The sequence below is a fragment of the Vibrio sp. 2-1-2a genome (assembly GCF_032648565.1).
Taxonomy (GTDB): Bacteria; Pseudomonadota; Gammaproteobacteria; order Enterobacterales; family Vibrionaceae; genus Vibrio; species Vibrio diabolicus.
In genome coordinates this window covers 634,387-749,729 of sequence record NZ_WBOH01000003.1, presented here as the reverse complement: position 1 = coordinate 749,729, position 115,343 = coordinate 634,387, and the positions used below count along the sequence as shown (strand labels likewise).

The window sequence follows — 115,343 nt, the reverse complement described above, 5'->3', positions numbered from 1 at the left end:
GGCTCGGTCTAAGTTTACGCTGGCAATAGCATCATCAGAAGTCGCTTGTTTTACGCGCTTTAACTCGGCTTTCGCGAGTTTGTGTGCTGATTGTGCTTCTAACATGCGCGCTTGTAATTCTTCTAATGAGACTTGGTAATCGTGCTTATCCAGCGTGGCAATGACTTGGCCTTTTTCTACCAAGCTGCCTTTATTTACGAACACGCTTTCCACGGTGCCAGGTACACGAAAAGAGAGTGAGGCGGTTTCTTTTGCTTTTACGATCCCGCTGAATGATTTGTTGAGTTCTTCATTCCTTTCGTTGACTTCAATTACTTGAACGGGTCTGGATGCGCTTGGCTCCTCAACCTGAGGTTGAGCTTGATTACAGCCGAGTAGAGAGAGCGCGATAGTGCTCAGCGCGGCGGTTTTAATTTGATGATTCATAAGATGGCTCCATAATTTCGGCGCCATCTTATAATTCACAGATGTTCAGATAATCATGCGTACGCATGATTCAATGTCACAAAATTTATGACAATAAATGTAAATTACAAAAGTTTTGGAATTTTATTGCACAAATGTTCAATAAGTAACCGGCTAGCTTGGTTCAGCGTTTTCGGCTTAGGGTAGAGTAACCACCCCGTTTCTTCTGTGACGGCATATTGAGACAATACTTGCACCAATGCACCGGATTCGAGCTCATTTTTTACCAACAGTTTTGGGATATAACTAATGCCGCGGTCAAGCACTGTGGAGCTTTTGATAAAGCCGATGTTGTTGGAAATGAGTTTCGGTTTGAGCGCTACGTTTTGTTCCTGAAAGTGCCAAAGGTTGTCGACATTGCCATTTGGCCAACGAAAACAAATGCACTGATGATCGCTCAACTCTTCTAATGTGGCGGGTGTGCCGTGAGTTTGAAGATAGTTCGGTGAGGCAACGACACATCGGTCTAGCGTTAAGATCTTTCTCGCGACAATGTCTGAATCAAACAGCATGCCGCCGTGCAGCGCGATGTCCAACCCCTGCTGAAACATATCAATAAAGCCATTGTTGATATTGCGAATGTCGAGCTCAACCTGCGGGTATTGATCCTGAAATTCAAACAAAATGGGTTGAAGAGGTTCATAGGTTTCTGGCAGAAGGCCAAGTTTGATTTTGCCTCTGACCTCAATGCTTTCGTTACTGGCTTGCTGGTTTGCCGAATCAAGCAAGGTGAGCACTTTTTGCAGATCTTGGTAGTAGGCATCGCCTTTGTTTGTCAGCGAAAGACTGCGAGTGGTGCGGTGAAAAAGTTGCGTTCCGAGGTAACGTTCCAGTTCTCCAATGCGTCGGCTAACATTTGCTCGTGGCAAGTCCAAAGCATTGGCTGCCGCTGTAAAGCTGCCAAGTTGGACGACTTTGGTGAACAGTTTTAGATCGTCAATTTTCACTCTTGAACTCCATACTCTTTGAGCGCCGTGCTAAACCATGACACTCTAGAGTATTGATGTGTGGTATACAAAATTTATTATTAATTATCGAAATATAAATAAGGGCTTCAACATGTTGAGATTTATACAACGTCGCCGCATTAAGAAAGTGATTAAGCTAATGAGTACAAGATTGGTGGTGGGATACGGCAGTCGTGAGTACTTTTCCGTCGGTCAGGTAAAGACGAGCACCAGTGAGTTAAGCACATGCCAACAAAAAATTGCGTTGGCGTTGTACGCGAATCCGCAAGATCTTGATTTGGAAAATCAAACAGAGTTGCAAGCCATCCGCTCTGATGTGGCGAATGACTTCTTTGCTGGTGCCGATTATACCGCTCAAGATGTGCTTAATTTATTCGGTGCTGGTGGCTGGAAAGGCGGCCGAATGGAAGATGGAATGTCTCATCATTTTGGTATGCACAGCCGATACTAGAGCGAGCTAACCTTATAAAGTCTTGTCAGTTAACTCGCTATATCACTTTGCCTTGTGAGGTGTCACTCCGATGCTTTGTTAAGCGGCACGCTTTACGAGGCAGAAGTGCTTTTTACCGCGTTGCAGTAACCAGTATTGGTCAAACAGTGGGAAGCTTAAACTCGGGTTATCAGCCGACACTTTTTCACCGTTTACACTGATGGCGTTGTTGCTGATGTGTTCGCGTGCAACACGTTTCGAGCTTGCTAAGCCCGACTCAATCAATAGCTCAACCAAATCTTGTTGTGTGCTCTCAATGCTTGGTAAACCATCTAACTCCAACTGTTTTAATTCACCCAAACTCAGTTGTTGCACATTACCGCTGAACAGTGCTTGAGTGATGCGCTCGGCACTAGATAGGCCGTCTTTGCCATGAACAAATCGCGTCATTTCTTCAGCGAGAATACGTTGTGCTTGTGGCTTGCCTTGGCTTGCTTGGTCTTGCGCTTCAATGCTGGCAATTTCTTCGCAGCTCAAGAACGTGTAGTAACGCAAGAAGTGGTAAACGTCGGCGTCTTCTGCGCCAAGCCAGAACTGGTAGAAGGCGTAAGGTGAGGTTTTGCTAGGATCTAGCCACACTGCGCCGCCTTCGGTTTTGCCAAATTTGGTGCCATCGGATTTGGTGATCAGCGGCAGAGTTAAGCCAAATACTTGCTCACCATTTTGGCGACGAGTTAAATCGATCCCACTGACGATGTTTCCCCATTGGTCATTGCCACCGATTTGCAAACGACAATCGTATTGACGGTTTAGCTCGGCAAAATCGTACGATTGCAGCAGAGCGTAGCTAAATTCGGTAAAAGATATGCCTTGATCAGGGCGTTGCAAGCGTTGCTTTACCGACTCCCGGTTGATCATGGTATTGATCGAAAAGTGCTTACCTACATCACGGAAGAAGTCGATGACGTTGATCGCTTTCATCCAGTCAGCATTGTTCACCATGATCATTGGCTTGGTCAGTTGGTGATTCATCAACTGCTGAATTTGATTAGAAAGATCGTTAACCCAACCTGAGACGATTTCTGAAGAATTCAGGCTGCGCTCGGTCGCTTTAAAGCTCGGGTCGCCAATCATGCCCGTTGCACCGCCAATCAAGGCAACAGCTTGGTGTCCGGCATCTTGAAAGCGCTTAAGCATGATCAAAGGCACAAGGTGGCCGATGTGCAAGCTGCCTGCTGTAGGATCGAAGCCGCAGTAAACGGTTTGTGGCTGTGAGAGAAGTGTCTGAATTTCTTCCAAATCGCTGGCCTGTGCAATCAAGCCACGATCTTGTAAATCTTGCAGTAATGGTGTCGTCATTCTTTTTGTCTGTCTTGGTGGTTGTTGTATTCAGACTAAAACGCGACACCTTTTGTCGATATATCCCTTAAGGGACAGTTTTTTATCTTGAATGGAGAATAAGGTGATTGAGGAAAAGCTGGAATAACTCACTCAATGAAGACACATTTAACTGCGAGTAAATGCGTTTTCGATGATTTTTGACCGTGCCTTGAACTAAGTGTAACCGCGCGGCAATTTCTTTGGTGTCAAACCCTTGAGCGAGAAGTGAAGCCACCTCTTGCTCGCGACGAGTGAGTGATTCTACGCCAAATGTTGCTAAAGCTTGCTCAATGGCTAATCGCATACTGCCAGAATAAGCACTCTGGGCAAAAACAGGCTCAGAAAAGGTAAACTCCGTTTGTTTCCAGTGCTGCTGACAAAGCGATTGAATTATCGGGAAGTAGGGCTTTAATTTATTGATTTGCTGTTGAGAAAAGTATTTTCCATCATTCATATACCCGAAGTACAGCATGACCCAACGGCCAGGTTCGACTTCGACTAGCATGCTCAGTTCGTCTTTCCACCCTGTCTGATGGTAGAACTGCTCGCAGTATGAGGTGAAGTCAACGCCTTTACGCGCCACGTCTTTGAGCGTAAATACGCCTTGTTGCTTTGTCTCGTTTAGTTTGAGAAAAAAAGGGTCATTTTGAAATGAGTCAGTAAGGTAGCGTTGAAAAAGTAACTCTCGCTCGTTCTCAATCGAGTCGTAGAGATAAATAGGATGTTTACCTTCTCGATAACCTAAAATAACCGCGCAATCAAAATGAAAAAGAGTGCGAATGACACGCATAAGCATAGGAGTAAAGTTAGGCGTATTAAGAGCAGAAATTGCTTCTGCCAGCAGATTATTAAAGTTATTGTCAGGCATGGGATACCGAATCGCAGATGGTTTTGGGCAAGCATAACGAAAAGCCATCCAACGAGAAAGGGAAGTCACCATCTTCTGGTGACTTCCCATGAGAAAGTTGCACAAGTACTCAGTTTTGAGGAGTCATAGCTGCGTTAACTTATTGATAAGGGTGCATAACAACCGTTCTGTTTAAGCAATTAGTTGCTATGCGTTACTGCGAGTTGGTGAGCTCTTCGTTAACCCAATATTTAGAACCAGACACGTTGGCATCGATGAGCAAGCCTTTTGCATTCAACTGATAAACGGCGACGCCACTGTTAAATTGCTTTGAAAGTTGCTCAGAATCTTCGCCAGCTACAGCAGAGGCTTCACTGGTCGCTTCCCATCCTTCGTTGACGAACGTATCAAAGTCTTCTTTGCTTTCAAACAGAATCACTTGTTGGTAAAACTTGCCGCCAGCCCCAAGTGCGACGCCCAAACCAAACATATTCATATAAGTGCGTTTTTCTGTTTCCTTATTGACTGCGACACCTGACCCTGAGTTGGTGTGAAACAATAAAGACAATTTACGAGAATCAAAGACCGCGTAGCCGTAAGCGTTGTCGTAAATGGCTTTGGCCTCCGGCTTTTCATTAAACAACTTGAGCAAAGCACTATCCGCCATTAAGTCTACGGCTTGGCGAGCTTCTTCTGGCGTGTCGCCTTCCATCAGTTCATCAATTTTCTTGTCGGCTGCATCTATCCATTCTTTGCTTTTCTCGATACTAGCTTCTGTCCACTCGCCCGCGGTATTGATTGCTTCCTCGGACCAGTTCGTGAAATCTTGCCACGCTTGTTTTGAAAAGGCTTTGGTATCGTCCCAAGCATCTTGCGCAGTATCAGAAACCGCTTCGCCTAGCTCAGACATTTTGTTGGAAATATCATCCCAATCTGCGTAAGCGGGAGATGCTAGGAGCATCAATGTGGTAATGAGTGCGATAGACTTTTTCATCAAATTCTCTCTGGAGTTGTCGATACATCATTCATTCTAGGTCATCAGACTTTGATAATGAAATTGACTAAATGGCGATCTTGAGAGAGGAATCACGAACTGATTGCGAAATGACGTATGAATAACAAAGCCCTCACAAGGGGAGTGTGAGGGCTTGAGTTTTTAGCGCGTTACTTGCTGCTAACTTTACCGAGCTGTAACCAAGTATCGATAACGGTGTCTGGGTTTAGTGAAACAGAGCTGATGCCTTGCTCCATCAACCATTCCGCCAAATCTTCATGATCTGATGGGCCCTGACCACAAATACCCACGTACTTACCAGCTTTGGTTGCTGCGTCTATTGCCATTTTCAGCATGATTTTCACTGCTGCGTTACGCTCATCAAACAGATGTGCCACGTCGCCAGAATCACGGTCCAGACCAAGCGTTAGCTGAGTCATGTCGTTTGAACCGATAGAGAAACCATCGAAGTACTTCAAGAACTCGTCAGCAAGCACGGCGTTGGATGGCAGCTCACACATCATGATGACTTTCAGACCTTGGTCGCCACGGCGCAGATCAAACTTCGCTAGCAAATCTATCACTGATGCAGCTTCGCTTGGTGTACGCACGAATGGGATCATGATTTCAACGTTCTTCAGACCCATTTCGTTACGAACGCGCTTGATAGCTTGAGTTTCTAACTCGAAGCAATCTTCAAACACTGGAGAAATGTAACGAGACGCACCACGGAAGCCGAGCATTGGGTTTTCTTCATGCGGTTCGTAGGCTTTACCACCAACCAAGTTGCTGTATTCGTTAGACTTAAAGTCAGACATACGAACGATGACGCGTTTTGGCCAGAAAGCAGAAGCGATAGTCGCGATGCCTTCAGTCAGCTTGCTCACGTAGAAATCGATAGGATCTTTGTAACCACGAATGCGCTGTTTAATTTCTGCTTTTAGCTCATCGCTTTGCGCATCAAAGTTAAGTAATGCTTTCGGGTGAATACCGATCATCTTGTTGATGATGAACTCTAGACGAGCAAGGCCAACACCTTCGTTTGGAATCTGAGCAAAGTCGAATGCGCGATCTGGGTTGCCCACATTCATCATCACTTTGGTCGGCAGCAGTGGCAGTTCATCAACAGAAGAGCGTTTTACATCAAACTCAAGTTCACCTTGGTAAACGTAACCCGTTTCGCCTTCTGCACAAGATACTGTTACTGTTGCGCCATCAGTCAGTTTGCTTGTCGCATCGCCACAGCCAACGATTGCAGGAATACCAAGTTCACGAGCAATGATTGCTGCGTGACAAGTACGTCCGCCACGGTTGGTAACAATAGCAGAAGCTTTCTTCATCACTGGTTCCCAGTCTGGATCAGTCATGTCTGTAACCAACACATCACCTTCCTGAACCAATGACATTTGGTCCAGAGAGTCAACCAAACGTACTGCACCTTTACCGATACGTTGACCGATGGCACGACCTTCAATCAAAACATCTGCTTTGTTCTGTAGCTCGTAGCGCTCAATCACGTTTTGTTCCGTTTGTGAACATACGGTTTCAGGACGCGCTTGAACAATGTACAGCTTGCCGTCGATGCCATCTTTTGCCCACTCAATGTCCATTGGACGCTGGTAGTGCTTCTCGATGATCATCGCTTGTTTGGCGAGCTCTTTGATCTCTTCGTCGTTCAGTGAGAACGTGTTGCGCTCTTCATCAGAAGTATCAACGATATCAACTTGTTTGCCGATCTCTTGGTTGTCAGAGTAGATCATTTTGATCAACTTAGAACCAAATGTTTTCTTAACGATCGGGTGCTCACCTGCTTCAAGCATTGGCTTATGAACGTAGAATTCATCAGGGTTTACTGCGCCTTGAACGACCATTTCACCTAGGCCCCATGAAGAGGTGATGAAGACAACTTGGTCGAAACCAGACTCAGTATCAAGCGTAAACATTACACCCGAAGAAGCTTTGTCTGAACGCACCATACGTTGGATACCCGCCGATAGCGAGATACCACGGTGGTCGAAACCTTGGTGTACACGGTAAGAGATCGCACGGTCGTTAAATAGAGAAGCGTAAACGTGCTTAGTTGCTTCTAGTACTGCGTCGATGCCTTTCACGTTCAAAAACGTTTCTTGCTGACCAGCAAAAGAAGCATCAGGCAGGTCTTCTGCCGTAGCAGATGAACGAACTGCGACTGAAAGCTCAGGGTTGCCTTCAATCAGTTCTTGGTAGTTTTCACGGATTTCTTGTTCAAGGTCCGCAGGGAAAGGGGCCTCTAATACCCATTGACGGATGGTTGCACCTGTCTTACGCAGAGCTTCCACATCCTCAACGTCTAGTTCATCAAGTAATTGGTGAATACGCTCATCCAAACCTTCGTGGTCAAGGAATTGGTTAAACGCGTATGAGGTTGTCGCAAAACCATTTGGTACAGAAACGCCTGCGTTCGCTAGGTTAGAAACCATTTCGCCAAGTGAAGCATTCTTACCGCCGACTTTGTCGACATCATCCATGGATAGGCCATTGAACCAGAGGGTGTTCTTTTGCATGTCTTTCTCCAGAAACATTGCAGCTTAGTAGGGGGACTTAAATCGCTCTAAACAATCGCATGTTGGCTGTTATTACACGTTGACCATACATTGCTTCATTTAGATTGATATCAAAGGCAAACGATTACGTTCTGGCTGAAAAAAATTCAAAAGAATTTTTAAAGCTGTGGTGAACCTAACTGAAAGCCAAACTGATTTATTAATATTATGTTTACCATCCTACTCAAAAGATTTTGAAAAATTAAACAGAAATGCAAATAAATAACCAAAGTCGTGATGTGTTCTATGTTTCTGACGGTACGGCGATAACATGTGAGACATTAGGACATGTTGTTCTCGGTCAATTTCCGTTCATTCCTAACGAAAAAACCTTTCCGTTCGTAGAAAGCCAGGACAAAGTTGCTGACGTTGTAAAAGAAATTGAAACTTCCTACCAACGCAATGGCGTCAAACCTCTGGTGTTTTTCTCTATCGTGGTGCCAGACGTACGTGAAATGCTGCTGGAAGCGCCTGCATACAGCTACGATGTGTTGGAAAGCATTGTACAGAAAGTGCAAGACGACATTCAGATGGCGCCAAAACCCAAGTTGCAACGTTCTCGTAGTGTGGGGAAAGATTCCGATACCTACTTCGACCGTATCGCGGCCATTGAATATACATTGGCGCATGATGATGGAATTACGCTAAAAGGGTTGGAGCAAGCTGATATCATCTTACTTGGCGTATCGCGCAGCGGGAAAACCCCCACCAGCCTATATATGGCGATGCAGTTTGGTTTGCGTGTCGTGAACTACCCATTTATCGCGGAAGACGTGAAGATGATGCGTTTGTTACCTGAGTTTGAGATCCATCGTCATAAGTTGTTTGGGCTGACTATCGACCCTGAACGTTTGACTGAAATCCGTGAGAATCGTTTGTCTGGAAGTGATTACGCCAGTACTGAGCAGTGTAAGTTGGAGCTAGACACCGTAGAGGCGTTGTTTAGAAGAGAGGCGATCCCATACATCAATACGTCCTCTCTCTCTGTGGAAGAGATCACCACGCGTATTCTTGAAAAAGCAGGGATGAAGCGCCGTTTGTTTGGCTAACAAGACAAGCTCATGTCGCTATGTGGAAGAGGAGGTAAGGTGTGTACCTCCTCTATCGAAGGAACCTTAGACAGAATTAATAGTATTGGAACATCTTTTGGATGTCTTGATAGTTTTTGGTCTGAGTCAGTGACAGCATCAGTAAGATACGTGCTTTTTGTGGGTTTAGTGTGCCTGAGGCAACAAAGCCATATTTGTCGTCATCAATTTCAGCATCCAAAGTGGTTGAGCCGGTTGGTGTGCGAGAGCTCCTTACAACAACAACGCCATCTTTGCTCGCTTTTTCTAACTCATCAAAGACCGTGTGGTATAAGTTACCATTACCGACACCAGCACTTACGATGCCGTCAAACTTCGCATCCACAAAGGCTTTGACTGGTAAGCTCGACGCATTTGCATAGTTATAAACAATGCCTACTTTAGGTAGTGTGTTGAGTTTTGATACATCGAATGGGGTTTCTGTCGTATGTTTACGCTCTGGGCTTCGTTGATATTTGGCATCGCTATTATGAATGTAACCGATAGGACCAAAGTTAGGTGACTGGAAAGTACTGACGGAAGTGGTGTTTGTTTTAGTTACGTCTCGCGCATCGAAAATAGTTTCATTCATCGCGACTAACACGCCGCGCCCTTCAGAATCTTCATCGGTGGCTGTCACGACGGCGTTGTATAAATTAACTGGGCCATCAGCACTCATTGCGGTGGAAGGACGCATTGCACCGACGATCACAACTGGCTTTTTGCTCTTGACGGTCAGATCAAGGAAGTAAGCGGTTTCTTCTAATGTATCGGTACCATGAGTAATGACGATACCGTCAACATCATCTTGAGCGAGCAGTTCGTTGACGCGTTTGGCTAATTTAAGCCATACCTCATCATTCATATCTTGTGAACCAATACTGACCACTTGCTCTCCGGAAATATCTGCAATGTTGGTCATGCTAGGTACCGCAGAAATCAATGATTCGACACCGACTTTACCTGCGGTGTAGTTTGACTCTGTCGCAGATTGACCTGCGCCTGCTATGGTGCCGCCAGTGGCAAGAATTTTAATGTTCGGAAGTTCGGATTGCGCAAAAGAGAACGAACTGATGCATAAACCGAGAGTTATCGTACTGAGGCGGAAAAGATTTTTCGTCATGGGAATCACCTGCTGTTAGGTTGGATGTTGGGGAACTCATCTATCCTAAAAACAGCGGGTTAGATTTTTTGAGTACTAGTTCAACAAATTGCAGATGAAGATCGTGATCAAGCAATCAGTTAAAGAACATTAATTCAAACAATTAACTTAAATAACGTGCTTCTTTAACAAGTGAGATGTACTAATAACGTGCACAATGCGTTATATGCTCTAATCTATTGATTGATAAATAAAGAGGGAAGGGAGGCGCGATTAGGTTACTAAACACGAATGGAGAAGTGCAACTTCTTCAAAGTTTACAGTGTAAAAAAAAGCGGCTTTACCCCGGAACAGATAAAAGCCGCTTGCCAATGATGTGTTAATTCACATCTTATCGCATAATCATTTGTTCACGACCAGGACCCACAGACACCATTTTTACTGGTACGCCCATCAGTTCCTCAATGCGTAGAACGTATTTCTGTGCTGCTACTGGAAGCTCTTCAAACTTACGACAACCTGTGATGTCCTCGCTCCAGCTTTCCATCTTCTCGTAGATTGGCGCAAGAGATGCAGTTTGAGGCCAGATTGGGTTTTCGCTGTGGTCGCCTTCGTAGCCAACACAGATTTTCAGATCGTTAAGACCAGTCAAACAGTCTACTTTAGTTAGCGCAATTTCAGTTGCTGCTTGCAGTTCAACACCGTTCTTCGTAGCGACTGCGTCGAAGTAGCCCATATCGCGTGGGCGACCTGTAGTTGCACCAAACTCGCCTGCAAGTTCGCGGAAAGCGTCTTGCTCTTCCATTGCCGTGATCAACGTACCGGTACCTACTGATGAGCTGAATGCTTTTGCAACCGCAATAACGCGCTCAGGACGAAGTGCTGGAAGACCACTGCCGATACCCGCATACATTGATACAACGTTAGAAGATGTTGTCCAAGGGTACTCACCGTAAACAAGGTCACGACCCGCACCAAGCTGCGCTTCGAACAACAGTGTTTTGTCTTTTGTTTGTAGCTCTTTTAGAGGCAGCGTTACGTTGCAAATTGAATCGCGCCAAGGTGCAGATACTTCTAGCAGCCAGTTCGCCAGTTCTTCAGCGGTTTGTTCAAAATCGAACGTCGGGTAAAGCGCACGCAGTTGTGGCAGTTTCCAATCCATCATGAATTGAAGGCGTTCAACCAATACTTCTGGTTGCTTCAACCAACCAACTAGGATGCCTTTCTTCATTACGCGGTCACCGTACGCAGGTGCAATACCTTGACGAGTTGAGCCGTATGCTTTGTCGCCTAAACGCTGTTCTTCTAGCGTATCTTCTAGTGCGTGTAGAGGTAGACACAGTGTTGCGCGATCAGAGATGCACATATTCACTTTTACGCCCGCTTCTTCAACTTCCGCAATCTCCTGAGACAGCAACGCAGGGCTGATAACCATACCCGGACCTAACACTGCCAAACAGTCTGGGTTGAATACGCCACTTGGTAGCTGGTGCAGCTTAAACGTACCTAGATCGTTAACCACGGTGTGACCCGCGTTGTTACCACCTTGGAAACGAATGCTCGCAGAAGCTTGCTCTGCCAAAAAGTCAACGATGCGGCCTTTGCCTTCATCACCCCAGTTTGCACCCACAACAACGATAGACGACATAATTTAATCTCCAAAAACAGATGCAAAAATCTTAAGGCGTTCGCCATAATAAGAGAAATTAATTATACTCATTAACTTGATAAGAATTTCATATCGGAATTGGCAATGTTAGATTTGAACTGGCTGCGAACCTTCGTAACTCTTGCAGAGGTAAAGCATTTCGGCAAAACAGCGACGGAACTGCACATGACGCAACCAAACGTCAGCTTGCATATCAAGCAGTTGGAGCAGGCCACGCGCACGAAATTGATTGAGCGAAATCCTGTACAGCTGACGCAGGCGGGGAAGCGTTTGTTAGATACGGCGCAGCGGATGCTTAATGAGCTGCAAATTTGCCAGTCGGATCTCAATGCCATCAATGATCTCACGCAAGGGACGCTCTCTATCGCGGCAAGTGATATCGTTTCGCGTTTACTTCTTATCAAACCATTTCAGCAATTCAAAAGTGAATACCCGGGTATCGACTTGGCATTGTTCAATACCACGTCTTCTCAAGCGGTGGATTTGGTGAAAAGTGCGCGTGCCGATATCGGCTTTGTTATCGCACAAAAAGAGAGTCAACCGCTGCATTTTACTCCTCTCACGCAGATTCATTGGTGTGCGTTCGGCGATAACATTTTTGAGTGGCAGGACAATCGAAAAGAGAGCCAGACGTTGATTTTGCTAGGGCACGACACGCGAACCCGTGAGCTGATAGATGCGTCTTTACCTGAGTTAAATCTGCCGAAGCATCGCGTGATGGAAGTGGGCAGTGTGGAAGCACAAATCGACTGGGCAGAAGCGGGGTTTGGGACCGCCATTGTGCCGGATTTCTCTCTTGATCCGAGGTTAACGCTTTCCCGAGAGAGCACGCCTTTGCCTAGTTTTCCAAACACCGATTTCGGCTACATTGTGCGCCAAAATCAGGTACTCTCCAAAGCCGCCAAACAGCTACTCACTTGGGTTGGAGAGAATGTGTCAGTAGTGGGAGAGTAACGGATGAAAGATGACGACATTATTGTTTCGCTGCCCTCTCTGATTCATCGCATTGGCGGTGAGAATGCTAAACGCATTAAAGTCATTGCGGCGGATTGCGGGTGTGACGTTAAGCGAGTTAGGCGCTCACGTCATTGGCAAGTTTCTGGAGAAGCTTTGAACTTAAAAGCGTTACTTGATCAGCTAAAAGCAGGGCAGTGTGAAGAGCTAAGGTTTGTGATGAATAAGTTGGAGAAAGGGTTATCCGTTCATCAGGACAAACTGGAACCGTTGGAAGAAAAACTGATTCGGTTGGTGGTGCAAAACCCAAATATCACCTTGGCGGAGTTGATGACAGAAACGCACTGTACGATTGCGCAAGCCAGAGCAGCTCGGTTTGAAGCGGAAATGCTCTAGCGTAGAATTTTTATTTACTCATTCTAGCAGCCAATGTTACGGTGCGGGCTATTACTAAAAATTAAGGCCATTTTTTATCATGGATATTTGGAAGCTCCTCCTTTTTATTCCCGCTTGCTTTGCTCTGAATATGACTCCAGGCCCAAACAACTTATTGGCAATGAATAATGCGCGTTGTTACGGTTTTCGTGCCGCGTTTGTCGCTAGTTTAGGGCGTATTACGGCATTTTCTGGCATGATCGCGCTGTCTGCCTCTGGGCTCGCCGTGATTTTGTACACATCAGAAATGCTGTTTTTAGCGTTAAAGCTGGTGGGTGCGTTGTATCTATTGTGGATTGCATTCAACCTTTGGCGTTCGGAATCGAGCCCGATCTCTGAGTTAACTAACTCACGCAACTATGCAGGGCTTGCGAAACAAGAGTTTACGCTTGCCGCCGGTAACCCGAAGGCGATTCTTATTTTTACTGCGTTTTTGCCGCAGTTTGTAGACGTGAACGCCAACGTTCAAGAGCAGTTTTTTGCCCTTGGCTCCACGTTTTTGATATTAGAAATGGTCGCCATTTCAATCTATGCCATCTTTGGTTTGTACTTGAGACACTGGTTTTCAAATCCAAAAATGGCGAAACGTTTTAATCGCGGATGTTCGCTGTTTTTAGCAGCATCTGGTGTGAATTTGCTACTAAGTAAGCAATAACGCATATCATTTCTGTAGCGTATTTTTCTATTAAAAAAGAGCCGCTGATGTTATATCAGCGGCTCTTTTCGTTGATGCATCTATTGTTTGTTGTTACCACATCAAGTCATCTGGCACGACGAAATCTGCGTATGGGTCGTCTTCTGCTGGAATGTCCGATTCTGGTTCTTTCTGTTCGATGATGACGGATTCATCACGTTGAGCAATTTTATTCGCTACTCCGCGTGGAATGACAACGTAGCTTTCACCGACAATCGCAATGGCTAGAATGCCTTTAATCAACTGTTCACGGATGAGAGCATCAACATACAGTGACTTAACCAAGGTGCCATCGGTGAAGTTGTACTTAATATCGCCATCTTTTAAGTCGATCTTGTTCATCTCAATCAATTGATTGATTTGCGCTTTGATCTCTTTATTCAAACGCTCGGCATTTTGCTGTTCGCTCAATTGTTTATCACGCTCTAACTGTTGGCGTTTATTCTCTTCAACCGCCGCTTTTACTTCGCGTGCTTGAACGCGTGATTTTTTAGAGCCTTTCTTCGCTTTCTTTAGTTTCTTTTCATTAACTAAGCCAGCTTTCAGCATTTGTTCTTGAAGGGTAAGTTTTGCCATGTTTCATCCAGTTAGTGCGCAATTTTGTGCATTTTAGCGAGTCCTTATCAGCAAGGAAAGGGCGATGATGACACGTCGGAGAAATTATCGGACTCAAGCAAACGCAATGCGTCCCAAAGCATCACTTGGTTGGAGCTTAGTACAGGAATACCAAAGCGGCTTGAGAAATAAGGCAGTAGATGCATGACTCGCATGTTCGTGCATGAAATAAATACCGCGTCCACAGTGCAATCAATCGACTCAAGCAGCTGCGCTAAGGCATTTTCTACGTCTTGTCCTCCGATGGTTGGGATATGGGGATCGTAGTCGAGATTGAAATACCCAAAGGCCAGAACGTCAATGCCATGTTCGGTCATGGACTCATAAAGTGGGTGATTGACGTCATTGGTATACGGCGTCAGCATAACGATTCTTTGAGCTTGATGGTGTTCAAGCGCTCTCAGTGCGGCTTGCCAAGGGTTAGTTGTTATGGCTTCGGGTCTCTCTTGACGAATTAAATCAGTGATTTGATCGGAGCCAATGAGCACACTAGCTGACGTACAGCCAAACGCCATGACGTTGATTGGCCACATTGGCACGATGGTGCGTACACACTCGCGGATACTGTTTTGCATGTCTGTTAAGTGCAGAGGATCGACAGTACCTGTAGTGAGAAAGCGTGAAGTGTATAAGCGAACATCTGCGGGTAAATGCTCGCGCCATTCGTTTTCTAGCACATAGTCGGTCGCGAGTTGAATGAGTCCGATTGAACGTTGATAAGCGGATACATCCGCCGAAAACTCAAACTGAGTGGTTAAAGATTGAAACGTACAGAGCTCTGGCATGTTACGGCCCTCAAAAAGTGCGGTGGTTGCCCACCGCCAAAGTCACAGGGAATAAGTTACATCGTGGATTGAATGCTGGTGAGTTGTTGAGCGGTATAGTCAGCGATTGCGGTGTCTTGAACGCCAGTTCCCGTTAAATCACATACCGAAACATCGTCAACACGCCTTGAGTAGGGGGGCTTGCCGCAAATGATGTCGCCAAGTTCGACTAGGCTACGGGTGAGCGGTTTGTCTACACCACGTAATTCGCCAAGTGATTCTGACTGACTGATTCGATCAACCACCAGATGCTCAGCGTTTAGGATGACTGAGGTGGCAAGCTCACGTTTATGAGGGCTGTCTGAACCCATAGCGATCACGTGTGCTCCGGATGGGATATCTTCCCAATTCAGCAAAGGTTCTTTTGATGGTGTTGTCGTGACAATAATGTCGGCTTCTTGGCATGCTTGCTGGATAGAGGAGTGTACGGATACGGATAGATCGTATCGTTGCTCCATACGTTGTTTGTAAGCCTGCGATTTTGTGTTGTCTCTTGCCCAGATGTTCACTTGGGAGATTGGCCTAACTAATTTTATTGCAGCGACTTGTAGTTCTGCTTGAAGCCCACTGCCAATAACCGTAATTTTGGATGCTTCTGAGTTCGACAGGTATTTCGCGGAGATAGCGCCGGCGAGAGCAGTACGAATGTCGGTTAGATACCCTTCGTCAAACAATACGCTATCAACCAGCCCTGTTTTCGCGCTAAAGAGCACCATCAAACCATTTAGGCTGGGTAGTCCCAGTTTTGGGTTATCAAAAAAAACTGGGCTGATTTTTATCGCGAAGCGCTCATTGCCTTTGATATGCGCCGTTTTTACATCCACTTCGCCGTTATGTTCTTCGATTGCCATACTAAGAATCGGAGGCATGGTGACGTTGCCTTGCCCAAGTGCTTTGAAGCCATTTTCCACGGCCGCTAACGCATTAAGATCTAACTGAGTCACTTGCTCTATCTGAGATTTATTATAGATTTTCATTCGCACGACCTCGGTTATTCTTTGACTTGGCGGCCAATTTTTAATGCCGTCTCAAAAGTGTCTGAAGAGACGTTTTTTCCACTGAGCACCAAAACGACTTTCTTACCGCATAAGTCCAGTTGATGCTGGTGAATGGCGGCAAGCCCCACTGCGGCCGCGCCTTCTACGGCAAATTTTTCTGCATCGAAAATATCTGCCATGCCTTTGGCGATGTTGTGTTCACTGACTAAAAACGCTTTATCCATGACTTCTTGCACGAGTTTGAAGGTATAGCGATTGTCTAAACCTATGCCGCCACCTAAGCTGTCAGCAAACGATTCGTGCTCTTCAACTTGTACTGGTTTTCCTGCTTTAATGCTTTCTACCATCGCTGCGCCTTTGTCCATGGAAACGCCATACACGTTCACTTTGCTGCTGTTTGATTTTGCGGCTAAGCCAATACCACCAATCAATCCGCCGCCAGATAGCCCGGCGAAAATGACGTCGACATCAGGAAGATCTTCAATGATTTCTAGCCCAATGGTCCCTTGTCCGGCGATGATGTCTGGGTGTTCGAATGGTGAGAGATAGGTCATCGACTCTTCTTCTGTTAGCCTCAATGCTTCTCGCTCCGCGTCGTCTTGAGCTTGACCAACTATTCGAACTTCTGCGCCTAATGCTTTAATTGCGTCGACTTTGTTTTGTGGCACTAAATTGGACATACAAATCACGGTGCGGACTCCTAGTCGTTGCCCAGCATAAGCCACGGCACGGCCGTGATTACCAGTAGAGCAAGTGACGACGCCATGTTGTTTTTGTTCCTCACTCAGTTTGTTCATGGCATGAGTCGCTCCACGCAATTTAAAAGCACCAATAGGTTGTAGTGTTTCCAGTTTTAACCAAATTTCACATTGATATTGTTGCGATAACAGTGGTGAGTGAAGTAATGGTGTGCGACTGACTAATCCGTTAATCGCTTTCTTTGCGGCAAAGATTGCTTGTGTTTCCATGTAGTACGTCTCTTAGGACCGCCCCCTCTAATTTGGTCAGAGGGGGCGGTAATCATTGGTAGGTTTGTGAGTTGGTTAATTCGCGGCTATTTTGGCTGCCACTGTTTAGACGTGACGAGGTTATCCATCACTTTATTGACCGCTTGGTGCGCTTTGTCGACAATAGTGTCGATGTCATTACGGTTCGCGATAAGCGGTGGAGCAAAGCCGAGGATGTCACCATGTGGCATGGCACGAGCGATTAAGCCTTGCTCTAAACAGGCTGCCGCGATTTGCGGACCTACTTTCAAGTTTGGATCAAAGTGTGCTCGGCGGAGTTTGTCTGAAGAAAACTCCAACGCATGCAACAAGCCAACGCCACGAGTATCACCGACCAATGGATGATCGTTAAACGTCTCCGCCATACGTTGCTGCAAGTAAGCGCCGACTTCGGCTGCGTTTTGCACCAAGCCTTCACGTTCAATGATATCGAGGTTGCAGTTCGCGGCTGCCGCTCCCATTGGGTGACCGGAGTAGGTATAACCGTGTCCGATAGCGCCCCATTGGTCGGTGCCGTTTTCTAGCACACTCCAAACTCGTTCACCGACGATCACGCCAGACAGCGGTTGATACGCTGAGGTTAACCCTTTCGCTACCGTGATGAGATCCGGTTTCATGTCGTAGTGCAGTGAGCCAAAATCGGAGCCGAGGCGGCCAAAGCCACAGACCACTTCATCCGCAATCAAGAGTACATCGTATTTGTCGAGTACTTTACGAATCGCCTGCCAGTACCCTTCTGGTGGTGGCACAATACCACCAGTACCGAGCACTGGCTCCGCAATCATCGCTGCTACCGTTTCTGGGCCTTCTTCCAAGATCATCGCTTCGAGTTGATCCGCACAATATTGAGAGAATTCAAGCTCAGACATGCTCTCGTCTTCACGGCGATAGTAATACGGCGCCATGGTGTGCTTGATGCGCTCAAGTGGTAAATCAAAATGTGCGTGGAAAAGAGGCAGCCCTGTCATTGAACCCGAAGCGATACTTGAGCCATGGTAGCCGCGATCACGGGAGATAATTTTTTTCTTCTCTGGTAGACCACGAGCATTGTTGTAATACCACACCAACTTAAGTTGAGTTTCGTTCGCATCACTGCCTGACATGCCGTAGTAGACTTTACTCATGCCTTCAGGCGCCATTTTGATGATGCGATCTGACAGTGTCACTAGTGCTTCGTTCGTATGACCGACGTAAGTGTGGTAGTACGCCAGCTCTTTGGCTTGTTCATAAATAGCATCGGCCATTTCAGTCCTGCCATAGCCAATGTTCACACAATACAACCCGGCAAAGCCGTCTATCAGCTCGATGCCTTCTGAATCGGTGATGCGTATTCCGCTTCCGCTCGAGATAATTCTTCCCGAAAGCTCCCCAGCCGCATACTGCTTCAGGTGGGTTGAGGCATGAAATACTCTCTGACGGTCGATCTCTAAAAGTTGTTGGGTTTTGTTGCTCATGATCCTTCTCCTCGAATAATTGGATATCCATATTTCGTGCCTTAACTGCCACTGACGGTTGGTAAAGCGCCTAAACAGCAGTATTTGATTTCACTGTATTCTTCAAAGCCGTGGCGACTGCCTTCTCGTCCAAGCCCTGACTGTTTCACACCGCCAAATGGGATAGGGTGGCCAGTCATCTTGACGGAGTTCACGCTCACCATGCCAAATTCCAAACCACGCATGCAGCGCCAAATTTGGTGAATATCGTGGCCATAAACATAGGCAGCTAAGCCGTACTCAGTGTCGTTGCTCATTTCAATCACGGTATCTAAGTCTTGGTAAGGCAACACGCCTGCCACAGGACAAAAATTCTCTTCGCGATACACCGCCATATCAGGGGTGACATCGGCTAGCAATGTCGGCGCGAAGAAGTTTTCGCCTGGTACGGGCTGGTGGTATCCCGCTACCAATCGCGCGCCTTTGTCGAGTGCGTCACGCACCAAATCATGCGCTTTATCCACCGCAGTGCGATTGATCAGCGGCCCCATGGTGGTTTTTTCATCTAAACCATTGCCTAAAACGATGTGGCTCATTTCTTTGGCAAACGCTTCCAAAAACGCTTCGTACTTATCTTCGGGGACGAAAATACGGTTTGCGGCCAAGCAGTCTTGTCCTGCAGTTTGAAACTTGGCATCCACGGCGGCTTTGGCTGCTTGCTCGACATCCATATCTGGCAGCACGATGAAAGGGGCATTACCGCCGAGCTCCATACTGCACTTCTTCACGGTTTGTGCCGCGTCGCGCAGCAGCAACTTACCCACTCGAGTTGAACCTGTGAACGAGAGTGCTTTGACTTTATCGGAGTGACACAAGGTTTGTGACACCATCACCGCATCGCCAGTAATCACGTTAAATACACCAGGTGGAAAGCCGGCTCGGTCTGCTAATTCTGCCAAGGCCAATGCGGAGAAAGGCGTTTCGCTGGCAGGTTTGATGAGCACCGGACAGCCTATCGCTAATGCTGCGGCGGCTTTACGGGTGACCATTGCATTAGGAAAATTCCATGGTGTAATCAGTGCTGCGACACCAATCGGCTCGCGTACCGTCGATAGCTGCGCATTCGGAATATGACTTGGGATGGTTTCGCCATAACTGCGGCGTGCTTCCTCTGCAAACCAACGAACAAAGGATGCGCCGTAGTCGATTTCACCCAAAGCATCACCTAATGTTTTGCCTTGTTCCATAACCATCAAACGAGCAAGATCTTGTTTTGATTCTAAAATCAGATCGTGCCAACGCATGAGAATTTCAGCGCGCTCTTCTGCTTGCATTTTTCGCCATTGACGAAAGGCTTGGTCGGCTTCATCAATCGCTTGATAGAGTTGTTGCTGAGATAGCTTGGTGATGTAGCCGATGACCGTCCCATCCGCTGGATTATCCACCGGATGAAATTGGTCACCACTTACCCATTTGCCATTTACGTACGCTAAACCTCTCACCAAACGTACGTCTTTCATTATCGCCATCATGTCGTGCGAGGCTTTTAATTCCTCAGCATGTAAGCTGTGCAGTGCTGTCATGAGTCCTTCTCCCAGCGTCGTTGTCCATAGTTAAACTGTAATGGAGAAGTGACCGAAATAATTTCTGATACCGAGGTTTAAACCATCAAAACTTTCTTTTCCACACCGTTAGATATGGTGATTTTTCTGGTCGTCTTTTAAGCGTGTTTTCCCTTTTAGAACAAGGCGTTTTGGTTCACTTCTAATGTGCCTGCATCACGTTTGATTGTTTTCGTCACGATGTAAGTAAAGTAGCGCTCAATGCCCACTTCTGACTCTAACCAGTTGTCGATAAGCCGCTGATATTGGTCAATATCTTCCGACTGAATTTTGAGGATGTAATCGACACCGCCGCCTGTGGCATAACAATCAGTGACTTCTGGTGAGTGTTGAACCAGTTGCTCGAAACGTTTGAACGCTTGGGCGCTGTGCTCTTTGAGCGTAACTTCAACCATGACCGACGTTCGTTTGAACAAAACATCGGTATTTACTTTTGCCCCATAGCCTTCAATGATGCCTGCTTCTTCCAGTTTTTTGACACGCTCCCAGCAAGGGCTCACAGATAGGTTAATGGCCTCGGCAAGGTGAGATTTGGTAATACGGCCATTGTCATGAAGTATTTGTAGAATTTTTACGTCGTAGCGATCGAGGCGCATAATTGGTCTCCCTGTAAAATACCAATCAGTTCAGAATAGTTGATGACTGGTCAACCGCTATAAGGTGGCCCGAAGGCCACTCCTTTTTCTGTTATTGATTCTGTTATTGATTGAACTCTTGCTCCAGTGAGCTCAGCACCGCTTTACCGCTGTCGCCTGTAAGCTCGATGTATTTGTCCCGCATTGGCATAGAGGCTTGTTTAAATGCTGCACGTTCGTCACTGTCGAGTTTGATCATCTGCATATCTGGTTTTGCTTGCTTAATTTGATCAAGACGTTTTTGGTTAAACTCATCCTGTTTTTCAAATATAAAGTCAGTCATACCAGCGATGACTTTATTGACCTGATCTTGGCGGGCTTGTGGGAGGGTTTCGAACCAACTGTTGTTGGTAATGACAGTCGTAGTAAATTGTTGTTGTCCTGCCCAGATCATGTAGTCGTTCACTTCGTAGAACTTCATTTCTTCGATAGCAAAAACGGGGTTTACTTGACCATCGATCATTTTAAGTTGCAGAGCACCATAGACTTCTGAGTAGGGTAAAGGCGTAGGGTCGGCTCCAAACGATTTATAAGCCTCAACCAGCATTGGCGATGCCATCACGCGCATTTTGAAGTTATCAAAATCTTTTGGAGAACGAATCTCACGGTTGGTCGTCCACACCATTTCACCTTCTGGATACATAGTGAGAAGTTTGAGGTTTTTCTGTTCTAGCTTTCCGCCGAGTGTGTCATAGATAGTAGGGCTTGAACTCAGCACTTTTTTATTCACATCATTGTCTTGCGACAAAAGGTAAGGGATGGAGAAAACCTGCATTTCGGGCACGAATGAACCAAAAATACCTGGCGATGCGTTGGTAAATTGGATAATACCGTTCGCAGTAAGCTCGGTAAGATCTTCTGACTGACCTAATGTGCCGTATGGATAGACTTCCACTGTGACGTCGCCATCGGTTGCATTTTCGATGCGCTTTTTAAACTCTTGCGCATAAGCATCTTGCACCGAGCCTTTGACTTCTTCTAGAGCGAATTTCCACGTTTCTGCATAAACATTGCTGGTGGCAAAGCTGGCTGCGATCAGTACGGCACTCGTTAGGTAGCTGTGTTTCATCGGATTCATCCATTTCTTCCTTAATCAGTTTGTGAGTCAATTCACCAACGGCAGGTGATACACCAGACCCGATGTTGTGTCGTGTTTAGGGCGTGTTGACCTTTCGAGCTGATTTTTGCAGCGCTTTGTGGGTGGCCTACATAAAAAGCCGATAACGCAGTAGAAATGAACCACAAAGGCTGCCCGAAGGGTTCGAGCTAGGCGCCCCCGCAAAAATCGTTTTATGCTTTGTTGAAGACCATTTGCTTAGAATGACTAGGCTGCATAGTCTTCGCCGCGCCTAAAACGAATTTACCTCGAACAAAATTTAACCGCGAAAGGTCAATACGCCCTAGTAAGAGTTAGTTTAATTCGCCACAGTCTTCGGCAATTACGGCTACCGTGTCACCAATGTTGACCATGGCAGGGAAACGACGTGCAGCAAAAATCCCACTGCGCTGCGCTTTGTATTCGATTGGGTCGCTCCCTGTACGCTCGGTTGAATAGATTCTTGCCAGTACATCGTCTTGTTTGATGGTATCGCCAAGCTCAAATAAGTATTCGGTGATACCGTTGTGCTGGCTTTGCACGTAGCAACTTGCATCGGGCATATCAAGCAACCTAGTTGGCAGGGTTGGTTTTTCGTAATCACCTGATAAGTTGCCCGAAAAACGCAAGAAGTTACGAATACCACGGTCGGCATAAGCGATGGTTTCTGGAGTGCTGGTTCCGCCACCTCTGAGCTCTGTGGTGACGAAAATTTTGCCTTGAGATTCCACTGCGGTGTCGTACAGGCTAGTGGCGTCCATTTCGAGCAAGATCATGGTGTAAGGTGCGCCAAACAGTTTCGCACCTAAGATGCATGCTTCTTCTTGATCGAGGTTGTCGAGACGATGGGCTGCGGCGAAAGGCACGATGTCTAACGTTTTTCCACCTGAATGAATGTCTAACGCAAAATCGCACATGGGTACTAAGTAACGAGTAAAGTAATCCGCGATTTTTTCGGTCACTGAGCCTACAGGGTTTCCGGGAAAGCTGCGATTTAAATTCCCTTTATCGATAGACGATGTGCGCGAGGCATTTTGTACCGCAGGTAAGTTCATCATTGGCACAATAATGACGCGACCTTGGATTTGCTCTGCTTGCAGCGAGTTTGCCAATTTAAGCAGGCTGGTAATACCTTCGTATTCATCACCGTGATTACCGCCAGTAAGCAGCGCCGTTGGCCCGTGACCATTTTTGATCACGGTGATAGGTATCATGATGCTTCCCCAAGCGGAGTCATCATGGGAATAGGGCAGCGCTAAAAAGCCGTGCTGCACGCCTTCTCGGTCAAAGTCTACGGTGGCTGTGATCGAGCTCTTTTGCATATCGAGTCCTTTTTGTTCTTAAGCCTAGTTCAACAGAACTTACGGTTTGAAAAGTTAGTGTTTAACAAATAAGTGGCGTGGGAAATCACACAGTGTTTTTGCACCATCACGGGTGATCACAATGCTTTCGGTGGTTTCTAACCCCCAATCTTCAAACCATAGCCCCGGCATAAAGTGGAATGTCATGCCTTCTTTTAATACGGTTTTATCGGTGTCTCGCAAGCTCATGGTTCGTTCGCCCCAGTCAGGAGGGTAGCTCAGACCAATTGGGTAACCACATCGGGCGCCTTCACGTGAGAATCCTGCTTTATCGAGGACTTGGTTCAATGCGTTGGCGATGTCGGCGCAAGTATTGCCTGGTCTTGCGACTTCTAAGCCTGCTTCGAGACCTAAAGTTAATGCTTCATCTGCACGTTTGAATTTGTCGTCCGGTTCTCCAAGAAAAATAGTGCGAGAGAGTGGGCAATGGTAACGGCGATGTGCCCCAGCGATTTCGAAAAAAGTACCTTCGCCTTTTTTGAAAGGTCTGTCGTCCCACGTTAGGTGAGGTGCAGAAGCATCAGAACCAGATGGCAAAAGCGGCACGATCGCGGTGTAATCGCCAAAGTGATCTTCATGCCCAAGTACTGCCTGGCGGTTAATCTCGGCGACAAGGTGATGTTTAGGCAATCCTGGCTCGATCATATCGAACGCGACGCGATGCATATTTTCAACAATGCGAGCTGCGCGGTACATATAAGCCAGTTCTTGATCAGATTTAACGGCGCGACACCAATTGACTAGCCCGGTTGCATCGAGAAGTTGAGCATTCGGCAAGTGCGTGGTGAGTGACTCGTAAGCGGTGGCACTAAAGTAATAGTTATCTTTTTCCACACCGATACGGCCGCGATCCCAAAGACGCGGGGCGAGTACCGCTTCTACCAGAAAATCCATTGGGTGTAATGGTGGGTTCATTACATAATGGTCTGGGTAGTAGGTGATATTTTCTGCCGACATATACGCAGTTCTGTATGCCCCATTGGCATCTTGGCAGCGCCCAAACCAAACAGGCTCGCCAGATGATCCTACAACGACACATTGTGGGACATAAAAAGACCAACCGTCATAACCTGTCAGCCATGCCATGTTAGAAGGATCGTGAATGATAAGGACATCCAACTCTCGTTCTTCCATCGACTGCCGAACTTTTGTTAATCGGTCCTGGAATTCATCCAGTGTAAAATGCAAAGCAACGCCTCTCATATTTTCTCCTTGTTAAAAATCCGACGCCTTATGGGCCTTCGGAGACGTTGAGGTATTTCTACCTTCCACCAGGTCAGCCAGACCTGCGTTTAAAAACTATTGCAACTCACCACTGCGGCTGGGTTTGGATTAAACGATGCCATTTAACATGTTTGTTGAATCTATATATCTCATGTCAATCATTACAATTGTGGCTCATTTTTGTGCATTACACCGCATTTGATGGCTAAAAGCTCGCCATTTGTTAAATTGAAGTTACAATTGGCGTTAAAAATGAATCAATTAAAATATTGTGTCATGACAATTTCTTTGAACCCGATCATTCGCCCAGGCACCGCTAAGTACATCTCCATTGGTAATTATCTTGTCGAATGTGTCCGCAGTGGTTACCTAAAACCCGGTACTCGACTACCCACACATCGTGAGTTTGCGGAGCAAATTGGCGTGAGCGTACAAACCGTCAGTCATGCATATGGTTATGCAGAGAAAAAAGGTGCGCTCGAGTCTTGGGTGGGAAACGGTACGTTTGTAAAATCAGGATTTGTGGATGAAAGCACGGACACGGAGTTCATGCTGACGCAAGAGATGAAAGAAACGCCGGATGAAATTGATATGTCGATCGCTCATCCGGTAGTAACCGATCGCCACATTACGCTTTTTAATCAGGCGTTAATGGAAATTGCTGGGCAAACAAACAATCGCAGTTTGATCAGTAAAGCAAAGCCAGTAACAGGTCAGCCTCATCATATTGAGTCCGGAGCGCGATTTCTCAGTAGCCAAGGGTTAGACGTTGGTACCGATCAAATATTACTCACAAACGGTGCATGCCATGGCTTGACCTTGGCTTTAAGCACCGTTGTTGAACACGGTGATTTAGTCGCTTGTGGCCACTTAGTCGATCATGGCTTGATCTCTCGCTCGAGAATGCTTGGATTTAAGTTACAGCCGCTTGAGATGGATGAGTTTGGTATCACGCCGGATGCATTTGAATGGGCATGTAAACACAAACCAATCAAGGCGCTGTGTTGCACACCGAGCATGGCCAATCCGAATAGTGCGCATATGGATATTGTGCGCCGAGAGGCAATAGCAAATATTGCGAAGCAGTATGAGATCTACGTGATTGAAGATGACGTGTATGGGGCACTAGAGCCCAATCGTGTCCCACCTCTCGCCGCACTGTTACCCGAGCAGGCTTTTTATGTAACCAGTTTAACCAAAGTCGTAGCGCCAGGTATGCGTACGGGCTATTTAACGGTCCCACGTCATTTTTTGCAGCATGCGATTGGCCGTTTAGCTGCGACGAGTTGGTCTGCGACCCCGTTACCGTTTGAAGTCGCTCATTTGTGGATCGAAAACGGTACATTAAATCGACTTATTCGATTTCAAGTCAATGAATTTGCCAAGCGCCAGCGAATAGCAAAAGCCACCTTAGAAGGGCATGTTTATAGCTCACACCCGAATGGTCAGCACATTTGGTTGAGGTTACCCGAGCAGTGGAGCAGTGATGATCTGGTCGCTTCGGCTAAGCGTTCTGGGGTGCAGATCACGGGGTATAAACCTTTTGTTCTCGATACTAATCAGCCAATGCCTTACGTGCGAATCAGTTTGGGAGCAGAGACTAATCGAGGCTACATCAAGCATGGGTTATCTGTGATTGCAGAAATTCTCGATACAAACCCTCCAACCTCTCACTTTTTGGTCTGAGCAGTATGCTCTGACCAATTTTTTCTGCGAAAGCGCCAAGTTCAGAAAATCTTTCTTATTCACCTGATTGAGTTGATTGTCATGAAAAAGATAACGTTTCATTAACATTTTTGTTGATCAGGAGCAGCGCGGATGAAAGGGATTTTTCAGTGGCTAGATAAATATATACAGAAAGCGGAGGCGGCACTGCTCATTGGCTCGGTGCTTCTTATTGCGTTGAACTCAATTGCTAACGTGTTAGGGCGCTACCTCTTTAGCCAAAGCATCTACTTTTCGGAAGAACTCAATTATTTCCTCATTATCGCCGTCACGTTTATTGGTTGCAGTTATGCTGCCCGCCAATCTCGCCATATCCGTATGACGGCATTTACCGATATGCTTCCAAAGCGTATACAAACTTTAGCCAACGGCATTATTTATTTACTCACCGCCGCATTGGTGGCGGTGCTAACTTGGTATTCGTGGCAATACATTGGCAAGGTGAGCCAAATGGGGCGTCTTTCTCCTGCAATGCAAGTACCTTTGAGTTGGGTGTACTTAATCGCACCGATTGGCCTTTTCTTTAGCACGGTTCAGTTCGCGCGTGTGGGTGGTCGCCATATCAAACGTTTCATAACGCTGACAAAGCTTTCACGCTCATCTCGACCAGATGGCATCGGCTCTGCCACTAAGCAGGAGAAAGCGCTATGACGACCGCTCTTGTTGCAACGATGATCACGTTGTTGGCTTTTGGCTTTCCGATGTTGGTACCGCTATTAGCGGCGACTATGTTGGGATTTATTGTTTTTCTTGGCTTGGGACCAGATTTTATGATCCAGCAAATGCTTGCTGGCATCAAACCCGCTGCGTTGATCGCTGTGCCTATGTTTATTCTCGCAGCAGAAATTATTACCCGAGGCGTGGCAGCAACGCGCTTGCTAGATGTCGCAATGGCGTTTGTTGGGCACGTTCGTGGCGGTCTGGCGATCACCTCATCGCTTAGCTGTGCGATGTTTGGTGCGGTATCGGGGTCTACACAAGCCACCGTTGTTTCTGTTGGCTCTATTATGCGACCGAAAATGTTGGAGTATGGTTACAAAGACAGTTTTGCTCTGGCTTTGATTATTAACGCCTCTGACTTAGCGCTCCTTATTCCACCGAGTATCGGTATGATCATCTATGGTGTGGTGTCTGGAACATCGGTTGCTGAGCTGTTTATTGCTGGTATTGGACCGGCGATCGTGATTTTATTGATGTTTTCTGCCTACTGTTATTTTTATGCAGGTAAAAGCTCTGTAGAAAATGCCCCGCGAGCCAGTTGGAAAGAACGTTGGACCACAATACGTAAAGCGGTTTTACCATTTGGTTTTCCGATCATTACTGTTGGCGGTATTTATGCTGGAGTATTTAGCCCTACCGAAGCGGCGTCGGTTTCGGTGTTGTACGCTGTGTTATTAGAAATGGTTATCTTCCGTAAAGTGAAATGGAAGGAGCTTGGCGAAATCGCGCTTTCTACGGGCATGGTTACCGCGGTGGTATTTATCTTAGTCGCAGCAGGGGCTGCTTTTTCTTGGGTAATTTCATTTGCCCAGATCCCGCAAGAATTGTTGGGTATGATCGGGATTAATGATCTTTCGCAGACCGAGTTACTGGTCGTTATTTCAATTGCGTTCTTTATTGGTTGTATGTTCGTTGATCCAATCGTAGTGATGCTGATTTTGATCCCTATCTTTGCACCTGTGATTAAGTCCTCTGGCATTGACCCAGTACTGGTCGGCACCATCGTGACATTGCAAGCTGCGATAGGTTCTGCAACACCGCCATTCGGTTGTGATATTTTTACCGCGATTGCCGTGTTTAAACGTCCTTATGTGGAAGTGATTCGCGGCACACCACCGTTTGTGTTCATCTTGCTTTTGGTCTCTGTGATGCTGATTTTCTTCCCTTCGATTTCACTTTTCTTACGTGATTTAGCGTTTCGATAGTATCGACTAAACGCTCAAAGCCGCTGAATATCGGCGGCTTTTTAATCTATGCTCTCAAACTGGTTCAACTTATTCTGTTCTCCAGTCTCCATTGGCTGGGCGACTTTCCTGTCCAACTGCGAAAGTGGCGGCTGAATACCGCAGTTTCTGCATAACCCAGTTGCAACGCGATATCGGTAATACTCTGAATATTCTCACTTAAACGCTGCTCGGCGAAATCCTGACGCACTTGCTGCAACAGCTGTCGATAACTCGTGCTCTGCTGCTTTAGCTTGCTTTGCAGCATTCTCGGATGCAGGTCTAATGCTCTTGCAACGCGCTCCACGCTGCATTCTCCCGTCGACAACAAACGACCAATCATATTCGCTGCTTGATCACTCAGATTGTTAGGATAGCGGGTTTGTAAATACTTGAGGTGCTGTTGAAAGTGGCGATCCAGTGCGTCTTCGTCTTGGTGGTTCTTAGCGTTAAGCAGACTCGCTTTAAGTAGGATACCGTCAAACTTATCACCGAAACGCAGTTTGTTCTGTTGGGCAAACTTGCTTTGCTCTACTTCCAAGGTTGCGTGTTGAGTCAAATGTAGCGCGAAGTGGCTTGCTTCAATATCGAGCAAACTGGCGATAAACATGGCTAAGTGTGACACACTTAGCTGCATCAACTGCGCAATACCGCGGTCACTATTCACATCAATATTGAGCGACAATCGTACCCAATCATCTTGTGGCGTCATGTTGAGAGTAACGCCTGACGAATGCAAATAGAGATAATCATTCACCCGCGCCAATGCATCACCGACCGTTTCAGCACGAGAAACCAGCATCGGCAAATCGCCTAAACTTTGCAGGTTTTGGCGCTCGGCGAGTAACGCACCAAACAACGGTTGCTTACAACGAGCAGCCGCTTCCTCCAGCAATTCAGCCAATCTTGGATAAGCGAGATACGTATCGGGATCGCGAAACTGCGCGGCAGACAGGCCAGCAGCGGCCATTATCTCTTGCGGGTTCTGACCTAATTCTGAAACCAAGCTATCAAATTTATCGGCAGCGCCACTTCGTACGATATACATGTCTCGATTTTTAAATGTTAACAGGTTGTAAATCGCAATATATCAAATTTACTTCGTAAAAGGTCAAGTGAGTGCCAGTGAGTTGATCTAAGTTACATTTCGATAACAACAACGCATGGATGAGAAGCTGTATGGAACTTATCAATAAAACTGCCATAGTGACTGGCGCTGCGGGTGGAATTGGGCAAGCTATTATTGCAAAGCTAAGAGAGCAAGGAGCCAAAGTGCTTGCTGTCGATATTTCAGAGCAATCACTGCAAATGTACGCAAGTTTTGGCTCTAAGCAGTTGGAAACCTTTGTTGCGGACGTCACCGATTACCAACAAGTCGAAGCCATGGTGAGGTACGCGGTCGAACAATTTGGCTCACTTGACATCATGGTCAACAATGCAGGTATCGGCGCACCGAAACCTCTGCTTGAACATGATCCTATCGCCGACTTTGAGCCTATCTCTAAAGTCAACCAAAACGGCGTTTACTATGGCATTCTCGCCGCTGGACGACAATTCCAAGCGCAAGGGACACCGGGCGTGATCCTTAATACCTCTTCCGTTTACGCCCAAATGGCCTCCGAGATGACGTTTACCTACAACGTCAGCAAAGCCGCAGTCGATATGATGACCAAATGCGCCGCTTTAGAGTTAGCGCCTCTGGATATTCGTGTGTGTGCCGTCGCTCCGGGACGCGTTGATACTCCGATGTTAAGGCAATACGAAGAGATCGGCTTGTGGAACCACATCCGCAAAGAACAGATGCGCCAAAACTTCACGCAACCAGAAGAGATTGCCAACGTGGTAGCGTTTCTTGTCAGCGAGAAAGCCAACTGTATCAACGGCTGCACCATCAGCGCATCTGACGGTTTCGAGAATTTTAAGTACCCGCTCATGGGATAGATGGAATAGGCGAGCACGCCAAATTACAGCAATAGTGAGGATGTAAGTTATGTCATTACCAGAAGTTATTCAGCATCAAGATTTCCTATTAACTCTTAATACTACTGAAGAGTCGATCATTAAAGACGCGCTACCGGGTGTTGATGTTTACCCGCTGTTTCTTGACCCAGAAAATGGTACGTGGGTGATTCGCGCCAAGTTCAAACCGGGTATCACTCTGCCTAAGCACTTCCATACTGGTGTGGTGCATTTCTATACACTGAGTGGCGCGTGGCACTACATCGAGTATCCAGACCAAGTCCAAACCGCTGGTAGCTACTTATATGAGCCGGGCGGTTCGATTCATACCTTTCACTGTCCAGAAGAGTCGGGTGGCGCAGATGGCTTTATGGTGATCCAAGGTGCGAACATTAACTTTGACGAAGAGGGTAACTTTATCAACATCATGGATGCAGGTTGGATTGAGCAAGTGGTGGTTGCCGCTGCCAAAGCGCAAGGCTTCACTGCGCGCTATATCAAACCGGGTGCGATTGCTGCCCTGAGTGATGAGCTAGCGGAGTAACCCCATGCAACAGATGAACAGTATCGTAATGCAGGATGGTAGTGTCCGCCTGAAGCAAGTCGAAATCCCCAAACCCGCAGCGGGACAAGTCTTGGTTCGTAGTCTCGCCTGTGGGATTTGTGGCTCCGACCTACACATTACTCGACACGCGGATGAGGTGTTTGATGTATTCCACCAGCTCGGGTTGATGCCTGATGAAGTAGGTGAGCACGCTCAAGTGATGTTGGGACATGAATTCTGTGCGGAAATTGTCGAATACGGTGCCGGTACGCAGCAAACGTTGCCTGTCGGTAGCCGAGTCACCTCTGTGCCGATGTTGCTCAGCCAAAATGGCGCAGGCGTTGGTGTTACTCCGGGTACTTACGGCGCTTACTCTGAGTATTTCCTACTTGATGAAGCGCTCCTACTGCCAGTGCCCGACGAAATACCGTCTGAAGCGGCAGCGTTAACCGAGCCGCTGGCGGTCGGTTTGCATGCGGTCAATCGCAGTGAAATCGAAACGGAAGATACAGCGCTGGTTGTCGGTTGCGGCCCTATAGGGCTGGCGGTGATTGCAGCGCTCAAACAACGCGGTGTGAGCAACATTCTTGCGGTCGATCTTCAGGAAGAGAAGCTGCAACTTGCCAGCGAGTTTGGCGCAAATCGATTGATCAACCCGACCAAGGAGGACGAGATCGCCGTCGGGGCACAGTATGGAATGAATTCACGTTTGGTCATCTATGAGTGTGTTGGCAAACATACTTTGATTGATGATTTCATGCGCCGTGCTCCTGCCCGATCTCGAATCGTTGTATCAGGCATTCATACGGCTCCAGCAACCATTAACTACGCGTACGCGACGGTAAAAGAGCTCGATTTGAGATTCTCTTACTACTACCAACCGCAAGAGTTTGAGCAATGCCTTCAAGCGATTGCCGAACACAAGTTGCCTTGGCAGAAAATGCTTACCGCCAAAGTGGGAATCGATGGTGTGGAAGATGCGTTTAGACAGTTAATGACGCCAAATGATCACATCAAAGTCGTTATCGAACCTTGGCGCAGCGGCGCGTTAGAAGTGATTTAACTCTTAGCCAGATTAAGCTAGCTAAAACCAATTCTAGTTTGGTGACAGCCCCAACCGTAGCAGCTAGGTTGGGGCTTTTTTTGTTAGGCCTGTTCTGCGTATTCCTGTTGCAGAGCAGGGTAATCGGTGTAGCCTCGTTCGTTTCCGCCAAACAACGTTGAGCCATCGAGTTCTGCCAACGGATGGTGATGTTGCAAGCGAGAGACTAAGTCTGGGTTTGCTACGAATGGTCGTCCGAATGCGACAAGATCCGCGTAGCCTTTCTCTAATACTTCGTTTGCTCGTTGAGGATCGTAGCGACCTGCAACAATAATAGCGTTGCGAAAGCGCTTTCTAAGTTCGACTCGAAACGCCTCAGGAATCGTTGGAGCATCGGCCCAATCGGCCTCGGACAAGTGTAAGTAGGCAATGTCGCGCTCCTGTAGTTGCTTTGATGCTTCTAAGATTGTTGGCACGATATCTGGGCAGTCCATATCTTTAAACGTAATGAATGGTGCCAATCTCACTCCAACTCGATGCGCACCAACAGCGGCGATAACTGCATCCACTACTTCGATAAGAAAACGGATACGATTTTCTCGTGGACCGCCGTAGTTGTCTGTTCGATGGTTTGAGTTGGTTCTTAAGAACTGATCGATCAGATACCCATTCCCGCCGTGGATTTCTACCCCATCAAAACCCGATTCAATGGCGCGTTTGGCTGCGTTCGCGAAATCACCGACAACTCGGTTGATGTCCGCTTGTGTCATGGCGCGTGGCTCAACACAATCGACCATATTGCCGTTGCCTTGTTCATCCGCAATCCAAACTTGCGTCTCTACCGGAGCGAGCGCAGATGGTGCGATAGGCTGTTCACCATTTTGGAATGTTGGGTGAGACACTCTGCCCACATGCCATAGCTGACAAAACATCGCTGCACCTTGTGATTTGACCGCTTGGGTCACTCCTTGCCAGCCCGCCACTTGCGCATCGGTGTAAACGCCAGGGGTGAACGAATAGCCTTGAGAATCGTCCGAAATTTGTGTGGCTTCGGAAATGATCAGCCCGGCAGAAGCGCGCTGTTGATAATACGTTGCCATCATCTCATTCGGGATGTTGCCCGGCTGAGTGGTGCGTGCGCGAGTCATTGGTGCCATGACAATACGGTTTTGTAGTGACAACGCTTTTAGTTGAGCTGGTTCAAACAGCTTATTTGTTCTTTGTTTCATGTTGCGCTCCTCAGATAAGTACTGGCACGTTGGTCGCTTTACGAGCGGTTGCCATCCAGTGAAGTACGGCTGGATCCCATTGCACTTCGGGCGCACTGAAAAAGCCGCGTAGAATGGAGAAAATAATGGCCTGATCAACCAGTGACGTTTGCTTTTCTGAACTTAGGTTGAGCAAGGATTTGGTTTGTTCTATCAAAGCGGCGACTTCTTTCGCAATCGCAGGTGTATCGTTAATCAAGGCTTCAAAATTTAATGCTTCGGTTTCTTTTTTTGCACGCCATGCTTGTTTAGCGGTTTCTGTTGCAAATTCCGGTAACGTCATGTTTGACCAACGCGGATACCCGACTTTTTGTAGCGGTAAAAACGCCTGTTTTTGCCAGTCTAAAACCGGTGCTGAGGGTTGGCTGCTTTCATTGGAAGATGCCAATTCAAGGAAGTAGTTGATGATGTCTAAGCTTTCCGCCATCGCTTCGCCATCGTCTTTGATCAAAAGAGGAACTTGTTTTGCGCCGATGAGGTTTGTGGTGGTGCTCTCGTCGTCATAAGCAATGTTGATGACGTCGAGCTGAATATTCAGCATGCCTGCAACAAAACGGACGCGGGCGCTAAAGGGGCAATGTTCATAAATGTACAGTTTCATTTTTTGTTTCCTATCTCTGGCTGGGCAGGGCGTGTTGTTGTGCGTTGAACAGTATTACGGCGTTTAACTTTGCCCTGTCACATAACGTTCTGGGTCTAAACAATGTCGATAGGGTCAGTATATGGATTCGACTTAATTTGATAATTGGGTAATATCTGAATTGATTATTCAGTTTTTCCAAATAATAAGGGCGCGAAGATGGATAAGTTTTCGGATATGACGTTGTTTGTCAGCATCGTTAAACATCAAGGTCTGGCGGCGGCGGGAAGGGAGTTAGGTTTGTCTCCGGCGACGGTAACGGCAAGGCTGCAAGCGATAGAAGAACGCTATGGCGTAAAGCTGCTCAACCGAAGCACACGCCATGTATCACTCACGGACGCAGGGGCAATGTACCATCAAGCTTGTCTGAACATCATTGATAGCGTGAAAGAGACGGAAAACTTACTTCAAACGGGTATTTCGGAAGTGCGCGGAACGTTGAAAATTTCAGCTCCACGAGATATTGGCAAACAAATTATTTCGCCGATGGTGTCGGCTTTTTCTGAGCAATATCCGGATGTGACGCCTTATCTTTATCTTAATGACAATTTGTCGAACTTGGCTGAATCGGGGCTCGATTTGGTGATTCGTTACGGCGAGTTAGCGGACAGCAATCTCATTTCGCGCAAGCTGGCGTCGAGTCAACGTGTGCTGTGCGCGTCACCTGATTATTTGTCGAAGCAAGGTGTCCCAAACTGTCCACAAGATCTCGCGGACCATCGCTGCTTAGCCATGGTCCGCAGCAATGAAGAATTAAAAACGTGGCACTTTAAAGATGAAGAATCTCACCAATCGATCACGGTCACGCCGAAGCGATTTTCTGATGATGGTGAAGTGATCCGACAATGGGCGTTGGACGGTGCGGGGATTGCGCTGAAATCGATTTTAGATATTCAGCAAGACCTCAAACAACAACGTTTAGTAACGGTTTTGGATGGGTATATGAAAAACTTCAGCGCCTTTTCGCAAGGCGCTGAAGCGGATCTGCATGTCATTTATCAGAGCCGCCAATATCAACCGAAAAGAGTTCGCCTGTTTTTGGACTTTCTAGTTGAGCAATTTAGCGCGCTGAGTGATACCAGCAATCAGATCTAGATGCGATTCCGAGGTTTCTCGGCGGTGGCGATAAATCCCGACGGTGCCAGGGTTTGGTTCGCTTTTCATGGTTAAGCATCGTAAGCCGAAGGATTCCAAATACGATTGCAGATGGCGGGTATAAGACATCACCGCGACGCTTTCTTTCAGTACATCAATACTGGCGAGCAGAGAATCCACTTCGTAAGTCGGTCTGTCATCCAGTTGCTGCCTTTCGCGTTCATTTTGCTTCGGGATTGGGTTATCGATGACGTGAGCGAATTTCTTAGCGTCATAAGTGACCGAAAGAGCGGGGTATTCGTGCAGCATCTCTTCGGTGACGGTTTTCCCTAGCAGTGGGTGGTTTGGGGAAACAAAATAGGCATCAACCGTTTGAAATAGCGGAATAAACGTAACATCGCATTTAGACGACAATCCGACAATCTCGTGGCCGATGAAGAATTCAATCTGTTCGTTGATTAATGAATCCATCAAGCCTAAGTGGTTGCCAAATTCGACGTGCGTAGATGCCGAAGGCTGCTTGGTCAGATGGTCATTGAGTGCTTGTTTGACGAACAGCGGCCACCACGCATCGCCAGTACCCATTTTAATTTTTCCGACTTGATACTGTTTCCGTTCATCAATGCTTTGCATCATTTGGTTGTATTCATGCTGCATCGCGTTGCTATGGCGATAGAGGATGCGTCCGTATTCGGTCAACACCATGCCATTAGGATGACGTTCAAACAGCGTTACGCCGAGATTCTCTTCCAGCTTCTTTAAATTGCTTGTTACCGTTGGCTGGCTTAACCCTGCCATTCTTGCCGCAGCACTGATGCTTTGGCAGCGTGCAACCAGTAAAAATTGCTGCAGAGATTTGTCCATTTTCTTTCCCCTCTAAGAACGAGGGGTATTTTGCACAATTTCATTTATAAATCACAAATCTGTAATCTCATTTGATTGAAATTATGCGCATTTCATAGATCTACATCACTGTTGGGGTTTGACGTATAGATGTTATCTATAGCTCGCTCCTGACTTCCTATTTTCCCCTCAAAAAGGTGTTCTTTAGACTGTCGCCAAAACAACAATCTAAGGGATGAACATGAAACCGAGTTTTATTGCGCTTGCTGTCGCGTCTTGTATTGGTCTTGCTGGATGTGGGTCAGATTCTTCTGATGCGCCTGTGCCGGTCGACAAACCAATTATTTCAGCCGACTTATATTTACGTGGTTTAAATGGGGATTGGGGCACGGCAGAGCATGCCAAGCTAAACTATTTGGGTAATAACGAGTACGAAACCGTACTGCGCGTCGCTCGAGGTAGCAATCAGTTCAAGATTGCTGATCCGGGTTGGCAGATCCAATACACCTATTTTGAGGAGCCCGCGGCGTTCGATAAAGCTCAAGAGTACCTGCCAAAACCAGACACGAATGAAGCGTGTATGAACGATGATTGCAACTCTGAGATCACGTTTGAAGACAAAGGGTATTACAAGTTTTCTGTGAGCTTTGCCGATGAAAGCCGCGCGACAATGACTGTGACGAAAGCAACGCAAGAAGAAGCGGAAAAATACTACTCTGATGCGATTCTCGACCCTGCAATGGTGCATGAAGGGCATCAGAATAAAGAAGTGAAACTGTTCGCCAATTACGATGACTCGAGTGATACCGTGATTTTTTCGGTGAAAGATCCTAAAGCTGAACTGCGTGAATTTGGTATTTCAACGACGACAGAATTGCGTGATGCGCTCGACCAAGGCTTAGTGATTAATGAACAAACAGGGCCGCGAGTGGTGTCGGGCGATGTCGCGTTTGATGCGTTGTTTGCGTTGACGATGAAAGAGCTAGACCAGCTTGCCGTTTCTGAAATCAAAGACGGCAATTACAACTACAACAACCCAATCAAAGCGGAAGTTTTTGAGACGGGCGCGAAGTGGCATTACGTATGGACGCGTGATTTGGCGTACGCAGCAGACCTTTCGCTTGCATTGATGAATCCAACTCGCGTGCAAAATGGTTTGAATTTCAAATTGTCCGCTTTCCGCGATACGACCGATCAGCAATACGATGGCGAGCAGATTGTGCAAGATACGGGCACTGGCGGCAGCTGGCCAATTAGTACCGACCGCACGACTTGGGCGCTTGGTGCAGAACGCTTACTTTCGGCATTGGATGGGGAAGAGTACAACCAGTTTGCTGAGCGCGCATATAAAGCTATCAGTAATACACTTGAAGCCGATCGCCTGGCGGCTTTTGATGCGAAATCTGGTTTATACACTGGTGAGCAATCATTCCTTGATTGGCGTGAGCAAACGTATTCAACGTGGACGCCAAACGATGTCAATGCGATTGGTAGCAGCAAAGCGTTATCGACAAACGTGGTTCACTACCGCGCGATTCAGCTCGCGGCTAAGTTGGCAGAGAAGTACGATTCAACCAACGCGGTCAAATACACCGAGTGGGCTGAGAAGTTAAAAACCGCTATCAACGAGCAGTTTTGGAATGCCGAACGCGGTATGTACGTAAGTTATTTGTTTGATAATGGCAAAGACATCGCGGTCGACAAATACGATATGTTGGGCGAATCACTTGCGATCATCAGTGGTGTGGCAAGCGATGCACAGGCGAAACAAATCATGGCCAATTACCCACACAGTGAGTTTGGCGTGCCGGTTTACTTCCCTCAACAACCGGACGTGCCTGTGTACCATAACCGCGCAATTTGGCCATTTGTTACCGCGTACAGCTTGCGCGCCGCGCATCAAACACAAAACGTGGCAGCAGCGAACAATGCCATTCAATCGTTGGTTCGTGGTACAGCAACCAATTTATCCAACATGGAAAACTTAGAGTGGCTTTCTGGTAAGTCATTCATCATCCATAGTGATCATGGCGAAGATCCGAGCTTGGATGGCCCAGTGATTAACTCTCAGCGTCAGCTTTGGTCTGTGGGTGGCTACTTGAACATGGTGGTAGAGACCCTATTCGGCATCCATACCGAAACAGGTAAGTTGGAAGTGAAGCCATTTATCACAAGTTGGGTGCGCAATAAGTTGTTGGCTCAGTCTGAACAAATCACGTTGGAAAACTTTGCCTTTAAAGGAAATAACTATTCGGTAACCATTGATTTGCCTGAAGTAAGCAAAGATGAAACAGGTTACTACCCAGTTGAAAATGTCACGATGGACGAAGAGGGGCATTTCCACGTGACACTGGGCGCGCTTGTGAATGTAGATAGCAGCATTACTTTAGTTTCTGGGGTGAAACCGTATGTGAGTGAAGACAGTCGCGTTTATTCTCCGCAAGAGCCAACATTGGTGGTAAAAAGCGTTGATAATTCGGTTTCGATTGACGTGACGAGCAAGTACAACGTGAACTTGTATCGCAATGGCGAGCTGATTCAAAAGAACGTGATTGCTCAATCTTATTCCGATACGCCAACAGGTTTTGCTTGTTATTTGGCTGAAAGCATTAACGATAAAGGCTTCCGTTCTAACCCAAGCCAACCGGTTTGTGTCGGTGAAGAGATCCGCATCAAACTTGATGGCGAATATCAGCCACTCAAAGACAATGTCTCAGTGGTTACGGTGAGCAAAGACAGTGGCCTCGTAAAAGGTGCAGAGTCGTTTACAGCTCCTGTAACGGGCACTTACCAGTTCGATGCTTGGTACAACAATAACCTAGGACAACTTAATACCGGCATCACGAACACCGTGAAATTGTTAGAGGTATTGGATGATGCAGGCAAAGTGGTTGGTCAAGGTTATTTGCAGATGGGCCATATTGGTGAAAACCAAGGTATGCGTTACTCAACGCCAATTGAAGTGGCGTTGGAGCAGGGGAAAACCTATCAGATCGCGCTGAAGGATCACTTCAATATGAGTTACCTCACATCGAATGAAACCTACATCTACGCTGGTGGTATTGAGGGTGAAAAGAACGAAGCGCAAATCGCAGATATTCGAATCACACCTATAATGTAGGCTGTTTTAATAAAGCTGTGTTCTAAAAAACTGTGTTCTAAGAAAAACAAAGCCGCTGAGATTATCAGCGGCTTTGTTGTATTTGCTATCGGGGCCGTTTACAGATTAGTTTGCCGCCTGCGGACGAGGTTTACGGCGCTGACCTGATGGTTTGTTTCCTGCAGGCTTAGTATTGTTTGGCTTGCGGTTACCAGACGGTTTACCAGCGTTGCCACTCATATTACCGTTTGGTTTATTTCCACTCGGTTTATTGCCATTTGGCTTGCTGTTTGCGCGACCTTGGCCTTCACGGTTGCCTTTAGGCTTACCCGCACCGCCTTGGTTGGTGCTGTTTTTGTTGCCGTTGTTACCACCCTTGAAGCGACGTTTAGGTTTGTTTGCACCATTGCCTGCTTTCTTTTCGGTTACTGGGGCGTTTTCACTTGCAGCATTTGGTGCTTTTGGTTTTTTCGGCTTCTTAGGTTTTTTCGGTTTGATTGGGCGAGTATCCAGTTTAGATTCTGGCACCACATTGGTTGGCGCAAAACCTTCCAACTCTTTACGTGGTAGTACTTCTTGAATCAAACGTTCAATCGCAAACAGCTCAGATGCTTCTAGCGCACACACGAGTGAAATCGCTTTACCTACTTCGCCCGCGCGGCCAGTACGACCAATACGGTGAACGTAGTCTTCTGCCACTTTAGGTAGCTCAAAGTTCACCACTTGCGGTAATTGAGGAATATCGATACCGCGCGCAGCAATGTCCGTCGCGACCAACACACGAATTTCACCCGATTTAAAATCCGCCAGTGCTTTGGTACGCGCGCCTTGGCTCTTGTTGCCGTGGATGGCAGCAGCCGGTAGGTTTTGTTCGATCAGGAACTTCGCCAGACGGTTTGCGCCGTGTTTCGTTTTCGTAAACACCAGCACTTGCTTCCAATCGCCGTCTTTGATCAGTTTAACCAACATCGGTGCTTTCTTCTTCACGTCTGCTGGGTAGATGCTTTGCTCAACCGTTCTCGCCGTCGAATTTGCCGGGTTAACGGAAATCTCAACCGGGTTGTTCACCAAGCCTTTCGCAAGGTCGCGGATTTCATCCGAGAAAGTCGCCGAGAAAAGTAGGTTCTGACGCTGTTTTGGTAGCAGGGCTAGGATTTTGCGAATATCGCGGATAAAGCCCATATCCAGCATGCGGTCTGCTTCGTCCAGTACTAGCACTTCCAGTTGGTCGAATTTGACCGCATTTTGGTTGTACAAATCCATCAGGCGGCCTGGTGTCGCGACCAACACATCCGCACCTTTGCGAAGACGCTGCATTTGCGGGTTGATCTTCACACCACCAAAAACAACTGCACTGCTTAGTGGAAGGTGACGGCTGTACATAAACACGTTTTCTTGCACCTGAGCCGCAAGCTCACGTGTTGGCGTTAGGATAAGTGCACGAACTTGGTTAGCACGAACGCGAGGGCCGTTCGATAAACGCTCAAGAATCGGTAGCGTAAAGCCTGCAGTTTTACCTGTACCAGTCTGCGCTGCTGCCATTACGTCTTTCCCTTCCAAAATAGCAGGAATTGCTCTTGCCTGAATTGGCGAAGGGGTGTCGTAGCCTTTTTCTTGAATAGCTTTAAGGATTGGAGCAGATAGACCTAACGAGGTAAAACCCATATGTATGATTCTCAATTGTAGAGTTAGATAACAACGCGCCGAAAACAAATCGGTACGAAAAGTGCGACATTCTGAGGCTTTTACGCGCAGGCTTCAACTAATTCCGTCATAGATAAATATTTGAACTGGATCTCATTTCTTTTTGGCAGGCAAAACTGATAACTGGTTTGATCGATGGAATGGTTTTACGTTGGCGATGCCCATTCTTACATCGCTATCACGGCATGCAGTTTGAGTTTATCGAATGCTTTTCGGAGCAAGGGGGAGGCTTGATCCTTTCATTACTCCGCTTTTGCATGCGTTAAAAACGCACTCGTCAATTGCTGAAAGAGCGAATCTACCGATGGGCGGTCGGATATATGATTGAAGAGCGGTGTGTGGACATCACCACGAATATCATCGTTGTAACCGCAAAGTTGATTACACAATTTTACCGGTGCGACAATCTTTTCAACGTCGGCATCAATCAGAATGCATGCTTGTGATAACACCACTTGTCCACCGCCTTTTTTCAGTAAAACGCGCTGCGCGGTTCCCACGACTTTTTGACCACCAATATTGAGGTTGTACTCGCCATCACAGTAGGAATAAGGCGTAGCATGGACATCTACTTTCACGCCCTGCTGCTCAAAGAAAACTGTCAAAATTGCACACAAATCGAGATACGCTTTCTTGATGTCGTAAGGCTCACCGTCTGGCCAGTGATAGATGTGGGATAGATTAATAATACCCGGTACTTGAGGGACGGGGGCACCGCCAGTTTTACGAGAAAAGAGTTTCCAGCCAGACGCATTTAACGCATGTTCTAACTCGTTAGAAATAGGCCACTTTTTACCTGCGGGAAGCACGAGCGTCGGGCTTTTTACTTGCCAAAGTAATAGCACTTGCGAGAGTTGGTTGGACTGAACTTGTTTAATGAGCTCATCTTCTTTTTCAAATGCATCAGCGACTTCCGTAGCCGTATAGCGAATTAGCTTATTTTTAGAAACCAAACTCTATCCCTCATCCGTATATTATCGCTACTGTTTTATCTTAGATGCCATGTGATTACTAGCGGTATACGCTGCCTTTAGAGTTTTCTTCGCTTCCATTATTTCTATTTAAAGGGGCGATAGAAATATTTTGTTGGTCATCACATAAGCAATTCATAAAATCCGCCATCTAAATAATTTTTAGGCGATATGACTATGAAAAAGCGAGTGATGTGTCTTGCGTTAGCGGCATCATTGACGGGATGTGTGACGTTCCCGACCCAAGAATCTGAGCAAGTCCAAGTGCTTTGGGACAACGTGAATGCGATTGAAAACTGCGAGCTAATGGGAACGGTAATTGGCTCGGAAGGGCACTTTTATGATTATTGGCTGCACGCAGATAAAGACATGGTCTGGGGTACGTTAAACCAAATGCGCATCAAAGCGGCAGATTTAGGCGCAGATACATTGTATTTATATGAGCCGTTGGACTTCTCCACATCGGTTACCATGTTTGCCAATGCTTATAAGTGCAAACAGCCATAATTTTACTTTTCCGAAAGCAAAGACAGGCGAAATGTGCCTGTCTTTGAGCTTGCTGCCAAACAACAAGTTTACGTCTGTGCGCGTTATGATGAGCGCTTTTCAGTTAATTTACGTTCGCTGTAGCCACTGCCGTCGTGTCAGAAAACGACAGAGTGAAGTCCTGTTCGGTATTTAATACTTTTGCCGGGAACTCCAAGCTTAACCGTGTGTGTGGTGCGACTTCTGAAGCGATACTGGTGACGAATTTTCGGGTTTCACCCGGAGAGATTGACAAGTTGTTTCCCCCTCGTGATGAGAGCTCTGCGATTCCCATGGTTTCAAGCGTATTACCCGCAGTATCTGCTAAGTTCAACAAAGACTCCGATTTATACACTAGCTCTCCGCTTTCGGTGCGATAGGCATTAAACGTGTTGAAGTTTGGCTGTAATGAACCTTGTGAACCGACGTTAGTGACGGAAAACGTCACATTAGAGCCATCAAAATTCTCGACTTTCACCAACACGTTACCGTCTTGGTAACGTGCTGCTGCGGCAGCACTGGCTTGCTGTTTCTGTCTCTGTTGTTCTTTCTCGATGTTGCTTAACTGTTCTTGCTCGCTAGCAATTCTATTTTCTGCCATGGCGTAAGATTGATCCACCATTGCTAACAAAGCGGGGATTGAATACAACGTGAGACCTTCCAAATGGTCAAAGTCGATTTTGGCATGCTGAGTAAGTTCGTGGTTCGAGAACTGGCAGTAACCATCAATCAAGCTAACAAATGCGACTTCAAAAGTACCTTGTAATCGGCTCACTTCCTGTGCGGCTTTTTCTAAATCTGAGCGTACTTTTCTGATCTCTTCCAATGTCTTTTGTGGCAAACGTCCATTGGGTGACACGTCGTTGGAAACCGAGACCAGTGCTTCGGTCACAAATGGATTGTTTTCGGCTGGAATCACCGTGGTGATGCGGTTGGATTTAGTGATGTCTTCGCCCAGTAAAACCATCATTTTTTGCGATACGGCAGTTGTGTTGCCCGCTAAAACATCACTACAGTTTGGAGACGTACTCGCATACGCGGCGAATGCGGTAAAAAGTGAAAAGATAACGGACCAGCCAGTGGCGACGAGTCCTGTCGTGGTTCGAGTGTTCATCCTGATAACCCCTCTGTCATTTGGTGCGATTCACTGACGTAATTGCCAATCAAAAGACTGGCTCGCGACATTCAGAATGGTTCTGGTCAATCCTTCGTAGTGGGTATGCCCGCAGATGCTTTCTAGTCGTTTACTCAATCGCTAAGCCACGACTGAGTAAAGTGTCTGAAATTGAGAACATTAATGCTGCGAAGTTGATGTCTTTTGTTTGAAAGATAGACGTAACTTTTCTAACCATCAAATACGTGATTAGGTTCTCATTTTTATATGAGTGAGAGGATCAAGAGAAAACAGGCACTTACTGTAGAGAGTTGATTTGAGAGAAAAATATAAAATTTTTTGGGGAACTTTTTTGATGCTGCCTTTGAGACTTTTTCGAATCTCAAAGGCAGATTATAACGTATGCGCTCAATTACAAAGCGTTGAGTACATCCGCAAGTCGAGTGACAGCAGTCGTCAGCTCTTCTGGTGTGGCATTGGTAAAGTTAAGACGCAGAGCGGCTTTTACCTTTGAACCTTCCGGATAAAATACCGGGCTTGGCACCACAGCAACCCAGTTTGCAAGAAGGGTCTTCGCAAGTTCGAAGGTGTCGCATTCTGGAATTTCTACCCAGACAAACATGCCACCATCGACAGGTTTGAGTACGCAACTTTCTGGCAGCTGTTTTTGCAACTCAGTAAACATGACATCGTAACGCGATTTGTAAAGCGCACAGATGGTTGAAATGTGCGTTTCGAAGTTGTCATGTTGCAGTAGACCATGCAGCAAAGCTTGCATAGGAATACTAGAGTGCAGATCGGCACCTTGTTTGATTTTGATGAGTGGCTCAAGGTAACTACGTTTTCCGGTTACCACACCAATACGCAAGCCTGGTGAGGCGATTTTGGAGAATGAACGCAATACGATGGAGTGCTGCGGGCAGAAATCCGAAACCAGCGGCAGTGCTTCACCAGAAAAACGCAGCTCGCGGTATGGTGCGTCTTCAATGAATGCAACGTCGTATTGGATACAAAGCTCGGCAACTTTTTGGCGAGTCTCTAGCGCCCAGCATACGCCCGTTGGGTTATGGAAATCTGGTACTGCATAGAACATTTTTGGTTGCTGCGTGGCAAAGCATTGCTCGAGTTCTTCAAGGTTTGGACCACACTCGGTTTGCGAAACGGTCACGATATTGGCTTGCACTAAACCAAATACCTGCATGGCTCCAAGGTAGCTTGGCGCTTCCATCACCACTTTATCGCCCGGATTCACGTACGCACGCGCAATCAAATCTAGCCCTTGCTGAGAACCCGTTGTGATCATCGCCAAATGAGATTCTGGTAGCTGATAATAATCGGTCAAAAAGTTAAGTAGCGGTGCGTAGCCTGCTGTTGCGCAGTATTGAAACACCTCTGGCATGTTCGCGAGGTTTTCGAGCGTCGGTTTCATCAAGTCGATCGGGAAGGTTTTTTCATCCGGTAAGCCACCCGCAAGAGAAATGACGTTCTTATCGCTCGCTGCTGCGAGGATCTCTCGAATGTAGGATGACTTAGTTTGTTGTAATGACTGTGCTATTTCCATGTGCTGTGCTTCTCGTAATTGTCTTTTTTTATGTCAGAAATAGTATAGGTAAATTGCCAAGCTTGGTGTGTCCATTTATGCTGTTAAATATGTCCATTTATGCTATTTGAGCGAAAGTTTACTCCGTGAGCCATCAACAAGTTTCCAGAATCAATGACGTGCTGTTTTACATTCACCAGGACATTAGCAGAGATTTATCGGCTAAAGAGCTAGCGGACGTAGCAGCCTATTCTGAACAACACTTCCATCGTATTTTTAAAGATGTCGTAGGGGAGTCCATCCATCAATATATCCGCCGCACAAGAATGGAATACGCCGCCAATCAACTGATGTTTGATACCAGCTCATCGGTATTAGACATTGCTAACAAGTGCGGCTTTAGCTCGGTATCTTCTTTTAGCCGAGCGTTTAAAGCGACGTTCGCTATGTCTCCTGGTGCGTGGCGAAAGCATGATTTACAAGTCGCAGAAAAACCGTATTTGAAGGATCCGGAAGTGGCTGCGGGTTATCATCGGGTTGCGAAACGCGAGTTGCCAGAACCTAAAATTATGGAGGTCCCACAACGCTTTGCGGCGTATGTTCGACATGAGGGCTATAACCGTTCCATTCGCAATGCGTGGCTGATTTTGAAAGCGTGGGCAAGTTCTGAGAATCGGGACTTTTCGGTTCAATACGGCTTGCATCACTCCAATCCTGCTTGGGTCGAACTCGACAAGTGTCGTTATGTGGCTTGTATGGCAATTGATACGCCGCTCAAAGTGCGCGGCGTCGTGAATCAAATGACCATCCCAGGCGGTTTACATGCCGTCTTTCGCTTAACGGGCGTATATGGTGAGCTTCTTCCTCAACTGAGTATGGTACTAGAGAAGTGGTTGCCTAACTCTGGCTTTAAACAGCGTTCTACACCCGCTTACGTCCATTATCATAAAAATCATTTTCTCAGCCATGATGAGGCGTTTGAGCTGGATTTCTATCTGCCCATTAGCTTCTTCTAAGGATGAAAACGAACGTATTATTTTGTGAATCGATTTGTGGTGAGCAAAGAGCTGACCAAGAACGCCATGAAGAAAAGGCAGAGCTTGTGCTGACTCTGCCATTTCTAGGGGATCTTAAAAGTTTGCGTCTGTATCAGTACCAACGGATACGTTAAGTCCGCTAGTTGATTGATAAATGCTGAAATTTTCGCCAGCGACAATACCTTCTTCAGAATCGTCATTTGCCGTACAGGTATAACCGACCGAGTAAGTACCAGGTTCTACAAAACCGAATTCGTACTCGTAATTTGCATCATCAACATCTTGAACTACGTTCGCTGCTGCGATTGGCATTGCTTGGCCTTCTGCGCCGGCAAATGGCCCCATGTTTTCTTCAGCGATATTTCCTTGATATAAGTAGACCGCGTGCGCATATCCGTTTGCACTTGGGGTATCCGTTTCGCAGCTTTGATAGGTCAATGTTGCGACATCACCCTGAATCTCCCCCGTTGTAACCGTGTTAATTAAAGTGACGGAGGTGCGTTGAATGCTGTAGCCTTCGTTTTGGCCTGTTCCGTCTTTTAAGCCACGGCGCAGATCAAATTCAACTACGAACTCATTATTGTCAGGGTTGACTGCAAAGGTGTTGTTAAAGAACAGTACTCCAGAATCAGGATCCTTTCCGACACCTTGTGGGCAAGCCCCATCACCTTTGACGGTCAGTGGGATTTGATTTCCTGTCGCTTCGTCAATCACATACGATGGGTAGTTTGGATGATCGCCATCATTAGCAAACACGCAGAGTTTATAATTACCAGTTGGTATCAGTTCATCATCCACCAATTCTTGTGCGTCACTGCCTTGGAAGTTGAGTAAGTTAACACTTAGGGGGAGTGGATCTTCACCATCGGGAAGGGGGTTACCATCTTCGTCGACCAAATTGCCTTCTTCGTTTGTTTTATACACATCGAATACTTGTGGTGTGCCACCATCCAGAGGAAGAAATGCAACTTTGTTATATGTGATCACCACTTCTGATACGTCATCAATAGGGGCATCTGATACGGACAAAGTAACAGGAGTCATTGTACTGACAGAGTCACTGTCTGAATTACAGCCAATAAGTGCAACGGCTATTGATGCACTGATTAGGCCAATTTTCATGCTGTTCATTAGATGTACCTTTTTATGAGAAGTGTATTAAATGTAGCCGATTATTGGCAAAGTACAGAATAACAACGAGCGGAGTTACCGGGTCGAAAACAGTGACGAACCATCATTAAGACGTTCAGTAAAAGTGTGCTCAAATCGACGATATTGTGCTCAATGAAGTGCTATGGTTAAGAATGTGTCGCTCAAAAAATGAGCGGAGATATACATCAATAACTCTAGCCAAGAGGTCTCTATGTTAGGTGAAAATCACTCATTAACTCATGAATTCCCAGAACATTTGGATACCATTACTCAGCTTGCCGAAAACGATGCATCATTTGCTGAAACCGTTAAAAACTACAATGCTTTAGATAAGGAAATCCGCGTACTAGAACTGCAAGGAAGCCCGATTGATGATCACGAAATGAACGTGTTAAAACATAATCGAGCTGAGCTCAAAGATTGGCTCCACTTGAGAATTATGGGCTCTTAGCGACGCAATGATCATCGGCTCGTAATCTACGAGCCGATTTTAGTTTCAAGGGACGATGCCAAGTATTCCAACATTAGGATTGCTGAGCAGGAGCTTGGAGTGGCAGGTGGCCTGTTTTTACCCAAATGACCGTTTCTTGCTCTACAAAAGGAAAGTGCTCACTCATATGTGGACTGCGTATCCAAGAGTAGGGAGGATAGGTTCCTAGCTCGTCTTTAAATTCCCCCGATAACACAAAAATTTCTTCACCACCAAAGTGACGGTGTGCTTGAAACTTCTCGCCTTTCGGCCATTTAACCAATGCGACATGTTCATGCTGAAAATCATGCAATGGCATGACTTTCAGCCCACCGATGCCAGGTAACCAATTCGCTTCGTTCGTGTTGATGCGAACTGTTTCAAGATCATCAGAATTGAATTGATTTAGTTTAACTAAAATCACACAGCCTTCTTTGCTATAGGGCGCATGTTGACTTCCAGGAGGGTTACGCAAGTAGGTTCCAGCAGGGTAGTCACCATCTTCGTCAGAGAACACTCCTTCGAGCACTAATATTTCTTCTCCGTGAGGATGAGGATGAGTCGAAAAGTGCGAGTTTGGCTCATACTTCACTACGCTGGTGGTGTGCCCTGATTCTTTGGCTTCTCTTTCCAAAGGTTTACGCCACACGCCTTTGGAAGGGCTGGCGATCCACTCCTGTTCACCTGTTTCTATCACGATTCTTTTCGAGAAATCCATATTCAACATACTGAAATTCCTTTACTTATCTAATGATTGACTCTCAATAGTATACGTATAAAAAACATCAATTGATTCACTTGTTGATAGTCAAAATCAGGGATTGAATACGAGCTAGCAGTCGGAACCGAGTTAAATTTCTGCTTGTGTAATGATAATTGTTATATTATAACACCACCAAATTGAATGTTATAACATAACAAAAGGAAAAAGTAGTGAATAAGAAATTGGTTTCTCTCGCGATCGGTAGCATTTTTGCGTCCCCTGTTTTTGCCGATACATTATCGAACCCACAGATTGGTGTTGTTGTTGATGGCTACTACCAAGATGGTCAACGTCATAATTCCGATCGCGAAGAAGGTTTTGGTCTAGGCCATACGGAATTGAACTTATCATCAAATATTGACGACAAGTTTCACGGTGCGTTGACCGCTGTTCTTGAAAGTCATGGCGATGAGACAGAATTAGAGCTTGAAGAAGCATTCATCGAAACTTTGGCATTGCCATACGGTGTAAACGTGCGCGCGGGCCGATTCCTATCTGACTTCGGTTACCTCAACAATCAACACATGCACACTGACAGTTTCGTTGAACGCCCAATTGCTTACCGTACTTTCCTTGGTTCGCATTACTATGATGACGGTGTACGCGCAAACATCGTTCTGCCAACCGATCTTTACGTGAAGTTTGGTGTAGAAGCATTAAGCGGCAACAAGATGTCTTCTGTTGAAGATGGCTCTAAAGTTGGTGTTTACACGACAACGATGAAGCTTGGTAATGATTTCTCTGAATCTTCAAGTTGGCAGTTTGGTTTAAGTTACCTGCGTAACGAAAATGGCAAAGTTAAAGAATTCGAAGATCACGACCATGGTCACGAAGAAGAACATGACCACAGCCACGCTGCGGCTGTAACGGGTGCGAACCTATACGGCGCAGATTTTGTGTGGAAGTGGGCACCAGATGGTAACTACAAGTACAGCAACTTCACGCTATCTGCGGAATACATGTTGTTAGACGGTGTAGTAGACAGCAAATACAAGAACGATGCAGAGTCACCAGACAACTTAAGCGCATACTATGTTTCGGGCGTTTACCGCTTCAACCCAAGTTGGTCTGCGGGCCTACGTTACGGCGAAGCAGAAAGTTATGATGGCCACGCACACGGCGATCACATGCATTTCACAGCACTGAATGATAAAGAGATGGATGCGATGATCGCATGGGATTCTTCTCATTTCGGTACGATCCGTGCGCAATTCACTCGCATTGATAACCAAGACAGTGAAACAGACAACGTGTTTACTCTGCAATACGTAATGACATTTGGAGCGCACGGTGCACATGCGTTCTAAACTTGCGATAAGTAAATGCAGTTTAGTGATGATGGCGGCGGGATCTGCCATCATCTCTTCGCCTGCTTTAGCTCTCAACATTTTCGTTTGTGAGCCTGAATGGAAAGCTTTTCTTGAAAGTCATGCCCCAAACGCCACCATTTACTCAGCAACCACGGCTAAGCAAGATCCGCATTATGTTCAAGCTCGTCCGTCTTTAATTGCCAAGATGCGCCAAGCTGACATGGCGATGTGCTCTGGCGCTGAGTTGGAGGTAGGTTGGTTGCCGATGCTTCAAAATCGAAGTGGCAATAGTGCCGTTCAAAATGGTGCTCAAAGCATGATTTATGCGACCGATTTCGTGCGTATGTTGGACTCTCATGATCATGTTGACCGCAGCATGGGGGACATTCATGCGCACGGAAACCCACATGTTCAATTTGCGGCAAATGACATGATTCCGTTGTCTCGCAAAGTAACGGAGCGCTTAAAAGCGATTGATCCCGACAACGCACAAAGTTACCAAGTGAATGGTATGAAGTTTCGCGCGAAGTGGCAAAACAAGCTCAATGAATGGGAACAAAAAGCTCAACCATTACAGGGGAAACGGGTCGTTGGATATCACTCCACTTACCGATACCTATTTGATTGGCTAGGTATGGTTCAAGTCGCGGATCTTGAACCGAAACCGGGGATATCGCCAACGACCTCACATCTGCAATCTTTAACTCAATTGGATGCCAAACAGTTTGACGCTATTGTGTTTTCATCTCATCAAGATCAACGTCCGGCGATGTGGTTACAGCAACAAACGGATAAGCCTGTAGCGCAGTTACCTTTGACGGTCTCAAAACAGCAAAGTTTAGATGATCTCTATGATGAGGTGATCACTGATCTGCTCGCCACGTTGGTATCACCCAGTTCAGTGAAATTTTAATTATGGGTGAATACCTTTGGTTAGCGCCAGCGGTTTTGTGTGGCTTAATTGCGTTAGTTGGCAACATCGTTCTGGGGCAACAAGTCTTACAGCGGCAGATCATTTTTATCGATCTGGCGGTTGCTCAGGTCGCAGCATTGGGAGCAGCGCTAAGTCACTATTGGCTGAACTCTTCTTCTTGGTATGCTGGTTCTCCTTGGCTATCCGAATCATGGCTTGGCAGCATGCTTGGTCCTTGGATGATGTCTTTGGTGCTTTGTGGTGTTATTGCTGCGCTTGAAAAGCGTAACCATCCTCACCTAGAACCGATGATCGGCAGCTTGTTTGTTGTGTCTGCTTCATTGGCAGTATTACTGGTTAGCAAAGACCCACACGGTGCAGATTTTATTCAAGGGATCTTGAATGGTCAGCTACTGTGGTCAACATGGCAGGATGTTTGGCCTTTGGCTGCAATTACGGGGGCAATGTTGTTGCTGCTAACGCTGAAACCGGAGTTTATGCATGGTAGCGGTTTTTACCTCATCTTCGCTATTTTGATGCCTATCACCGTCAAACTGACAGGAATTTACTTGGAGTTTGCCTTGCTTGTGATTCCAGCTTTGTGCGCCGCAAGTCTTAAAGGTAGACGTTTTTTAATCGCCAGTTTAGGTATCGGAACAATTGGTATTCTGCTGGGGATAGCAGCTTCTGCAAAGTATGATTTACCGAGCGGTGCGACGATTGTTATTACGTTGTTTATCACCGGAGTGATATTTAACCTGCTCCCACCGTTCAAAAGGCTCGTCTTGTTAGAGGCAAAGCATTAACACGGCATTTACTCAAAAGCACCACTGGCATTGTTGGTGCTTTTTTCTTCAAAGGCTTAGGGCTCTCCGTCGTATTTCTATCTTGATTCTAGGAATAATACGGGCTGAAACATCATCAAGTTGTCTTGATTCATTCACACCCTACTTCCAGAATATTCCTATAGTTTCATTATCTAAATAAACCCCTTTGCGTATGAGAAGCACAAAGCCACATAACGATAAGCGCTTAGGAGCAAGCAAGATTTGTACTCTCAACATTTAAGGAAGACCAAGATGAAAGACGAAAAAGTCGCCGTCGTTACAGGGGCTGCTCGCGGTATAGGGCAGGCCATTTGCGAACAATTACTCGAAGATGGATTCCACGTCGTGGGGCTAGATATCTCGCCTGTGGAGTGGAGTCAGTCGCCAAACCTTTCAAGTTATCAAGTGAATCTCTGTGAGGCCGCAGCGGTAAGTGAAGTGGTCGACAGCATCGTCGCGAAACATCAACGCATTGATGTTCTGGTCAACAACGCCGGGATAACGAGAGATGCACTGCTGCCAGACATGTTAGAGCAAGACTGGGACAGCGTTATCGACGTGAACCTAAAGGCGGTGTTTTTACTCACCCAGCGCGTTGCACCTGTCATGCTAGAGCAAGGCGCAGGCAGTATTGTCAGTATTTCGTCTATCGTGGGAACGGATGGCAATATTGGTCAAAGTAATTATGGCGCGAGTAAAGGTGGCGTGATAGCGATGAGCAAAGGCTGGGCGAAAGAGTTCGCAAGAAAAGGCGCTCAAATCCGAGTCAACTGTGTTGCTCCAGGTTTTATCGCTACCGACATGACAAAGAGCTTGCCTGAAAAAGTCATTCAAATGATGGAAAGTAAAACGCCTCTGGGACGCATGGGCTCGGCGCAAGACATTGCCAATGGCGTTGCGTTTCTAGCGTCTGATAAAAGTGCGTTTATAACCGGACAAGTGCTCAAGATTGATGGTGGGTTGGTGTTATAGCTCGCTAATCAAAATCTCAAATAACAAACGCCCTTTACTTATGTGAAGGGCGTTTTTGTTTGGGGAACGTTAATTGAGCTGCTGGTATTTTTTGCTCCTAAATGATTCAGTGGAACCAGTCAATAGTACGTAATGAAAGGTATAATTGCTTACTTTTATTAGCGAAGAAACTGATTGTATTGAGTGTTTTGTAGCCACTTGTTTTCTGGTAGCTTACAGCTCTTATTAAAGCTGTTGTGTCAGTCACACCTAATTAACCAAACATACAAGGAAGGAATTGTGAAGTATACGCCAAAGCCAAGGCCTATTCGACCTAGCAACCCATCTGCATTAGAGTTGGCTATTTATCGCTACGAATGTCAGGCCGCTGAATATCACGACAAAAAGAATAGTGTTGCGCCTAACAATGAATCTAAAGAAGCTTGCAAGCAGCGTATTGATGCTTTGGAAAAGGATTGGGCACACCTTCAGCATGAGCGAAAAAAGATCACTGCTCAGGTGATGCTACAGCAGGATCTTGAAACATACCGTGCTGAAAACAAGTTGAAAGATGAAGATGAGTTGTTCGAGGAGGCTCATCATCCGACTCGTGTGCTGGCTCGTAATCTCACTGCAGTTGGTGAACCTAAGCCGAGTAGCATCCATGACCCACATCATATCATTCCGGGTAAAGGGCGGTTTCAGCAGGTTAGACTTGTTGTGACACGATTAGCTCTTCATGCTCACGGTATTGGAATCAATGACCCGTTGAATGGCGCTTGGCTACCTCGCTATAAAAAGCACAAAGGGCACTGGGCAGGCAGTGAAGCACCTGCTCATCGAGAGATACATCGGTATAACTATGAATCATGGATTGTGAATACGTTTAGTTCTCCAATGCTGCCTGAGCAGGCAATGATTAGTCGCTTACAAAGAGTAAAGCACAAACTTCTGCATGGTGGATATCCGCAGAAAATTATTGAAAAGAAAGACACTAGCTGGAGCGGTCAATCATGAAAATCTACCAGTTAAAGCAACGCCCTGAGGAGTTTAAAACTCTAACTCTGGATATTATGAATCTTGCTAATCAGCTTGGTAATAAAAAGCTAGTAAGGCAACTCCGGCTACAGCCCTCTACTAATGAGCCTTTACTACCAATTTGGAAAGATGGTGTGGTTGGCGATTTTGAGGATGTTTTAGGAAAAAACTCTACGATGCCGGACATATCAACATGGTATAGCACATATCTAGCGCTAACTGCGGGTGCATGCGATAAGCTAGGATCGGTACTAGCGTCTGAGGGAGAGTTCTTGCCCATAAACGTTGGTGACGAAACCATATATGCTTTTAATTGCCTTAGTTTTGGCGCTGAAGATGAGTCTATGTGCCTTAAGAAGTATACCGATGGTTTTGAAGATGGTCTGGAAACCATTGAGTTTGATGAAGAGGATATCGAACCACGCTATGTATTCAAATCTCGCTTACAAGGCTGTACAGTGCTCTATGCTACAGAATCTTTCAAGCTTTTGTGCGAAGAGCATGGACTAGAAGGACTTAAGTTTGATGAAGATTTGCTGGATCCGTTTTAGTAGTTGACCAATGGGGTGAATGAATTCAGCCACTACTATTAGAGATTTGCAATACTTAAGCTAATGTTAGTGAGTTAATCGGCTCGTGGTTTTTCACAGTAGAGCCACATTAGAAGTTGCATTCCTTGCTAGTTCTATCTTTTCTTTAGTAACAGTAGAATATGAAATCATGCAATCGAGGCGTCAGGATTGCAAAGCAGTCTTTATCTCTAGTATCAAAGAGGACGGGGCTCCGCTTTTCACAGGCGACTATATCGAATACACTAATTAGCGCGGTTTTAATAAGCGTAATGAAAATGAGAAGCTGAGAAAGCCCGAGAGGAACTGTTAAGTCGAGATTCATTTCTAAGATGTAGTGGGTGGGTTGATTTGGCCAACCAACAAAAGAATTTATAACATCTATGATTATCCATTAAATGCTAATTTAGCAAAATATGCAACTCAATTGTTCCCAAAAAGTGTTTCGTTTGTTTGAATTAGAATAACAAAGCGCTCTTCACAGAAAGTGAAGGGCGTTTATCTCGTCTTAACTGCCTTTTATGTTGTTTGAACCAAGGTATCGAGATCCGCTTCGCTCTTAGTCACTTTCAAGCTTAGCCGCTGATCTTCTAGAGGTGCGTCGTCACCAAGTAGATTGGGGAAGTGAGTGATTATCATTCCCTCAAGCGAACATCAAATTCCCATTCACAACCTGATATCTTCAAACTAATTCCGCTAGAACGAATAATTTAACTGTGCGCTGGTTAATGATTTTTATGTAAGTAACACAATTGAACGTGATAGAAGTAACAAATTCGCTTCCTTGCGGTAACGTTCCCGAAAATTTTATATATTATCGCCCCATTGACAAAAGTGGTAGAGACGCTCTGTATCTGAGCGCTCTGAAATTCAGGCTTTAGATGGGTATTTAAAGTCACCATAAGTTTGCAATTTTACTTGGGAACGTTTGCAAGTAACCTAAGTATAAATTTACGTGAGACTATGGAAATGAAACTACACACTTTGACGATGGCAGTAGCGCTTGGGCTGGTTACTGCACCTGCATTCGCAACAACAGATGTTGACGCTCTTGAAAAGCGAATTAATGAATTAGAACAGAGACTTGAACAGACAGAAAAAGTATCCACAGAAGCAAATGAAAAAGCCTCAAGCTTTGAGTTTCATGGCTACGCTCGTTCCGGGCTGCTCATTAATGATGATCTGAATGGTGCAGTGGGTACTGGTCCTTACATGACGGCAGCTGGTGCTATTGGAGCGCCAATTGGACGACTAGGGGTTGAGGATGATCATTATGTGGAAGCAAACCTTATTCACAAACGCTTTGCAGATGATGGTTCCAGCGCTTTGTTCCGAATCATGCTGGCAGATAGTACGGAAACCAATAACGAATGGACAGCGAGTGAGAGTCAATTAAACGTTCGTCAGGTATATGCTGAGCTAAACAAGTTGAGCATGTTCTCTGAATCAAGTGCGTTTGCTGACGCAACGTTTTGGGCAGGTAAACGATTTGACCGTGATAACTTTGACATTCACTTCTTTGACTCGGATATCGTTTTCCTATCTGGTACTGGTGCAGGTGTGTATGACATCCAAATGAACGATTCATGGAAAGCAAACTTCTCGATCTATGGTCGTGATTTTGGTGAGATTGATAGCTCGTCAACGGATGTTGAAAACTATATCGCGACAATGAACAACCGCTTTGGTAATTGGCAATTGATGCTGAGCGGCATGACGTCTGCTGATAACAATGATCGCGTAGAAGGCTCAGCGGACAAAGGTTTACATGCGATGTTTGCCTACCATGGCGATACCTTCTTTGGCATGAGTGAAGGCTTCTCTAAAACTGGTATTTTGATGGGTGATGGACTGGGTGCGGAACTTAAAGGCATTGGTTCAAACGGTGATTTGCTAGAAGACGCAAAAGCCGTACGTTTGTTCAGTTATGGTGTAACACGCATCGGCGACAACTGGCGTGTAGCACCTGCGTTGCTAGCAGAACACAGCCAAGATCGCTTTGCTAAAAATGATGAATTCACGTGGGCATCGTTCAACATCCGCTTAGCGCAAGAGTTTACGCAAAACTTTGAGATGGTTTATGAAGGCTCATACCAATACATGGACCTAGACAATGCGATTGATAAAGCAAGTGGCAGTTTTTACAAAGCGACAATTGCACCAACGCTTAAGATGTCTACCGCAGCAGGTTTCTTTGACCGTCCGGAGCTACGTTTTGCAGTTAGCTACGTTGATTGGAGCGAAGACTTGAATGGCTACTCGATTAGCCAGGATGCGGGCGCTGCAACGATGGGTGATGGTGGTGAAGTTCTGTTTGCACTGCAAATGGAAACTTGGTTCTAAAGGGATCTAACCGACAAAGAGTAATAAGAAAAGCGCTAACTGATTTCAGTTGGCGCTTTTTCATTAACAGGACTGACGCTCAATTGTTTTGAAGGTTAGCACCATCTTACTCATTTCAAAACTTCTGTTGGCAATTCTATCTAGCAACAGTTTCGCACCATTTTCACCTGCTTTATCAAATGCATAGTTAAATGTTGATAAGGTTGGGGTGCACACTGATGCGAGCTCATCATCACCAACTCCTAGCACTAAAACGTCTTTACCCGGTGTTAATCCGAGCTCTTGAATCGCTCTCATCGCACCGATAGCAATACGGTCTGTCGCACAGAACAAGCCATCTAGCTTAGGGTTCTTTGTTAAGTGTTGTTTTGCCAATGAATAGCCAGAGTCGATGGTAAAGTCACCACGAGCATGAAAGGCGAGCTCAAAACCATGGTGTTGCAGGGCTTGAACAAATCCTTCAGAGCGTTGTTTATCTACCGCGATATCGTCACCTTGCACGCCAATAAACCCCATAGTTTGGCAACCTTTTGCAATTAGTCTATTTCCCGCTTCAAACCCCACTCGTGCGTCATCATGAATGATGCTTGGAATATTAAACATGGAACCATCTTGACCGACGAGCACAACTGGGACCGCTGAGTTTTGAATTGCTTTTACCAGCTTGGAATCGAGGTGGGTGGCGTAAAGAATGATCCCTTCAACCCGTTTTTGGTTAAAGATCTGAATGTATTCCAGTTCTTTTTCGTGGGCTTGGTGAGTGCTAGCAAGTAAGACATGTTTCCCGGCTTTTTCAAGGACATCGGTTAATCCATCGACACCTTGGGATGTGGCATGAGAGGAAACCCGAGGAACAATGACACCAACCAGATTGGTCTTTTGAGATTTTAGATCTTTAGCGACTTGGTTCGGCACATAGCCACACTCCGCTACTGCTTGGCGGACCTTCTGTTTTGTCGCTTCTTTTACGCCATACTCATTGTTTATAACCCGTGACACTGTTGATTTTGATACGCCAGCCAGACGGGCGACATCATGCAGACTCGCCATTGTTCCTATCCATTCTGTTTTTCGTTTTTGGGATTGTTTGCAAAGAGAAGATGAAAAGCTCTTTGATAAGTAGCGATTCTAACCTCCTATACTGCTCTTAGGGAGAGAATTTGACGATCATTCTCACATTCTCTCTGCTTTATCTTTGATCATTTGGTTTTATTGAGCAAAAATCCGTTTTGCAAACGTTCCCGAAAATTTCGCAAGCTCAGATAATAATCCAATGGGGTATGAAATGAATTATCCGGCAGTAGCAAAAGAGTTGTTAACTCTATTAGGTGGTAAAAGCAACATCACCGCACTTGCACATTGTGCGACACGCTTACGCCTTGCCGTTGCAGATGAGCAAAAAATAGATGAACAAGCGATTGATAACCTTGAAGGGGTAAAAGGGCAGTTCAAAGTTGCGGGTCAGTACCAAATCATTTTTGGATCAGGCATCGTAAACCAAGTTTATGCAGAAATGGCGAAGTTGACGGGTATGAGTGAAATGTCCACCAACGACGTTGCGTCTGCTGGTGTAGAGAAACAAAACATCGTTCAGCGCGCAGTGAAGGGGCTGTCTGATATTTTCGTCCCAATCATTCCAGCAATCGTCGCTGGCGGTTTGTTGATGGGTATTTACAACCTACTGACTGCCCAAGGCTTGTTTATTGATGGTAAATCCTTGATTGAGGCCAACCCAGGACTGACAGACTTGGCGAACATGGTCAACACGTTTGCGAACGCTCCGTTTGTTTACCTGCCTATTCTGCTGGCATTTTCAGCCAGTAAGAAGTTTGGCGGTAACCCATATTTAGGGGCAGCGCTAGGTATGTTGATGGTTCACCCTGACTTGCTGAATGGTTGGGGATTCGGCGGCGCATCTGTGTCTGGCAACATTCCGGTTTGGAATATTCTTGGTTTTGAAATCCAAAAAGTGGGTTACCAAGGTTCAGTGTTACCGGTTTTGGTATCGGCATTCATTCTTGCGAAGGTTGAGCTAGGCTTACGTAAAGTCATACCTTCTGTTTTAGACAACCTTTTAACGCCATTACTGGCGATTTTCATAGCGGGTTTGCTGACGTTTACTGTCGTCGGTCCGTTCACGCGTGATATCGGTTTCCTATTGGGTGATGGTCTGAACTGGCTATACAACACAGCTGGCTTTGTTGGTGGTGCGGTATTTGGTCTTATTTATGCTCCGTTTGTTATTACTGGTATGCATCACAGCTTCATTGCGATTGAAACGCAACTTCTTGCGGATATTGCAACGACGGGCGGCACCTTTATCTTTCCTATTGCGGCGATGTCTAACGTTTCTCAAGGAGCGGCAGCGTTGGCGGTGGGCATAATGAGTAAAGATAAGAAGATGAAAGGTATTGCGATTCCATCTGGTGTTACGGGTTTGCTGGGTATTACAGAACCAGCCATGTTTGGTGTTAACTTAAAACTACGTTACCCATTTATTGCGGCAGTTTGCGCTGCGGCGTTATCAAGTGCGTTCATCACAATGTTTAATGTGAAAGCTCAGGCATTGGGTGCAGCTGGTCTTCCAGGCATCATTTCCATCACGCCAGATAAGATTGGGTACTACATCGCGGGTATGGTGATCGCGTTCTTGACCGCATTTGTTCTCACCATTGTTCTAGGTATGCGTGACCGCGCTAAAGTCGGTAAAAAAGCAGCGGCTTAATCTGAACTCCTTAAGGGTGGAGTCCCCCAAAGTCCACTTCTTTTCCTAAATGTTTGGGGTGCTAGCCAAGCACTCATGGTTTGGCTAGCCTTTTTCAATTTTTACTTGGTAGTGAATGTGTTCAACACGTTGGACTATCAGGGCTTTAATTTTAAGGTAAGCAAGATGAATCAAGTGTGGGTAACTGGTGATGCTGTTGTCGATCTAATACCGGAATCTGAGACTTCTTTACTCAAATGTCCCGGAGGTGCACCAGCGAATGTCGCCGTAGCAATTGCTCGTCTATCTGGTAAGAGTGCGTTTTTTGGACGTGTGGGTGATGACCCATTTGGTCGCTTCATGCAATCAATACTCGATCAAGAGGGCGTGTGCACGGAGTTTCTCGTTAAAGATCCTGAGCAAAGAACATCAACAGTGGTGGTGGATTTAGACGATCAAGGTGAGCGCAGCTTTACGTTTATGGTAAAACCGAGCGCTGATCAGTTTATGTCTGTTGAAGATATCCCAAACTTTAAGCAAGGTGACTGGCTGCATGTTTGCTCTATTTCACTGGCAAATGAGCCAAGTAGAAGCAGCACATTTGAGGCGATCAAAAGAGCAAAAGCCGCTGGTGGTTTCATTAGCTTTGACCCTAACTTGCGTGATGAAGTGTGGCAAGATCAATCAGAAATCCAAGCTGTCGTAATGAAAGCTGTAGCGATGGCTGATGTGGTTAAGTTCTCTGAAGAGGAGCTTTTGTTCTTAACTGACTCAACATCGATGGCACAGGGTTTACAACAAATAGCCGCTTTGAATATTGCGTTGGTCTTGGTGACACAAGGTGCGAAAGGCGTTTGGCGCGTCTTTGAAAGTCAGAGTGAGCTGATCACTGGTCAAGTCGTTAGTCCGATTGATACCACAGGTGCGGGTGATGCTTTTGTCGGAGGGCTACTGGCATGTCTGTCTCAGCATGACGATTGGAAAAATCATCCTGTTGTTAGCTCTGCGATTCAATGGGCAAATGGCTGTGGTGCATTAGCGACGACGCAAAAAGGCGCAATGACTGCGCTTCCGACCCAGACAGAATTGCTGCAATTTATTGGGCAATGATCTCCAGATCCAATTTCAGTTGAGAAAAATTATGAGCTTAAACAACCGTTGGACTGTAGAGCAAAGATATCGCCGACTTGAGCAAATCCCTCAGTGTGATATCGAAGAAATGACACTTTTACGTCAGCAAGATAAAGGCTTTCCTAGTTTTCACATCGCCCCTAGATTTGGGCTGTTAAATGACCCAAATGGGTTGTGCTATTTCAATGGTGAGCACCACATCTTTTACCAGTGGACGCCTGTGGGACCAGTCCATGGAATGAAGTATTGGTATCACCTTTCTACTAAAGACTTCATCTATTTTACTGATCATGGCGTGGGTCTTCATCCTGACCAAGACTACGATTCACATGGTGTCTATTCGGGCGGCGCTTTGGTGGAAAACAACAAGGCTTTGCTGTTTTTTACTGGCAACAAGCGTGACCAAAATTGGAATCGAATCCCAACACAGTGTTTTGCCACCATGGATTCAGACGGCAACATTGAAAAGCACGGTGTGGTCATTGAGAACGAACATTACACGGAGCACTTTCGTGATCCAAAAGTTTGGAAGAAAGGCGACGACTATTTGATGGTGGTGGGTGCTCAAACCAAAACTGAGCATGGCTCAATGGCGCTTTATCAAAGCAAAGATTTGAAAACGTGGCAGCATAAAGGTCCTATCAAGACCAAGTTTTCTGACCTTGGGTACATGTGGGAGTGTCCTGATTTCTTTGAGATTAATGGTCAATCGGTGATGCTGTTTTCTCCACAGGGTGTGAGCAGTAGTAATCCTTATGATTTCAAAAACATCTATTCTGTCGCGTATATCGTGGGTGATCAGTTGAACCTAGAGTCGATGACTTTAGAAAACCACCAAGATATTTTACAGCCAGATTATGGGTTTGATTTCTACGCCCCCCAAACCTATTTAGATGAGAGTGGGCGTCGCATTCTTATTGCATGGATAGGGTTGCCAGAAATCGACACACCATCGGTCACACACCAGTGGGCAGGAATGTTGTCTCTTCCTAGAGAACTAACGTTGAAAGATGGTTTTCTTGTTCAAACTCCACTCCCTGAACTGAAGAGTTTAAGAAAAGAAGAGGTGGTCTTTGCACAATCCCATACACTGGAAAGCACCAGTTGTTTGATCCAGTTAGACCTTGTGGGCGATGGCTTTGAACTTGAGCTGAGTAACCTCAAAGGTGACAACATCGTCTTTAGTGCGACAGAGCACGAGTTTATGCTGGACCGTCGTTACATGTCTCATTTGTACGCAGAAGAATTTGGTGGCATTCGAAAAGCACCAAGATTGGACGCTAAGCAGACGATTGATATATATATCGACAACTCTGTCATCGAGATTTTTATTAATGGTGGCAAACACACGATGACCAGTCGTTTCTTTATTGATGACCTCAATAAGGTAACGTTGAAAGGGTTGGAGCAAGCAAGGCTTTTCCCTTTGAAAGGCATCACTGGTTTGTTTGAATCAGCTAAGTAACGGTTTCGATTACAAAGATATTAAAACGCCCTTCATTGACTCAGTGAAGGGCGTTTTTCTTTTTAACTATCTAACCTAACTACCTTTCACGTACGTAAGTCTTCTGAACCAAAGTATCTAACACTACTTCGCTCTTAGTGACTGTAAAGTTAAGCGGTTGTTCTAAATCACCAAACAGAGATGCGCCGCCGAGTTGGGCTTACTCATTATTGTTAGCATCTCGAATCTAATTCACATTAACACAACGTTTTTCCTTATAGCGTGAAAGAAAATCCCATAACCAAAGGTTCTAATTAAGTGAAAGGTCAGGACTTTTATTTGAAGATTCCGGCCTAATATCTTGGGTATGCCCATTTATCGAATGCGGTGGGTTACTTCATCATGCTTGCTGGCGCACTGAGTTTGCCAGTTTGATAATGCATTCAAACACAATAAGGGATAACAATGGCTAACGAATACATTCCACCAAAAGTTTGGACAAACGATAACGAAAACGGTGGCCAGTGGGCGAGCATTAACCGCCCGGACTCAGGCGCTCGTCATGAGCAAGAATTGCCTGTTGGGGAACACCCATTCCAACTTTATTCCATGGGGACTCCAAACGGCCAGAAAGTAACGATCATGTTTGAAGAGCTTCTGGCGACAGGCGTAAAAGAAGCAGAATATGATGCATACCTAATCAAGATTGGTGACGGCGAACAGTTTGGTTCTGGTTTTGTTGCTGTGAACCCGAACTCGAAAATTCCGGCACTGGTTGACCGTTCGGGCTCTGAGCCAGTGAACGTGTTTGAATCAGGTAACATCCTGTTCTACCTAGCAGAGAAGTTTGGTCACTTTCTACCAAAAGAAGGCGCTAAGCGTGCTGAGGTAATGAACTGGTTATTCTGGCTGCAAGGTTCTGCGCCATACCTAGGCGGTGGTTTTGGTCACTTCTACGCGTACGCACCAGAGAAGTTCGAGTACCCAATCAACCGTTTTACAATGGAAGCAAAACGTCAGTTAGATGTATTAGACAAGCGCCTCGCAAACAATGAATTCCTAGGTGGCGATGAGTACAGTATCGCTGATATCGCAACATGGCCATGGTACGGCAATCTTGTACTGGGTCGCGCGTATGATGCTGCGGAGTTCTTAGATGCGGAGAGTTACAAGAACGTTGTGCGTTGGGCGAAAGCGATTGATGAGCGAGAAGCTGTCCAGCGTGGTCGTATTGTGAATCGCTCATGGGGAGAAGAGTGGGAGCAGTTACCTGAACGTCACAGCGCAGAAGATATTGATAAGGTATTGAAGCTTAAACCATAAGCAACCTTGGCTCAGTCACTTCAAGTAAGTTTGTTTTCATCCGAACTCATACTCCAAAACTGATCAAATCCATAGCGCATCTTACTAGATGCGCTACTTTTATTTGAATTGTAACCCCGTTGAAGATTATTCAATCTATAGATAGTTCTTTGCTTCTATTTGTCGTTTTCATATTCAACAAGCCCTCTGCATTTCTATTAACTATTAGCTGATGACATTCTAAAAATTTATACTTTAGATAACCTTAAATTTATAACTTAATTTTATATCTAATATAAATAAACTTAATGATAATTAATCTTTGACATAACCTTTTATTTTGTGTGGAATATGCAGGTTAATCTATTTAAATTAAAATTTAGAGATAAAATTTAAATAATTTACTGAATTCTACATCTAGCTTTGAGTAATGTTTAATTACAACTGCTTATACCATGAAAGAGGATATGTATAATGTCGTCGTTTGAGTCGTACTGGGTTGGGGTACGTGAAAGAATTGCTATACAAACTGAAGGTAACCGAAATTTAAAGTCTTTAGTGATAAAAAAGCAGAGAGTGAACTTAAATAACAGTGGCTTATCTTTTCGCGCTAAAGCCGGATGTCTTATCCCTCATTGTTACACTCAGTTTACTGATGACGATACAAACTCAAAGGCATCGAAAAAAGCCTCCCTTAGTTTTAAGAAAGGGAAATTATACTTTTCTCCTGTCTAGTAATAGATAATATTTAGGTTATATATAAATTAAATTTTTATTTTTATCTGAAATTCTGACAATAAATTATTATGTTGTTATGACCGAGATGAAGCATTGGTTAGTAAATTATTAGTTCGGATTATTAATTGAATTGTAGATTTTCTTAGTTGCCCCTAGTTAGATAGTGATAAAATTTTTAGCTATCTTTTCCCGTACAAGCTTAGTTTTAGATCTGGCTTGTACGGTTTTTTCTCTGAACACTAATTACATAGCATAACGGCATGATTTCTCGCCTCTTGTCTCATCTTTCTAGACGAAAGCTCTACCTACCTCTCATTATTCTCGACAAACATTGAGTAAAAGTAACTAATCGTAACAAGGTGGCTGTAACTGAGCGCCGTTTCAATATACTCGCTCTTTACCTAGGTAACCCTGCGCTTTGAATTCATTCGGGTACCGTTTGTAAGCCTTAAATGCTACTAAGATAAGATGTCATGATGAGAAAAAGTACTATATTAAACACAGTGTTAATTACAGGGTTCGCTGCTGTATCTTCGTTGGCTTATGCAGCACCAACGGTTGTGCCAAATGCACCGGAACTCAGTTCTCGTGGCTATGTTTTGATGGACTTTCACACTGGGAAAGTGCTGGTTGAACGTGATGCACATAAACGGCTAAATCCTGCGAGCTTAACGAAGTTAATGACGGCTTATGTGGCTGGTCAAGAAATTAACGCAGGTAATATTACTTTGGATGATGAGGTCGTCATTAGCCGAAATGCTTGGGCAAAAAACTTCCCAGATTCCTCAAAGATGTTTATTGAAGTCAATACTTCCGTTTCTTTATCTGACTTATACCGTGGCCTGGTTGTTCAATCAGGTAATGATGCTAGTGTGGCCATTGCTGAACATGTCGCAGGTAGTGAGTCAGGGTTTGTAAGCTTGATGAATAGTTGGGCTGCTAAGCTTGAATTAAATAACACGGCTTTCACCAACCCTCATGGTCTAGACAGTGACGGTTTATATTCAACACCTTATGACATTGCCAAGTTGGGTCAAGCTATTATTCGTGACTTACCTGATATCTACCCACTGTATAGCGAAACCTCGTTTACCTACAACGGCATTACGCAATATAACCGCAATGGCTTGCTTCGTGATCGCAGTATGAATGTCGATGGTATGAAAACTGGTTATACAAGCGGTGCTGGTTACAGTCTAGCGACTTCAGCGACTCAAGGTGACATGCGTTTAATTGCTGTTGTGATGGGAGCAAAAAGTGAGAATATCCGTGAATCCGAAAGCAAACAACTGCTAAGTTATGGCTTCCGCTTTTACGATACGGTAATGCCAACCGAGGCAGGAACGGAAGTTGCGAACGCTCGAGTTTGGATGGGCGAACAAGATGAGCTTAAAGTAGGCGTGGCCAATGACGTTTATCTCACTTTACCAAAAGGGGATGTGAAAAAGCTACAAGCTGAAGTTGAATATAATGGCGATTTGGTAGCGCCAATTTCTCAACAACAAGTGGTTGGTAAAGTGCTTTACAAAGTCGAAGGTAAAGTTGTGAATGAAGCCGAACTTGTTGCGTTGGAATCGGTGGAAGAAGGCAGCTTATTCAAGCGAATTTTAGACTGGTTTAAGCAATTGGTCGCGAGTTGGCTCTAAAAAACAGCTAACTTCTGCCATTATCACTCTATCTTGTTATTGTTCTATTAAATCAATTTACTAAGGCGGCCAACGTGGTCGCCTTACTTTTTTGGAATACTCGTTGCGCTAAAACATCGAACCTTCTCGTATGGGTCTATTTTCGCCTAATTAGAAGCGTTTTTGTGTTTTTGAGTGCGAGAGAAAAGAAACTAGAACAAAAATGGAGTGACACGTGCACAAGATTTTATCTTTGACATTGATTTTATCGCTCATGGGCTGCGCTATGCCTTACCAGCAGCAGGTCGATAGTGGCCAATGTGTTGGAGTAATGACCTCTCAGGATGCGTATGGTTATTTAAACCCAAACCATTACACGATGCAGGTACTCGCGCTAAAGCAAGAAAAAGATGTGAAAGATTACATTCGTTATATCGATCCTAAGCATCCGGTTTGGGTTAACTGGAAAAACAGCCGAGGCACGCGTTGGTATACGGTAACTGTTGGTGATTTTAAAACGAAACAGGATGCCTACAATGCGCTTTCTTCACTGCCGAGCCGCGTAAAGCAGTCATCCCCATTTGTGCTGACTTTTGCGGAAATGCAGCGTAAGCAACAAACGAGTGTTGTGAGAATGCGTTAGCCAACAAAAAACGGAAGCGATGGCTTCCGTTTTTTGTATCTAAGGGTAAGCTTAAAGCGCCGCTAAAATCGTTTCTGCTTTGCTTGCTTCAAACTCTTTTGGTTCTTCAACGTTAAGTTTGGTCACAATGCCGTTTTCAATGATCATGGCGTAGCGTTGTGAGCGAATACCACCAAAGCCGCCGGTATCCATTTCAAGACCTAATGCTTTAGTAAAGCTTGCGTCGCCATCACCCAACATCAGGATTTCTGAAGCGTTTTGAGCTTCGCCCCAAGCTTGCATCACAAATGCATCGTTTACAGAAACACACGCAATTAAATCAACACCTTTTGCCTTCAACTCGTCGGCTAATACCACATAGCCTGGTAGGTGAGCTTCCGAGCACGTTGGGGTGAATGCGCCAGGTACAGCGAAGAGTACGACTTTCTTGTTTGCAAACAGCTCAGTAACGTCGTGGTTAACCATACCATCGGCAGTCAATTCGCTTAGAGTCGCAACTGGTAGAGCTTGGCCTTGTTGAATCATGATTTTATTCCTTTTTGTGTGCTAGTTTAGCTTTCTCAGTCTAGCGCTTATAAATGCGGTTAACCACAGAGCTTTTGTAAGGTTTTAGCACCTAAGTGTTTGACCCAAGATGTAGCACTGATGGATTTATTACAACGCTTCATGCTGACTTACGTATTGACTAACGAGATGGCGATACTTCGCTTTCAACTCATTATCGATGAAGCTAGCATCAATCGCATTCATTGTGAATTGAGCTAGTTCATTCTTACTCATTGGGTGTGCGTTGTTGACGGCTAAAAAGTTATCTGTCATGTAACCACCAAAGTATACCGGATCGTCCGAATTAATCGTCACAGCGACACCTTTGCGCAGTAGCTCGACAATATTGTGATCTTTCATATCGTCAAATACACACAATTTAAGGTTCGATAATGGACATACCGTCAGTGGCATTTTGCTTTCAATTAACGACTCGACTAATGCTTCATCGTCAACACAGCGAACACCATGATCCACGCGGCTGACGTGAAGCATTTCAATTGCATCGGTAATGTTTTGTGCGGGGCCTTCTTCACCTGCGTGAGCAACAGTCAGTAAGCCTGCTTCTACCGCTTGTTTAAATACTCGTTTGAACTTAGCTGGTGGATGGCCTTGTTCTGAAGAATCTAGACCGACACCGATGATCTTATCACGGTGTTTCAGAACGGCTTGCAGAGTCTCCATAGCGCTTTCTTCTGAAAGGTGACGGAGGAAACACGCAATGATTTGTGAAGTAATGCCGAGCTTCTCGTGCCCATCTTGTAGTGCGCGGGCGATCCCGTGGATAACGGTGTCAAAGTCAATACCGCGCTCTGTATGCGTTTGTGGGTCAAAAAAGATTTCGGTATGAATAACGTTATCCGCTTTACAGTGCAGTAAGTATTCCCAAGTGAGATCGTAAAAGTCTTGCTCTGTACGCAAAACATCCGCCCCTTGGTAATAAAGGTCAAGGAATGACTGTAAGTCTTCGAACTGATACGCGCTGCGTAGTTCACTCGGAGAAGAGTAAGGAATGTCGATGCCGTTTCGTTGTGCTAACTTGAAGAGAAGTTCTGGCTCAAGTGAACCTTCGATATGTAAGTGCAGCTCTACTTTTGGAAGACCTTGAATAAATGCGTTCATATTCCACCTTATGTGTATTGTGGATGCAGTTACTCTAAGAATAGGTATAGATAGGAATAAATCGAACGCTATCACAAAGAGTAAGACCCACGATGATCTCAACTCTTCGTAATCAGCACTTTGCGGGAACTGGTAGAGACCCCCAAACCATATCATTGGGGTTATACGAAGCAAACGAGGCGATTATACGCAAAATTCTCAATTTGGCTATACGCAAATAACCTAGTTGTCAGTAGTCGAAGGATTTTTCTAAGAAAAGTAACTGGCAACCGTATAAGTCACTTGGGTATAGAGGAGCAAATTGGTTTTTGAGCGTGAACGAGGCTTATCGTGTTGTTATAAGCGAGGAAAAGAGTGAGGCTTCGTTTGAGCAAAGGTAGGTGGCGGTACCTTGCACAACGATGGAGCAGAGAGAGAATTGAAAGAGTCAAGGATAGCTTATAGATCAAATAACTTGTCAAATTCTCTTTGTTCCATAATGTCTTCTATACGGCGTCGCGTTTTTTGTTTTACCGCCGCCGCGTTTTGCTCAGACTCTTTTTTGTCTTTTTCTGCTTGCTTCTTACTTTTTCTAGTCATTGGATACCTTCCAAATTAGTTGCATCATTCATTAATGCATGAAAACTGAATTAGTTAACAGTAAAACTTCCTAACTTTGAACCTGAATCACAGAGAATAGTTCCAGATTGCGTTTTCTCACAATATTCAAAATCGATCATGTAGCTATGAGAATGAAGCTTAGGTAATACGTGTCTTCGTAAAATATCACCATTTAATTGATGTATTTTAGCGTTCCAAGAGGTGTGAGGTTGTTCTAGATTAAATTCAATTTCTAACATTTATTCTCCTGTTTCTTAGTGATTTTGTCTTTGTTAAGTAATTGATACCAATGCCTTTGACGGCCTGTTCTTTTTGAGGACATGATTTTTCCTATAAATAATAAATTAAGCAGTACTATCCTATTTATTTTAGGTAGCACAAAGCAATGCCTGATATTAGGCTGAGTGATTAAAGTGAGAATATTTTTGAAGGAGAGAGATTTGGTGCAGCATGGGCATGCTACACCAAGAAAAGCAGTCTTATAGAGGAGTTACTTCAGTCGCTTGAGGACCTTTTTTACCTTGCTCTACGTTGAAGCTTACTTTCTGACCTTCAGTCAGTGTTTTGAAACCGTCAGAAACGATAGCGTTGAAGTGTACGAATACATCTTGACCACCGTTGTCTTGAGATAGGAAGCCAAAGCCTTTAGTTTCGTTAAACCATTTTACTGAGCCGTTTACTTTAGACATAAAAATACCTTTGAATTAAACATTAAAATTTGAATTTGTTTTGTGGATCTTTTCTAAGCTATTGAATGTTCAATCAAGAGGAAGTTGTACGCAGGTGTCTGAATTGGGGGATTCAAGATTTTACTGAGAGGAAACTTAAACTAAATGTTGCATTAACAGCTCTCTTCTAAGAGCCAAGGCCTACTATACACCTTGTTTAGGAAATAGCTACACTTATTTTTAAATATATTTCGACAGCTTGGATTAGTGGGCTGTTCGAAAAATTTGAATAAGTAGCTCAAATAGCAAGGCTCATGATTATTTTTCTTCAATCTAAAATAGAACCATATCGATAGCCATGGCTGAACATGCGGTTTGCAAGCGGCCACAAAGGTAAACGAGGAGAAATAGTATGAGCACATTCAGAGAAATTCGTCAGCTTATTCAATCACAACCCACTGCTGATGGTGACGGAGTGAAAATTCGTCGAGTAGCAGAGTTTAATAATGCGAGCTTTTCTCCATTTTTGATGATGGATGAACTTAAGTCTGACGACCGTGCTGATTATGTGGGTGGCTTTCCTCCTCATCCGCATCGCGGCATCGAGACGCTTACTTATATGTTGAAAGGTCATTTTCAGCATCGTGACCACATGGATAATGTTGGTGAGCTTCGTTCTGGTGGCGCTCAATGGATGGCGGCAGGAAGAGGCGTCATTCATAGTGAGATGCCTATTATGCAGGAAGGTGAATTGCATGGTTTCCAAATTTGGATAAACCAGCCTGCGAAAAATAAGATGGCACCGGCTCAATATCATGACTTTCAACCTGAAACGATAACGGAATTCGAAACTCAAAGCTCGGGTGTTGTTCGCTTGATTGCTGGTCATCTGACGATAAACAACGAACGTATTCAGGGGCCTTTGACAGAAACAGGTGTTGCTGCCACGGTGGCCGATTGGAGAGCGATGGTTGGACAAGCTTTGAATTTGACCACGGAGCAAGACCACAACATGATGATTTACGTTTATAAAGGTCGTGTTCAGTTAAAAGATCGTGAGATCAATCAAGGCAAAATGGCGATTCTATCGAAAGGTGAATGGGTTGAATTACAAGCCGAAAAGGAGAGTGGTGCTCTGATTTTTATTGGCGAACCAATCAATGAACCAGTGGTTCACTATGGCCCTTTTGTAATGAATAGCATGGAAGAAATAGAACAAGCAATCCAAGACTACAATTCAGGATTGTTTGAAACCTACTAGCGTCAACATCCTAACTCCCTTTTCTGTGAGTAGCGCAGTTATCAACAGTTTTGAGCCTGACTATTGGGCTCGACCAGAAGCAAATACGATAATCCACTGCCATCGAATTTGCGTTAGCCACGTCTAATCCACGTGGCTTTTTTCTACTTCTGATTCCATCGCATGATGGCTTCTTTTCCTGCTTCAATACCTAACTCATAAGCTTGACGCAATGGTGCTGGCGAGCGACTCAATCGTTTTAATTTAAATGATTCAGGAGGACAAACTTGGATGATTTCGACTCCCGATGGTGGATTGTCGATCAGTGCTAAAGTTTGATTGTAGCGAACTTCACGCGTCAACATCGGCTCAATTAATCCTGGCGTTTCTTTCAACATCCGTTTGGTTAGTGCGCTGAACTTTCCTTTCGGCTTTTGATAGCTAGAGGGTTGACTGCGTAAAACCATAATCTTTTTGGCTCCTCGCTTTATTGCTTCTGCGACAGGAAGTGCATCAGAAACCCCACCATCAACGTATCGGGTGCCGTTCAGTAAGACACCATTTCGGTAAAGCACGGGAAGCGCGCTGCTGGCTTTCATTGTTTCTGCGAGCTCGTCGACATTAGGAGTATGGTACTCGGCTTGGCCATTGTCTTGACGTGTTACGCCTAAAAAGAAAGGTCTCGAATCCGCTTTTAGTGCGGACTTGTCGATACCAAGCTCTTCGAGAGTGACGTTCCACATCCAATCTAAGTTCATCATATCGCCGCCACGTAGAATCTGAGATGGTGAGATGAATTCTTTCCTTAAACTGTAATCGAGATAGATTTTTAAGTTGCGCCCGGGCATTTTAGCTAAATACGCCGCCAAGTTACTTGCGCCCGCCGATACGCCCCAAAAGCTATCAAATGGAGAGAAATCGTTAGCGAGAAAATGATCGAGTATGCCGCAAGAAAATACACCTCGCATCGCCCCACCTTCGACAATCAATGCACGCTCTCCTACTTGTTCCATCACTGTGTTCCATTCTTTACCTATTGGATGAATAGAATGCAGCTTAACGCATAACGGTTTTATACCCAAGTGGCCCTAAGTGCTAGGGCATCTCCTTAAGTAAAAGAAAAGGGCATCGATGGATGCCCTTTTCATATTAAGCCTAGGGAGTTACAGGTTATTGAGCAGCTCATTTAGTGAAAGCGCACTGAATAAATATGTCACTCCCACACAGAAAGCGGCGCCTGTAATTCCGATACTGATCGTTGTTGTAATTAAAAGAAGTGTCATCTTAGACATACAAGATCAAACTCCTTTTTTATATTTAAGTGGGGCGTTGTGCGTCTGGTTATCGTTTTGAATCATGATGCAAGCGCCCTAAGTTTATTGTTCTAATAAAAGTGATGATCACTTGTCAAAAAAGCAGATAAATAGCACCCAAACTGTCGTTAATGCGAGCAGCGGAGTGAATACTTTCTGTATAGAGGCGCCATCGGTTAGGTTGTAGATTTTGATGGATTCGTTATAGAACGCCCGCTTGAACGCCTTAAAAGAAATATCATTTTTCACATGAGATTGTTCATAGTGTAGGTGTGCTGCGTCTGATAGTTGGTATTCTAAGTCTTGGAGTTCGTACTCTTTGTTAAGAAATGCCTCCCAAGCCGAAAGACGGGCTATCGTTTTTGGAGATTGATTACCCTTTAACTTCTCTAGGCGTTTGGCATAAGCAGCTTGATATTTATCCACGGTGTATTCCTGTCTGAATAGACGTTGAGTTAGAACATTTGTAAAAAGAAAAACGAGCAAAAAAGGGGCTTTACGTTCTATGTCTGTGATAAATGCTAAGGAGCTCAATGGTCTATTTCTCTGATGTCGCGAATAATATTGATTGAACTTAAATGCGACAAACAAAATAATTTACTCAAGATAACAACGAATATTTGTTGCCTTTTAAAGAAAAGCGATAGTGATGCGAAGTGGTGGCTTTGATCGGGAAGAAACCCGCTTTCGTAACGGCTTACGTTTATTGAGAAAAAGTAAACGCTGGAACTATCGCTGGATTGGTGTGAGTTATTTATCGTCAAAAATCATTAATATCAACTATGCTTATAGCTCGACTTTTCGTAAATGAACTCAATTTAGAGGAGCGGAAATAATACTGATTTTTGAGCGTGGGTGAGCTTGGAGGGTTAAGCTAATCCATTGATTAATAAAAAAGTAAAGTAGTACAGAGCTAGGGTGAACTTCAACTTAAAGGTGACGGTATGGATATACAATCAACCATTATTGAATATACGATAGCGATAATAGGCTTACTTTTGACGGGAGTTGCCCTCTGAGCAATACTGCCCAGAGGATAGAAAGTATATTGGCTGTTTGTTAGCGGTTGATATTGTACCGAGCCATTGCAGCTTCTTCTGACGACACAACCGTTTTACCAATTGGTGCGAGTGAAATAACCGCAAGCTTCAGGTGTTGGAGTGCAAACGGAATACCAATGATGGTTACAAAACACGCTGCGGCGGAAAGTACGTGACCGATTGCTAACCAAAGGCCTGCAAAGACAAACCAAAGGACGTTACCGATAACGCCTAGAGGGCTCGTACCAATGTCCATTTCATTGGTCAATTCATCGCGTGAAATGGCTTCTTTTCCGAATGGGAAAAAGGAAAAATTACCCATAACGATACACGCACGCCCCCAAGGTATTCCGATGATGCTAATAAAGGCTAAGATACCGAAAAACCACCATAGCAACCCCATAAATACGCCACCAAATACAAACCAAATGATGTTACCGAGTGTTCTCATTCTATTTCCTTTACTCTTGAATATGACGATGCAGGTTCCTGAGGGTATAGTAATGTAAAACTAGAACCACTCCGTTAATAAACGTGATCCGTTCCCTCATTCACTTGCTTGATAGAATAGCCGCATAAGTATTAACAGAGAATGAATGACTCTCTGAAGCTACGTTTGTTTTAGTATAGAGCGTAATACTCAATTAAGCACATAGCCAAGAATTAAGCTACCTAGAGGTAACTTTCTCGATATATTGACAAATTTGCTCTGCTAACTGATGGCTAGCAATGTTGCGTTTCACTACTTCACTAGCGATTTTTCCAGATTCAACGACGCTAAACCAGTCGAGCAACATCGCATGAAAACCTTTGCTCGTCAGCATTGGCGTCCAATCTTTCAAATTGATTTTTTGCTCTTGGTTCGCTTGCCATCGTTTCCCTTCAACGAAAGAGTCGAATTCCACTGCTTTGTTAGCATAACAAGCTTGAACGCGCTCCACAGTCACACCGAAGTGACGATTCATCGAAGCGTGGAGTAAAGTATCTCCGTGTTGCCACTGAATATCTAAACGCGCCAATTGGTCACCCTCAAGCTGATGCGTTATGTAAGCCTCTTTTAAATCGGTTTTGGCTGTCACGTTAATACTGTCTAATGGGTGAATAAAATCATCAAATATAAAGGTACGAATATCGCCTGGTAGTTGGTGACGGTTCTTTTCCCAGCGTAGCGATTTTAGGTCAGAAATGTTGCCTTGCTGTACCTCTGGCATGTGTTGGTTGTAAAGCGGAATATGACGTCGGTTGAAGCCCACATAAAGTGGTTGTTTTTCTTTTTCGGCAATATCGTACAGTTTTTCCACGTCATCAGCATTGTCCGCTAATGGTTTGTCGACAAAGGTTGGGATTCCATGTTGCAAAAAGAATGCTGCGATTTGAGGATGTACGCTTGTTGCCGCATGAATCATGACAGCATCTACGCCAAAGTGCAGAAGCTGCTGGTAGTCTTGACAGGTCTCTGAGATTCGATATTGCTTAGCCAGACTCTCAAGCACATTTGCGTTGCGGGTACAAAATACAAGTTCGATATTTGGAAGCTGAGTGATAACGGGAAGGTATGCTTTCTGAGCAATATCTCCTAAACCAATAATACCAATTTTCATCCTAGTCCTTATTTCGATGTATGGATGGCAGGTTGTAGTATAACGCTTGGCAAGCTGATGAGTTTAAATGCCTTGTTAGAAAAGAGCCTGACTCACATTTTGAGTCAGGCTTTGTTGGTCCACTTAGGAAGTCGTGCGGCAGTCTTTGAATATATCTAACTTGCCGTCGTAGGCTTGGGTTTGTACATCCATAATGCCTAATAAAGAGTGGAACACGTTATCATGTGAGTACTGGCCTGCCTTTTGCGCTTCATTCGACAAACAGTCGGTGTTGATTTGTTTCACTTGCTTAAAGCCGGAAGATAGCCACATGAGCAAAGGAACACGTTTTTGGAAGTCTGGTGCAAGGCCGTAAGGCATGCCATGTAAGAACAATCCGTTTTCGCCTAATGATTCACCATGATCCGATACGTAGATGAGAGCGGTATTATATTGAGACTCTAATGCTTTGAGTTTGTTGATAGTTTCTGCCAACACAAGATCTGTGTAGCGTATCGTATTGTCGTACGTATTCACGATTTGTTCGACTCTACAGTTTTCTATATCTGCACGTGGGCAGTCTGGTTTGAAAAACGCTTTGTCTCTAGGATAACGCTGGAAGTAGGTAGGACCATGGCTTCCTATAAGATGCATGGCGACAACGCGATTGCCGTGCATATCCGCAACTTCTTGATCAAAGTGATCTAACAGCGCCATATCGTAACAGGTTTGACCGTTACACAGAGGACTTGCTTGCTTTCGGTTCACTTCAATTTTCTTGATCTTGTGGGCGACTTCTTTGTCTCCGCCATCATTTTCTTTCCAGATGAGGTCCACTCCAGCGCGCTGCATGATGTCGAGAGCATTGTCTTGGTTATCTGCCTTGGTCCGTTCAAACTCGCTTCGCGTGAGCTGAGAAAACATGCAAGGCACAGATACTGCAGTTGCAGTGCCACAAGATGCAACCTCTTGAAATGAAATCACATCCAGCTTACTGGTGTAAGGGTTTGTCTCTCGCTTATAGCCATTGAGTTGGTAGTTCTGTGTTCGAGCGGTTTCTCCGACAACAAACACCAGTAGTGTCGGCTTGTTCTGTGCTTGCTTTACTGCGCTATCTGACTGCTTTGCATCGATTCCAATCTCGCGATACGGCTCTGGCGTGGTGAAGTATTTCCCCTTTACATACCCAGTCGCGCTGTAAACGAATTGAGTGGGAATAATGATTTTTTTCAGATAGCTGTTATTGCGACCGACAGATGCATAGTCTTGGTAGTAAACACTGGCAATAACAGCAATTACTGCAAGAGATGACAACATCGACACCAACTTCGTGAGAGAAAAATACAGCAATTGGTGGCGCTGAGATTGCAACTTGACCTTATAGACAATCATCGCAGGGACGCCCCCCATAAGTAGCGTCCAGATTACAGAATAAGTACTCAGGTAAGAGCTTGCCTCGCTCGAATCAGTTTCAGCAATATTAGCAATCATTCCAGAATCGAAAAGTGTGCCATAGTTGTAACTTGCGTAGCTCACCATACTCGAAATTATGAGCAAAATAACAAAGAATGGCTTTCCAACCCAAGGCCAACTAAATAAGTTAAAAAGGAAATTGAGCGCGGCAAGAAAGAAAATGGGTATCGTAATAATAAAACCAATTTTGACATTATCTAGGCTTGAAAAAATACCATTCAGCTCTTTGTAAATAGGAATGTTTACAACCAGCGCGAAATAGAATGCCAACAAGAAAGTAAAGGTAACGTACGAGATACCTTTCTGTTGCAAATTATGTGTCTTCATAAGTAAATGTCTTGAATCAAAATTAGAGCAAGAACGAAGCCCAAACAAAAAGGGCAAGAGTGAGCGCAACAAATACTGCAGCCGAGCCGATATCTTTGGCTCTACCACTGAGCTCGTGCCAGTCATCGCTAACACGGTCGACAACCGCTTCTACGGCGGAATTAATAAGTTCGATGATCAGGACCAATAACAGGCTACTGATCATCAGTACTCTTTCAAATGTGGTGACTGGAAGGAAAAAAGCACAGACGGAAAGCACTAAGGCTAGAATCAATTCTTGTCTGAAGGCGGCTTCGTATTTCCATGCGGCTTTCAATCCCTGAAATGAATAGCCGGTCGCATCCATGACACGGCGTAGACCTGTTTTTCCTGGCTTCAAAATATGACCTTACTACAGCTTAATAATTTAGATTGTGCATCTATCCAAACGATGAAAAGAGACTAATCGTTCTTGCGTGAAACATTTGTGAATGGCATTCATCACACAACGATATAGGGTTTGAATAAGAAAAAAGAGTTGAATTAATCAAGGTCGTAGACGGTATAGCCTTTATTCTGAAGGCATTTTCGCAGTACGAGAGATTGTGTCTTGGTGGAGTCATTGCTTCCACTCAACGCTCCGGCCCCTGCTCCTACAGCACCGCCTGCAGCGGCACCAACAGCAGCTCCACCTATCCCGTTTTCCAGCGCACCAGCTGCTGCCCCAATTAGTGCACCTGTAACTGCGCCATTAGCGGCTTCAGATTTTGCAGCTTACGTTTTGTCTACGTTGTCCGCATACCCTTGGCAATAAAGAAAATCTTGTTCATATTTAGCAGGATCAACATTAGTCATGTCGACAACAGGCTTTTGATTATAAGTACAAGCGCTAAGAGTAGAGGCAAGCGTCATAACCAGAATAAAAGGTTTGTACATGAGTATTATCCATTTGTTCTGTGAATTTATGGATTAAATGTACACTGTTTTATTGTTGAGCTCTGTCGCTGGAGTGTATTGAAGTGTCGTCTTCTGTAAAGGAGGAAAGACGTTAACTTAACTGTCTGATTTTGGAAGACGAAGTGTGAAGCAAGCACCACCAAGTGGGCTATGAGAAATCGAAACCTCACCATGTTGAAGTTCCATTATCTGCCTGACGATCGCCAAACCGAGCCCAAACCCACTCGTGTTTTTGTTTCGGGACTCATCCGCGCTATAAAATGCTTCAAAAAGGTGAGGCCAATGCTGCTCTTCTATACCTATACCATCATCATGTACATGGATTAAACAGCTTTGCTGATCACTTTTTATCTCAACCATAATTTGAGTATTTGCGTATCGCATTGCATTGCGTAGCAGATTATCCAAGGCACGCTTTAGCAGTTTTGGATCGGCGAATGCGCGCGCGTTTTCAGAGTTTGTTTCATTGACTGAGATAGATAATTTGGTCTCTTTTTGCCATCTCTGTTTTAACTCATTAACTAACTTGGCGAGTGCTACGTTTTCTGTTTGCAACGCCGTATCTGGGCGTTCCATTTTGGCGTAATAAAGCAGCTCTTCAACCATGTCTTCCATCTCGTCAATGTCTTCGACGATACTACGTACATGCTTTTTCTGTTGTTCGGTTAATGTAGAGTCCGATAACAAGTCAGCTTGCCACTGCAAACGAAAAATAGGAGTGCGTAATTCATGCGCAACTGCATTGGTCAGCATTTTATTGCTAGTGATCAGGCGAGAAACTTTGTCAGCCATCGTATTAAAGCTTTTGTTCAGCGTTCCAACCGACTTGGCGCTTGAGGTGCTTGCTCGTGCTTTGAAGTTGCCTGAAGCAAACTCGACCGTGACTCTTTCTAACTCACGAATTCGACGGCTCAAAAACCAGATCAGCAGTATGCAATACAGAGCAAATCCGGCTAAAAAGAATAACCATACAATGTTGTCATCAAAGTTAATCGCCTGAATAACTGAGCTATCCGGATCATCGATCATTTTGAAAATAGGGGTGTCCGCATCTAGGCGGAACCATATATCCCTTTCTTCGTCGTAAGCAACGTTAACAGAGGTGTCACTTTCAAATGCTTTTCTGATGTCTTCTGGAAGTTCTTCGAGCGCGTGAGGAATCAACAAGCGATGGCTGGACGTGGCAAATTGTTCAAGCTGTTGCTGAGTGTATTCTAGTCCGTGCTCTTCGTAGATAGGATAGATAAGATCGTGGAAAGCTTGACCTTCTTGCTCTTGTAGCAGGTAATCGTAATCTGTGTTGATCTCATAGACTAAGAATTCGTAACCCCACAAACTCACCATAAATAGAATGATAAGACCGACAAAGCTTTCCAGATAAATCCGTCTCATTATTCATTCCATGCATCAGGCATAAATAGGTAGCCTTTGCCGCGAACCGTGATGATTTTTTGTGGAGAGCAAGAGGCATCGCCTAATTTTTTTCTCAATGTCACAATACGGTTGTCAATGGTGCGATCTGTACCGTCGTACTCAATACCACGTAGTGTTTTCGTTAACCACTCACGTGAGAGTGTTTTTTCTGCGTGTGTTGCGAGAACCCATAATAAATCGAACTCACCGTCAGTCAGCGCAATTTCTTCCTGGTTCATGACGCATGATTTACGTAATCGGTTTAAACACAGCACTCCAATTTGTAGACCGTTTTCGGACTCGGTAGAGGCTGCCTCTTTTCTTCTCAATAGCATGCGAATGCGCGCCAGCAGCACGCGAGGTTTGATTGGCTTGGTAACAAAGTCATCGGCGCCAATTTCTAATGCGGCGACGTGATCAAAGTCGTCATCACTCGCTGTCAGCATCAACACTTTGCCTTTGTAGCATTCACGGATTTGACGACATACGCTCAGGCCGTCTTGTCCAGGTAGCATCAAATCTAACAAAACCACGTCTGGCTGTGTGTCAATAATCGCTTCCGGTGCGTCTGTCCCGTTGTCGATACATTTGACCTGGAAACCTTGTTCAACAAAATACTCTCCCAGCATAGCTTGTAATTTGGGATCGTCTTCCACGATGATTAAAGATGGTTTGATTTGTTGTGCGTTCATTTGAGTGATGTATACAATATTTAATATCACTGGAACTTAAACAAATTTACGAATTATTTCAAATAAAGCTTTCTCAGAATAAGGTTATCGGATGAGTTGATTCGATAAATACCCCAAGTAATGATTCAAACTTAATCATTAATCACATTATGAAGTGTCTAAAAAAGGCGCAACTGTTGCGCCTTAATATGGAATATTAGGGTGAACTTACGTTTTATTCGGTGGTGCACACGACGCTGTTGTCGCTGCCAAAAGCATTGGGAACATAAGCGTCGGCTTGAGGATCGTTTTCCCACTTTGCATCATTGAGCAAGTAGCGGAACTGAACATTCTGCTCTTTAGGTAAGCGCGTTTTAAATTTAAATTGACGGCTTTTCTTCACTAATTTCATCGGTTCTGGCTGCCAGTTGTTAAAATCCCCAGCAATATGGATGGAGTCCCACTGGTCTTTATCTAGCTCGAACGTGACTTCAACTTCATCTTTTGTCTTAAAGAATCTCTTTTTAAGCATTGATCTTTCCTTGTTCGTACAAAAACTGTTCTAACTATTACTCGTGTTTCATAACGATTTCAAGTTTTATCGAATTGTCACTGGTATCAGGTGAAGAACTATCTAAATGATGAATAGCTTAATCGCTATGAGTTCTTGTGAGAGGGGAGCGGTATTGAGAAGCCTCAAGGATATGGAACCGTTAACGTACCAAGTTTTTAGGCGAGGCGGAACTCAGAGTCCGTATCTTGAAGTCAAACCGTTATCATGTATTATCTTAAATCACCATTTTTGTTGATGTAGCTATGTTGAAGTTTAACCGTACATTGTTGACCGCGATAGTTTGTTTAGCCGCTATGCTTTTGAGCAGTGTCGCTCCTATGGCGAAGGCTTCAGCCCCGGTGAAAACAATTGAAGTACGCGATATTATTGTTCAACAGGCTGCTCTGCACAAACAACTTGGCGTCAATGACGACTGCGTTGAATCACATCACGATGAGTCAACTATCAATAAGGTGCAACAGTCTCACACGAGTTGTAGCTCTTCCTGTATGGTCAAAATTCCCGCCAACTTATCTCAAAACGACTTACTGCTTCTTCCTTACAGCCTTGCATTGATTGATAGGCCTTTAGTCGAAAAAGTAGTGACAGTGATCACCAAGCTTTATCGTCCTCCGATTGTTTAATTCCTCATCTCAAATTACTTGGGGTTTCCCCCCTTTTTACCAAATGAAATGATTTGGCATTTGAATGCCACAAGGAAATAAACAATGAAAAAACTACTTGCCTTATGTAGCGCACTTTTACTGACTTTTACCGCTCATGCAGCGCAATTTGAAGAAGGGAAGCACTACAAAGTTCTGGATGTTAAGAAAGCATCGAAACCTGTTGTGACGGAATTCTTTTCTTTTTATTGCCCACATTGCTATAAGTTCGAGTCGCTTATTGAGCGTTTAAAACCTGCTCTGCCAAAAGAGGCAAAGTTTGAAAAGGTACATGTGGGGTTCATGGGCGGAGATATGGCGATTCCGATGGCCAAGTCCTACGCGACGATGGTGTCGCTCGGGGTTGAAGATACAATGATTCCTGCCATGTTTGCCCAAATTCATCAAAAGCGACAAGCGCCAAAAGATGAAGCTGAGCTGAAACAGCTCTTCGTTGATAATGGCGTAGAAGGTAAGAAGTTTGATGCCGCTTACAATAGCTTTGCCGTAAACTCAATGCAGAAAGGCTTTGACAAACAATTTGCAGCCAGCACGTTAAGAGGGGTTCCAGGTGTGGTTGTGAACAATAAATACATTGTTTTGGCCAACGAAATTCGTACTTACGACGAGTACAATCAATTAGTTAATTACTTATTGACGCTGTAACTATAAATAGCATTGATGCTTAAAAATGGCGACGGTAGAGTCGCCATTTTTTATGCTTATCACTTTCGTATTATCTAAGAACGCTTGTACATGCTTGAGTCGGAACACTAGTCATAAATATGGCATGCGGATAAAACAAGCTAGCAGCAGTGATTGCAACATTACATGGCTGAGCAATCGTAGTTTTAATCACATTGGTAAGCACGGCACCTGTATTGTTTACTGTTTGAGCGGCGGCTTGTTGTGCCTGGTAAGACACGCAACCTGTCGTTGCATTGATCATCGCAGTGCTAAACAAAAGTTTGCGAAAAAACATATTCATATCCTTTGTGAATGCTTTGAATTACTTATATGTGGATTGATTCATAAATGAAACAAAACAGTGTTCAAAATATGTGTGCATTCACGAAATGAACATTGTTTTATAAAAAGACGTTTTTTTGTGATCTTAGTACTGGACAGACCAGGTTATGAAACTAAAGCCAATCCGTGCATTACGATTACGCCGAAGGTCAGTTTGCTCCTCATTCCTTGATATCCCTTGGGCTCGGCGTCTTGTTCGACTTTCCTCACGAGTTTTTCTGCATACCAAACAGCAAGATACCCAATTGCTAAGAGTAGGGTAGCGACCGAGTAATGTTTGTGACCCTGCAGTAATGCGCCCCAAGCAAGTAAGACAAAAAGGTTGCTGAGAATTAATATATTTCTGCTAAGGCGGTGGTAGTAATGCTCAATGCCGTTACCCCAAAGGATGCCGGATAAAAAACTTAATATAACGGCGCTGTATGCGATGAAAAATTGCTGGCCACTTAAATTGAACAGTGAGATGTCAGTGAAAATCAGCCCTAAACTAAACACAAATGGAACCAGGCCTAAGTAACCGAGTTGTAGCATGGTTGAGCGTGTTGTCATGGTCGTCACCTTACAATTGTTGCTCTATCATATTGGTAAGCGTAGTACTTGTCGGTGATGTGGAGCTTGGAAAAGTGGCAATAACTTTGCCTTCAGAGCTAATTAGAAACTTATAGAAGTTCCATTTTGGTTTGATGCCAGCTTGGTTAGTAATCTCGCTGAATACGGGGTTTGCATCTACGCCTAATACTGAGGAGCGAGCCATCATTGGAAAGGTGACCCCGTAATCGAGATAACAGACTTTCGCTGTGTTTGTTTCGCTTCCTCTGTCCTGTCGGAAGTCATTACTCGGGAAACCAATGACGGTGAAGTTTTGCTCTTTGTAAGTTTGGTAGAGGGTTTCTAACTGCTCGAACTGAGGAGTGAAGCCGCACTGGCTTGCTGTATTGACGACCAGAAGCGTCTTTCCCTTAAAGCTTTCGCATAGGTCGACTTCTTCTGTTGAATTTAACAACCTTTGCTTACCTTGAAGAATATCAGGGCACTCAGATGCGAGAGCAAGCGAACTCATGGAGATAAAGCCAACGAGAGCGACGAGTTTCAGTAATCCTTTCATGGTGTTGTTCCCTTTGTTTTCAATAAGTATAACTACTCAAGCGCAAAGAGGATCGATCAAAAAAGCCGCACAAATGCGCGGCTTCTGTCACGAGCTGAGATCTGATTATGCCAGTTTCAACTCGAACTGGTTGCGGTACATCACCATGTCTTCAATCGTCAGCACTGGCATGTTGTGCAGGCGACCAAACGCAACGATCTCTGGTGCTTTTGCCATCGTGCCATCTGGGTTGGTCACTTCACATAGTACGCCAGCGGGTTGAAGCCCTGCCATTTGCATCAGGTCAATCGTACCTTCTGTGTGACCACGGCGAGTCATTACACCACCTGGACGTGCGCGCAGAGGGAATACGTGACCCGGACGAGCAAGATCTTCAGGTTTCGCATGCGGGTTTGCCGCCGTTTTAATGGTCGTCACGCGGTCTGCTGCTGAAACACCCGTTGTTACACCAACCTTCGCTTCAATAGAAACCGTAAATGCGGTTTGGTTTGCGCTGTTGTTGTTTACTACCATTGGAGGCAGTTCCAGTTTGTCCGCTTGAGCATCTGTTAAGCACAAACAAACGATGCCGCTACATTCGCGGATCATCAACGCCATTTGCTCGTTGGTGAGGTGCTCGACTGAATAAATGATATCGCCTTCGTTTTCGCGATCTTCATCATCAAGAAGTAGTACGCCACGACCTTCTTTTAAAGCGATAAGTGCGTTTTCAACGCGAGTAATTGGGTCGCCGAATTCGGCAAGTAGTGATGACTGATTCATGGTTAACTCCTAAATTTCACCAGAATCAGGGCGGTATGAGAGATCGTCGTAAAATACGATCAAAAAGAAGTGCACCAGCACTCTTAGCAATCTGACTCGCTATGCTGGTGTATTCTTATTCTCTTTCATCCGGACTATAACCGTCGGCTCTGGCATCTCACCAGATCTGCTGACCTCGACGAATCGAGCGCTCGCGGGCTCACTTGAAAAAGTATACCGCCGGTGGGGAATTTCGCCCCGCCCTGAGAACAATTAAAAATGTGCCACTTCATCCAAGTTGTGAGGAAGTGGAGCTAGGATAGTACTGCGAACTGAATAGCTTGGAAAGTCGATTCCATCTGTATGATGGAAAAGTGTGCTATCGACGGAAATAATCTGTGCGAATAAAGTGATCAATCTGCTGTGGCACGAAGGTGTTGTAAATCAGGCTCGTATGCGTTTGCTTCACTTCGATATGATCTTGCATACCGTCCAGTCTTGTCTCTTCTACGGTAACCGTACCGTCCGACATGGTGTTGTCATTACGGATCAACAATGGGCGAGCGCCAATCGGCATCGTTCCTGCGATACTGCCGAGCTTTTGAGGGAAATCCCAAGCGTCATCATGTTTGTTTAATCCGTGGTGTGGCGAATTGCCTAAAATTGCACCCAATCCGAGATCTTGAATTCGACCTACAATGGACGCGCCTTTAAGAGGCGAACCGATAGCGACAACATGAGAGATTAAGTTAGTGCTCGGTTTTCTGTTGGCGAGATAGCGCTTAATCATCAAGCCTCCCAAGCTGTGTCCCACGAGCACGTTTGTGGTCAGTGGATTAAGCGAATGATCAATAGAATCAAACAGTGAAGACTCATCGATAGCAACAGTGTTATAGCTGAGTACTTGCGTTTCGTATCCGAGTTTTCTCAGCTTTTGGCTAAGAGGCTGCATGACCAGCCCATGCATATAAAGACCATGTAAGATGATGATTTTCATAATACCTCCTATATTTATGACGTCGTAGATATCCTACTCTAATTAACAAAGAACTACTTGTGCTTTGTGGTGCATATTTACGTTTTGCTGCAAAGTTTGACTGCTGTAGCAAGCGACTCAGCCCAGTAAATCCTGTACTTGTTGTTGCAATTGATTACGATTTAAAGACGCAGGACTTAACACTTCACCGATAACAACATCCACTTTTGACCAAAAACGAGTCGGTCGTTTTGTGAGAGCATGTCCGCCTTTGTGGCTGAAAAAAGAACCCCAAAGCCCTTTTAACGCCATAGGGATGACAGGAACAGGGTTACGTTCAAGGATTTTCTCTACACCAGGGCGAAACTCACCCAATTGACCGTTAGACGTTAAACGACCCTCAGGGAAGATACAGACAACCTCACCGTCGTTAAGTGCTTGTTCAATCTGTTCAAATGCTCGTCGGTAAGTGTCGGCACACTTACGTGGAGAACAGATCGGGATAACACCGGCATGACGGAATACATATTTAAGAACAGGTAGCTCGCTGATGGACTTGTCCATCACAAAACGAACCGGGCGAGTAGAGGTTCCCATCAAAATCAATGCATCGACATAGCTAACATGGTTAGCCACGATTAACGCAGCACCTTGTTCAGGAATATGTTGGCGCCCCTTTACGGACACACGATACATACAATGGCTGAGTAAATAACTGATAAAGCGTTGTGTAAATTCCGGTACTTGGCGATAGACATAGATCGCCACGAAAAAGTTACCTATTGCCATCATGGCAAACAGTTCCACAATAGAAAGCTCTAGTACGCTGAGTACAACGATCGAAACCAAAGCAGACACCACCATAAACAACGCATTCATGATGTTGTTAGCAGCAATGGCACGTGCACACTCCCCTTTGTTTGAACGCGATTGGATGAACGCATAAAGAGGAACAATAAAGACACCGCCGCTTACACCAACAAGGAACAGGTCAATCATGACGCGCAGATGTTTTGATTCAGCAACGAAGCTTTGCACATCATAAAAGTGCACCGGAAGTGATGGATAACTTGGGACTGCCCATAGCAAGTCGACGCCAAAGACTGTCAGACCAAGGATACCGAATGGCAAAATACCAAGCTCAACGTGGTTGAAGGAAAGTTTTTCACACAACCAAGAGCCTGTCGCGATACCAATGGAAAACAATGCCAACAGTAAAGAAACGACAGTGCTGTCTGCAAACAAATGTTCACGCGCAAAGTTAGGGAATTGAGTCAGGTAAGTCGCACCCATGAACCAAAACCAACTGATGGCTAGAATAGACATCCAAATGCCTCTCTGTTTTTTTGCCACTTTTAACGTGTTCTTTAAACCAGAAATCGGTTCAAATTTCGCTTTGTCAGTCGATTGGCTAGGCATCGTTGGAATATTCACACTGCTCATAAACCCAAGCAAAGACAAGGCAATCACGACACAAGAAGCAATCAAGGTACCATTAGGAATGGCTAGCAGTAGGCCTGCGCTTAGCGTACCTATAAGAATCGAAAGGAACGTGCCCATTTCAACCCAAGCATTTCCTTTAACAAGCTCATTTGGTTTGAGCGCTTGTGGTAGCAAGGCGTATTTCACAGGACCAAAATAAGCCGATTGAGTGCCTGTCATAAATAAAAGAGCAAGCATCAGCATGGCACTTTGGGTGGCAATAGCGGTTGCAGCGCAAGACATGATAGCCAGCTCGATGAGCTTTAGACGTCGGATTAATTTGGCTTTGTCCATGCTGTCAGCGACGGCACCAGCATGCGCAGAGAATAGAAAGAAAGGTAGGATGAATAAGCCTGCCGCCAAATTAACGAATAGATTGACGGATATTGGTAGGTTATCAATTTGGCTGTATGTCACCATCAATAACAGAACGTTTTTGTAGATGTTGTCATTGAGTGCGCCAAGACACTGCGTCACAAAGTAAGGAAAAAAGCGTTTTGAGAAAAACATGCTGGCTCCGATTAAACAAAGTCGAATGAGATGGGAGCACTTTATGCTCAATGAACGATTAAACCAGCTTTCTCTGTCAAGTGACGTTGCATGCCACCAAAAGTAACGAAATTCGTTACTTTTATCTCCATTTGTTTATTGAGTTACTAATTTCGAGACTTCTGAGTAGGTTTTCTTTCCCATGGTTCAAACAGAGGGAACGTCCAGCGACGCATCGCAATAATCAGAGAGGTGCCGTGCTTTTCGTCCATATCGAGAGAGCTATCACTTTGGCAAGCCTGATAAAACTCATCGATGACCTTTTGCAGTTTCTGTTGCAGCTTCTTGTTGGTTGGTACACTCATCAGCCCTGTTGCCATGGAGAACTTTTCATCTTCACCAGAAAAGTAGCTTTGGAAAAAGGCGTCTTGAACTTGCTGTTGGAAGAACCGTTGAATAGGGCCGCCCATCTGCCACTTAAATGTCGGAGATATACGCAAACGAATTTTGTTATTTGGCTGCAAGTCGATGATGTTCAGACGATCCAAATGAGCAAGCTTTTGCACCAGTTCCAACTCATTGAAGGTGTATTGCTGAACTATTTGTTCAAACTGATAGCCATTTACAACACAGATTGCCACGAGTAGCAGGGCTTTATCGTCAACCAACTGCTTTTCTTGCTCTAACGTTAGCGACTCTAGACCTTTATTGTGCGCAGCCGCGAGCTTAAACAGTTCCGCCATTTCTAAACCAATCAATTGGCAAATGCGTTCTAAGCGTTCAAGGCTAATGTGTTGACCTTCAGCGAGTAAACGTTTGACGCTTCCTTCACTTAAATCAAGGTGTTGTGCAACATCGACATAATGCAGCCCAGCTAACTTTAGTTGGCGTTTAAGCTCTTTAATTAACGTATAGCTTTCTGACATTTATGCTGTCACCTCGTCGTGTAATTGCTCTATATACGCTTGCATAAAGGCTTTGCGTTTTTGCGCTTCGCGTCTCGCTGACTCCGTGTTCATAGTTTCAGCGATTTTGAATAACTTGGTCTGGAAGTGATCCAGAGTGAATTGTTTATCGTCGAGTTCTCGCTGTTGAGCAAAGATGTCTTTGTTATCGTAAAGTTGCGCATCAAACTCAGTGCTCACTTGTATACAGCGAGTAATGCCAATTGCGCCTAAAGCGTCCAGACGGTCGGCATCTTGAACGACTTTTGCCTCCAATGTGTTGGGTCTGATATTCGCGCTAAAGCTGTGTGCTTCTATCGCGTGGGCAATGGCATCATGGTATTGCCGCGGATAATCGATACTTTCTAAAAACGCGACCGCTTTTTTGGCTGCAATGATTGAGCTCTGCTTGCGGTTTGGATGATCTTTCGGATAGGTAAAACAATCATGTAAATAGGCGGCGGGAAGCACAATAGATAAGTCGGCGCCTTCTTCCATAGCCAGTTTTTTTGCGGTGTTTACGACCCGTTGAACATGGCTTATGTCATGCGCCGCATCGACTTGCATCTCTTGCTGCATAAATTCCAAAAATTGCGATTCTATCTGGCTTAATAAGGTCATGAGTTATATCTACAACTAAAGTGAAGGCAGAAGTATGCCGAACGCAGAGAGGAATTTCCAAGTTCAATAGTGTAATTGAGATTTAGCCATCAGAACCTTATGCAACTTAGTAAGTATCGGGTCATCTTAAATAGCATTTTTGTGCGTTCAGTTGGCTACTAAGGTCGTAAGACACAGAGCAGCAGTGACGTTTGCCAATAGTAAAAGGGCCTGATGATTTCGTCAGACCCTTTTTCGTTTTAGTCGGTATTTTTACTAACCTTAGCGTTTGAACGTCACTTGCTCTGCTTGTTCAAGATGAATATGAGTCGTCGCTGGCTGTGTTTCTGCAATCACTTTACCGTGACGAACAGAGTAGCGAACCGGCACTTGGCGACGTACGGCGTCAAAACCATTTTCTGCAGGAAGAATCAGTAGGCTACCTGGTTTGCCTTCTTCAATTCCATACTTGTCTTGAATGTTCAGTGTACGTGCTGAATTGGTGCTGATCAGATCCAGTGAGTTGTTGATTTGGTCGTAACCCATCACCTGACACACGTGCAGACCCATATGCAGCACTTGCAGCATGTTTGCAGTGCCTAGTGGGTACCAAGGGTCAAATACATCATCGTGTCCAAAGCAGACGTTGATGTTGGCATTCAGCATCTCTTTCACTCGTGTTACGCCGCGACGTTTTGGGTAATCATCAAAACGGCCTTGTAAGTGAATGTTCACCAATGGATTTGCCACGAAGTTGATACCGGACATGCGTAATAAACGGAACAGGCGAGATGCATATGCGCCGTTATAGGAACCCATCGCTGTTGTGTGACTGGCCGTGACTTTATTTCCCATATCGAACTTGTGCGCTAATGCTGCCAGCGTTTCAACGAAGCGAGATTGCTCGTCATCGATTTCATCACAATGCACGTCGATCAGACGGTCGTATTTTTGTGCTAACTCGAATACGTAGTGCAGTGATTCAATGCCATATTCGCGTGTGAATTCAAAGTGTGGAATCGCGCCAATCACGTCCGCACCTAATTTGACGGCTTCTTCTAGTAGCTCTTTGCCATTTGGGTAAGAGAGAATACCTTCCTGCGGGAAGGCGACGATTTGGATATCTACCCACTCTTTCATCTCTTCACGCACTTCTACCATCGCTTTTAGGGCAATTAGGGTAGGGTCTGAAACGTCTACGTGAGTTCGAACGTGTTGTACGCCGTTTGCGATCTGCCATTTTAAGGTTTGTTTTGCGCGCGTTTTCACGTCTTCAATCGACAGCATTTCTTTGCGCTCAGCCCAACGTTCAATACCCTCAAACAATGTGCCAGAGATGTTCCAGCTTGGCTCGCCAGCGGTTTGCGTTGTATCTAGGTGAATGTGTGGCTCGCAGAAAGGTGCAACCGCCATGCCGCCTTCAGCATCGATGGTGTCACCGTTGTGATTAAGCTCCACATCGTTGCTTTCAATGCACTTGAATTGACCACCTTCAATCAAAATTTGTTGCAGACCTTCTCGCCCTTTTAGCGTTACGTTTTTGATCAGTAGTGTTGTCATGATGGTTCCTTACGCTGGCTGTGTAGCCAGTGCTTTTTTGTTGAGAATAGGATTAAGAATTAGGAAGCTAATTGCGCCGCCAAGTACAGCGTTAATCGGTACTACGCCAGGAAGGAAGTGTCCCGCACCAACGCCAATCGCTACAGCGATAATGCCAGCCAGCCAACAAAGTTATTGTAGAGCCAGAGAGCGCAAAGTGTGCCAACAAGACCGTTCGCCATCGAGATGTATTTACTTGGTAAGCCTGTGATGTTGGAAAATCCAAGACCTGATGCGTAGAGCGCGTTGTCGTTGGTCGTCCAAATGTTTAACCCAAGTACGATGATGGCAGGAATCAATAAACCTTGCGCAATCATCACTTCAGAGATGTCTGATTGACCAGTCACCGACGCACCTGCCGCGCCAAAGATAAACATTAATGAGTTTCCGATGAAAAATGCCACCATGGTGATCATCACGGCGCTGCGCGGCTTTTTACCAAAGCGTACGAAATCTGCCGTTAATGTGCCTGCACTGACAAAAGAGCCTACAACCATCGCGAGAGCCATTGAAAAATCGAGTGGCTCGGTTGGTTGAACTTGTTGTAGTTCGCTAATACCGCCAACGCTATTTACTGCTTCTACGACAGAGTAACCGCCAAGTAGCGCAATGGCAGGAACGGCGATTGCTGACAGCACCATCAGTGCTGAGATTCCAAAGTAAACGGTCGCGGTCATGAGCAAACCGGAGACAAGGATCAACGTGTTGGTATCGATGCCCGTTGCTTTATGCACCGGAATCGCAAACATCGCGACACCAACTCCAAACCACCCAACTTGAGTACCGCCAAGAAGAGCAGAAGGAAGCCAAGAGCCTTTAGAACCAAAAGAGAAACGAGCAAGAAGGTGGGTAGAGAGACCAGTAGAAGCGCCGATGTAACCGAGGAAAGAAGTGTAAATACCGAGGATTAGGTTACCGATGAGAACAGCGAGGAAAAAATCATTAAAGGAGAGCCCAGTACCGAGAGAACCACCTGTCCACATACTTGCGGAGAAAAAAGTGAGTCCTAACATCACCATGGTTAGTGACGCCACGCCTTTTCTGGCCGTGTTGGGAACTGGTCCAAGACTGTAGTTATTGTCTCCAGCCATTATTACCTCCGCACATTGAAATGTTAAATTATAGCACCTGGTTTTCAGGCAAACGGCGCGTATTATCGTGATGTAAATTTAATAGTCAATGATAAAATTGCAATTTAAACGTTTGCTTGGTTTTTTATGTCTATTTTTTCTTTTAATAACAATGGCTTGATTTTTTACTTATAAAGGTAAAAAGTTTGTTTTTACGTGTTTTATATGATTTATAGACAGGTTTTCTATGTGAAATGAATGTTTTGAATTGCTATTTATGTTTATGGATTAAATTTATCTATAACTCTGGATTGTTCAGTCGATTTCTATGAAAAGAAAACGATTTCATGATGAGCGTTTTGGTTTGGACGTTATTTTTTCTTTTTTGGGTATGTTTTCTTGGTTTTATTTTATGTAGGTAATTTGTTTTTGTTGAAGCTGGTATTTCTAATGGTTTAGTGGGCGAATATTTGAATTTTATAAACAGTAAACAATCTGTTGTGGGCAGGAAAAGTACAACCGAGCTCGGTCAGAGGATAAGAGAGCAATAGCCACATAAAAAAATAGCCAACCGCAAAGAGTGCGATTGGCTTATATACATGTGAACAAAATCAAGTTCACTAACAACGTCAGTTGGCTAGGTGACCCTCGGCTTAAGAAGGGTCGATTTATATAATGCAGTTACTGTGCCAACTTTAATATGCCCTAAAATACGTAGTTTCTGTGACATGCGTTGCTTAAAGTTTGAGTTTGTTTGCAATTTGCAACTGCGTTATGCAATTTGACTCTATTATGCTAATGATTGATTAATAAACAGTGGACTTTTTAGAGCATGACTAAACTCGCCGTTCCCAAAAAGGCGAAGAAACCAACCACATCTGTCACCGTCGTTAGAATAACCGAACCTGCTAAGGCTGGATCCAATTTAAACTTATCCAAAATAATGGGTATCAACACGCCAAATAAAGCAGCGGTAATAATGTTGACGATAATGGCCAGCGCGATGGTTCCACCTAAAACTGGCGATTGGAACCACAATCCGGCTAACCCGCCGATGATTAGCGCCCAAGCAATGCCGTTCAGTGAGCCAATACCCAGCTCATTTTTTAAGAATTTGAATCGGTTACCTGGGGTAATCTGATTAAGCGCCATCGCACGAACCATTAGAGTCAGCGTTTGGCTGCCTGCAATGCCACCCATCGATGCAACAATTGGCATTAGTACGGCCAAAGCCACCACTTGAGCAATCACGTCTTCAAATAGCCCGATAGTGACAGACGCTAAAATTGCAGTCAGCAAATTGATGCCCAGCCACACGCCGCGTTTTTGTGAGCTTTTTAATACTGGCGCAAACAAGTCATCGCCTTCATCCATACCAGTACCGGCCATTAAGCGCGCTTCGTAGATTTCACGTTGCGTACTTAATGCAAATTGCCAATCGACTTCACCAATCAGAGTTTGGTCTGCATCAGTCACAGGCAGAGCGGGTAGTGTGCTGTGCTCTAATGCTTCTACCGCTTCGGGAAGCATCATCTTACTGTCTAGCACCGTCACCGCTTCAATAACGAGTGTTTTCAAGCGAGTATCAGGATCACTACGTAAAATTTCGTAGTAATTGACTGTACCTCGATACTGTTTATTACGGTTGATCAGGTAGACCTGTTGAGGCGTGTCGTAGCTATAGCGCTCCATTAACTGCTTAGCCGTTCCAATCGTAATATTAAAGGGCAGGGTGATGATTTTACGCTCAGCCCAGTGGCCGAGTTCTTCATCTTCATATTCGTTTGCCTGATCGTAAAGCTCTAACTCATCTTTTTCGATTAACGCGAGCGCTTCGTTGATGATCGACTCAGGCAACGAATCCGCCCATTCGATCAGCGATAAGTTATCAAGTTTAGCGAGGGTGAGTTTTAGCTCGACTTCAGATAATGCATTGATGATAGAAAAACGTACGTCGGCACGCATTTCCGTTAACACGTCGATATGCAGTTCTAGTGGCAAAGCTCGCCATAAGCGAACACGATCATCGATTGGAAAGGCTTCCAGAATTAGGGCGACTGCGCCAGGTTCGAGACCCGCTTCAATAGATTCATTGAGCGTTGCGACTTGATCCGCTTCTTCGGCTTGGCCAATTTGCTGGATTAGAGTGGAGAGATCTTGAAACTTGCTCACCGAGTACCCCGATAGTTAATTCGTTTTATGGAAGTATGGCATGTTATTGAGATGCACAACTATGCATCTTAACCTTGCTCAAGGTACTTGAAAGTAACAGAAAAACAATAGGCTATTCGCTGTTGATAGTGAGATATGGCTGTACCAATTGGCGAATGTTCACTTTTGCGCCAATTCTCGCTGCGAGCAAATACATGCCACCAATTTTACGATGTAAAAATAGGGCATCGGCAGGTGGGGTATGCCAGTACTCTTGTTCCATGCTCAAAATAGTGCCGGCTTCGCGAAGTTTTTGCGCTAAGCCACTGGCTTTAAAATCATATGGCTCATCGACTAACATGGGTTCACATGCCATTTTTACTAAATCGAGAATCGCTTGGCGCTGATCAGGTAAGATGGTTTGGCTGAAGAAGCCAATTTGCTCAAGCGCGTCATTCAAGCCTTGTTCGTCATTATTCATGACGGACGCAAAGGCTTGGCGATAGCCGGCACTGAATCGTTCGCTGTATTCGCGAGTTGCACCGAAATCTAACAAGCCGATTTGGCGAGTACTTTCAATGTACAAGTAATTGGCGAAGTTAGGATCGGTTTGCACCATCTTGAATTCGAACAGCTCTCTGAACAGCAATTCGAGCAAACTGTGCATGACAAAATCTCGCGTACTTTGATCATAATGTTCGATGTGTTCAATGGGTACGCCGTCAATAAATTCCATGGCGAGAACGGAGTCTGAGCAACTTTCAGTATGAATCTTTGGTACGACAAAATGAGGATGCTCCTTCAAAGCATCATGGTAACGAATCGCAAATTGCGCTTCTCGGGTGTAATCGGCTTCATCATGCAGTTGCTTTTTGGCTTCTTCTAGTAGCCCTTTGTAGTCGACGGATTCTGGAATCAACCCAACCACTTTAAGCAGCGTACCTACGTTGTCTACGTCGCTATCGATACTTTTTCGTATGCCCGGATATTGCACTTTGACGGCTAGGTTATCGCCCGCATCGCTGTAGGCTTGGTGCACCTGTCCTATTGATGCACTGGCGATTGGTTTGAAGTTAAATGATAGAAACTCAGCTTTCCAACTCGTTCCTAGCGAACTTTCCATGACTCCGTTCAGTTGCTTTGCAGGCATTGGGTCTGCGTTGGAGCGAAGACGGGAGAGAATATCGGCGAGTTCAGGTTCTAAAACATCACCAGCATCCATTGAGAGCATTTGACCAAGCTTCATTGCAGCGCTACGTAGGTGAGCAAGTTGGTCTGTCAACCGTGCGATGTTTTGTGGCGTCAGCAAGAGGTCTTTCGCTTTTGGTTTATTGCCTTTGGCGATTTGTTTCGTGCCTTCTGCAATCACATTGCCGGCGACACGGGTAGCAAGTGAAGCGAACTTGCTGAACCTTGAGATACGATGGGTAGGTAGGCTTCTTTCCTTTGCCGACATGAATCTTCTCCGCTGTTTACTAACTAATTGTTATACGGGAAAAGGGTGTGTTTGGATACAAATGAAAAAAACGCCAGCGAAACTGGCGGTTTGTGAGTTTAGATGGAGTAGAAGAAGTACAGCTGAGACTTCATTCGAATGATGATCCCGCGAATCACATCCAAGAAGGCCATGAAGCCTATCGGTTTTTCACCGCTGACCCATGCGAGGCCAACAGAGCCAACAGGAATGTCGTAGCCTTCTGGCTCATCAATCTTAAGACGAACAAAGTGGTGTTTGTTCTGTAAGTTCTTGCCGGTTGTAACGCGAACAGAATCATCGAAACCCAGCAGATTACCTTGTGACTCACCTGTTGCTTCAACAATGCCTTCGACGGTCGCTGAGAAGATCTTGCCTGGGTAAACGGACGAAGAGAATTCCGCAGGTTGACCCGGTTTAATGTTACGAATCGCCTGGTGGTTGACTCGCATCAGCACATACTTCTCGTTAGTGTACATATTAATACGTGGCATCATCGATACACGCTGACCTTCACGCAGGATAAAGTTGGTCACAAAGCCATCTGTTGGGGCATGAATTTTGGTGCTGTTCAAATCCCATTGCGCTTTTGCAATTTGCTCTTCAGCTTGGCGCAGTTCGGCTTGTTTGGTTTCAACTGCGAGCTCTGCTTTATGAATCGCCAGTTTTGCACGTGAAATATCGACTTGTTTCTTCTTAATTTGAGACTCAAGGGTTAACACGTTGTGACGTGCCATATCAACCGCACTCGATTGTTTGTCGATGTCGCTTTCCGTGATGGTGTTTTGCACCACTCGGTTTTGCTCAACATAACGATCTAGCATCTTTTTCTGCAATTTGTAGTCAACTTTCGCCGCTTCCAATTGGCTCTTTGATGTTTCTAGATCTTGCACCAATGCTTGATGATTCGCGTCTTCAATCTCGATGTCGCCTTTTGCCGTAGCTAATGCGACTCGTGCAGAATCGGCGGATACGTTCGCCTGATTTAATGCGATTTCGTATTGAGTTGGGTCAAGTTCATAAATAAGCTGACCTTCTTTAACTTGTTGATTTGGCTTAATGTAAATGTGGTCAACTTTACCCTTCACATTGGTTGAATCTGGACGCAACTGGATGTGTGGTGACTGCACCACTGAGCCGCCGGATAGATCCATCGGCGTGAAGTTGATGAGGCCTACCCAGACGAACATTAACCAACCCAAGCCGCCTAGGTAAGCGAACGATTTGGTTGCTTTGTTCCAAGGCATGCCGACTAAACGGAGCAGATAGATGAAGAGAGCCCATACCGCTAAACCTTCTAACATTACGCTTCCTCTTTTGGCTGTGTTTCTGTTTGCGGTTTACTTCTCCATGTATCACGCAGATTGATGATGGCTTTTTCCATATCAACGAATGCAAAGATCACAGCTAGCACCCAAACCCAGTGCCAGACAAACCCAATCCAGGTGAGCGCAGTGATGAGCCCTATCTGATGATGGTCTTTGCTGTGCGCCTTATTAATTGGCAACTCATGGATTTTCCAAAAGCCGTAACACGCGCCCGCGACACTCGCGATTAAAACGACAGCAGCGACAACATGTAACGCCGTATCTGCGCCTGTACCGACAAATGGGACACTCAGTAAACTCATTAAACACTCCTCTATCAAACGGTTGGCGTATTGTGATCTGGATTTGATTTAGGTCTTTCTTTGTGACAGATTCAATCAATAGAGGATTAAATTTGATGTGATTGGTAATGAAGACGGTTCGATTTATTCGCGCGATGGGCATTCTAAACATGCATAACCTCGCGTTATCTAAATATAATTTGGGCTCGGATGAACTGGGGATTCCGTCGTCGGTATTTCACAACCCAATGACACTGATCCCGCTAAAAGCCGTCGCAGAATGGTATCGTTGTGTTGAACAAGCCAGCAGTGATCCAGATGTGGTTTTGAGTCTCAGCCGAGGTATTGAACTGCAAAAGCTTGGACCTGTGGGACGCTGGCTATTTTCTGGGAATGATTTAGCCAGCGCGATTCGACGCGTTAATTATGGTGCGAGTAACTTACAATCTGGGGCGTTTTTTGCTGGCGAACAGTCGGGCAAAATCATCAAATGGACTTACCACAATCCGTTTATAGAAACGTCAGTAAAGGTGCACGATAGTATCCGCGGTGCGGTATTTATGATTAAAGTGCTACGCGAATTTCTTGGTAAAGACTATCAGCCTTTGCGCGTCAAGATTTCAGGGTCGAGGAAAAATACTGAGCGATACCGGGAATATTTCGGCTGCGAGGTGGAATGGAGTCAGCCAAAAACAGAAATATGGATCCCGGGAGATGACCGATTAGCTTCCCGCCAAGTGAGCCATCGCGAGGACAGCCGTCTAGCGATGAGTTTTTCCGATTTGGATGATTTGCTTAATATGCCCGACCCAGAAGATGAGTTGAAAGTGATTTATGAAGTGGTGAACTACAGCAGTCATTATGGATTGCCAACGTTAGAGCGCGTTTCTTCTCTGCTTGATTTATCTGAACAGCAGTTTCAACGTCGTTTGCACAAATTAGGCCTCAACTTCTCGATGGTATCCGGCTATGTATTGAGTAATGTTGCGGCTGGGTTATTGAGTAAGCGCGTGAGCATTGATGATATTGCCATGCGCCTTGGTTACACCAATGTGGCGAGCTTCAATCGTATGTTTAAGAAGCATCGTGGATTAACGCCCAAGCAGTATGCGGGAAGATTAGAAAAGTAATGCTTCACTTGTCTTTATGAAAACAAGCAGTAAAAGCCCTCAAGGTAGAGGGCTTTATTATTTTTTGTGTGGTGTTGTTTAATGTAATAGCTATTTCTTAGGGCGCCAGCTTAGTGCACTTGCAACAGCGCCGATGGCAATCACATCCTTTTTTTGTTCACTAAGTTCTGGGAGCATTTGTACCGCAATGGTACCGTTCGTCTGCACAGCGGCAATTTCTTGTGTGCCTTCCTTAAAGCTATAACCCAATGGAATGTCTACCGCCATCATGGCGTCAGGACTAGTATGTACAGTTTCTACATTAAAGTGGGTGCTGCCGATACGCACTACGCCTGTCTCTTTTTTCTCAAAACTGATGTCGATGAGAGCGGATTTTGGCTCCATCGCAAACTCACCGACTTTTTTACCATCTTGAGTAATGTCACAGGTGTAAGGATCATTCCCACCAAAATCGACGCCCATGTAGTTAACCGACATACCGCCCCCAGTGCAGTTCAAAAGCCAAGTTTCCCCGTTGTCGATACGAGTAACTTCTGCGCCCATCGTACCTTCTTTGAAAGAGATATGGTTAAACCAACTTGAGTTAGAAGCACTGCGTGAATAGTTGCCTTTGTACTTACCAGCAAAATCAAAATGACCATCTGCACCGAATCCCCAAAAATCTCCGTCGGTTTTGATCAGCATTTCTGGTTGTGCTTTTACGGCGTCAGTACGATCCATGACGGCTAGGCCACCACAACCTACAAGGAGTAGGGGAGCGAATAGAGTAAGTTTCTTCATGTTTTTCATCGTTTATAGCTCGGTTACATCTAAGATTTGGTCGGTGAATTGGATCTTTTGAATGTCGTACAACTCATCCGAGCCTGTACTCGGACACTTAACAGAAACGCTCTTTGCTTTGATAACAGTACATTCTGCCAGTTTGTGTGGCACGATATAGGTGTTGATACCACCTTCACCATAAATGCTGTTGTCTTTGCTGTTGCCTTCAAAGGTATTGTCTTGGTCATTACCGATGACATTCATTGCGTCGTCGCCAATGATCTTCACTCTTGTCAGCCACTGAGATTTGTAGGTGTATGCTTCTATCAAGCCGTCTTTGTTGGGAGCCATACGGAAGGTAGGCACTGTGCCTGGATTTGTCTTTTCTGTGTAAAGTTTGACGCCCGCAGAGTCGATGTTCGCGGTGTATTGCAAGTATCCGTGGAATAAGCCGCTGATCCAATCAACGGCTTGTGGATCTTGAGTTTGCATTTCTTCACGTGTTAACGCTTGGTAGCCATCTAAACCTTGTCCGTTTGCTTTTGCTACACCCATGTAAGCTTCAAAAGCGGCAGCAAAGTATTCGTGAGAATATGAAGGGCCCGTTTGTTTAACACTTTCAGGATCGAAGTCGTCCGATTTCCAATCGTCCCAGTCATACTGAGTTGGGCGCCACACCGTCGGTTTGCCCGCTTGAATATCGTTATAGATTTTTAACGCATGAGCTTGAATGTCATTTTGCAGTGCCGCAGTCCCCGTGTTAGGTGCAATACCTTGCGCTTGGACCAAGTGTAAAATTTCTTCAAAAGCGGCGTCTCGTTCGGCTTTTTTACCAAGATTGGCACAGTAATCGGCAAAATTATTCATGTAATGGCAATCGCCTTCAACTGTCAGTTCTCGATACATCAAAGATTGGCTGTTCCTTAGCCAGTTTGGTGTTTCTTTACTATTTACTAATGTTGCCACGATAGATGTGACAAGTGTATCCATATCATCTTCGTTAAGTACCATCATGCTTACAAAAAGCTTTTCTAGAGAACTCGTATCAAAAGAGTGTGCTAAGCCCGAGTTTGTCACTGCATCGTTCAGTTTGTCTTGGCGAATCAGTTCGTTGATAAAGATTTTGGTTAACATCTCATCATTCTGTTCGTCGTTTTCGGTCAGCATTAGTGTGGCATCACGCTCGGCTAATGTCTTAGCGATACGAGACTTGTCAGCGCCGGACTTAGAGTCTGGTTGGTTTGTGAGAAGGTGTTGGATGATTTTGGCTGCACGAAAGATTTTTTCATTATTCGCACCGTCATCAACAGCCACAATGTGAAATGCATCATTGTTATTTGCTTCAGAAAGGGAGATTTTCACATAGTGGGTGAAGCCCGCATCAGCAGCCACTTTTAACTTGGCTGGAAGCTCTGTAGAAACGACAGTTGGGATTGTGACAGTGCTCAATGTTGGCGCTGGTGGTGTTGGAGGTGTCGTTGTCGATGGTTTCGAATTAGATTCACTGCCGCCGCAAGCAGTTAGACTTATCGCGCAAAATATGGCTAAAGGTGTTAATTGGGAATATCTCATTTCATGTTACTCGTAGACTTTATTAGAGCAAGAAACTTAGAAGCAACATAAAGTCCTGTCTATATAAGCAAACCAAGTCATATATATCGATATTGTTTTTTTGGTAAGGACTATCATTCGATATATTTAAAAATATAGTAGATTTTTATTCCGAACTTTATTTTTTATGTGAAGCTATATTCTGCTAATGAATAAAACATCAGGTTATTGCATGGTTTTAGGGGCGTAGAATGATTAGGATTATCGTATATGTATAGTTTGTAAGCGTATGTAAGCCTGCTTTTTATTAAAATTATCATTTAAGTTGGTTGCGCAGTATAGGACGAGCGATATACTCCCTCCATCATATTGGTGGAGTAAATGATTCATGGTGGGCAATACAATCTTACTGGTAGAAGACGACTCTGAGATTGCTCGATTAACCAAAATGTACCTCGAAGCCGAAGGCTATACAGTAACTGTTATCGACAACGGTCAAAATGCATTAGAAACGATTAAGGAACTCAAGCCGGACCTAGTGCTGTTAGATTTGATGTTACCAGGAAAAAATGGCGCAGAAATATGCCAAGAGGCACGTAAATTTTATCATGGGATTATCATTGTTTTGACTGCAACCGATGATGAAATGAGCGAGGTGAGCTTATTTAAGTTCGGTGCTGATGATTACCTTACCAAACCGATAAAAGGCAACATCCTTCTCGCCCGTATTGAAGCGGCGTTGCGTCGCTATCGTCGTCAAGTTGATACCGTTGAAGAAGAAAAGCTGAGCCGATATGGCATTAGCCTTTGTCTTCGTCGTTCCCAAGCATTTTATTTGCAAAAAGATATTGGTTTGACGAGTTCTGAGTTTGAAATTTTAGAGCTCCTGATGCTGAATGTCGATAAGCCAGTATCTCGTGAATCATGTTGCCGTCTTGCCAGAGGCATTGAATACTGCATTACTGATCGTTCGATCGATATGCGAATATCCTCACTAAGGAAGAAATTCTCTAAGGCTCATATCCATACTGCTACCATTAAGACCATACGTCACCACGGCTATATGCTGACAGGTAAATGACGCATGTTTTCCCTGTTTACTCGTCTATATGTGGGGTTAGTTACTGGCCTTGCGCTGACTGTTGCTTTGTTTCTCTTTATGGGGGAAGAGTACATGCGCAAAACAGAAGTCGGTGTTTTTTTGAGTGATGGTGCTTATTTTGTCGATCAATACATTGAGCAACGAGGCACTCCGGATTCTCTCTATAAGAAGTTAACCGAAAACGGCAAGCAAGATTTCTTTATCTTTGATTTAACATTGGTTGAAAACTGGGACGGATCACCGCCTTGTCGAGATTGTAAGCTGCTGTACCGAATACAAGGGATACCTGTTTATCTTATTGATGGCAGTACCTATGCCGCGGTATTCCCTTTACCTAACACCTCGAAGAGTTTAGTTTTCAAAGAAAAAACGGATTTCTTTAGCCCAGATGTTGATTGGAATGAAGATTCTGAGATTGTATTTATACTGACTCTACTTTTGGTTGTTGTGTGCAGTTTAGGCATTATGGTTTACATACCTGTACGACGTCTTGACCGCCAAATTCGACAACTAACGGCTGCACAACAACAATTTGGTTATGGTGAGTTGAATACGCGAGTCGATCTAAAGCAATTTTCGCAACCCGTGAAAGAGCTCGCCCAAGGCTTCAACAACATGTCTGAAGAGATTGAGAGACGAGTACGTCAAACACACATCTTTACTCAAGCTATTCCTCATGAAGTGCGCACTCCGCTGAGTCGTATTCAGCTAGCGACGGATTTAGCTAGGCGCACGAGTGGTGAAATGCAGGCAGAGTTACATGACGATATTGAACGATACGTTGATGTAGTGACGGATTTAACGTCCGACATTGTCATGCTGTCTCGCTTGAGTGTGAAAAACCATTCTTTGAGCGATTCTGTTGAAACCATGGAACTGCCTCTTTGGTGTAAAAGCCGCATGAATTACCTAGGCTTAGAGTCCACCATGTTGAGAGCAGAAAATGAACTCGCGAACCAATTGATTCACTTTCAGCCTACTTTGGGTAACCTCGTCCTCGATAATTTACTGCAAAACGCCAAGCGTTACGGTGAATCCTGCGTTGAGGTGACGATTCGAATGGTAGCGGATTGCTGGAGCATCGATATTGAGGACGATGGTCCGGGCATCCCTGAAGCGATGCGAGAAGAAGTATTTATGCCATTTTCGCGTTTAGACAAAAGCCGCAACGCCGACATGAAAGGCTTTGGTTTAGGGCTTGCCATCGCTACCAGTGCAGCGAGGCAACTGGGTTGGGAGCTTTCCGTCGGCGAGAGTCACTTAGGCGGTGCACGTTTTACGGTGCTTATTCCTGCCAACGATTAGAGTAGGCACTGCGGTAGTCTGGTTCAGCGATACCTTCATACAAATCTTCACAAGCTTGCAGCGGACCTACGACGGTTCGGTAGGGTAGGACACCTGCCCAAACAGGAATATCCATGTCTTCCGCATCGTCGTTGACGCCAAAATTGCTGATTTTCACAGATGCCTCTGTGAGTGGGATACGCAGCAGCATGGTGGCTTTGAGCTCTTTTTCATTACTCAAACGGACTTGTTTTGTTCTCCCTGGAGCGATCTGTTCGATAAAGTGATTCAGCAACCTGTCTTTTTCTTGGTTATTCTCCACCATCTCAAACTGGCCAAAGACCACGGCGCTACGATAATGCGCACTGTGGTGAAATGCACTTCGAGCCAATACCCAACCATCAAGCAAAGTAAAGGTTAAGCACGTTTGCACTCCTTGTTTGAGTGAGCGTAACAGTCGACTGTTGTTGGCACCATGGATATACACGTAATCATCGACACGCCATGCCAGCATAGGGATGACCACAGGGCCTGACTCGTTGGTTATCGCAATATGAGCGATTAGGCTTTCATCTATGATGGCGTGCAGTTTGCTAACATCAGAGACGGCTTTATGTGCACCTTTCTTAATTTCCGTTCTATTGGTGTTGGATAGCATTTTCTCTCCTTGTTTGCTCACGATTACGAGCGATTGATCCTCATTCTTTGATTGCAATGTAGCGTTTAACTGGTAGCTTAAAGAGAGCCACTTTTAACTAATGGATGGATCCAGTTTGTCTTTGATTGATATCGGTGACCTGCATTTAAAAGACAGTGATGGAACGCGTCAGCAAGCGTTGTTTTTTGCTATTCGCAAGAAAATTGTTCAAGGATTGTGGGTGAAGAATGGGAAGTTGCCTTCTACGCGGAAGCTTTCACAAGCGCTTAATCTAAGTAGGAATACCGTGATTTCTGCTTACGAGCAGTTAGTGGCGGAAGGTTACTTGAACAGCCAAAAAGGTTCGGGTTTTTATGTTGCCGTAGAACTGCCGGAGCAGTACTTGCCTGAACCTAATTCAGTTCAGAGAGACTCATCACCGAAAACCAACTTTGACATCAGCCGCGCATTTGCACCGGGTGTGCCGGATTTGGACGCATTTCCGATGGCGCAATGGCAAAAGTTACTTGCTCGCCACATGTCCCGCCCCTGCTTGTTGGGGAATCAAGATATTCAGGGTAGTTGGGCATTGCGCAGTGCTTTAGCTGACTACCTCGCATCAAGTCGCTCAGTGAATTGTTCTCCAGAGCGCATTATTATTACCTCTGGGGCACAGCAAGCGTTGTCAATCGCGACGATGGTAGCTCTAAAACAAGGTGATAAGGTTCTGATGGAGCAACCGGGTTACGCGCAAATGCGGAAGTTGATTCAGTTCCAAAACTATCAATTTGAGCCTTTGTTCGTAAGAGAGAAATTAGGCTTTGATGTGGAAGCTGTGACCTCAAGCGATGCCGATGCGCTGTATATCACACCAAGTAATCAATATCCGATGGGGACCACACTCAATACCGAGCAAAGAGGAAAGATCATCAACTGGGCGGTCGAGCAATCAAGTTGGATCATCGAGGACGATTATGACAGCGAATTTCAGTTTGCTCATCGTCCCTACACCAGCTTACAGGGGCTAGCCGCTCAAATGGGTCGAGATGAGCATGTGTTGTATGTGGGTTCCTTCAGTAAAGTGATGTTTAACGGATTGCGGCTTGGCTACCTGGTGGTTCCTGAACGTTTAGTAGAGCAATGCTTAGTGGTTAAAGATGCGTTAAGTGGTGATTCACCGACGCACACTCAAGAAGCGTTGGCAGATTTTATTACCGAGGGTGGGTTGTTGCGCCATATCCGAAAAATGCGCCGACTATATAAAACCAAGCATGAACAGATGCATTTATCCATTCAACAGCATTTTGGCGACAGTGTTTGCGTCGTTAGCCAAGCGGCTGGGCTTCATATTACGTTGAAATGGCAAAACGGTATAGATGAGCTGCGTTTTACAAAACTGGCAGAGCATGAAGGGATCATATTGCGACCTTTGAGCTATTATGAACATCCAGGTTTCCAAGCACGTCACTGGCATGGTGCCGTGCTTGGTTATGGTAATATCGCGTTAGAGAACATAGACGCTGGTATCCAACGTTTAGCCCAAATTTTTCGACATGGGAAGCGGTGACTATTCAACTGCGCGTGTTTGTCGTTTATGTCGCCACTGTTTCCAAGGCAGTAAAAGTAGAGTGAAAATGCCAAGTGCATATAACATTGACCAGCCTAAACATATAAAAACACCGGTACAAAGCAGTAGAGAAAGTCCCGCAAGCGCTTTACCAAACCCACGAAGCAATTTATAAGCGGCTAACATCGCCAACATGTAAACCAAAACGAATACACTATTTGCTAGTTTTAGGAAAAACTCCAGATCGAGCTGCGATAGCGTTCCTATCACGCAAGATATTAGCAGTACGCCGCCAACTAATAAGGTGGCTGAGAAAGGGACACCACGACGCGAAATCTTGGCTAGTGGGCTGTAAGGACGATGTTCCCGAGCTTGAGCCCAGACCATTCGCGCTAGGCTCTGTGTGTATAAGTTAACGCTCGCGAAACAAGCGGAGAATCCGATCAAACTGATTATCCATTTGGCCCCATCGCCAAGTAGTTGAGCACTCAACCATGGAATCGATGCATTATCGAATTGAGCATTACCATATGCACCAAACTTTAAAATAACAACAGAGCAAGCCCAGTACGTAGCTCCCGCTACAAAACAACCGACAATAATGGCAATAGGGAAATCTCTTTGAGGGTTTTTGAATTCTTCCCCCATATGAGCAAAAGCCTCTATGCCAACAAAACACCAGAACATCACGCCAAGCGCTGCGGTAATAGGCCAAATTGACTCTTGTGTGATAGCTGGCATCACGAGATCGGCGCTGTTAACGTCACCTTTCCATAAAAATGTGCCAACGAGCGCAAAGACACTCAAAGCAATAAGAGTTTGTAAATGACCTGATGACTTAGTGCCCATCAAGTTGACGAACACAAGAAGTAATACCGTTAGAATTTGTGCAAACAGATTATTGCTAATAGGCTCTGGTAATATTTGCTGTAGAAAGCCTGCGGCGAGTGCAATCGCGGCCGGAACCCCTACCGGAATGACACTAACAAATAGCCAAGCTACACTACTTTCCAGCTTGGCGTTAAATGCTTTACGCACAAAAAATGCGGTTCCGCCCGCGTTGGGATATCGCTTGCCTAGCTGGGCAAAAGTCAGCGCAATAGGACAAATGGCGATGAATAATAAAATCCAGGCCCATAGTGAAAAATGACCCGCTATGCCTGCTGCAATAGCTGGTATCATAAAAAGCCCCGTTCCCATTAATGTTGTGGATAGTTGGGCGATACCGGATGTGAGTGAAATGTCTTTTTTGAGCTGTTCCATGCTAATTGATTCATCCAATGTTGTAGGACTTATGACGAAAACGCTTGTGGCTTCTAATTATCTCATTTATTGGAGTTTAATGAGCCCGCTAGTGCGCTGAGTGCATAAGAAGCGTATTTGATTTCAATGCGTTATCGCTCTTTTATTTGAATGGATAACGGTGCTCATCTCATGCTTACCAAATAGCATATCCAAAATCTTAATAACAAAATGATTTACTGAACCGTCAATATGACGGTTGTTTTAAATATTTCCAACAAAATGTTGGTTTCTTATGCAGTTAGAATCGGTATAGAATGAGAAAAATAAGGAAAGCTTGGTAAGTATATGGACAAGTTTGATCACAAGATTGTGGATCTTCTCCGACACAACGCTCGGCTGTCGGTGACTGAAATTGCGGATAAAGTGAACCTTTCTCGTTCTGCGGTGACTGCTCGTATTCGTAAGCTAGAACATGACAAAGTGATTCTCGGGTATCACGCTGAAATTGCCTCTTCAGGCGGGGACTCGATTTGTGCTTATTTTGCTCTAAAGTTCGATAAATCTACATCCACGTATTATTGCGAATCATATGCCGACGAACTATACAAAATCGATGGCGTAAAATGGTGCCATGCAATCAGTGGTGAAACGGATATGATGGTTTTTGTCGAAGTACCTACGATGACTCGTTTGAACGAAATCAGAGATCAAATTCAACGTTACCCAGAGCTAAGGCACCTCATGACTCATACCGTTTTAGCTGAGTTCTTTAATACGACTGGCAACCAGTTTGTGAAATAAGCATCATGGGTGCCATTATTTATTAAACCTTCTTGAGCCGGTATGTTAAACAACATCAATTTGAATCTACTTAGGTCCTTGCATGTACTTTTAGAAGAGTGTCATGTCAGCCGAACTGCAGAACGTTTGCACATTACTCAGTCTGCGGTTAGCCGACAGCTTGCACAATTGCGCGATCTGTGTGGTGACCCACTGCTTATTCGTCAAGGTAATCAGCTGATACCAACCCCGCGAGCAATAGCATTAAAATCAAAGCTTGATGCGTTACTGGCTGAGTTTGACCATTTACTCGATGACAAACCTTTTGAGCCGCAACTGTGGCAAGGCGAGCTGGTTATTGCCTCAAGTGATTACGTGGCACAATACGTTTTGCCCGATATTGCATCTCACTTAGGTGAACAAGCACCACAATTGGATTTGGCGTATCGACTGTGGCAACTAGATTTTATCGATAAGCTTCACGAGTTAGGAATCCATCTTGCTTCTTCTATGTATCCCACTCAGCCTGAAGGTGTATCTAGCATCAATATTGGTTCTGATAAGTCAGTTTGTTTGATGAAGGCGTCTCACCCTTTAGCTGGTAAGGCTTCGATTTCTATAGAGGACCTCATCAGTCATTCGCATATTCAAGTGACGGGTGGGGGAGACAAAGACTCAAGTACTGATATGGCACTAAAAGACAGGGGGCTGATGCGTCATGTTACCTTTAAAGTGCCTTTTTTCTCTGCGGCGGTAAATCGTTTGGTCTCAAGTGACCACTTGATGGTAGTTCCGGAGCACATTGCAAATAATTTGGCCAAGCACTGGCCTTTGGTTCATAAAGCGCTTCCTTTTGAGACACCTACCCATGAATACTGGCTGATGTGGCATCCTAAATACGACAATGATCCAGCTCATCAGTGGGTGCGAGAGCAAATCCACGCGGTGATGAAAATATCGGAATACTCCATCCATTAAGTTATGATTTTAAATCATGACTTTTATGCGAAACTTTGATTTCAAATTATAGCTCTTCAATTGATAGATTGAGTTCAAATGGAGAGAGGTTATTTATGACACTAACAGTTTGGTTATCACTTTTTACCGTGTGTTTACTCGGCGCTATGTCACCTGGGCCTAGCCTAGCGATTGTGGCAAAACATGCCTTGGCTGGTGGACGCATCAATGGTTTGGCAACGGCTTGGGCACACGCTTTTGGAATTGGCATTTATGCGTTTATTACGCTGATTGGCCTCGCTGTTGTTTTGCAGCAAAGCCCGATGTTGTTCAAGACGATCAGCCTTGCAGGCGCGGCATATCTTGCATATTTAGGGTTCAATGCGCTGCGTTCGAAAGGCGGTGTGGCGGCGAAGTTGGAGTCAGGCGAAGAAACAACGGTAAGCCAGTCTGCTCGAGAAGGTTTTTTTATCTCGATTTTAAGCCCCAAAATTGCCTTGTTTTTTATCGCATTATTCAGTCAGTTTGTAGCGCTAGGTAATGATTTGAGCAATCAAATGATCATTGTTGCTACACCATTTGTTGTGGACGGGCTTTGGTATACTTTTATCACCCTAGTTTTATCGAGCTCTAAAGTAGTGGACAGAATTCGTTCTAAAGCGGTGTTAATTGATCGTTTGTCAGGGATTGTTCTCATGCTATTGGCACTTCGAGTGGTCGTAACCGTATAAATTTGCAAAGACAACAAAATATTAAAGGCAGCCCGGATGGCTGCCTTTTTTGTAAAAAAGCACCCTGCCATTGTAAAGACAGGGTGAAAGCAAGAAGTTTCTCAGGAGCAGTCGGGGGAGAGAAACTTATATAAATTCTATTTACTTATCGGCGAACCTCTTCGAACTCACCTTCAATAGCATCGGCTTTACCAGTATTGAATTCATACTCTTCATGCATTTCTTTCTGCATTTTCTTCACGCGCTTCTCAATACGTTTGCCTGTAATTAATGCTGCGATGGTCAACGGAATCGCAATGATCAAGCTAAAGACTAATGTAAAAAAGCCCGTAATCAGTGCCAGTGCGGTAACAATAATCCGATTCATAATCATGACCTCTCTGTAATTCATGTGTTCAGATTAATGCTGTGAACATGAACAAAACATGAATGATAGTCTTTACTTTGTCCGGAGAGTGTCAAATGAGCGAAATCAAAAAACGCCTGAGGGTGATCAGGCGTATAAACGGGGAAAAATATTAGTAATGCGCTTCGCGCTTATTATTTAGAACAAATATGAGATATTGTCCGTTACGCTATGTGGTTAACGTTGTGGAGCAAAGTTCACCTATCGAGGGAATGTTTGGTAACGAACACCCATCATTTGTTCCATACAGTGCACAACTTGGCAGCTGTAACCGAATTCGTTGTCGTACCAGATGTAAAGTACGCAACGTTTGTCTTGTGCGATAGTCGCTTGACCATCTACGACGCCTGCATGGCGAGAGCCAACTAAGTCAGTTGATACAATTTCTGTTGAATCGGTGTAGTCAATCTGTGCCGAAAGCTCAGAGTTCAACGCCATTTCACGCAAGTAATCGTTCAGTGAATCACGGTCTACGTCTTCACCTAAGTTTAGGTTAGCGACTGCCATCGAAACGTTTGGTGTCGGTACGCGAATTGCGTTACCTGTTAGCTTACCAGCTAGCTCTGGCAGTGCTTTTGCTACTGCTTTAGCTGCGCCAGTTGAAGTTAGAACCATGTTCAGAGAAGCACTACGTCCACGGCGGTCACCAGAGTGGAAATTGTCGATCAAGTTTTGGTCGTTTGTGTATGAGTGCACGGTTTCGATGTGACCAGAAAGGACACCATATTTATCATTCAGCGCTTTAAGAACCGGCGTGATTGCGTTTGTGGTACAGCTCGCGGCAGAGATGATGGTGTCATCTTCTTGAATAACTGATTCATTTACACCGAATACAACGTTTTTGATATCGCCTTTACCTGGTGCCGTTAGCAGCACTTTCTCTGCACCTTGACACGCTAAGTGTTGGCTTAGGCCTTCAGAATCACGCCAAACACCTGTGTTATCAACAACAAGCGCGTTGTTAATACCGTAAGCAGAGTAGTCCACTTCGCTTGGATTGTTTGCGTAGATGATTTGGATGTAGTTACCGTTAACGATCAGAGCTTTACGTTCCTCATCGATCACAATGCTACCGTTGAACTGACCGTGGACTGAGTCACGACGCAGTAAGCTAGCACGCTTCTCTAAATCGCCTTTTTTACCGCCACGAACCACAATCGCTCGTAGTCGTAGTGGGTAACCTGGGCCACTTTTCTCGATCAGAAGGCGAGTTAGTAGTCGACCAATGCGACCAAAACCATAAAGAACTACATCACGCGCTTTCAATGAAGAGTCTGCATCGCGTGCGCCATCAAGTGCAGTGATAAGGAAATCATTTAGAGACGCAGTATCGTCATGCTCATTCCAGTACTTAGTTGCCAATTGGCCAACATCGACACGACACGAAGAAATGCTCATTTCACATAGCGCTTGAATGATAGGCATTGTGTGCTCAAGTGAGAGTGGGCTGCCTGTATAACGTCTTGCAACGCGATGAGTTTTGAGAATGTCTATAGTAGTAGCATTGATAAGCGTTTTACCAAACAGAACCACTTCGATTCCTTTTTGACGATATAGCTTACCAATTAGAGGGGAAATAGATTCAGCAATCGTTTGGCTAGTTTGCCAGTCTTGGAGATATTTCTCTGGACTCATTGTTGTATTAGACCTTTCACGTTTTGGGGGCTAACCATACTCTCTGCTGTTGCCTCTTCGGCAGCGTGCAAGAGTGTGGTGGGTTATGTAATCGGGTTGTAATAGTTATGTGTGCGGATTCTAAGGTCGGAGCCCTTATTCTGCTAGGAAAATTAAATCCAGTGTAAAACACTAGTTAAGGTCGTGTTAGTGGTGAATTAATGTGACTAAAGCGGTGGTTTTCACGTATTGACATTTAAAAAGTTATCCACTTTTTTCGCGATGATAATGTGTGTTTTCAAATTAGTTTTGTTGTCACTGTGAATTCGTTTGCATTTTTGTGTGATTTGTCTCGATAAGGCAACGAGATAGGTGAACATATGGTTTGGAATTTCATGAAAAGTGATGTGCATCTTAGGTATGAGTGAAACTTCACTGTTTGTACTCAGCTTGAAGATCGAAAAGTATGATTCGAGTCACAATTACCATTTCATTGACCGATGGCGAAATAAGCGGAATGACCATGGTTTTGGTAGGTGAATGTTGTTTTAAAGTAACCATGTCGTATATGCCTTTCAATGCTAGAAACTAGTCTAGTATTAAATAATCGGATGAGATCAACCATTGGGCTGATGGATGTTGAGATTATCAATAAAAACACGCTTAGCACTCCTCGCACTATTACCCACGGTGGTGATAGTGGTTTTTGCAGTTCAGCAGTTTTCTGACAATGCGTTGCGCGTAAGCCGTCTCAATCAAACGGTAATCAATATCCAAGGTTTCCAGTTGATATCCCAAGCCTCTCATTTTATATACTCCATAGAGAAAGCACGCCGCCAGCCTACGCTTCAAGCATCAGCCGCACTTAATATAGAAGAACAAGACGGTGTTATTTCTTCCATGCATCAAAAATTCGTCAGTAACCCCAATACCGCTGAATATGCTGATGAGCTGAAAGAGGCCATGCTAGGGGTATTATCAGGTAGGTTGGACGAGATGGATGACCTGGGCGATTGGGCATTTCAACTGCTTCAAAATATGTCGCGCTCTTTGCTACAAAATCATCAGTGGTATGGTAGTGAGGATGGCATTCGAATGCAGAATTTTATTGCTTACCTTGCTCAGCTGTCTTTTTGGACACAGAAAGAAGCCTGGTTGACGCATCGCCTAGTTCAAGATCCTAAGAGTCGGTTGAGTCAGAGTCTGTTTTTTCAGGCTATTGATCGACAGCAGCAAAATTTGGATGCGTTTTTAAATTTAGGAGGGTCATACGATCAAGTTGATAAATTGCTAGGCTTGTTTACGTCGCCGAGATATCAGAGAAATTTGGCATCTCGTGGGCGATTAATGTCAGGGGACATGTCACGTAGTGACTATGAAGCGTATTTGAGAGAACTCGATTTCCGTGTGCAACGCTTGCAAGTACTCATTGATGGGTTCACGAAACAAACAGAGCAGTCGCTCCTAACACAAGTTCATGAACAAAAGACCAATATTGCGATGATTACCTCTGGCGTTATTTTGGTTATCGTCATGCTTTGCTGGCTTGGCTTTGGCACTTGGTTTCGGGTTAATAGCAAACTAGATGCGATTATTCATACCTTAACGGCGCTGATCAATGATGAAGAGAAACAGACGAAAGTCAAAGTCGATGGCAGTGATGAACTGACGATTTTCGCTCAGCAAGTGAATCGAGTGGTTGAAGAAAAGCAGAGACAAACAGACGAAATACTCCATGCTAAAGAGTCAGCAGTGTCTGCTAATCGCGCTAAATCAGTATTTCTTGCCAACATGTCGCATGAAATACGTACCCCCCTAAACGGTATTATGGGCATGACGGAGATACTCTCTCAAAGCGAGTTATCTTCCCATCAACAAGAAGTCGTTGATGACATTGACTCTTCATCCCAAACATTACTTACCTTGCTTAACGATATTTTGGATCTTTCTAAAATCGAATCTGGTCGACTGGAGTTGTCGCTAGTCGAGGCCGATATCCGAGAGGTGGTGTACCAGTCGATGGTTTTATTTCAATCCAAAGCCACATCTAAACAGCTAGAGCTGGGGATTAACTTAGCTGAAAACATTCCAACTCGAGTGATGGTTGATGATCATCGCATCAAGCAGGTCATCACGAATCTGGTATCGAATGCGGTCAAGTTTACCGAAAGCGGTCATATACGTGTTGATGTCAGTTATGACGAGTTATCTGAGAAAGAGTGCGGAGTGCTGATGTTTAAAGTCGAAGATACCGGGATAGGCATTGAACAAGATAAGTTAACGACGATTTTTGAACCCTTTACTCAGGAAGATGAAGGGGTGTCGAGGCAGTTCGGTGGAACGGGACTGGGATTGGCAATTTGTCGTCAACTGGTATCCATGATGGGAGGGCAGCTTATAGCGACATCCACAAAAGGAGTGGGCACATGCTTTGAATTCTCTATTGAGGTTGACGTTATTCCGGTGTTTGGCTGGCGCTCGGACGTGATAAATAAAGGGCTCTTGATCTGCACAAATTACGATTACGCTGATCAACTTTTGAAAGAGTGTCGATTAGCGAAAATCAATCTCTTTGGTGCGAATAATGTTAATGAAGTAAAAGCAATAAACGATGACTTTGATGTCATATTTCTGTGCCATAGTGACGACTCCAATACGGATGAAGTCTTAGATGAATTGTCACTCAAATATGATCTTCGTCGTGTGATTATTTGTCAGCATCATCTATCCACTCCCTACGACAATGCAGAAAGAGTACATGCTGTACTCACATTGCCTTTTCTTGGCAATCGATTTAAGCATGTCATTGACGATTTAGCGAAGGTAGAAAAAACCATTTCAAGTGACGCTGTCACTAATGGTGTTCCAAAGTATGAATATCGAACGTCGCGCTCTCACAGGAGGATCTTAATCGCGGAGGATAACTTGATGAATCAGAAAATCGCGAGTTTCTTTCTGGATAAAGCAGGGTATGACTATTTGATAACAAGCAATGGACAAGAAGCGTTGGAAGCCATCACAAAGGGAGAAGAATTCGATGCAATTTTAATGGATTGTATGATGCCTGTGATGGATGGACTGACCGCGACGAAAGAAATTCGTCGTTGGGAAAAGAAATCGGGGCGTGAGAAAACGACCATTATTGCGCTCACCGCGAGTGTTTTGGAAGAAGACATTCACAACTGTTTTGCTGCAGGTATGGATGCTTATTTACCTAAGCCTTATAAATCGAATCAGCTATTTGAGCTCTTTAATGAATTAAAACTCGCCTAAATCGATAACATTTCAAGACGATAAAGCCCCAATCAAAGGGGCTTTATTTTAACCATGCATTGTCATGCGTTTGCTTGAGCGCTAGCGAGTTTACGTATGGTTTGTCGATAGGTTAGGTAAGCGGAAATGCCCGCCAGAATGTTGCCGATACAAGCGCCTAAAAGTAGACCTCGGATTCCCCCCATTTGAGCGCCAACCCATAAGCAAGGAAGGAAAAAGACAAACAAGCGTAGCGCTGAAATGGTGAGCGCGGTGTAAGACTTACCTAATGCATTGCAAAGAGAAACCATCAACATACATACACCTAGTGAACCTAAGCTGACAGGAACAATCAGCAAATGCATTTCTAATACTTGCTCTACTTGAACATCACTGGTCATCAGTAGTGCAAGTGGGTTTGCGACGGCAAACGTAATGGCTGCGATCAAAAGTTGAAAGCCCAGAATGAATTTTACGGCAATACTGACTAGCGATTGGATATCTTGGTAGTTCTTTGCGCCAAGTAAGCGCCCGACCATTGGGGGCATAGACATTGTCAGCGCTAACACCGAAACGATAGCAAAGAATTCGTAGCGTGAACCGAGCGCCCAAGCGGCGACTGCGGCGGTCCCGAAGCTTGCCAATAACTTTGTTGCTAACATGGACGACAACGGAGGCAGCAGTTGGCTGATCATCGCAGGTCCCATGATGTTACCGATAGACGCAACACTTTTAGCTACGTTGAGGTCTTGCCACTGCGTTGTTGCCCAGTGATTCTTCTTTACGCGAGGCGCGACGACTAAAATACCAAACCCAAAAGCAACGATGGTTGCTATTGCGGCTCCGTTAATACCCAAGTCAAACGTGAAAATAAATAGTGGATCGAGCACAAGGTTCACACCGCTGGTCACCATCATCATTGTGCCAGGCAACATGGTGTTGCCGTTAGCTCGGCAAATACTGTAGTAAAAATATAAAACCGCTCCAGTCCATGAACTTAGCAGCCACCAAGGCCAGTAGCTGTCGATAATCGGCATCACAGATTCTGGAGCACTTAATAGAGATAAAATGGGGTAGCGCAAAAGCCAAATTAGCCCTCCAAAAACGGCTACACCGATTGAGCCAATCATCAAAACTAAGCCACCGAGCTGTTTGGCATAACGACTTTCATTCGCACCAAGCGCTTTAGAAATGACAGCGGTCGTGGCGATACCTAAACCGACTTGAATGCCGATAATGACCATTTGCAACGGAAGAGTAAAACCTTGAGCGGCCAAAGGTAAAACGCCGAGCTGACCGATAAATGCACTATCTACAAGCTGAAAGCTCATTAAAGATAGAACGCCAAATAGCATTGGCCAAGTCATCGTAAATAATTGTTTTGCAAGTGTTGGTTGTGTACTTGTCGTAGTTGAGGACATAGAAAGCTGAATGCGTTAGGAATAAGAGTTGGATTGATTGTACACGGCGCTTAGTTTAGAGACAAAAATAAACCCCGAGTAAGGTAGCCTTACTCGGGGTTGGAAAATCTAGCTTAAGCGTTTATTTTTTGCCGCTAGTTTGCTTGTCTTCTTCAGTCAGTTCGCGAATACGACGGCTGATGTCACGACGTGCTTTAGAGATTTCTGCACTTTTGATGATGTGGTCATCAACACGATCTTCGTAGTCTGCTTTCATATTTTTGATGATTGCGACGATTTCATCGTGAGTCATTTCTGGTTTGATGTAATCTAGAAGGTTTTCTAGAAGGTCAACACGTTTGCGGTTATCACGAACTTTCTTTTCGTTATCAAGCAGCTCACGTTTTAGTTTGTTTTTACGACGAGCTTGGTTAACGATTTCAAATACGCTACTCATAGTTCTCTTTCCTAATTTTATGAATATCTCCCTCGATTAAAGCACAACATCCAGTGGCATAACAGTCTTTAGATCAATCACAATGCAGAGTTGAACATTTCTCAACCAATTGCGATGTGTCTACATAATCACGCTTCTTTAATCGAGTTTTGGGCAACATCGTAGAATCCATCGATGCATTGTCATAACGTGGCCTTCACTATATTATCAACACCATTGAATGCAAAATGATGAACTTGATATGGACTCTGGGAACACTGCGGAGCAAGTAAGTAGTCAAGATAATGAGCAAGCCACTCGCTCTGTGGCTGAAAAGTTAAAAACAGCGTATATCAACGCTCGCGAGCAACTCGAAATCATCGAAGTTGAGCTGAATCGTTCAAAAATAATGATGGTTGATCAAGATGGCAATTTGACGAAAGTGCCAATTCTCTCGGAGCATTGATACCTGACCCGATTCGCAAAGGGTGCCAGGTCTTGCGCTATGCTTTAGCCTGACACCGACACCTGAATCGTTAACGCTTCTTGCATCTCTTTGCCAATGTATGATGCATGATTTCGAAGCGATTTAGGTACCAAGTCAAATGCAAAAATAATAAGGAAATGCATTATGAAAGTTGAGCTAACGGCAATTGAAGCACGAGTCATTGGTTGCTTGATCGAAAAAGAAGTCACCACCCCAGATCTTTACCCCCTCAGCCTAAACGCTTTAACCAACGCGTGTAATCAAAAAAGCAACCGTGATCCCGTAATGTCGCTCTCTGAGTCAGACGTTCTCGATGCCGTTGATGCTCTAATTGAGCGTAGGCTCGTCAGTGACGAAAGTGCGTTTAACAGCCGTGTTAGCAAGTATCAGCACCGTTTCTGTAATACGGAGTTTGGTGATTTAAAACTGACAGAACAAGAGAAGGGAATCGTGTGCTGTATGCTTTTGCGTGGTGCTCAAACGCCTGGGGAAATTCGCACTCGTACCAATCGTCTCGCGACATTTCATGATGTAAAAGAAGTTGAAACGGTTCTGGAGCACTTAGCAAGCGAAGATAAAGGGCCATTAGTGGTCAAGTTACCGCGTGAAGCCGGAAAGCGAGAGTCACGCTATATGCATTTGTTCTGTGGCGACGTTGACGTCTCTGAGCTAGCAGTGCCAGTGTCAGCGGCTGGCTCTAATTCTGATCGAGTCAGCCAGTTAGAGCTCGAAGTTGCTCAGCTTAAAGAAGAGCTCGATGAACTAAAAGCTAAGGTCGAGTCACTACTTTCATGATTGAAAATACAGCGCAGCGTTGGAGTGTCTATTTGATACGAAATAACCGCAATGCGCTGTATTGCGGTGTCACAAACAATGTTGAGCGAAGATTCAATCAGCACCAAACGGGCAAAGGAGCGAAAGCTTTAAAAGGAAAAGGTCCCTTGGTATTGGAGTGGTCTTCGGATTTTGATTCAAAGACACTTGCCATGCGGGCTGAGTATTATATTAAGCAACTAACAAAAGCTAAGAAAGAGCTACTTGTTACGTCAAAAGCAAGTATTGTCGTTGATGAAAATCAGCAGATGATGTTAGAAATGGCTTTATCGAAATAAGCGTTCGCGACATGCCGAATAACAAAGAAACCGTCCACAGAGGCGGTTTCTTTTTAGTTTTGGAGTACCATGTAAGAACAAACTGACGCATAATGGGTTGGTG

Annotated in this window: 107 protein-coding genes, 3 pseudogenes and 2 riboswitches (1 of these 112 running past the window's edge); of the genes and pseudogenes, 43 read left to right on the top strand and 67 right to left on the bottom strand. The window is 44.9% G+C overall.

Annotation, left to right across the window (positions count from 1 at the left end; translation table 11 throughout):
* Together F7Y48_RS11665 and F7Y48_RS11660 are read right to left on the bottom strand one after the other, a co-directional pair.
* A protein-coding gene (locus F7Y48_RS11665) for an efflux RND transporter periplasmic adaptor subunit (protein ID WP_316684236.1) crosses the window boundary here: on the bottom strand, positions 1-426 show its beginning. Its footprint begins 657 nt before the window's first position; 426 of the gene's 1,083 nt are visible here — the first part of the coding sequence; it begins with the start codon at positions 424-426; its stop codon lies off the left edge, out of view.
* Between the two features lie 104 nt (positions 427-530).
* Complete coding sequence (locus tag F7Y48_RS11660; protein ID WP_005392703.1) at positions 531-1,412, bottom strand: LysR family transcriptional regulator; 882 nt, start codon at positions 1,410-1,412, stop codon at positions 531-533.
* A 112-nt stretch (positions 1,413-1,524) separates the two neighbouring features.
* On the opposite strand from F7Y48_RS11660, the gene F7Y48_RS11655 reads away from it, so the two are divergent.
* Entirely contained in the window at positions 1,525-1,884 is a 360-nt protein-coding gene (locus tag F7Y48_RS11655) for a DUF6559 family protein (RefSeq protein WP_316684233.1), read from the top strand.
* Between the two features lie 78 nt (positions 1,885-1,962).
* On the opposite strand, the gene tyrS is transcribed toward F7Y48_RS11655, so the two are convergent.
* From tyrS to ppsA, 4 genes are all read right to left on the bottom strand, one after another.
* Positions 1,963-3,222, bottom strand: coding sequence for a tyrosine--tRNA ligase (tyrS, locus tag F7Y48_RS11650; protein ID WP_316684231.1), 1,260 nt, complete (start codon positions 3,220-3,222; stop codon positions 1,963-1,965).
* 82 nt (positions 3,223-3,304) lie between these two features.
* Positions 3,305-4,111 (bottom strand): helix-turn-helix transcriptional regulator, encoded by an 807-nt coding sequence (locus tag F7Y48_RS11645; RefSeq protein WP_316684310.1) that lies wholly within the window; start codon positions 4,109-4,111, stop codon positions 3,305-3,307.
* Positions 4,112-4,304: 193 nt separating this feature from the next.
* Positions 4,305-5,084: a hypothetical protein gene (locus F7Y48_RS11640; protein WP_006741381.1), complete on the bottom strand. Its 780-nt coding sequence runs from the start codon at positions 5,082-5,084 to the stop codon at positions 4,305-4,307.
* A gap of 170 nt (positions 5,085-5,254) precedes the next feature.
* Entirely contained in the window at positions 5,255-7,627 is a 2,373-nt protein-coding gene (gene ppsA, locus F7Y48_RS11635; protein ID WP_006741382.1) for a phosphoenolpyruvate synthase, read from the bottom strand.
* A 251-nt stretch (positions 7,628-7,878) separates the two neighbouring features.
* Here ppsA and F7Y48_RS11630 point away from each other — a divergent pair, with 251 nt between their 5' ends.
* Entirely contained in the window at positions 7,879-8,715 is an 837-nt protein-coding gene (locus F7Y48_RS11630) for a pyruvate, water dikinase regulatory protein (protein WP_005392709.1), read from the top strand.
* A 76-nt stretch (positions 8,716-8,791) separates the two neighbouring features.
* Here the strand turns inward: F7Y48_RS11630 and ansB are convergent, their stop codons facing one another.
* Complete coding sequence (ansB, locus tag F7Y48_RS11625) at positions 8,792-9,856, bottom strand: L-asparaginase 2 (RefSeq protein ID WP_316684228.1); 1,065 nt, start codon at positions 9,854-9,856, stop codon at positions 8,792-8,794.
* A 370-nt stretch (positions 9,857-10,226) separates the two neighbouring features.
* Entirely contained in the window at positions 10,227-11,483 is a 1,257-nt protein-coding gene (locus tag F7Y48_RS11620) for an adenylosuccinate synthase (protein ID WP_253650950.1), read from the bottom strand.
* Between the two features lie 105 nt (positions 11,484-11,588).
* On the opposite strand from F7Y48_RS11620, the gene F7Y48_RS11615 reads away from it, so the two are divergent.
* From F7Y48_RS11615 to F7Y48_RS11605, 3 genes are all read left to right on the top strand, one after another.
* Positions 11,589-12,458: a LysR family transcriptional regulator gene (locus F7Y48_RS11615; protein WP_046875812.1), complete on the top strand. Its 870-nt coding sequence runs from the start codon at positions 11,589-11,591 to the stop codon at positions 12,456-12,458.
* A 3-nt stretch (positions 12,459-12,461) separates the two neighbouring features.
* Complete coding sequence (locus F7Y48_RS11610) at positions 12,462-12,854, top strand: ribosome recycling factor family protein (protein WP_048624767.1); 393 nt, start codon at positions 12,462-12,464, stop codon at positions 12,852-12,854.
* Positions 12,855-12,933: 79 nt separating this feature from the next.
* Positions 12,934-13,548, top strand: a complete 615-nt coding sequence (locus tag F7Y48_RS11605) for a LysE family translocator (protein ID WP_006741386.1) — start codon at positions 12,934-12,936, stop codon at positions 13,546-13,548.
* A 93-nt stretch (positions 13,549-13,641) separates the two neighbouring features.
* Here F7Y48_RS11605 and F7Y48_RS11600 read toward each other — a convergent pair whose 3' ends face one another.
* From F7Y48_RS11600 to doeA, 10 genes are all read right to left on the bottom strand, one after another.
* Positions 13,642-14,163, bottom strand: coding sequence for a DUF2058 domain-containing protein (locus F7Y48_RS11600; RefSeq protein ID WP_005392715.1), 522 nt, complete (start codon positions 14,161-14,163; stop codon positions 13,642-13,644).
* Positions 14,164-14,210: 47 nt separating this feature from the next.
* On the bottom strand, positions 14,211-14,987 hold the full coding sequence (locus F7Y48_RS11595) for an Asp/Glu racemase (RefSeq protein ID WP_114323418.1): 777 nt from the start codon (positions 14,985-14,987) through the stop codon (positions 14,211-14,213).
* 56 nt (positions 14,988-15,043) lie between these two features.
* Positions 15,044-16,003 (bottom strand): cyclodeaminase, encoded by a 960-nt coding sequence (locus F7Y48_RS11590; RefSeq protein WP_316684227.1) that lies wholly within the window; start codon positions 16,001-16,003, stop codon positions 15,044-15,046.
* A 14-nt stretch (positions 16,004-16,017) separates the two neighbouring features.
* The gene (gene eutB / locus F7Y48_RS11585) at positions 16,018-16,992 is read right to left on the bottom strand and encodes a hydroxyectoine utilization dehydratase EutB (RefSeq protein WP_193447415.1); all 975 of its coding nucleotides are present in this window, start codon (positions 16,990-16,992) and stop codon (positions 16,018-16,020) included.
* Positions 16,993-17,078: 86 nt separating this feature from the next.
* Entirely contained in the window at positions 17,079-18,485 is a 1,407-nt protein-coding gene (locus tag F7Y48_RS11580; RefSeq protein ID WP_053808062.1) for an aspartate aminotransferase family protein, read from the bottom strand.
* A gap of 41 nt (positions 18,486-18,526) precedes the next feature.
* Positions 18,527-20,047, bottom strand: a complete 1,521-nt coding sequence (locus tag F7Y48_RS11575) for an NAD-dependent succinate-semialdehyde dehydrogenase (protein ID WP_053808061.1) — start codon at positions 20,045-20,047, stop codon at positions 18,527-18,529.
* 155 nt (positions 20,048-20,202) lie between these two features.
* Positions 20,203-20,682, bottom strand: a complete 480-nt coding sequence (locus F7Y48_RS11570) for an Lrp/AsnC family transcriptional regulator (RefSeq protein WP_006741393.1) — start codon at positions 20,680-20,682, stop codon at positions 20,203-20,205.
* Positions 20,683-20,785: 103 nt separating this feature from the next.
* Positions 20,786-21,799, bottom strand: coding sequence for a TRAP transporter substrate-binding protein DctP (gene dctP / locus F7Y48_RS11565; RefSeq protein WP_005392727.1), 1,014 nt, complete (start codon positions 21,797-21,799; stop codon positions 20,786-20,788).
* A 332-nt stretch (positions 21,800-22,131) separates the two neighbouring features.
* Entirely contained in the window at positions 22,132-23,139 is a 1,008-nt protein-coding gene (gene doeB, locus F7Y48_RS11560; RefSeq protein WP_006741395.1) for a N(2)-acetyl-L-2,4-diaminobutanoate deacetylase DoeB, read from the bottom strand.
* Between the two features lie 54 nt (positions 23,140-23,193).
* Positions 23,194-24,381, bottom strand: coding sequence for an ectoine hydrolase DoeA (gene doeA, locus F7Y48_RS11555; RefSeq protein ID WP_005392731.1), 1,188 nt, complete (start codon positions 24,379-24,381; stop codon positions 23,194-23,196).
* A gap of 273 nt (positions 24,382-24,654) precedes the next feature.
* Between doeA and F7Y48_RS11550 the strand changes: the two genes are divergently transcribed.
* The 3 genes from F7Y48_RS11550 (at position 24,655) to F7Y48_RS11540 (ending at position 28,052) form a co-directional block, all read left to right on the top strand.
* Positions 24,655-26,088 carry a PLP-dependent aminotransferase family protein gene (locus tag F7Y48_RS11550; protein ID WP_005392732.1) on the top strand — a complete coding sequence of 478 codons (1,434 nt, stop codon included), beginning with the start codon at positions 24,655-24,657 and terminating at the stop codon, positions 26,086-26,088.
* A gap of 132 nt (positions 26,089-26,220) precedes the next feature.
* Positions 26,221-26,778, top strand: a complete 558-nt coding sequence (locus tag F7Y48_RS11545) for a TRAP transporter small permease (RefSeq protein WP_047008059.1) — start codon at positions 26,221-26,223, stop codon at positions 26,776-26,778.
* Entirely contained in the window at positions 26,775-28,052 is a 1,278-nt protein-coding gene (locus tag F7Y48_RS11540; protein WP_005392736.1) for a TRAP transporter large permease, read from the top strand. The genes F7Y48_RS11545 and F7Y48_RS11540 overlap by 4 nt, the downstream gene beginning before the upstream one ends.
* A 64-nt stretch (positions 28,053-28,116) precedes the next feature.
* Here F7Y48_RS11540 and F7Y48_RS11535 read toward each other — a convergent pair whose 3' ends face one another.
* On the bottom strand, positions 28,117-29,118 hold the full coding sequence (locus F7Y48_RS11535; RefSeq protein ID WP_054866953.1) for a helix-turn-helix transcriptional regulator: 1,002 nt from the start codon (positions 29,116-29,118) through the stop codon (positions 28,117-28,119).
* 131 nt (positions 29,119-29,249) lie between these two features.
* Between F7Y48_RS11535 and F7Y48_RS11530 the strand changes: the two genes are divergently transcribed.
* The 3 genes from F7Y48_RS11530 to F7Y48_RS11520 are packed head-to-tail and all read left to right on the top strand — an operon-like array spanning position 29,250 to position 31,636.
* The gene (locus F7Y48_RS11530) at positions 29,250-30,011 is read left to right on the top strand and encodes an SDR family NAD(P)-dependent oxidoreductase (RefSeq protein ID WP_047008061.1); all 762 of its coding nucleotides are present in this window, start codon (positions 29,250-29,252) and stop codon (positions 30,009-30,011) included.
* A gap of 49 nt (positions 30,012-30,060) precedes the next feature.
* Positions 30,061-30,573 (top strand): 2,4'-dihydroxyacetophenone dioxygenase family protein, encoded by a 513-nt coding sequence (locus F7Y48_RS11525; protein WP_258644534.1) that lies wholly within the window; start codon positions 30,061-30,063, stop codon positions 30,571-30,573.
* A gap of 4 nt (positions 30,574-30,577) precedes the next feature.
* Entirely contained in the window at positions 30,578-31,636 is a 1,059-nt protein-coding gene (locus tag F7Y48_RS11520; RefSeq protein ID WP_316684226.1) for a zinc-binding dehydrogenase, read from the top strand.
* 83 nt (positions 31,637-31,719) lie between these two features.
* Here F7Y48_RS11520 and F7Y48_RS11515 read toward each other — a convergent pair whose 3' ends face one another.
* Positions 31,720-32,844, bottom strand: a complete 1,125-nt coding sequence (locus F7Y48_RS11515; protein WP_046875827.1) for an alkene reductase — start codon at positions 32,842-32,844, stop codon at positions 31,720-31,722.
* A gap of 10 nt (positions 32,845-32,854) precedes the next feature.
* Positions 32,855-33,484, bottom strand: coding sequence for a glutaredoxin 2 (gene grxB, locus F7Y48_RS11510; protein WP_316684223.1), 630 nt, complete (start codon positions 33,482-33,484; stop codon positions 32,855-32,857).
* Between the two features lie 198 nt (positions 33,485-33,682).
* Between grxB and F7Y48_RS11505 the strand changes: the two genes are divergently transcribed.
* The gene (locus tag F7Y48_RS11505; RefSeq protein WP_193447406.1) at positions 33,683-34,618 is read left to right on the top strand and encodes a LysR family transcriptional regulator; all 936 of its coding nucleotides are present in this window, start codon (positions 33,683-33,685) and stop codon (positions 34,616-34,618) included.
* On the opposite strand, the gene F7Y48_RS11500 is transcribed toward F7Y48_RS11505, so the two are convergent.
* Entirely contained in the window at positions 34,571-35,482 is a 912-nt protein-coding gene (locus F7Y48_RS11500) for a LysR family transcriptional regulator (RefSeq protein WP_193287438.1), read from the bottom strand. The two genes, F7Y48_RS11505 and F7Y48_RS11500, sit on opposite strands and share 48 nt — an antisense overlap.
* A gap of 220 nt (positions 35,483-35,702) precedes the next feature.
* Here F7Y48_RS11500 and F7Y48_RS11495 point away from each other — a divergent pair, with 220 nt between their 5' ends.
* A complete protein-coding gene (locus F7Y48_RS11495) occupies positions 35,703-38,582 on the top strand; it encodes an MGH1-like glycoside hydrolase domain-containing protein (protein WP_316684217.1) in 2,880 nt (959 codons plus the stop codon).
* Between the two features lie 105 nt (positions 38,583-38,687).
* On the opposite strand, the gene F7Y48_RS11490 is transcribed toward F7Y48_RS11495, so the two are convergent.
* Positions 38,688-40,226: a DEAD/DEAH box helicase gene (locus tag F7Y48_RS11490; protein ID WP_258508611.1), complete on the bottom strand. Its 1,539-nt coding sequence runs from the start codon at positions 40,224-40,226 to the stop codon at positions 38,688-38,690.
* Positions 40,227-40,507: 281 nt separating this feature from the next.
* Positions 40,508-41,218: a biotin/lipoate A/B protein ligase family protein gene (locus F7Y48_RS11485; protein ID WP_258508610.1), complete on the bottom strand. Its 711-nt coding sequence runs from the start codon at positions 41,216-41,218 to the stop codon at positions 40,508-40,510.
* 195 nt (positions 41,219-41,413) lie between these two features.
* On the opposite strand from F7Y48_RS11485, the gene F7Y48_RS11480 reads away from it, so the two are divergent.
* Complete coding sequence (locus tag F7Y48_RS11480) at positions 41,414-41,743, top strand: DUF4156 domain-containing protein (RefSeq protein ID WP_005392758.1); 330 nt, start codon at positions 41,414-41,416, stop codon at positions 41,741-41,743.
* A gap of 103 nt (positions 41,744-41,846) precedes the next feature.
* On the opposite strand, the gene F7Y48_RS11475 is transcribed toward F7Y48_RS11480, so the two are convergent.
* Positions 41,847-42,875 carry a hypothetical protein gene (locus F7Y48_RS11475; RefSeq protein ID WP_258508609.1) on the bottom strand — a complete coding sequence of 343 codons (1,029 nt, stop codon included), beginning with the start codon at positions 42,873-42,875 and terminating at the stop codon, positions 41,847-41,849.
* A 412-nt stretch (positions 42,876-43,287) separates the two neighbouring features.
* Complete coding sequence (locus F7Y48_RS11470; RefSeq protein WP_316684213.1) at positions 43,288-44,436, bottom strand: PLP-dependent aminotransferase family protein; 1,149 nt, start codon at positions 44,434-44,436, stop codon at positions 43,288-43,290.
* A gap of 125 nt (positions 44,437-44,561) precedes the next feature.
* Here F7Y48_RS11470 and F7Y48_RS11465 point away from each other — a divergent pair, with 125 nt between their 5' ends.
* Positions 44,562-45,431 (top strand): GyrI-like domain-containing protein, encoded by an 870-nt coding sequence (locus F7Y48_RS11465; RefSeq protein ID WP_167427301.1) that lies wholly within the window; start codon positions 44,562-44,564, stop codon positions 45,429-45,431.
* Between the two features lie 114 nt (positions 45,432-45,545).
* On the opposite strand, the gene F7Y48_RS11460 is transcribed toward F7Y48_RS11465, so the two are convergent.
* Positions 45,546-46,583, bottom strand: a complete 1,038-nt coding sequence (locus F7Y48_RS11460) for a DUF4382 domain-containing protein (RefSeq protein WP_176319165.1) — start codon at positions 46,581-46,583, stop codon at positions 45,546-45,548.
* 232 nt (positions 46,584-46,815) lie between these two features.
* Between F7Y48_RS11460 and F7Y48_RS11455 the strand changes: the two genes are divergently transcribed.
* Positions 46,816-47,055, top strand: a complete 240-nt coding sequence (locus tag F7Y48_RS11455; protein WP_258508608.1) for a YdcH family protein — start codon at positions 46,816-46,818, stop codon at positions 47,053-47,055.
* Between the two features lie 73 nt (positions 47,056-47,128).
* Here the strand turns inward: F7Y48_RS11455 and F7Y48_RS11450 are convergent, their stop codons facing one another.
* Positions 47,129-47,800 (bottom strand): cupin domain-containing protein, encoded by a 672-nt coding sequence (locus tag F7Y48_RS11450; protein WP_258508606.1) that lies wholly within the window; start codon positions 47,798-47,800, stop codon positions 47,129-47,131.
* 206 nt (positions 47,801-48,006) lie between these two features.
* Here F7Y48_RS11450 and F7Y48_RS11445 point away from each other — a divergent pair, with 206 nt between their 5' ends.
* The 7 genes from F7Y48_RS11445 to F7Y48_RS11415 all read left to right on the top strand — a co-directional run bounded on the left by F7Y48_RS11445 (position 48,007) and on the right by F7Y48_RS11415 (position 55,787).
* The gene (locus F7Y48_RS11445) at positions 48,007-49,143 is read left to right on the top strand and encodes a hypothetical protein (RefSeq protein ID WP_193447399.1); all 1,137 of its coding nucleotides are present in this window, start codon (positions 48,007-48,009) and stop codon (positions 49,141-49,143) included.
* Positions 49,133-50,059: a metal ABC transporter solute-binding protein, Zn/Mn family gene (locus F7Y48_RS11440; protein WP_258508605.1), complete on the top strand. Its 927-nt coding sequence runs from the start codon at positions 49,133-49,135 to the stop codon at positions 50,057-50,059. The genes F7Y48_RS11445 and F7Y48_RS11440 overlap by 11 nt, the downstream gene beginning before the upstream one ends.
* A 2-nt stretch (positions 50,060-50,061) precedes the next feature.
* Positions 50,062-50,865 carry a metal ABC transporter permease gene (locus F7Y48_RS11435; RefSeq protein WP_258508604.1) on the top strand — a complete coding sequence of 268 codons (804 nt, stop codon included), beginning with the start codon at positions 50,062-50,064 and terminating at the stop codon, positions 50,863-50,865.
* Between the two features lie 273 nt (positions 50,866-51,138).
* Positions 51,139-51,858, top strand: a complete 720-nt coding sequence (locus F7Y48_RS11430) for a beta-ketoacyl-ACP reductase (protein WP_104973466.1) — start codon at positions 51,139-51,141, stop codon at positions 51,856-51,858.
* Between the two features lie 279 nt (positions 51,859-52,137).
* Positions 52,138-52,854 carry an AHH domain-containing protein gene (locus F7Y48_RS11425; RefSeq protein WP_052708194.1) on the top strand — a complete coding sequence of 239 codons (717 nt, stop codon included), beginning with the start codon at positions 52,138-52,140 and terminating at the stop codon, positions 52,852-52,854.
* Positions 52,851-53,426, top strand: coding sequence for a hypothetical protein (locus F7Y48_RS11420; RefSeq protein WP_046875841.1), 576 nt, complete (start codon positions 52,851-52,853; stop codon positions 53,424-53,426). Before F7Y48_RS11425 ends, F7Y48_RS11420 begins: the two co-directional genes overlap by 4 nt.
* Before the next feature lie 987 nt (positions 53,427-54,413).
* A complete protein-coding gene (locus F7Y48_RS11415) occupies positions 54,414-55,787 on the top strand; it encodes a carbohydrate porin (RefSeq protein ID WP_316684308.1) in 1,374 nt (457 codons plus the stop codon).
* 63 nt (positions 55,788-55,850) lie between these two features.
* On the opposite strand, the gene F7Y48_RS11410 is transcribed toward F7Y48_RS11415, so the two are convergent.
* On the bottom strand, positions 55,851-56,837 hold the full coding sequence (locus F7Y48_RS11410; RefSeq protein ID WP_104972332.1) for a LacI family DNA-binding transcriptional regulator: 987 nt from the start codon (positions 56,835-56,837) through the stop codon (positions 55,851-55,853).
* 235 nt (positions 56,838-57,072) lie between these two features.
* On the opposite strand from F7Y48_RS11410, the gene F7Y48_RS11405 reads away from it, so the two are divergent.
* The 3 genes from F7Y48_RS11405 (at position 57,073) to F7Y48_RS11395 (ending at position 61,087) form a co-directional block, all read left to right on the top strand.
* The gene (locus F7Y48_RS11405; protein WP_316684207.1) at positions 57,073-58,512 is read left to right on the top strand and encodes a sucrose-specific PTS transporter subunit IIBC; all 1,440 of its coding nucleotides are present in this window, start codon (positions 57,073-57,075) and stop codon (positions 58,510-58,512) included.
* Between the two features lie 165 nt (positions 58,513-58,677).
* A complete protein-coding gene (locus F7Y48_RS11400; RefSeq protein WP_316684205.1) occupies positions 58,678-59,601 on the top strand; it encodes an aminoimidazole riboside kinase in 924 nt (307 codons plus the stop codon).
* A 31-nt stretch (positions 59,602-59,632) separates the two neighbouring features.
* Positions 59,633-61,087, top strand: a complete 1,455-nt coding sequence (locus tag F7Y48_RS11395) for a sucrose-6-phosphate hydrolase (protein WP_316684203.1) — start codon at positions 59,633-59,635, stop codon at positions 61,085-61,087.
* A 79-nt stretch (positions 61,088-61,166) separates the two neighbouring features.
* Here the strand turns inward: F7Y48_RS11395 and F7Y48_RS11390 are convergent.
* Positions 61,167-61,277: pseudogene (locus F7Y48_RS11390) on the bottom strand (dihydrofolate reductase); the annotation flags it as partial.
* Positions 61,278-61,531: 254 nt separating this feature from the next.
* On the opposite strand from F7Y48_RS11390, the gene yghU reads away from it, so the two are divergent.
* From yghU to F7Y48_RS11375, 3 genes are all read left to right on the top strand, one after another.
* Positions 61,532-62,389, top strand: a complete 858-nt coding sequence (gene yghU / locus F7Y48_RS11385) for a glutathione-dependent disulfide-bond oxidoreductase (RefSeq protein WP_316684200.1) — start codon at positions 61,532-61,534, stop codon at positions 62,387-62,389.
* Between the two features lie 1,193 nt (positions 62,390-63,582).
* Positions 63,583-64,752: a D-alanyl-D-alanine carboxypeptidase family protein gene (locus F7Y48_RS11380; protein WP_012842370.1), complete on the top strand. Its 1,170-nt coding sequence runs from the start codon at positions 63,583-63,585 to the stop codon at positions 64,750-64,752.
* A gap of 214 nt (positions 64,753-64,966) precedes the next feature.
* Complete coding sequence (locus F7Y48_RS11375; RefSeq protein WP_006741205.1) at positions 64,967-65,374, top strand: SPOR domain-containing protein; 408 nt, start codon at positions 64,967-64,969, stop codon at positions 65,372-65,374.
* Positions 65,375-65,425: 51 nt separating this feature from the next.
* Here F7Y48_RS11375 and F7Y48_RS11370 read toward each other — a convergent pair whose 3' ends face one another.
* From F7Y48_RS11370 to F7Y48_RS11350, 5 genes are all read right to left on the bottom strand, one after another.
* Positions 65,426-65,899 carry a peroxiredoxin gene (locus tag F7Y48_RS11370; protein ID WP_005396331.1) on the bottom strand — a complete coding sequence of 158 codons (474 nt, stop codon included), beginning with the start codon at positions 65,897-65,899 and terminating at the stop codon, positions 65,426-65,428.
* A 129-nt stretch (positions 65,900-66,028) separates the two neighbouring features.
* On the bottom strand, positions 66,029-67,042 hold the full coding sequence (locus tag F7Y48_RS11365) for an adenosine deaminase (RefSeq protein WP_046875847.1): 1,014 nt from the start codon (positions 67,040-67,042) through the stop codon (positions 66,029-66,031).
* Between the two features lie 89 nt (positions 67,043-67,131).
* A riboswitch (purine riboswitch) is annotated at positions 67,132-67,231 on the bottom strand.
* Positions 67,232-67,480: 249 nt separating this feature from the next.
* Positions 67,481-67,621: a PA3496 family putative envelope integrity protein gene (locus F7Y48_RS11360; protein WP_176319174.1), complete on the bottom strand. Its 141-nt coding sequence runs from the start codon at positions 67,619-67,621 to the stop codon at positions 67,481-67,483.
* Positions 67,622-67,671: 50 nt separating this feature from the next.
* Positions 67,672-67,881: a hypothetical protein gene (locus F7Y48_RS11355; RefSeq protein ID WP_053807947.1), complete on the bottom strand. Its 210-nt coding sequence runs from the start codon at positions 67,879-67,881 to the stop codon at positions 67,672-67,674.
* A gap of 240 nt (positions 67,882-68,121) precedes the next feature.
* On the bottom strand, positions 68,122-68,331 hold the full coding sequence (locus F7Y48_RS11350; RefSeq protein ID WP_005396336.1) for a cold-shock protein: 210 nt from the start codon (positions 68,329-68,331) through the stop codon (positions 68,122-68,124).
* A gap of 391 nt (positions 68,332-68,722) precedes the next feature.
* Between F7Y48_RS11350 and F7Y48_RS11345 the strand changes: the two genes are divergently transcribed.
* Positions 68,723-69,571 carry a pirin family protein gene (locus F7Y48_RS11345; protein WP_258508594.1) on the top strand — a complete coding sequence of 283 codons (849 nt, stop codon included), beginning with the start codon at positions 68,723-68,725 and terminating at the stop codon, positions 69,569-69,571.
* A 143-nt stretch (positions 69,572-69,714) separates the two neighbouring features.
* Here F7Y48_RS11345 and F7Y48_RS11340 read toward each other — a convergent pair whose 3' ends face one another.
* The 10 genes and pseudogenes from F7Y48_RS11340 to F7Y48_RS11295 form a co-directional block, all read right to left on the bottom strand.
* Positions 69,715-70,563: a patatin family protein gene (locus tag F7Y48_RS11340; RefSeq protein WP_048624804.1), complete on the bottom strand. Its 849-nt coding sequence runs from the start codon at positions 70,561-70,563 to the stop codon at positions 69,715-69,717.
* A gap of 387 nt (positions 70,564-70,950) precedes the next feature.
* Positions 70,951-71,289, bottom strand: a complete 339-nt coding sequence (locus F7Y48_RS11335) for a hypothetical protein (RefSeq protein WP_006741201.1) — start codon at positions 71,287-71,289, stop codon at positions 70,951-70,953.
* Between the two features lie 633 nt (positions 71,290-71,922).
* Complete coding sequence (locus F7Y48_RS11330; protein ID WP_005373685.1) at positions 71,923-72,354, bottom strand: YccF domain-containing protein; 432 nt, start codon at positions 72,352-72,354, stop codon at positions 71,923-71,925.
* Between the two features lie 217 nt (positions 72,355-72,571).
* Complete coding sequence (locus F7Y48_RS11325) at positions 72,572-73,504, bottom strand: Gfo/Idh/MocA family protein (protein WP_170901892.1); 933 nt, start codon at positions 73,502-73,504, stop codon at positions 72,572-72,574.
* A 123-nt stretch (positions 73,505-73,627) separates the two neighbouring features.
* Positions 73,628-75,283 (bottom strand): phosphoethanolamine--lipid A transferase, encoded by a 1,656-nt coding sequence (locus F7Y48_RS11320; RefSeq protein WP_316684192.1) that lies wholly within the window; start codon positions 75,281-75,283, stop codon positions 73,628-73,630.
* A gap of 22 nt (positions 75,284-75,305) precedes the next feature.
* Positions 75,306-75,662, bottom strand: a complete 357-nt coding sequence (locus F7Y48_RS11315; RefSeq protein ID WP_274612537.1) for a diacylglycerol kinase — start codon at positions 75,660-75,662, stop codon at positions 75,306-75,308.
* Positions 75,663-75,805: 143 nt separating this feature from the next.
* Positions 75,806-76,198 (bottom strand): annotated as a pseudogene (locus F7Y48_RS11310) (glycine zipper family protein).
* 117 nt (positions 76,199-76,315) lie between these two features.
* Positions 76,316-77,611 (bottom strand): ATP-binding protein, encoded by a 1,296-nt coding sequence (locus F7Y48_RS11305; RefSeq protein WP_258508591.1) that lies wholly within the window; start codon positions 77,609-77,611, stop codon positions 76,316-76,318.
* Complete coding sequence (locus F7Y48_RS11300; RefSeq protein WP_258508582.1) at positions 77,611-78,324, bottom strand: response regulator; 714 nt, start codon at positions 78,322-78,324, stop codon at positions 77,611-77,613. Before F7Y48_RS11300 ends, F7Y48_RS11305 begins: the two co-directional genes overlap by 1 nt.
* Before the next feature lie 214 nt (positions 78,325-78,538).
* Entirely contained in the window at positions 78,539-78,835 is a 297-nt protein-coding gene (locus F7Y48_RS11295) for an isoamylase early set domain-containing protein (protein ID WP_005396349.1), read from the bottom strand.
* Positions 78,836-79,119: 284 nt separating this feature from the next.
* On the opposite strand from F7Y48_RS11295, the gene F7Y48_RS11290 reads away from it, so the two are divergent.
* Together F7Y48_RS11290 and F7Y48_RS11285 are read left to right on the top strand one after the other, a co-directional pair.
* Positions 79,120-79,500 (top strand): hypothetical protein, encoded by a 381-nt coding sequence (locus tag F7Y48_RS11290; protein WP_031780538.1) that lies wholly within the window; start codon positions 79,120-79,122, stop codon positions 79,498-79,500.
* 84 nt (positions 79,501-79,584) lie between these two features.
* Positions 79,585-80,184, top strand: a complete 600-nt coding sequence (locus F7Y48_RS11285) for a thiol:disulfide interchange protein DsbA/DsbL (protein WP_005396351.1) — start codon at positions 79,585-79,587, stop codon at positions 80,182-80,184.
* A gap of 70 nt (positions 80,185-80,254) precedes the next feature.
* Here F7Y48_RS11285 and F7Y48_RS11280 read toward each other — a convergent pair whose 3' ends face one another.
* From F7Y48_RS11280 to F7Y48_RS11215, 14 genes and pseudogenes are all read right to left on the bottom strand, one after another.
* Positions 80,255-80,500 carry a hypothetical protein gene (locus F7Y48_RS11280; protein ID WP_005373664.1) on the bottom strand — a complete coding sequence of 82 codons (246 nt, stop codon included), beginning with the start codon at positions 80,498-80,500 and terminating at the stop codon, positions 80,255-80,257.
* Positions 80,501-80,652: 152 nt separating this feature from the next.
* A complete protein-coding gene (locus tag F7Y48_RS11275; RefSeq protein WP_258508581.1) occupies positions 80,653-81,096 on the bottom strand; it encodes a DUF3429 domain-containing protein in 444 nt (147 codons plus the stop codon).
* Positions 81,097-81,106: 10 nt separating this feature from the next.
* Complete coding sequence (locus tag F7Y48_RS11270; protein WP_005396353.1) at positions 81,107-81,652, bottom strand: glutathione peroxidase; 546 nt, start codon at positions 81,650-81,652, stop codon at positions 81,107-81,109.
* Between the two features lie 105 nt (positions 81,653-81,757).
* On the bottom strand, positions 81,758-82,414 hold the full coding sequence (gene ribB / locus F7Y48_RS11265; RefSeq protein WP_006741191.1) for a 3,4-dihydroxy-2-butanone-4-phosphate synthase: 657 nt from the start codon (positions 82,412-82,414) through the stop codon (positions 81,758-81,760).
* Between the two features lie 113 nt (positions 82,415-82,527).
* Positions 82,528-82,668, bottom strand: a riboswitch (FMN riboswitch).
* Between the two features lie 104 nt (positions 82,669-82,772).
* Entirely contained in the window at positions 82,773-83,390 is a 618-nt protein-coding gene (locus F7Y48_RS11260; RefSeq protein ID WP_005373653.1) for a hypothetical protein, read from the bottom strand.
* A gap of 117 nt (positions 83,391-83,507) precedes the next feature.
* Positions 83,508-85,361, bottom strand: coding sequence for an MFS transporter (locus tag F7Y48_RS11255; RefSeq protein ID WP_258508578.1), 1,854 nt, complete (start codon positions 85,359-85,361; stop codon positions 83,508-83,510).
* A gap of 146 nt (positions 85,362-85,507) precedes the next feature.
* On the bottom strand, positions 85,508-86,266 hold the full coding sequence (locus tag F7Y48_RS11250) for a helix-turn-helix domain-containing protein (RefSeq protein WP_258508577.1): 759 nt from the start codon (positions 86,264-86,266) through the stop codon (positions 85,508-85,510).
* Positions 86,267-86,905: an HD domain-containing protein gene (locus F7Y48_RS11245; protein WP_134645483.1), complete on the bottom strand. Its 639-nt coding sequence runs from the start codon at positions 86,903-86,905 to the stop codon at positions 86,267-86,269. It lies immediately after the preceding gene.
* 261 nt (positions 86,906-87,166) lie between these two features.
* Entirely contained in the window at positions 87,167-88,444 is a 1,278-nt protein-coding gene (locus F7Y48_RS11240; protein WP_258508576.1) for a cytosine deaminase, read from the bottom strand.
* A 9-nt stretch (positions 88,445-88,453) separates the two neighbouring features.
* Positions 88,454-89,574, bottom strand: a pseudogene (codB, locus tag F7Y48_RS11235) (cytosine permease).
* 804 nt (positions 89,575-90,378) lie between these two features.
* Positions 90,379-91,725: a magnesium transporter gene (locus F7Y48_RS11230; RefSeq protein WP_005396363.1), complete on the bottom strand. Its 1,347-nt coding sequence runs from the start codon at positions 91,723-91,725 to the stop codon at positions 90,379-90,381.
* 112 nt (positions 91,726-91,837) lie between these two features.
* Positions 91,838-93,160, bottom strand: coding sequence for an AarF/ABC1/UbiB kinase family protein (locus F7Y48_RS11225; protein WP_316684176.1), 1,323 nt, complete (start codon positions 93,158-93,160; stop codon positions 91,838-91,840).
* A 98-nt stretch (positions 93,161-93,258) separates the two neighbouring features.
* Complete coding sequence (locus tag F7Y48_RS11220; protein WP_316684175.1) at positions 93,259-94,482, bottom strand: HlyD family secretion protein; 1,224 nt, start codon at positions 94,480-94,482, stop codon at positions 93,259-93,261.
* Complete coding sequence (locus F7Y48_RS11215) at positions 94,482-94,808, bottom strand: MFS transporter (RefSeq protein ID WP_046875867.1); 327 nt, start codon at positions 94,806-94,808, stop codon at positions 94,482-94,484. Before F7Y48_RS11215 ends, F7Y48_RS11220 begins: the two co-directional genes overlap by 1 nt.
* Positions 94,809-94,915: 107 nt before the next feature.
* On the opposite strand from F7Y48_RS11215, the gene F7Y48_RS11210 reads away from it, so the two are divergent.
* Positions 94,916-95,917: an AraC family transcriptional regulator gene (locus F7Y48_RS11210; RefSeq protein WP_048624820.1), complete on the top strand. Its 1,002-nt coding sequence runs from the start codon at positions 94,916-94,918 to the stop codon at positions 95,915-95,917.
* Between the two features lie 90 nt (positions 95,918-96,007).
* Here F7Y48_RS11210 and F7Y48_RS11205 read toward each other — a convergent pair whose 3' ends face one another.
* Both F7Y48_RS11205 and F7Y48_RS11200 read right to left on the bottom strand, forming a co-directional pair.
* The gene (locus tag F7Y48_RS11205) at positions 96,008-96,697 is read right to left on the bottom strand and encodes a hypothetical protein (RefSeq protein WP_085343918.1); all 690 of its coding nucleotides are present in this window, start codon (positions 96,695-96,697) and stop codon (positions 96,008-96,010) included.
* A gap of 12 nt (positions 96,698-96,709) precedes the next feature.
* Entirely contained in the window at positions 96,710-98,251 is a 1,542-nt protein-coding gene (locus tag F7Y48_RS11200) for a hypothetical protein (RefSeq protein WP_316684173.1), read from the bottom strand.
* 367 nt (positions 98,252-98,618) lie between these two features.
* Between F7Y48_RS11200 and F7Y48_RS11195 the strand changes: the two genes are divergently transcribed.
* Together F7Y48_RS11195 and F7Y48_RS11190 are read left to right on the top strand one after the other, a co-directional pair.
* Positions 98,619-99,311: a response regulator transcription factor gene (locus tag F7Y48_RS11195; RefSeq protein WP_005396371.1), complete on the top strand. Its 693-nt coding sequence runs from the start codon at positions 98,619-98,621 to the stop codon at positions 99,309-99,311.
* 3 nt (positions 99,312-99,314) lie between these two features.
* Positions 99,315-100,637: an ATP-binding protein gene (locus F7Y48_RS11190; protein WP_256898799.1), complete on the top strand. Its 1,323-nt coding sequence runs from the start codon at positions 99,315-99,317 to the stop codon at positions 100,635-100,637.
* Here F7Y48_RS11190 and F7Y48_RS11185 read toward each other — a convergent pair.
* Positions 100,618-101,274 carry a pyridoxamine 5'-phosphate oxidase family protein gene (locus tag F7Y48_RS11185; protein ID WP_005396375.1) on the bottom strand — a complete coding sequence of 219 codons (657 nt, stop codon included), beginning with the start codon at positions 101,272-101,274 and terminating at the stop codon, positions 100,618-100,620. The genes F7Y48_RS11190 and F7Y48_RS11185 overlap by 20 nt on opposite strands.
* 100 nt (positions 101,275-101,374) lie before the next feature.
* Here F7Y48_RS11185 and F7Y48_RS11180 point away from each other — a divergent pair, with 100 nt between their 5' ends.
* Positions 101,375-102,820, top strand: a complete 1,446-nt coding sequence (locus F7Y48_RS11180; RefSeq protein ID WP_316684168.1) for a PLP-dependent aminotransferase family protein — start codon at positions 101,375-101,377, stop codon at positions 102,818-102,820.
* Here the strand turns inward: F7Y48_RS11180 and yjeH are convergent, their stop codons facing one another.
* Complete coding sequence (gene yjeH, locus F7Y48_RS11175) at positions 102,821-104,083, bottom strand: L-methionine/branched-chain amino acid transporter (RefSeq protein WP_152815476.1); 1,263 nt, start codon at positions 104,081-104,083, stop codon at positions 102,821-102,823.
* Positions 104,084-104,410: 327 nt separating this feature from the next.
* On the opposite strand from yjeH, the gene F7Y48_RS11170 reads away from it, so the two are divergent.
* The 3 genes from F7Y48_RS11170 to F7Y48_RS11160 all read left to right on the top strand — a co-directional run bounded on the left by F7Y48_RS11170 (position 104,411) and on the right by F7Y48_RS11160 (position 106,533).
* Positions 104,411-104,866, top strand: coding sequence for an Lrp/AsnC family transcriptional regulator (locus tag F7Y48_RS11170; RefSeq protein ID WP_005396378.1), 456 nt, complete (start codon positions 104,411-104,413; stop codon positions 104,864-104,866).
* A 42-nt stretch (positions 104,867-104,908) separates the two neighbouring features.
* Entirely contained in the window at positions 104,909-105,823 is a 915-nt protein-coding gene (locus F7Y48_RS11165) for a LysR family transcriptional regulator (protein WP_104972357.1), read from the top strand.
* 95 nt (positions 105,824-105,918) lie between these two features.
* The gene (locus F7Y48_RS11160) at positions 105,919-106,533 is read left to right on the top strand and encodes a LysE family translocator (protein ID WP_046875874.1); all 615 of its coding nucleotides are present in this window, start codon (positions 105,919-105,921) and stop codon (positions 106,531-106,533) included.
* A 145-nt stretch (positions 106,534-106,678) separates the two neighbouring features.
* Here the strand turns inward: F7Y48_RS11160 and F7Y48_RS11155 are convergent, their stop codons facing one another.
* Together F7Y48_RS11155 and F7Y48_RS11150 are read right to left on the bottom strand one after the other, a co-directional pair.
* Positions 106,679-106,900, bottom strand: coding sequence for a hypothetical protein (locus tag F7Y48_RS11155; RefSeq protein WP_005397748.1), 222 nt, complete (start codon positions 106,898-106,900; stop codon positions 106,679-106,681).
* A 240-nt stretch (positions 106,901-107,140) separates the two neighbouring features.
* On the bottom strand, positions 107,141-108,574 hold the full coding sequence (locus tag F7Y48_RS11150; RefSeq protein WP_006741169.1) for a glyceraldehyde-3-phosphate dehydrogenase: 1,434 nt from the start codon (positions 108,572-108,574) through the stop codon (positions 107,141-107,143).
* Positions 108,575-109,189: 615 nt separating this feature from the next.
* Here F7Y48_RS11150 and F7Y48_RS11145 point away from each other — a divergent pair.
* Positions 109,190-111,826, top strand: coding sequence for an ATP-binding protein (locus tag F7Y48_RS11145; protein ID WP_316684161.1), 2,637 nt, complete (start codon positions 109,190-109,192; stop codon positions 111,824-111,826).
* Between the two features lie 62 nt (positions 111,827-111,888).
* Here F7Y48_RS11145 and F7Y48_RS11140 read toward each other — a convergent pair whose 3' ends face one another.
* Positions 111,889-113,226, bottom strand: a complete 1,338-nt coding sequence (locus F7Y48_RS11140) for an MATE family efflux transporter (RefSeq protein ID WP_046875878.1) — start codon at positions 113,224-113,226, stop codon at positions 111,889-111,891.
* 121 nt (positions 113,227-113,347) lie between these two features.
* The gene (locus tag F7Y48_RS11135; protein ID WP_005373603.1) at positions 113,348-113,662 is read right to left on the bottom strand and encodes a DUF496 family protein; all 315 of its coding nucleotides are present in this window, start codon (positions 113,660-113,662) and stop codon (positions 113,348-113,350) included.
* Between the two features lie 241 nt (positions 113,663-113,903).
* Between F7Y48_RS11135 and F7Y48_RS11130 the strand changes: the two genes are divergently transcribed.
* From F7Y48_RS11130 to F7Y48_RS11120, 3 genes are all read left to right on the top strand, one after another.
* Entirely contained in the window at positions 113,904-114,107 is a 204-nt protein-coding gene (locus tag F7Y48_RS11130) for a hypothetical protein (RefSeq protein ID WP_031780656.1), read from the top strand.
* A 165-nt stretch (positions 114,108-114,272) separates the two neighbouring features.
* On the top strand, positions 114,273-114,923 hold the full coding sequence (locus tag F7Y48_RS11125) for a YceH family protein (RefSeq protein WP_047008119.1): 651 nt from the start codon (positions 114,273-114,275) through the stop codon (positions 114,921-114,923).
* Complete coding sequence (locus F7Y48_RS11120) at positions 114,920-115,240, top strand: GIY-YIG nuclease family protein (RefSeq protein ID WP_012842363.1); 321 nt, start codon at positions 114,920-114,922, stop codon at positions 115,238-115,240. Before F7Y48_RS11125 ends, F7Y48_RS11120 begins: the two co-directional genes overlap by 4 nt.
* The last annotated feature ends 103 nt before the right edge of the window (positions 115,241-115,343 follow it).

Bases quoted from the DNA above. Each gene is read 5' to 3' on its own strand.
- F7Y48_RS11655 (WP_316684233.1), top strand. From the start codon at position 1,525: ATGTTGAGATTTATACAACGTCGCCGCATTAAGAAAGTGATTAAGCTA.
- tyrS (WP_316684231.1), bottom strand. From the start codon at position 3,222: ATGACGACACCATTACTGCAAGATTTACAAGATCGTGGCTTGATTGCA.
- F7Y48_RS11645 (WP_316684310.1), bottom strand. From the start codon at position 4,111: ATGCCTGACAATAACTTTAATAATCTGCTGGCAGAAGCAATTTCTGCT.
- F7Y48_RS11640 (WP_006741381.1), bottom strand. From the start codon at position 5,084: ATGAAAAAGTCTATCGCACTCATTACCACATTGATGCTCCTAGCATCT.
- ppsA (WP_006741382.1), bottom strand. From the start codon at position 7,627: ATGCAAAAGAACACCCTCTGGTTCAATGGCCTATCCATGGATGATGTC.
- F7Y48_RS11630 (WP_005392709.1), top strand. From the start codon at position 7,879: ATGCAAATAAATAACCAAAGTCGTGATGTGTTCTATGTTTCTGACGGT.
- ansB (WP_316684228.1), bottom strand. From the start codon at position 9,856: ATGACGAAAAATCTTTTCCGCCTCAGTACGATAACTCTCGGTTTATGC.
- F7Y48_RS11620 (WP_253650950.1), bottom strand. From the start codon at position 11,483: ATGTCGTCTATCGTTGTTGTGGGTGCAAACTGGGGTGATGAAGGCAAA.
- F7Y48_RS11615 (WP_046875812.1), top strand. From the start codon at position 11,589: ATGTTAGATTTGAACTGGCTGCGAACCTTCGTAACTCTTGCAGAGGTA.
- F7Y48_RS11610 (WP_048624767.1), top strand. From the start codon at position 12,462: ATGAAAGATGACGACATTATTGTTTCGCTGCCCTCTCTGATTCATCGC.
- F7Y48_RS11605 (WP_006741386.1), top strand. From the start codon at position 12,934: ATGGATATTTGGAAGCTCCTCCTTTTTATTCCCGCTTGCTTTGCTCTG.
- F7Y48_RS11600 (WP_005392715.1), bottom strand. From the start codon at position 14,163: ATGGCAAAACTTACCCTTCAAGAACAAATGCTGAAAGCTGGCTTAGTT.
- F7Y48_RS11595 (WP_114323418.1), bottom strand. From the start codon at position 14,987: ATGCCAGAGCTCTGTACGTTTCAATCTTTAACCACTCAGTTTGAGTTT.
- F7Y48_RS11590 (WP_316684227.1), bottom strand. From the start codon at position 16,003: ATGAAAATCTATAATAAATCTCAGATAGAGCAAGTGACTCAGTTAGAT.
- eutB (WP_193447415.1), bottom strand. From the start codon at position 16,992: ATGGAAACACAAGCAATCTTTGCCGCAAAGAAAGCGATTAACGGATTA.
- F7Y48_RS11580 (WP_053808062.1), bottom strand. From the start codon at position 18,485: ATGAGCAACAAAACCCAACAACTTTTAGAGATCGACCGTCAGAGAGTA.
- F7Y48_RS11575 (WP_053808061.1), bottom strand. From the start codon at position 20,047: ATGACAGCACTGCACAGCTTACATGCTGAGGAATTAAAAGCCTCGCAC.
- F7Y48_RS11570 (WP_006741393.1), bottom strand. From the start codon at position 20,682: ATGCGCCTCGATCGCTACGACGTAAAAATTCTACAAATACTTCATGAC.
- dctP (WP_005392727.1), bottom strand. From the start codon at position 21,799: ATGAATCCGATGAAACACAGCTACCTAACGAGTGCCGTACTGATCGCA.
- doeB (WP_006741395.1), bottom strand. From the start codon at position 23,139: ATGCAAAAGAGCTCGATCACAGCCACCGTAGACTTTGACCGAGAAGGC.
- doeA (WP_005392731.1), bottom strand. From the start codon at position 24,381: ATGAGAGGCGTTGCTTTGCATTTTACACTGGATGAATTCCAGGACCGA.
- F7Y48_RS11550 (WP_005392732.1), top strand. From the start codon at position 24,655: ATGAATCAATTAAAATATTGTGTCATGACAATTTCTTTGAACCCGATC.
- F7Y48_RS11545 (WP_047008059.1), top strand. From the start codon at position 26,221: ATGAAAGGGATTTTTCAGTGGCTAGATAAATATATACAGAAAGCGGAG.
- F7Y48_RS11540 (WP_005392736.1), top strand. From the start codon at position 26,775: ATGACGACCGCTCTTGTTGCAACGATGATCACGTTGTTGGCTTTTGGC.
- F7Y48_RS11535 (WP_054866953.1), bottom strand. From the start codon at position 29,118: ATGTATATCGTACGAAGTGGCGCTGCCGATAAATTTGATAGCTTGGTT.
- F7Y48_RS11530 (WP_047008061.1), top strand. From the start codon at position 29,250: ATGGAACTTATCAATAAAACTGCCATAGTGACTGGCGCTGCGGGTGGA.
- F7Y48_RS11525 (WP_258644534.1), top strand. From the start codon at position 30,061: ATGTCATTACCAGAAGTTATTCAGCATCAAGATTTCCTATTAACTCTT.
- F7Y48_RS11520 (WP_316684226.1), top strand. From the start codon at position 30,578: ATGCAACAGATGAACAGTATCGTAATGCAGGATGGTAGTGTCCGCCTG.
- F7Y48_RS11515 (WP_046875827.1), bottom strand. From the start codon at position 32,844: ATGAAACAAAGAACAAATAAGCTGTTTGAACCAGCTCAACTAAAAGCG.
- grxB (WP_316684223.1), bottom strand. From the start codon at position 33,484: ATGAAACTGTACATTTATGAACATTGCCCCTTTAGCGCCCGCGTCCGT.
- F7Y48_RS11505 (WP_193447406.1), top strand. From the start codon at position 33,683: ATGGATAAGTTTTCGGATATGACGTTGTTTGTCAGCATCGTTAAACAT.
- F7Y48_RS11500 (WP_193287438.1), bottom strand. From the start codon at position 35,482: ATGGACAAATCTCTGCAGCAATTTTTACTGGTTGCACGCTGCCAAAGC.
- F7Y48_RS11495 (WP_316684217.1), top strand. From the start codon at position 35,703: ATGAAACCGAGTTTTATTGCGCTTGCTGTCGCGTCTTGTATTGGTCTT.
- F7Y48_RS11490 (WP_258508611.1), bottom strand. From the start codon at position 40,226: ATGGGTTTTACCTCGTTAGGTCTATCTGCTCCAATCCTTAAAGCTATT.
- F7Y48_RS11480 (WP_005392758.1), top strand. From the start codon at position 41,414: ATGAAAAAGCGAGTGATGTGTCTTGCGTTAGCGGCATCATTGACGGGA.
- F7Y48_RS11475 (WP_258508609.1), bottom strand. From the start codon at position 42,875: ATGAACACTCGAACCACGACAGGACTCGTCGCCACTGGCTGGTCCGTT.
- F7Y48_RS11470 (WP_316684213.1), bottom strand. From the start codon at position 44,436: ATGGAAATAGCACAGTCATTACAACAAACTAAGTCATCCTACATTCGA.
- F7Y48_RS11460 (WP_176319165.1), bottom strand. From the start codon at position 46,583: ATGAACAGCATGAAAATTGGCCTAATCAGTGCATCAATAGCCGTTGCA.
- F7Y48_RS11455 (WP_258508608.1), top strand. From the start codon at position 46,816: ATGTTAGGTGAAAATCACTCATTAACTCATGAATTCCCAGAACATTTG.
- F7Y48_RS11450 (WP_258508606.1), bottom strand. From the start codon at position 47,800: ATGTTGAATATGGATTTCTCGAAAAGAATCGTGATAGAAACAGGTGAA.
- F7Y48_RS11440 (WP_258508605.1), top strand. From the start codon at position 49,133: ATGCGTTCTAAACTTGCGATAAGTAAATGCAGTTTAGTGATGATGGCG.
- F7Y48_RS11435 (WP_258508604.1), top strand. From the start codon at position 50,062: ATGGGTGAATACCTTTGGTTAGCGCCAGCGGTTTTGTGTGGCTTAATT.
- F7Y48_RS11430 (WP_104973466.1), top strand. From the start codon at position 51,139: ATGAAAGACGAAAAAGTCGCCGTCGTTACAGGGGCTGCTCGCGGTATA.
- F7Y48_RS11420 (WP_046875841.1), top strand. From the start codon at position 52,851: ATGAAAATCTACCAGTTAAAGCAACGCCCTGAGGAGTTTAAAACTCTA.
- F7Y48_RS11415 (WP_316684308.1), top strand. From the start codon at position 54,414: ATGAAACTACACACTTTGACGATGGCAGTAGCGCTTGGGCTGGTTACT.
- F7Y48_RS11410 (WP_104972332.1), bottom strand. From the start codon at position 56,837: ATGGCGAGTCTGCATGATGTCGCCCGTCTGGCTGGCGTATCAAAATCA.
- F7Y48_RS11405 (WP_316684207.1), top strand. From the start codon at position 57,073: ATGAATTATCCGGCAGTAGCAAAAGAGTTGTTAACTCTATTAGGTGGT.
- F7Y48_RS11400 (WP_316684205.1), top strand. From the start codon at position 58,678: ATGAATCAAGTGTGGGTAACTGGTGATGCTGTTGTCGATCTAATACCG.
- F7Y48_RS11395 (WP_316684203.1), top strand. From the start codon at position 59,633: ATGAGCTTAAACAACCGTTGGACTGTAGAGCAAAGATATCGCCGACTT.
- yghU (WP_316684200.1), top strand. From the start codon at position 61,532: ATGGCTAACGAATACATTCCACCAAAAGTTTGGACAAACGATAACGAA.
- F7Y48_RS11380 (WP_012842370.1), top strand. From the start codon at position 63,583: ATGAGAAAAAGTACTATATTAAACACAGTGTTAATTACAGGGTTCGCT.
- F7Y48_RS11370 (WP_005396331.1), bottom strand. From the start codon at position 65,899: ATGATTCAACAAGGCCAAGCTCTACCAGTTGCGACTCTAAGCGAATTG.
- F7Y48_RS11365 (WP_046875847.1), bottom strand. From the start codon at position 67,042: ATGAACGCATTTATTCAAGGTCTTCCAAAAGTAGAGCTGCACTTACAT.
- F7Y48_RS11360 (WP_176319174.1), bottom strand. From the start codon at position 67,621: ATGACTAGAAAAAGTAAGAAGCAAGCAGAAAAAGACAAAAAAGAGTCT.
- F7Y48_RS11355 (WP_053807947.1), bottom strand. From the start codon at position 67,881: ATGTTAGAAATTGAATTTAATCTAGAACAACCTCACACCTCTTGGAAC.
- F7Y48_RS11350 (WP_005396336.1), bottom strand. From the start codon at position 68,331: ATGTCTAAAGTAAACGGCTCAGTAAAATGGTTTAACGAAACTAAAGGC.
- F7Y48_RS11345 (WP_258508594.1), top strand. From the start codon at position 68,723: ATGAGCACATTCAGAGAAATTCGTCAGCTTATTCAATCACAACCCACT.
- F7Y48_RS11340 (WP_048624804.1), bottom strand. From the start codon at position 70,563: ATGGAACAAGTAGGAGAGCGTGCATTGATTGTCGAAGGTGGGGCGATG.
- F7Y48_RS11330 (WP_005373685.1), bottom strand. From the start codon at position 72,354: ATGAGAACACTCGGTAACATCATTTGGTTTGTATTTGGTGGCGTATTT.
- F7Y48_RS11325 (WP_170901892.1), bottom strand. From the start codon at position 73,504: ATGAAAATTGGTATTATTGGTTTAGGAGATATTGCTCAGAAAGCATAC.
- F7Y48_RS11320 (WP_316684192.1), bottom strand. From the start codon at position 75,283: ATGAAGACACATAATTTGCAACAGAAAGGTATCTCGTACGTTACCTTT.
- F7Y48_RS11305 (WP_258508591.1), bottom strand. From the start codon at position 77,611: ATGAGACGGATTTATCTGGAAAGCTTTGTCGGTCTTATCATTCTATTT.
- F7Y48_RS11300 (WP_258508582.1), bottom strand. From the start codon at position 78,324: ATGAACGCACAACAAATCAAACCATCTTTAATCATCGTGGAAGACGAT.
- F7Y48_RS11295 (WP_005396349.1), bottom strand. From the start codon at position 78,835: ATGCTTAAAAAGAGATTCTTTAAGACAAAAGATGAAGTTGAAGTCACG.
- F7Y48_RS11290 (WP_031780538.1), top strand. From the start codon at position 79,120: ATGTTGAAGTTTAACCGTACATTGTTGACCGCGATAGTTTGTTTAGCC.
- F7Y48_RS11285 (WP_005396351.1), top strand. From the start codon at position 79,585: ATGAAAAAACTACTTGCCTTATGTAGCGCACTTTTACTGACTTTTACC.
- F7Y48_RS11280 (WP_005373664.1), bottom strand. From the start codon at position 80,500: ATGTTTTTTCGCAAACTTTTGTTTAGCACTGCGATGATCAATGCAACG.
- F7Y48_RS11275 (WP_258508581.1), bottom strand. From the start codon at position 81,096: ATGACAACACGCTCAACCATGCTACAACTCGGTTACTTAGGCCTGGTT.
- F7Y48_RS11270 (WP_005396353.1), bottom strand. From the start codon at position 81,652: ATGAAAGGATTACTGAAACTCGTCGCTCTCGTTGGCTTTATCTCCATG.
- ribB (WP_006741191.1), bottom strand. From the start codon at position 82,414: ATGAATCAGTCATCACTACTTGCCGAATTCGGCGACCCAATTACTCGC.
- F7Y48_RS11260 (WP_005373653.1), bottom strand. From the start codon at position 83,390: ATGAAAATCATCATCTTACATGGTCTTTATATGCATGGGCTGGTCATG.
- F7Y48_RS11255 (WP_258508578.1), bottom strand. From the start codon at position 85,361: ATGTTTTTCTCAAAACGCTTTTTTCCTTACTTTGTGACGCAGTGTCTT.
- F7Y48_RS11250 (WP_258508577.1), bottom strand. From the start codon at position 86,266: ATGTCAGAAAGCTATACGTTAATTAAAGAGCTTAAACGCCAACTAAAG.
- F7Y48_RS11245 (WP_134645483.1), bottom strand. From the start codon at position 86,905: ATGACCTTATTAAGCCAGATAGAATCGCAATTTTTGGAATTTATGCAG.
- F7Y48_RS11240 (WP_258508576.1), bottom strand. From the start codon at position 88,444: ATGACAACACTACTGATCAAAAACGTAACGCTAAAAGGGCGAGAAGGT.
- F7Y48_RS11225 (WP_316684176.1), bottom strand. From the start codon at position 93,160: ATGTCGGCAAAGGAAAGAAGCCTACCTACCCATCGTATCTCAAGGTTC.
- F7Y48_RS11220 (WP_316684175.1), bottom strand. From the start codon at position 94,482: ATGTTAGAAGGTTTAGCGGTATGGGCTCTCTTCATCTATCTGCTCCGT.
- F7Y48_RS11215 (WP_046875867.1), bottom strand. From the start codon at position 94,808: ATGAGTTTACTGAGTGTCCCATTTGTCGGTACAGGCGCAGATACGGCG.
- F7Y48_RS11210 (WP_048624820.1), top strand. From the start codon at position 94,916: ATGAAGACGGTTCGATTTATTCGCGCGATGGGCATTCTAAACATGCAT.
- F7Y48_RS11205 (WP_085343918.1), bottom strand. From the start codon at position 96,697: ATGAAGAAACTTACTCTATTCGCTCCCCTACTCCTTGTAGGTTGTGGT.
- F7Y48_RS11200 (WP_316684173.1), bottom strand. From the start codon at position 98,251: ATGAGATATTCCCAATTAACACCTTTAGCCATATTTTGCGCGATAAGT.
- F7Y48_RS11195 (WP_005396371.1), top strand. From the start codon at position 98,619: ATGGTGGGCAATACAATCTTACTGGTAGAAGACGACTCTGAGATTGCT.
- F7Y48_RS11190 (WP_256898799.1), top strand. From the start codon at position 99,315: ATGTTTTCCCTGTTTACTCGTCTATATGTGGGGTTAGTTACTGGCCTT.
- F7Y48_RS11185 (WP_005396375.1), bottom strand. From the start codon at position 101,274: ATGCTATCCAACACCAATAGAACGGAAATTAAGAAAGGTGCACATAAA.
- F7Y48_RS11180 (WP_316684168.1), top strand. From the start codon at position 101,375: ATGGATGGATCCAGTTTGTCTTTGATTGATATCGGTGACCTGCATTTA.
- yjeH (WP_152815476.1), bottom strand. From the start codon at position 104,083: ATGGAACAGCTCAAAAAAGACATTTCACTCACATCCGGTATCGCCCAA.
- F7Y48_RS11170 (WP_005396378.1), top strand. From the start codon at position 104,411: ATGGACAAGTTTGATCACAAGATTGTGGATCTTCTCCGACACAACGCT.
- F7Y48_RS11165 (WP_104972357.1), top strand. From the start codon at position 104,909: ATGTTAAACAACATCAATTTGAATCTACTTAGGTCCTTGCATGTACTT.
- F7Y48_RS11160 (WP_046875874.1), top strand. From the start codon at position 105,919: ATGACACTAACAGTTTGGTTATCACTTTTTACCGTGTGTTTACTCGGC.
- F7Y48_RS11155 (WP_005397748.1), bottom strand. From the start codon at position 106,900: ATGAATCGGATTATTGTTACCGCACTGGCACTGATTACGGGCTTTTTT.
- F7Y48_RS11150 (WP_006741169.1), bottom strand. From the start codon at position 108,574: ATGAGTCCAGAGAAATATCTCCAAGACTGGCAAACTAGCCAAACGATT.
- F7Y48_RS11145 (WP_316684161.1), top strand. From the start codon at position 109,190: ATGTTGAGATTATCAATAAAAACACGCTTAGCACTCCTCGCACTATTA.
- F7Y48_RS11140 (WP_046875878.1), bottom strand. From the start codon at position 113,226: ATGTCCTCAACTACGACAAGTACACAACCAACACTTGCAAAACAATTA.
- F7Y48_RS11135 (WP_005373603.1), bottom strand. From the start codon at position 113,662: ATGAGTAGCGTATTTGAAATCGTTAACCAAGCTCGTCGTAAAAACAAA.
- F7Y48_RS11130 (WP_031780656.1), top strand. From the start codon at position 113,904: ATGGACTCTGGGAACACTGCGGAGCAAGTAAGTAGTCAAGATAATGAG.
- F7Y48_RS11125 (WP_047008119.1), top strand. From the start codon at position 114,273: ATGAAAGTTGAGCTAACGGCAATTGAAGCACGAGTCATTGGTTGCTTG.
- F7Y48_RS11120 (WP_012842363.1), top strand. From the start codon at position 114,920: ATGATTGAAAATACAGCGCAGCGTTGGAGTGTCTATTTGATACGAAAT.